Origin of the sequence: Enterobacter sp. RCC_40, from assembly GCF_041360735.1 — a bacterium.
In the GTDB taxonomy this organism is placed as follows: domain Bacteria; phylum Pseudomonadota; class Gammaproteobacteria; order Enterobacterales; family Enterobacteriaceae; genus Enterobacter; species Enterobacter ludwigii.
The window spans coordinates 1,080,400-1,195,742 of record NZ_JBFUPR010000001.1 but is presented as its reverse complement, the minus strand read 5'-3'; the positions used below and the strand labels follow the sequence as shown (position 1 = coordinate 1,195,742).

Genomic DNA, 115,343 nt, shown 5'->3' with positions numbered 1-115,343 from the left:
CGGCGGCGTTCCAGCGTCAGGCGGAGATTTTCGACACCACCCTCGGCTGGCGATTTGTGAATCCGCTCATGCATCAGCAATTCGGAACTGACAGCATGCCGGAAACGGCAGAGAATGTAGCTGAATTGTTAAATATCAGCCGGGCCGATCAGGATGCTTTCGCGCTGCGCAGCCAGCAGCGTACTGCTCAGGCACAGCAGAACGGCATTCTGGCGCAGGAGATTGTGCCGGTGCAGGTGCCCGGCAAAAAAGGAACGGTTACGGAAGTTTCGGTAGATGAGCATCCCCGTGCTGATACCACGCTTGAACAACTTGCCGCGCTGAAAACACCGTTTCGCAGGAACGGTGTCGTGACGGCGGGTAACGCCTCCGGTGTAAACGATGGCGCTTCGGCGTTGATTATCGCCAGCGAGTCGATGGCGCACGCGCAAGGGCTTGTCCCGCGCACGCGGATCGTGGCGATGGCTACCGCTGGCGTGGAGCCACGTCTGATGGGCTTAGGACCGGTGCCAGCCACCCGCAAAGTGCTGGAACGTGCCGGGCTCAGCATCAACGATATGGACGTGATTGAGCTTAACGAAGCTTTCGCTTCTCAGGCGCTGGGCGTGTTACGTCAGCTGGGATTGCCGGATGACGCTGAACACGTCAACCCGAACGGAGGGGCCATTGCGTTGGGCCACCCGCTGGGCATGAGCGGTGCCAGACTGGCGCTGGCCGCGAGCAATGAATTGCATCGACGCAACGGGCGCTATGCGCTGTGTACGATGTGCATCGGTGTGGGTCAGGGCATTGCCATGATCCTTGAGCGTGTTTGAGCGAATAACAGTGTGAGTACCCTACAATGACAAATACAACAAAGCTTGATCCGATCGAAACGGCCTCCATTGACGAATTACAGGCGCTGCAAACCGAGCGTCTGAAATGGACGCTGCATCACGCCTATAACAACGTTCCGATGTACAAACGCAAGTTTGACGCCGCGGGCGTTCACCCTGACGATTTTAAAACGCTGGAAGATATCCGTAAGTTCCCGTGCACCACCAAGCAGGACCTGCGTGATAACTATCCGTTCGATACCTTTGCCGTACCGATGGAGCAGGTGGTGCGTATTCATGCTTCTTCCGGCACCACCGGAAAGCCGACCGTCGTCGGTTATACCCAACATGACATCGACAACTGGGCCAACCTGGTGGCCCGTTCTCTGCGCGCCGCGGGCGGCAGTGCGAAAGACAAAATTCACGTGGCCTATGGGTATGGCCTGTTTACCGGTGGGCTGGGCGCGCACTATGGCGCAGAGCGTTTAGGGGCGACCGTTATCCCGATGTCCGGCGGCCAGACGGAGAAACAGGCGCAGCTGATCCGCGATTTCCAGCCGGATATGATCATGGTGACGCCATCCTACTGCCTTAATCTGATCGAAGAGCTGGAACGTCAGATGGGAGGCGATGCCAGCGCCTGCTCCCTGCGTGTGGGGGTGTTTGGCGCAGAGCCGTGGACGCAGGCCATGCGCCGCGAAATCGAGAAACGTCTGGGGATCACCGCGCTGGATATCTATGGGCTTTCCGAGGTCATGGGGCCAGGCGTGGCGATGGAGTGTATCGAAACCGCCGACGGTCCGACCATCTGGGAAGATCATTTCTATCCGGAGATCGTCAACCCGAACGACGGCACGCCGCTTAATGATGGCGAGCAGGGCGAACTGCTGTTCACCACGCTGACCAAGGAGGCGCTGCCGGTGATCCGTTATCGCACCCGCGACCTGACGCGTCTGCTTCCTGGGACCGCCCGCACAATGCGCCGTATGGACAGGATCAGCGGTCGCAGTGACGATATGCTCATCATCCGCGGCGTCAACGTCTTCCCGTCCCAGCTGGAAGAGGAGATCGTGAAGTTCGAACACCTCTCCCCGCACTACCAGCTGGAGGTCAATCGCCGCGGCCATCTTGATTCACTTTCCGTAAAGGTGGAGCTCAAAGAGAGCAGTCTGACCCTGACCCACGAGCAGCGCTGCCAGGTGTGCCATCAGCTGCGCCATCGGATTAAATCGATGGTCGGGATCTCCACCGACGTGATGATTGTCAACTGCGGCAGTATCCCGCGCTCAGAGGGCAAAGCCTGTCGGGTGTTTGATTTGCGTAAAGTTGCGGCTAACGGTTGAGTTTCCCTCACCCCTCATCCTAACCTTCTCCACAGAGGGGGGAAGGGACGTTGTCCCCCTCTCACTTTGGGAGAGGGCCGGGGTGAGGGGAATATGCTATGATTCATCCAGACCAAAAATAACAACAGAATGAATCACATGAATAAACTCGATGCCTTTATCCAGCACGCGGTTAGCTCGGTTCCCGTTAGCGGAACGTCGCTTATCTCCTCATTATACGGTGACGCGCTTTCACATCGCGGCGGCGAGATTTGGCTTGGCAGCCTCGCCGCCTTACTGGAAGGCATGGGGTTTGGCGAGCGCTTTGTGCGCACTGCGCTGTTTCGTCTTAACAAAGAGGGCTGGCTGGATGTGTCGCGTATCGGACGACGCAGCTTTTACCGGCTGAGCGACAAGGGGCTGCGTTTGACCCGTCGCGCGGAGAGTAAAATCTACCGGTCTGAACTCCCCGCATGGGACGGCAAGTGGCTGTTGCTGCTTTCGGAAGGTCTGGACAAAACCACCCTTGCTGACGTCAAAAAGCAGCTGATCTGGCAGGGTTTTGGCACCCTGGCTCCCAGCCTGATGGCCTCCCCATCGCAGCATCTGGCGGATGTGCAGTCGCTTTTACACGACGCAGGCGTGGCGGAAAACGTCATCTTCTTCGAGGCCCATTCGCCGCTGGCGCTGTCCCGCGCGGCGCTGCGTGCCCGGGTCGAGGAGTGCTGGCAGTTGACCGAACAGAACGCGATGTACGAGACGTTTATCCACTCGTTCCGTCCTCTTCTGCCGCTGCTGAAAGAGGCCGCACCGGACGAATTAACGCCGGAACGCTGCTTCCAGATCCAGCTGTTGCTGATCCATTTTTACCGTCGCGTGGTGCTGAAAGACCCGCTGTTGCCGGAGGAGTTATTGCCTGCACACTGGGCCGGACAAAGTGCGCGACAGCTGTGCATTAATATTTATCAGCGTGTGGCACCGGGGGCGCTGGCGTTTGTCAGCGAGAAAGGTGAAACCTCCGTCGGCGAACTGCCTGTGCCCGGCACGCTCTACTATCAACGCTTTGGTGGTCTTACTATCGTATAAGGAGTGGAGATGCCCGTTTATCAAATTGACGGTCTGACGCCGGTGGTGCCTGATGAGAGCTACGTTCACCCGACGGCGGTGCTCATCGGCGACGTGATCCTGGGCAAAGGCGTGTATGTTGGCCCGAATGCCAGCCTGCGCGGCGATTTTGGCCGGATTGTGGTGAAAGACGGCGCGAACATTCAGGATAACTGCGTCATGCACGGTTTCCCGGAGCAGGACACGGTGGTGGAAGAGGACGGACATATCGGCCACAGCGCGATTCTGCATGGCTGTATTATCCGCCGTAACGCTCTGGTAGGGATGAACGCAGTGGTCATGGACGGCGCGGTGATTGGCGAAAACAGCATTGTCGGCGCGGCGGCCTTTGTGAAAGCGAAAGCGGAGATGCCCGCCAACCATTTGGTCATTGGCAGTCCGGCAAAAGCGATACGTGTGCTGAGCGAGCAGGAAATCGCCTGGAAGAAGCAGGGCACGCGTGAGTATCAGGTGCTGGTGGATCGCTGCAAGCTGACCCTGCATCAGGTCGAACCCCTGCGCGAAGTGGAGCCCGGTCGAAAACGTCTGGAGTTTGACGAGGATCTGCGACCAAAATCGGCGTCATGAAGGGGCGCGCACCTGCGGAAGTAAAGCAGCGCATCGAAAAAGGCCCCGTCAGGGGCCTGTGCATGTTTACGCTGGCCTGTTGCGTTGCGCGAAATCAGAACCGGTATTGCAGACCGGCGGTAACGGTATAGTTTTTGTTGGAAATGCCCGCCGCATCACCGCCAATTGACCCGGATTCGCCCGTGTTAGTATCAATAATCTGCGTGCCGCCTTTGCCCTCTTTGTAACGGCTATACGCGAACTCGGCAAAAACTTTGGCGTGTGGCGTGACGTAATATCCTGCATCCACTGACGCACCATAATAGCGAGAGTCTGAGGTTTTCTCGCGGAAGGTCAGGTCGCGCATATAGTGCTCGTCGTTATCATGAGCGCGCACCCAGTCACTGAATTTAAACAGGCCATTAAATTCGAAATTATTAATACGATACTGCCCCACAAGCCCAATATAAGGCATTGAGAAGCGCTGGCTATAACCAATGCCGCGTTCGCCCACCGGGAAATTCCCCGTGTTGGTACCGTTATCATAATTATAAGAGCCACCGGTGGCCGTCCAGCTAAAACGGGTTTCCTGATAACCGGCAGTCACGCCCGCTTTATAGCTTTCGCCCTGCAATATCCAGCCTTTTACATTGAGATCGTATTCATTGGCATAATTGACGTTAGTTGCCGGATGCGTCGAATGATCTGTCCAGCTGGATTGTCTTTCGTTCATCCAGTCATAGTCATCCATATGACCCGAGCCGGATGCCAGCGAGGTCCAGCCGCGTGCGTTCAGGGTCAGGAAAGGGTACGCATCCCAGGAAATATCGCCTTTCAGGATGGCGACGTTTTTAATTTTCCAGTCCAGCTGGCTGATTTTTCTGCCTGTGACGTCGTCATACACCATTTCATGGGATTTCCCGCTGAGCATCCCGCCCGAGGCTGAAACGGTGACGCTGTCAGGTGAGAAATTCGGCGTAAATTGCGTTTCCCCTGCGTATACTGTGCCTGAAAAGGCGACCATCATCGTCAGTAAAAGCGTATTTCTTGTCATTTTTATGTCCCTAATTAAAATTTAATAAATACCTTGCAATTAAATTTTAAAAGCCACACAAATAACAATCAACTGCCAGTTTTAGTCATTATTCGCATTTGCGTTGTGTATTCCTTTCACAAGAAACGTCCCTCACCGAGATAATATTGCCGTCCCGCCTCCGACAATTAGCGTGAATATATTTAGCAGGATATTAATCAAAGTACGGTTTTAAAATGACTTCCGTCCAGTGCATAAAAGCTCTGACACGCTGCGATAAATTACGCCGATGGGCGACCACGAAAGCGGCATTAAGCGGTTCAGGAGGCAAATGGGGAAGCACTTCAACCAGCGCGCCGCGCTGGATATGGGGCGCCAGCGCGGAATACCCGCCCTGAATTAAGCCCAGACCCGCCAGCCCGGCTTCATGATAGGCCGGTACGCTGTTGACCCGCGCGGCGCCGGGTAACATGACGGACCGGTAGCCATCACCGTCCGGGTACTGCCAGCCATCAGGCCTGGCACCAAAATTTCGCATGTAATGCACCATACGGTGTCCCTGACGAAGCAGGTCGTCAATCGTCTCGGGCACCCCGACGCGCTCCAGATAGCGTGGGCTGGCGGCGTTAATCATCCGTAACTGACCCAGCGGTCGGGCAATGAGGGTCTCATCAACAATGGGCCCAAAACGAATGACGCAGTCAAAGCCTTCCTGAACCAGATCGACTCGCCGGTCTGTGCTTGAAAGTTCTATTTCAAGTTCAGGATGCGCGTCCAGCAGTTGTGGCAGGGCGGGAATCACTACGCTTTGGGCCAACACTGCTGGCATATCGACGCGTAAACGTCCCCGCAGTGACATGCCGCCAGGCGCAAACATGGACTGGAGATCTTCTGCATCTGACAACAAATCCCGGGCGCGGGAATAAAAAGCCCGACCGTCTTCGGTCAGCTGTACCGCGCGGGTAGTCCGGTGCAACAGCGTCGTCCCGAGGTCATGCTCAAGCTCACGTACGACCGTTGAAACGCGGCCTTTCTTAATGCCCAGGCTCTCCGCCGCCTGAGTAAAGCTCTGCATTTCTGCGACGCGCGCAAAAATAGTCAGTGCATGCAGGTTTTTCATTGTTCACCTTCCGGGTAACAGTGCGTTATTTTTTGGGTGATTTATTCCCTTATTGATGACTAATAGAGTGTCTTCATACCGCGTAACGCTGTCAAACAGGTTGATGCGTTTTACACCACCGGCAACAGTCCTCAGGAAGGATAAAGAAGATGAATAAAGGTTATTTAATCGCCCACGTGACCGTCACAGATCCTGCTGCCTATGCAGAATATGCGAACGCTGCCGGGGAAGCGCTGCAGGGGTTCAACCCCCGGGTCATCGTCTGGTCAGGGGAATATGAAAATCTCGAAGGGGAGGCGCATGAACGCCATGTCGTTCTAGAGTTTGATTCGTATGCTGAGGCCAAACGTTTTTATAACAGTCCCGGGTACGTGGCCGCCAGAAAGCTGCGCGCGGGGGCGGCAACCGGGACATTTGTTGTGGTTGAAGGGGCTTAATCCTGCGCCAGCGGCAGGAAGGCGTCAGCAAATATGTCCGGCTCATACCCGGCTGAGGTAAAGAGATGATGACGTGATTCATCAATGGCCTCGCGAAGGCGGGTGATGTCTACCCCCAGCACGTTGCCGTCTTGCTTCACGATTCGTCCGGCAATCATGACGGTATGGATGTTGCTGCGCTCTGCCGCATGGACCACCGTGCCAAATGCATTGCCGGACGGATAGAGGTTGAGATCGCCGGCGTTAATAAGCACCAGGTCGGCCTGTTTACCCGGCGTCAGGCTGCCGATGCTCTCCTGTAACCCTGCACAGGCCGCACCATCGACGGTGGCTGCTTTCAGGAGCTGTTGGGTATGAAGCGTATTTACGGTGTGCGCTGAACCACAGCAGTGCTGCTGATGCATGCCCATGACGCGCTGGAGGTAAAAAGCCACGCGCATTTCCATAAACATGTCGCCGCTGTACGACGTTTCATTGTCTACGCTGAGGCCGGGGCTGATGCCGTGGCGCAGCGCGGACTGAAGGGCAAACATGCCGTCTTCGATACCGTAGTGCGCATCGGAGCGGGGGCAGACGTTCACGCGTACGCCCGCATCCCGCAGGATTTTCCATCCGTCGTCCGGCAGTGCGGTGCAGTGATTAAAAATATTGTCCGGTCCCAGAAGCCCCTGCTGATGCAGCGCCTCAAGCTGCGACGCCATTTCACCCCCAAAGAATTCGGTCACGATTGGCAACCCCAGCCTGCGGGCCTCCAGCCATCTCTCCGGCTCCAGCTGGGCCATGACTGCCAGCGAAACAAGACTCTCAGGATTATTCTGGAAATACTTTTCTTGCAGGCGCTGCCAGTTACCGGGCCAGTGCGCGCGGTCCCATTCTCCGGACACCGGTGCACCGGAAGCGTGTACGGCGCGGATCCCCGCATCCAGCAGGGCCTCAACGGCCGCGTCCGAATGCGCAGCGGTGCGGCTGTTATGGGAATTATCAATCACCGTGGTGATACCGGCATCAATACACCCCAGGGCGGTGAGCAGGTTGCCGATATAAATATCGGCAGGGCGATAATACCTGGCGAATGAGAAGTGCGTGGCGTTGCAGTAATCTTCAAGCGTTTTGGCGTCGGGGTTAATGCGGCGCAGTTGTCCCTCCCAGGCATGGCGATGGGTATCCACCAGGCCCGGCATGGCAATCATATGTGTGGCATCTATTATGCGGGCGCCTTCTGCTGCAAGATTTTCACCAATGGCGACGATCTTTGCGCCTTCGATAAGGATATCTCCGCGCTCAAAATTACCCACCCTGTCATCCATGCTGAGCAGGGTTGCGCCCTTAATCAACGTGGCGGGTGGAGTTATGCTTTGATTGTTAATCATATTTCTCAGGTAATCGCTCATCTTCTTGTCCTTTGTCTCTTCATGGGTGAGAAATTACGCCACCCGATTACGGCGAAAAAGATGCTTAACGTGTTTTCATTATTCATAATCTACGAAGAATAATGTGAGCGACGGTCGGGGGAGAAAAAATGGATCGTATTCAGGCAATGCAGATCTTCATGCGGGTAGCGCAGGCCGGAAGCTTTGTCCGCGCAGCCGAAACGCTTTCTCTTCCTTCGTCAACGGTCACCAGCAGCATAAAAAATCTGGAGAGTTACCTCCAGGTGCGCCTGCTTAACAGAACGACAAGGCGGGTGAGCCTCACCGCTGAAGGTGTGCAGTATCTGGCGCAATGCCAGGAAATACTGGCGTTAATCGAGCATGCGGAAACGAGCCTGACGGCGTCAGTCCGGCGCCCGCAGGGACGCTTGCTGGTGGACATGCCGGGCGGGATCGCGGATTTCATCGTGATGCCTCACCTGAAAGATTTTTACCGGCTTTATCCGGATATCTACCTGATGTTGGGCGTCAACGATCGGCAGGTTGATCTGGTGCAGGAGGGGGTGGACTGTGTGATCCGAACGGGGGATCTGAATAGCTCGACTCTTGTTGCCCGTCCTTTGGGCCGGTTTCGCTGGGTGACCTGTGCCTCACCGGACTATCTCAGGAAGTTCGGTACTCCCCGCTCGCCAGACGACTTATCACAGCATCGGGCGATACACTATTTTTCCGATCAGACCCGACGGGCGGATGCGTTACGCTTTGTCCGCGGGACAGAGACCGTCTCCATCCCTGTTCGCGGCGAAGCGGCCGTAAATGCCACCGGGCTTTATATCAACATGTGCCTTGAAGGTTTCGGGCTGGCGCAGCTGGCTGAGAGTATTGTCTCAGCGCATCTGCGGGAGGGAAGGCTGGTTGAGGTTCTGGCTGACTGGCAACCGCCTTCGGTGCCCGTCACGTTGCTTTATCCCCATCAGCGTTTTCTCTCTCCCGCAGTGCGTGCCTTTGCAGACTGGATTGCCGGGCTTATCCCGGACGCCAGCCCGGCACCGTCAGGCGGCGGGCTTGATCCGAAACCAGATCGCATACATCGCTGGCAGGAAGACGAGGGTAATAATGGTTCCCCCTAGCGTTCCGCCAATCAGCGTGTAGGCCAGCGTTCCCCAGAACACGGAGTGCGTCAGGGGAATGAACGCCAGCACGGCGGCCATGGCTGTCAGTAAGACCGGCCTCGCGCGCTGTACGGTCGCCTCAACCACGGCATGGAACGGATCGAGACCGTCCTTCTGGTTGTGATCGATTTGACCAATGAGAATCAGCGTGTTTCGCATCAGGATCCCCGAAAGCGCGATCAGGCCGACGAGGGCATTGATGCCAAATGGCTGATTGAAAAGCAGCAGTGTAGGAACCACACCAATAAGCCCCAGCGGTGCGGTCAGGAATACCATGACCATGGCCGAGAGTGAACGCACCTGCAGAATGATTATCAGCAGCGTCAGGGCAATCATGATGGGGAACAGCGGGGCCATGGCCTGGGTGGCTTTGCCGGATTCCTCAATCGATCCCGCCATTTCGATGCGATAGCCAGGTGGAAGCGAATCAACAATGGGTTGCAGCTGTTTCATGATGGCGGTTGACACATCCGGGGGCTGAAGGTTTTCGGCAATGTCTCCCCGCACGGTAATCGTGGGCGTACGATCGCGGCGGCGCAACAGCGGATCTTCCATTCGGATCTCAATCTCCCCGATTTGTGACAGCGGAACGCGTTGTCCGGCGTTACCCACCAGGGTAAAGCCCTCTATCTTCGCCGGATCAAGACGGATATCACCCGCGGCGCGGCCCGTAACCTGTACCGAGCGAATATCTTCCCGCACGGAGGTGATGGGAACGCCCGACAGCAGGAACTGAAGCTGCTGGGCAACGGCGTTCGATGTTAAACCGGTAGCCTGCAGGCGGTTCTGATCGAGGGTGAAATGCAGGGTCGGTACGCGTGAACCCCAGTCGGTATTGACGGTTCTCATCATCGGACTGGCCTGCAGCACACCTTTGACGTTATCTGCAATGTCACGCAGTTTATTGACATCCGGTCCCATTACTCGCCAGGCGACCGGGAAGGGAGAATAAGGCCCGAACACCAGCTGCGTTACCCGCACGCGTGCCTCCGGAGCCAGCCCGCGGGCTACCGCTTCGCGAAGGCGGAACTTAAGCGCCTCGCGTGACTTCTCGCTGTCCGTCATGACGACAACCTTCGCGAAAGAGGGATCGGGCAACTCAGGGGCCATCGCCAGATAAAAACGCGGCGAACCCTGGCCAATGTAGGCGGTGACGATGCTGGCTTCAGGCTGTTTGCGCAGCCACGCTTCGATTTTCGCGGTGGCGGCGCTGGTTTGCTCAATCGATGTGCCATACGGCATCTGCACTTCCACCAGCACCTCGGGGCGGTCGGACGTCGGGAAAAACTGTTTTTTAACCAGCCCCATCCCCAGTACTGCGAGGGTGAAGATGGCCACGACGGACGCGGCGACGATCCATTTTCGGGCGATCACGCGGCTCAGGGTATGACGAAAACGGTTATAGCGCGGGGTGTCATAGATGGCGGCATGACCGCCTTCGACTTTTGCGATGTCCGGCAGAATTTTGACGCCCAGATAAGGGGTGAACACCACCGCCACAAACCACGAAGCTATCAGGGCGAGGCCGACTACCCAGAACATATTGCTGGTGTACTCCCCGGCGGTTGACTGCGCAAAACCATTCGGCATAAACCCGATGGCTGTCACCAGGGTTCCGGCCAGCATTGGCGCGGCGGTATGGCTCCAGGCGTAGGCGGAGGCTTTGATTCTGTCGTAGCCTTCCTCCATTTTTACCACCATCATTTCGATGGCGATAATGGCATCATCAACCAGTAAGCCGAGGGCAAGAATAAGGGAGCCCAGGGTAACGCGGTCGAAGTTTATACCGGAGGCTTCCATCACGACAAAAACGACCGCCAGCGTCAGCGGCACTGCCGCCGCGACAACGATGCCCACGCGCCACCCCATACTGACAAAACACACCACCATCACCACCAGCAGGGCGACGAAGAACTTGATCATGAACTCATCGACCGACGAGCGGATATTCACCGACTGATCGGTGACTTTCGTCAGGGTCATCCCCAGAGGCATATTCGCATTGATGTTTGCCGTTTCTGCATCCAGCGCTTTACCCAGCGCCAGGCCGTTCCAGCCTTCACGCATGACAATACCGAGCAGCAGGGTGGGTTCTTGCTGGTTACGGATCTGCAGTGTCGGTGGATCTTCATACCCTCGTTCAACCGTTGCCACGTCGGACAGCCGGAGCGTTTTGCCCTGCGCGATAAGGGGCGTATCGCGGATCTTCTGCAATTTATCGAAAGCGCCGTCGAGGCGGATAAAGATTTGCGCCCCGCGCGTTTCAATCGAGCCCGCCGCGGTTAATGCGTTCTGGCTGTTGAGCGTGGTGAAAATATCCTGCGGGGAGAGCCCCAGTGTTGCCAGACGGTCATGCGAGAAGGAGATGTAAATCCGCTCGGCCTGTTCCCCGATGATGTTCACTTTCTTTACACCTGGAACGTGCAAAAGCTGCTGGCGCAGGGCTTCGGCGTCACGCACTAACAGACGCTGTGGTTCGCCTTTCGCTTTCAGTGCAAAAAGGGCAAAGGTGACATCGGAAAACTCGTCATTGATCATCGGCCCCATGACGCCTGCCGGAAGGTTTTTGGTTTCATCCCCCAGTTTCTTTCGCGCCTGGTAAAACTCTTCCTGAACCTGAGAAGGCGGGGTTTTGTCCTGCAATGACAGCGTGATAAACGCCATACCGGGGCGGGTATACGTTTCCGTGCGGTCATACCATTTGAGTTCCTGCAGACGTTTTTCCAGCGGCTCGGCGACCTGATCCTGAATTTCCTGTGCGGTTGCACCGGGCCAGACGGTGATAACCGTCATTTGCTTAACCGTGAAGGGGGGATCTTCCGCGCGGCCAAGGCCAAAAAACGAGAAAATACCGGCAAGGGTAACCAGAATAATCAAGAACAGCGTGACCGAGCGCTCGCGTACCGCAAGCGCTGACAGGTTGAAACGACCTCCACTCATGGTGTCATCCCCGCCTGAGTGGCATCGCGCTGTTCCGCCAGCCGGACCGCTTCGCCTTCGTGCAGAAGATGGACGCCTAACGCAACAATCTTCTCTCCGGGCTGCACGCCGCCGGTCACTCTGGCGATATCATCCCCTACGCTAAGCACCCTGACAGGCCGCCAGACGACTTTTGTCGGCTGAGCGGAAATACGCCAGACGCCAGGCCCTTTCCCCGCATCGTAGAGAGACGCCAGAGGAACCTGCATCACCCGGCTGTCGCCTTTGCCGTGTTCGATGCTCAGCGTCACGGTCGCCCCCAGCGGCGCGTTCGCCAGCGCGCCGTTCAGCACGTATCGGGCCTCAAAGGTACGGGTGGTCGCATCGGCTGAATCAGACAGCAGGCGCAGCTTCGCGCTAACGGGCTGTTTTTCGTTACCGTAGAGCGTTGCCAGGGCTGTACTTCCTACGGCAGGGCGCAGGGTTTCCGGCAACTGGACCAGCGCCTCGCGCTGCCCCGCGCGGGCCAGACGGATCACCGCCTGCCCGGCGCTGACCACCTGTCCAGGCTCGGCAAGCGTCTCCATTACCACGCCGTCTGAATCGGCAAGTAGCACGGCATAACCGGTGGCGTTTTGCGCCACGCCTGCCTGTGCCCGGGCAGCGCTGAGCTCCGCTCTGGCGCTGTCGGCTGCGGCTTTAATCTGGTCGTATTCCGACGCCGACACTGCACCGGATGCCACAAGGCCGCGATAACGCGCCTCATCGCTGGACGCTTTACGTGCGCGCGCCTGGGCAGCATCCACCGCTCGCTGCTGGGCCTGCGCCTGTAATTTCAGATCAACAGGATCCAGACGCATTAAAGGCTGGCCCTGCTTAACGGTTTGACCCGTATCGACAAGACGTTCGAGAATTTTGCCCTGCACCCTGAAGCCTAAATCACTTTGCGTTCTTGCCACCACCACGCCGGTAAAGGCGCGTGACGTCTCGTTCGCAGGGATCACGGACGCAAACCTGACAAGCGGTGGCTGCGTGCGCGGATCGTCACTGGCGTGGTTATCGCCGCATGCCACCAGGGCAAACGGCAGGAGGCATACGGCAAGGCGGGCTGAATGAAGCCTGAGCATGGGAACCCTTATTACATTAACAGGACGGTATCCGCATTCTCATTCTAGTGACCAATAAAGTCAATGGTCACTAATCAGGGGGCCAGGCTTCGCAAAATCAGAGAGGAGAGGACAACCGCCGCGGTCGGGGCGGCTTCAAGGTTGTACTGTAGCTGAACAGGGTTAATGAAAGGGCACATCACCATATAGATCGCCAGTGTAGCTTCGTCCAGAGGGGTTTTTCTCTCGAACTCACCGGCTTTTCTGCCCTCGACAACAATGCTCTCAATCAGCTTCAGCAGACGTTCTGAATACCTTTCGGTTGAAGGCCACTTGTCCCGCGCGGCAACGGCGGCGATGTCGTAGAGTTTACGCTCATGGAAAAACAGTTCACTTCCCGCCTCGGTGAGCGCCCTGAACAGACGACGCAGCTTTTCGCTTGCGGATGGCGCATCAGCGATGGCTGCATTGACCGCCGCCATGATCATATCAAGACGGTTCGCGCAGATGACCTCGCCGATTGCCTGCTTGGAATCAAAAAATTTATAGATATAGGCTTTTGAAAAACCGATGGCTTTGGCAAGTTCGGCGACGGTGGTTTTTTCATAGCCGTAATGGCCGAAATGCTCATACGCAGCTTCGACGATTTGCTCTCGGACCGTGTGATCGAGTGGACCACGTGTGGATGGGGTGTTTATGTCTTTAGTCATTATTTCAGCTTAGCGTGACAGGCTCCGATTGACAACGTGTGACCATTTGGTAATTGGGTCACATGGTTGAGTGGGCAGATGGCACATGCACAGTCGTCTGTGGAACCCGAGGGATAATACTCGTTAGCCCTGAGCCGTTAAGACTGCATCATCAACCAGGTCGGCTAAGTGTATCACTGTTTTTCGCGGGATATTGTCAGTCTTTGCGAGAGGTTGCGCGCGTTTCAGTGCAATTGCGCGGCACTGAAACGTCACGCTTTGACCTGAACGGGATTATGCGTCTGAGTGCGTCCCCTGACCGGCGGGCTTAGGTCGTAATACTTTTTCAGCAATGATCGCCAGACGTCGGCGGGTGACAAACCGGTGTAACTGGCCCAGCAGCCAGTTACCGCAGCCGGGGATCAGCGTGTTGCGTTGCGTATCCACGGCCCGTAACGCCAGCGCGACCACGTTCTGCGCTGGCATTCTTTTGCCCACTGACGCTTCCTCGGCGTTCACCACCTCAAAAAAGGCGGTATCCGTTGCGCCGGGGCAAAGCGCCAGCACGCGGATGCCGTGAGCGCGGTATTCTCCCCACAGCGCGTTCGAAAAGGAGAGTAAAAATGCCTTTGTTGCCCCATAAATTGCCATATACGGATCCGGTTGCATGGCAGCGGTTGAGGCCACGTTAATCATCACGCCTGAACCTTTACGCAGCATCGCGGGCAGCAGGGCGTGCGCGAGCGCCACGGGAGCGAAGCAGTTGACGTTGATCTCTTCACGCTGGCGCGCCAGAGATAGCTTTTCAAATCGCCCGTAGGTGGCAAACCCCGCGCTATTAATCAAAATATCGGGATAAAGCCGTAACGCTTCCAGCCGTTCCACAATGTGGGTAATGGCCTCAGGCAGCGTTAAGTCCTGCACGATAACGGTGAGTGATACGCCGTGCGTTTTCTGAAGCTCAGCCGCAAGCGCCTGCAGCGTTGCCTCGGAGCGGGCAACCAGGATCAACCCCACGCCACGGGCCGCGAGCTGGCGGGCGAACTCCCGTCCGATGCCCGAGGATGCACCGGTAACCAGTGCTGTTTTTCCTGTATAATCAAAAGAATTCATAACATACATCCCGTTTTCCCTGTCTGTGCGGCACAGGATAAACCGTGTACTCAGGTACACGGTCAAGCGTGATTTTTACAAAGTGAGAACGACGCGATGAGGATCGGCGAGCTGTGTGCCAGAACAGGGTTATCGAAAGAGACGGTGCGTTATTATGAAAGGGCGGGCTTGCTGGAAAAAATTCCGCAGCCAAACGGCAGTAATAACTACAAAGTCTACTCGGCTGTGGATTTACAACGGCTGAAGCTGATCGGGCATGCCAAAATGCTGGGGTTTACCCTGGCTGAAATCGCCGATGTTCTGGCGGTCTGGGTTGATGACCGCTTTACCGCGGAGGAAAAACAGGCCGCTTTGCGGCGCAAACTGGCGCAACTGGCGGAGAAAGAAGCGGCGCTGAATGAACTTCGGACCCGCTTGACCGATGCCCTTCATAAAGTCGGTCAGCCGTGTGTTGATGTATTTTAAACGGCCGACGCGGGCCGGTTAACGCAACCGGCGGCTTCACGACGTCATCAGCTCACCGCGTTCAGTCTTTTTAAGCCAGTCGATAAAAAACTGGCTAAATGCGGTGACCTGAAGCGGCTGGAGTTTCCGTTGCGGGTAGACAAACTGTAGCCCGACATCTTTGCGATCAAACCGGCTAAAGCCGGTGAAGCTCCCGGCAAGCAACACTTTCAGCCTACCTTTCTCGACATCGTCCTTCACGTCCCACCACGATTTGCCCACAATGCCAGCCCCGTCGAGGGCCCACTGACGAAGCAGCGCTCCGTCATCACAGACCATGGCAGGCTCTACGCGAACGACGCGCTCTTTCCCCTCAACCTCAAACCGCCATTCATTCATCACCACCCCTTGCGACTCCAGCGCCAGACAGCGGTGGTCCGTCAGCGCGTCACAGGAGGCAGGGATACCTTGGTCGTTAAGATACGCTGCTGACGCGACCAGCACCCGGTGATTGGGACGGATATTTCTGACCACCAGGCTGCTGTCCGGCAGGTTGCCGAAGCGAATGCTCATATCCAGCCGGTTAGCGACCAGATCCTCTACGTGTTCTCTTAAGTAAATGAAAAATTTGATTTCCGGATGCAGGCGGGAAAATGCCATGACGGCGGGGCTGAGATACTGCCTGCCAAAGTCAGAGGGGGCGGAAAGACGAATGTTGCCGCTGAGCACGCCCTCTTTTTGTGCCAGTAACGACTCGGCATGATGCATCTCTTCCAGCACGCGCAGTGCAGCATGGTAAAACTCTTCGCCCGCACGGGTGAGGGAGATAGCCCGCGTGGAACGGTGAAACAGGCGCGTCTGGTAGCGTTCTTCAATCGCTTTGAGGCGGGAGGTCATGGTGGCCGGGGAAAGTGACAGGCGGCGGCCAGCGGCGGAAAGCCCGCCAGCCTCGGCCACTTCAACCAGCAGCGCCATATCTTCGAGTTTACCCATTATTCATATTTACCGAAAAGTGCATCTGATTTTAGTGTAATTATCAAAATCAGATGCCGCCTGTAAAGTGATTTCATCGTAACCACAAGGGACGTCCAGATGAACCAGACCTCACTTTTTGAACGCTACAGGTTAGGGGATCTCAACCTGAAAAATCGCATCGTCATGGCACCCATGACCCGTGCCCGCGCTCTTCAGCCGGGAAATATTCCCTCGACGCTGATGGCTGAATATTACCGACAGCGGGCCAGCGCGGGCTTAATCATCACCGAAGCCACGCAGATCTCGCCTCAGGGCCAGGGCTATTCATGGACTCCGGGGATCCATACGCCAGAGCAGGTTGCGGGGTGGCAACTCACTACCGGCGCGGTCCATCAGGCGGGAGGGGTGATTTTTTCCCAGCTCTGGCACGTGGGGCGGATGTCTCATGCCCGTTTTCACGAAGACGGACTGCCCGTCGCGCCCTCCGCGCTGGCACCCGATGCGAAAGTATGGGTGGTGAATGAACATGGCGAAGGTCAAATGGTTGACTGCCCGACGCCACGCGTGCTGTCGCGAAAAGAGATCGTGCGCGTCGTCGAACAGTACCGACAGGCGGCGCTCAATGCCGTTCAGGCCGGGTTTGATGGCGTGGAGGTGCACGGCGGAAACGGCTATCTGATTGATCAGTTCCTGAGATCTACGTCAAACATCCGCACGGATGAGTATGGCGGCAGTCTCGTGAACCGGATCCGCTTCGCGCAGGAGGTGCTCGATGCCATTGCGCAGGCCATTGGCGCTGAGCGCACCGGTATCCGGCTTTCGCCGTTTATTACACAGCGGGGAATGAACGATCCGCAGGTCATCGAAGCCATTCTCGCCCTCGCGGCCTGGTGCCAGCAACGAGGCATTGCGTTTATTCACCTGGCGGAAGCCGACTGGGATGATGCGCCACAGGTTCCGGAAAGTTTCCGCAAAAAACTGCGCGAAACATTCCGCGGCACCCTGATCGTGGCGGGAAATTATACCCCTGAAAAGGCGGAAAAAATCCTCGCAGCAGGGTATGCCGATTTGATTGCGTTTGGACGCCCGTTTATTGCCAACCCCGATTTACCACAGCGGCTGGCGCATCACTGGCCGCTGAATGACGTCAGCGATCCCGCCACGCTCTTTGGTGGTACAGCGGTGGGGTATACCGATTACCCCACTTACAACCTGTGTGAGGAAAAATGATGACCCGTAAAACGTTAATTATTGGCGGCGCGTCCGGTATTGGTTTTGCTGTAGCACGTGCCCTGGCAGCACGCGGCGACGACATTATTCTCGTGGGACGCAATAAAGAGAAACTGAACGCTGCCCGCGCGCGGCTCAGTCCATCTCCCGCCTCTGTTGAGACCCTCGTCCTCGATATTAGCAATGAAGCAGAGGTGATCGCGTTAAGCGAAACGCTGGGTGAGGTCGACAATATTATTGTCACGGCCGGCTCTCAGGCACCGGGAGGGCCGCTTTCGACCCTCGACCCTGGCGCAGCGAGACTGGCTTTTGATACCAAATTTTGGGGCAGCATGCACGTCGCCAGATATCTGAGCGGGAATATTTCGCCCCGCGGTACGCTGACGCTGACCAGCGGATTTGTTGCACGCCGCGTGGTAGCCGGTGCCATAGTCAAAACCACCATGAACGCCGCCATCGAGGCGGCAACAAAAGTGCTGGCAAAAGAGCTTTCACCGCGTCGCGTAAACGTCATCAGCCCGGGTCTGACCGATACCGAAGCCCACGCCGGGATGGATGCGGCTGCGCGGGAAAAAATGCTGACTGTTGCAGCACAGACGTTGCCCGCTAAAGCGTGGGGACGAGCGGAAGACGTCGCTCAGGGCTATCTCTTTGCCATCGATAATGCCTTTGTTACGGGCTCGGTGATTGATATTGAGGGCGGGGCATTACTTAACTGACCCCGCGTTGATCCGAATTGATTCCGGCAGTGAACATGCTGGCGGAAAACGTAATCTCAGGTTGTAAGCGTTTATGCAATATTCAACATATGCACGTCCAGCTGTGCTGGCGTTAATTCTGGCTGGCGTATCCGGTGTGGCTTATTCGGCCCAGAGCGACCGGGTGAAACCGAATCTTCTTATCGTGGATAACACGCTGTCGCAAACGCAATTAACGGCGAGCGAAAATGCGGCCGTTACGTATGCCACGTTCTGGGATACCGGCAAAGAGTCTCTGGCGCGGGAAGCGCTGGCGGTTAATTTTGTGGATAAAACCCCACCGGAAGGCCGTAAACAGGGGCCAGAGGGCGCCATTATGGCCTCGAGGGCATTTCGCACCGCGGTGCCGGATTTACGCTGCGAGGTGGAACAAATGATCGTTACGGGGAATCGTGTCGTGTCCCATTTGCATTTCCACGGTCATTTCAGCGGGACATTTGGCAAAATAAAAGGGCAGGGTCAAAACGTTGATTTTATCGCGACGGATATCTATGAGATCGGCAACGGTAAAATAGTGTCCAACTGGCATATTGAAGATAACCTGACGCTGATGAAACAGTTGGGTGTGATTTAAATAATAGTCTGCCTCTTTTTCGTGGTGTAAAAGATAAGCCCGCCCGGGTAACCGAAAGGTTACCCGGAGCGTATAACCCCCCGTAATGGCGAAGCATGATCCTGATGAAACCTACAGCCCCAGGTCGCTCAGTGAAGGGTGGTCATCAGGACGTCTGCCCAGCGGCCAGTGAAACAGGCGCTCAGACGCTTTTATCGGCATATCGTTGATGCAGGCGAAGCGGCGCTTCATCAGACCATCCGGCTCGAATTCCCAGTTTTCATTACCGTAAGACCGATACCAGTTGCCTGAATCATCATGCCATTCATAGGCATAGCGCACGGCGATACGGTTTTCCGTAAATGCCCACAGCTCTTTGATCAGACGATAATCCAGCTCTTTTTTCCATTTGCGCTCCAGGAATGCCTGCGCTTCCTGACGGTTGGTGGCAAACTCCGCGCGGTTTCGCCACTGGGTATCCAGCGAATAGGCAAGTGCGATTTTGGCCGGGTCGCGACTGTTCCAGCCATCTTCTGCCAGTCTGACTTTTTCGATGGCACTTTCACGCGTAAAAGGCGGTAAAGGGGGGCGTGTGTTCATTTCGGCTACCTCTGGTTGGTATTAGGTAGACAGGTCTGTCTACTGGTGTTAATCTAGGCCTGAAAATTAACGCTGTCAACCTGTCAATTGAGGCCGTCGATCTGTGAATACAGTCAACTTGAATAACGATAAAATAATCAGTGTGAGGGAAAAAATATTGCTTACCGCGCACGATCTGTTTTATTCCAGCGGATTTAAAGCAACGGGCGTGGATACCATTATCAAGCAGGCTAGAGTCACTAAAGTGACGTTTTATCGCCATTTTCCTGGGAAAAGTTTACTGATTGTTGCCTATCTCCACTATCGACACGAAATATGGATTGACTGGTTTGAAAGCACGCTGCGTCGACATCTTGCTGCGGGCAAAACCCCGGCCAATGCATTATCTGACACGCTATATGAATGGTTTATTTCGCCGTTATTCCATGGGTGCGCCTTTATTAATGCCAGCGCAGAAGCAAAATCTGAAGAAAATGAACGCGAAATAAAAGATATTTGCCGCAATCATAAAACCGAAACAAAGGCAAAAATAGCGTCCCTGACCGGCATAACCGATGAGAAAACCGTTAATGAAATCATGATGCTGATCGACGGTGCGATTATTCATGCGCAAATGGGGATCGCAGCGGATGAGGTCATAAGCTCATTGAAAAAGGGAGTAGAACGGCTAACAGAAAACGCCGCCTGAACCGGGGCACGATCGGTCGTCGACGAAATACGCTTAGCATGGAAGGGCTGGCGCTGAGCCTGGCAGTGAATGCCAGGCTCCTGCCTTTAGTCATCATCTTCTGCCCGTTCCGCCATCGCCAGCGAGCTGGCACTGGCCGGATCAAACAGGGAAATACTCTCGATCTGATTCAGCATGATCACCTTTCTGAAGTCCATCGCACTTCCGGGTTCTGAATCCAGAGTAATGTCGTGGCGGGCATACCATTTGCTGTAATTATTTTCGATGCAAATCCGCATTGTCTTTTCATCACGATAGCCGCTTAGCATGGGGATCAGCACGATATTGGCGGTTTTTTCATACTCAAGCGTTGCGGTGTGGATCATGCCGACATAAATCCGTCTCGAGCGCAGCGTCACCTGCGCCAGCTCCCCTTGCTCCATACACTGATACAGCAGTTGTTCGATACCGCTCGACTGCGCGAGACGTTTGTAGAGCTTCTTCCTGCCTTCACCGTCCAGCCTGGCGCTGCCTGCCCAGTTAGAACGATAAAGACAAAACAGAATGGCGAAGGCCAGCATGACGACGACCGGCGCCTGAATACCTAAAAAGCTCCAGTTCATAAAATCTATTTGCCAGTCGGCATAGGTTTGCGCCGTGAAGTGGAAGGTGTTATCGGCGGCAGAAAGTGCATAGAGCAACAGCCAGAGCAGCCCCGTGGCGATCACCCCTTGCAGAACGAAGATACAGCCATACAGGGCAACGAGAAAATAGACATCCCAGCCGAAAGATCGCTTGATTTTAAAACGGGTCGACAGGTCACGGCTGGTGTACCAGTACCCACAGACCATCAGCACCATAAAGATAGCCGTTCCCATATCAGGCCCTCTTCAGCGCGTTAACATGACGCAGGAAATCCTGTCGCACCTCGTTGCTCTTGTAGTTCACCGAGGCGTTCCCGTCCTGGTCGATGATGATGCGATCGCCATCCTCCACGGCTTCGATAATTTCCTGCTGGCTCATCACCTGGAGCAATGATTCCGGACTGGAGAAAAGTGACAGAAAGAAACGTTTCATCGCGGGGTTTCCTCATCCTTATGATTAAAAAGGATAAGTCTGGAAGAAGAAGGGGAAATGCGCCTTAAGGTAAAACTGAAAAGCAAAACGGGAAACAGGTGCGTTAGAAAATGTTCTGAAAAAAAGCATCGGCAACACAGGTGTAACTTTTTGAAAAATAATATAAATAAAAAATAGTTGCACACAAACTTGGACAAATAACGTTAATTGTGTAAGTTTTAATTATGCGATTACGCCACGTTGTTTACCGCCAGGATGTGACCCATGAGCACTTTGCCCTCTGTCGTGAGTCGGTTTGTTGAGTACTACACCGCACTGGATAGCCAGCCGCCCTCAGCGCTGGTCGGGCTTTATCATTCGGATGCCACGCTTATCGATCCGTTCGGCGAGCATGACGGGATTTTCGCGCTCCAGCGCTATTTCACCCATTTGCTGGCCAATGTAGAAAATTGCCGTTTTACCATTGATCCTCCGCTGTTCGGTGACCGCCGTTTCGTTGTCACGTGGATAATGCACTGGTCGCATCCGCGCATTGCCGGAGGCGAGCCGCTCGACCTGCCGGGATGTTCGGTGGTGGAGACCGAACATGGGTTGATTACTCGCCAGCGTGACTATTACGACGCCGGAGAGATGATCTACGAACACCTTCCGCTGCTCGGTTGGGCAGTGCGCGGCGTGAAGCGGAGGGTGAACGCATGAGCACGGTTCTGATTACCGGAGCAAGCTCGGGCATCGGCGCCGGGCTGGCGAAATCCTTCGCTGCTGACGGCCACACGGTTATCGCCTGCGGGCGCGATCCGGCGCGTCTGGACGCCCTGCATCAGCACAGCCCCACCATCACGGTTCGCCTGTTCGATATGACAGACAGGGACGCCTGTCGCCAGGCGCTGACGGGCTGCTATGCCGACCTGGTTATTCTCTGCGCCGGTACCTGCGAATACCTTGAGCAGGGCGTGGTGGATGCAGCGCTGGTAGAGCGGGTGATGACCACCAATTTCCTCGGGCCGGTGAACTGTCTGGCCGCGTTACAGCCGCAGCTGGTTTCAGGCAATCGCGTGGTGCTGGTCAGCTCCATGGCGCACTGGCTGACGTTCCCGCGCGCAGAGGCTTACGGCGCGTCCAAAGCGGCGTTGAGCTGGTTTGCCGACAGTCTGCGGCTCGACTGGGAGCCGAAAGGGATCGCCGTGACGGTGGTATTCCCGGGCTTCGTTGATACGCCGCTGACGCGAAAAAATGACTTTGCCATGCCGGGCAGGGTGAGCGTTGAGGAGGCCGTGCAGGCCATTCGGACCGGGCTGGCGAAAGGGAAAATGCAAATTGCGTTTCCGGTGGGGTTTGGCCTTATCTTGCGGTTGCTCTCAGGGCTTCCCGCGTTTCTTCAGCGCACACTGCTGCGCAGGATGGTGCGTTCATGAAGATTGCCATTATCGGCAGCGGCATCGCCGGGTTGACCTGTGCCTGGCGTCTTGCCGGTCATCATGAGGTGACGCTGTTCGAAGCGGGGGCCACTCCCGGCGGGCATACCGCGACGGTTGACGTGCCGACGCCACAGGGCACTTTCGCCATCGATACCGGTTTTATCGTCTACAACGACCGTACCTACCCACGATTTATGGGCCTGCTGAGCGAGCTGGGTATCAGTGGCCAAAAGACGCAGATGAGCTTTTCGGTGCATAACCCGCAAACCGGGCTGGAGTACAACGGACACACCCTGACCTCGTTATTTGCTCAGCGTCGAAACCTGGTGAACCCGTCGTTCTGGCGGCTGCTCGGAGAGATTGTCCGCTTTAATCGCCTGGCGAAACAGGCGCTGGAGAGCGAGCCAGACCCGCACGCGACGCTGCAGACGTTTCTGGACAGGCACCGCTTTACGCCGTTTTTCGCACGTCACTACATTCTGCCGATGGGGGCGGCCATCTGGTCATCGTCGTTGCAGGAGATGAAACGTTTTCCGTTGCCGCTCTTTTTGCGTTTCTTTGACAATCACGGCCTGCTGGATGTGACGCATCGTCCGCAGTGGTACGTCGTGCCCGGAGGTTCGCGGGAATACATCCGCGCCATGATGGATAAACTCGGTGACCGCCTGACGCTGCACCTCAACGCCCCGGTGCAGCGGGTGATTCGTCAGCAGAATGGGGTAACGATCCAGCTCGACAACGCGAGCCACAGCGTTGATCAGGTGATTTTTGCCTGTCACTCCGGGCAGGCGCTGGCGATGCTTGACGCGCCGAGCGCGGCTGAGCAGGACGTGCTGGGCGATATCGGCTGGCAGCGTAATGAGGTGGTGCTTCACAGCGATCCGCGCTGGCTACCGGTACGTCAGCGTGCCTGGGCGAGCTGGAACTACCGTCTGAGCCAGCAGGATCAGGCCAGCGCCTGCGTCACCTACAACATGAATATTTTGCAGGGGTTGCCTGCGGGTAGCCCGCTGTTCTGCGTCACCCTTAATCCGGACATCCCCGTGGATGAACGCTTCGTTCTGAAACGCTTTGTCTATGAACACCCGCTGTTTAACCCCAAAAGCTGGCGTGCACAGGCGCGTCGCGGTGAGATTAACGGCCACCAGCGTAGCTGGTTCTGCGGCGCTTACTGGTACAACGGCTTTCATGAAGATGGCGTGCGCAGTGCGCTGGACGTGGTGAATGCGATAGCCGCCGGGGAGGGGAACTGAAATGAACAGCTGCCTCTATCACGGTGTCTTACGCCATCGTCGCTTCCGGCCGAAAGCGCACCAGTTCCGCTACAGCGTCTTTATGGCCTGGCTCGATCTCGATGAGCTGGAGACGTTGCCCGCGGTCGGGGTCCGTCGCAATCGTGTTGCCGCTGCTTCGTTCCATGATGCGGATTATCCGCTGGGCACGCCGCTTAAAGAGAACGTCCTCACCAGGCTTGAAAGCCTGACCGGAGAACGGCCGCAGGGGCGGGTTATGCTCCTGACGCAGCTGCGCTACTTCGGATTCCATTTTAATCCGGTCAACTTTTACTACTGCTATGACCGGGCGGAGACGCTGCGCTGGGTGCTGGCGGAAGTTCGCAATACCCCATGGAATGAGCGTCATTACTACGCGGTGAATGGGCAGGATGCGCGTCCCACAGAAAAAGCGTTTCATGTTTCCCCTTTTAACCCGATGGACATGGTTTACCACTGGCGCTTTAACCCGCCTGACGACTCGTTGCATATGCACATCGAAAACCATCAGGAAACGAAGGTGTTTGACGCCACGCTGGCGCTACGCCGGGAGCCGCTTACCCGGGCAGCACTGCGGTCGCTGCTGCTGCGCATTCCACTGATGACCCTCAAAACCGTTTTCGCTATTTACTGGCAGGCGCTGCGGCTGTGGCTCAAGCGCGTGCCGCTGTATAACCATCCCGTCAGCAGGAGTGAACGCTCATGACCGATCCCGTCTTTGCGCTTGAACCCGATATCCCGCGCAACGTCCGCATCGCGCGCTGGCTGCTGTTTCGTCTGTTAAGCGGTATCCGCGGCGGCTCGCTGACCCTGTGTGAGGGTGCGCAGACGTTCCATTTCGGCGAGACATCCGCTGCGCTGCATGCTGACGTTCAGATCCTGAGCCCGGGCGTGTACTGGCGTGTCTTAACGGGGGGCAGCCTTGCCGCCGCTGAGGCCTGGATGGATGGCGAATGGGAAACCACACAGCTCACGCCATTGCTTGAGATCCTGGCGCTTAACGGGCAGGTGCTTGGCCGGCTGGAAAAGGGATTTCGTCTGTTCAGCAGGCCGCTTGAACGGCTTCGCCACTGGACGCGGCGAAACTCACGCGCCCAGGCCCGCGAAAATATTGCCGCGCATTACGATCTGGGTAACACCTTCTATGCCCATTTTCTGGACAACGAGTTGCTTTACTCCAGTGCGCTGTTCACCGCAGATGAGCAGGATCTCACGGCGGCTCAACAGGCCAAAATGGCTCGCCTGTGCGATCAGCTGGCGCTGAACGCCAATGATCACCTGCTGGAAATTGGTACCGGCTGGGGCGCGATGGCGGAATATGCCGCCCGTCATTATGGCTGTCGGGTGACCACCACGACGCTGTCGCAGGAGCAGTATCTCTGGGCGAAAGAACGGATTGCCCGCGCCGGGTTGCAGGATCGCGTTGAGGTACTGCTGTGCGATTACCGCGATCTCACCGGAGAGTACGACAAGCTGGTCTCGATAGAGATGATTGAGGCCGTGGGGCAGCGCTATCTGCCAACCTTCTTCCGCACCTGTCAGGCCAGGCTGCGACCGGGAGGTCGTATGGCAATACAGGCCATCACCATTCAGGACCAGCGCTATCGCGACTACAGCAAAAGCGTCGACTTTATCCAGCGCTACATTTTCCCCGGCGGTTTTTTACCAAGCATCACCGCCATGAATGAGCTTATGACGCGCCACACCGATTTCGTGATGCGCAATCTCTTTGATATGGGGCCCGACTATGCCCGCACGCTGGCTCTCTGGCGCCAGCGCTTCGTGCATGCATGGCAGGAGATTGAAAAGCTCGGGTTCGATGAGCGGTTTCGTCGGATGTGGCTGTACTACCTCGGCTACTGCGAAGCCGGGTTTAACGCCCGCACCATCAGCGTGGTGCAGCTGACCGCCGAGCGCGTATGAAACATTATTTGCAGGTCTTTCTGCTGGCTATCGCGTTCGATTTTTACTGGGCGCTGGTGGTGCTCTTTCGCGAGCAGGGCCTGATTATCTGGATCGTGCTGGCGGTTGTGGCCTGCCTGCTGTTGCCGTCCGCGTACCGACTTTACGCCATTGCGCTGGCCGCGGCAGGGAGCCTGCTGGATGCGCTCTGGGCGTTGACGGGCCTGATTGCGTTTACGGGTGAGTCACTGATGCCGCTGTGGATGGTGGCACTGTGGCTGATGTTCGCCACTGTCTGGACTCAGCTGACGCGCACAACAACATTACCCGGCTGGCTGCTGACCCTGCTGGCAACCGTGGGCGGGCCTGTCGCCTATCTGATTGGCGAACGGCTTGGCGCCATTACTTTTCTGGAGCCGACCTTTATTGTCATCAGCTGGATGGCACCGGGCTGGCTGGTATTGATGCTGTTTTTCCATCTGCTGGTGGGGAGACAAAAATGAGAGCTGCGGCACTGCTTCTCTTACTGATAATCCTGTCCCCCATGGCTCAGGCTGCCGACTGGCTGACCTGGCGCAAGGTCGGTGACGCCACGCTGACCTGGGGGCCGTTCACCGTCTATACCTCACAGCTTCGCACGCCGGAGGGGCGTTACAGCGGGGAGAACGGGGATCGGGCGTTGATCATCACTTACGCGCGTGAAATCGACCGTGAAGACCTGGTTGAGGCAACGCGCGATCAGTGGCAGGCGCAGGGGATCCTCGAGCAGGAGCCCCAAAGCGAAGCCTGGCTGCGTATGCTCCAGTCGCTCTGGCCCGATGTTGGGCCGGGCAGCCAGCTGGCGTTTGTGGTCACCGACAGGCAGGGGCAGTTCTGGTACCGCGCTTCGGCGGCGCAGAAAAACTTTATTCCACTGGGACCACGTCAGTCCGCCGCGTTCAGCACGCGCTTTCTGGCAATCTGGCTCAGTCCCCGCACGCAATATCCCGCGCTGCGTCAGCAGCTGACAGGAGGGCAACAATGAAACGTATTCTGGTCATCGCGCTGGCGGTAACGATGCTGCTGGCCGGCTGCAGTACAGAGGTGACGGAATACCGTCAGCAGCAGCCGAAGCTGGATATCTTCCGCTATTTTCAGGGGAAAACCGAAGCGTGGGGCATGGTGCAGGATCGCAGCGGGAAACAGTTGCGCCGGTTTCACGTTGAGATTGCCGGGGACGTTATCGGCGATACGCTGACGCTCAATGAACATTTCGTCTATGACGACGGCGAAAAGCAGCAGCGGGTATGGCATATCCGACGGATGGGGGGCGATCGCTACGAAGGCACGGCAGGGGATATCGAAGGGGTGGCCACCGGGCAGGCGGCGGGAAACGCCTTCAACTGGCATTACAGCATGCAGGTGAAAGCCAATGGCAGCACCTGGCTGCTGCACTTTGACGACTGGATGTACCTGCAGGATGAAACCCATCTGTTCAATAAAACAGAGCTGAAGAAACTGGGCGTCACCGTCGCCACGGTGACGCTGTTCTTTACCCGCAAGGCGTGACGTTACTCGCTCCCGGGCGCCGGTTCGGCGGGGGTTTTGCTGCTAAGGTAGATGAAGATCAGCGCAATGGCCAGGCAGACGATGGCCCCGAGACGGCTTAGCGAAAACGGAATGACGGCGTTACCCAGCCAGCCAAAGCTGTCAATCAACATGCTCATGGTGAGCTGGCCGAAGATCACCGCGACCGTGGCAACGGCGGTACCGATACGTTGTACCGCCAGTACCATTATCACAATGTAGGGCACGCCGAACAGGGCACCGAGCAGCTGCCATTTGGGCACGTCCATCAGGGTAACGGCCTGTTTGGGTTCAAAGAAGAAGATCAGCAGGGCGGTGACCAGCGCACCAACGGAAAACGTCAGAAACGCGCTTTTAAAGACGCCCACGCTGCTTCCCAGCTGTCCGTTGATGGCGGCCTGGATGCTCAGCGTCGCACCGCCACACACTGCCAACATAATCATAATCAGTGTCATTTTGTTACCCCTGTGCAACCAGAACCAGCGCGGCAATGATGAAAAGCAGCGCGATGATGCGTTTACCGTTAATCTTTCTGGGCGTGGTGCCCAGCAACCCATAGTGGTCAATGATAAGACTCTTAAAGACCTGACCTGCCAGAATGCCAATCATCGTCAGGGCAATGCCGATGGCCGGCGTGGCGAGGGTCAAAATGACGACGTAAACGGGCCCGAGTACGCCGCCGAGCAGTTGCCATGCGGGCTGCGCGAAAAACGACGGGCTGTTACGCGGGCTGAAAAACAGCATCAGCAGAAACGTCAGCGCGGCACCTGTACCGAAAATACTGAACGTGGCCCATAAATCGCCGACTTCCCCACCCAGTGGCCCCAGCAAGCCAGCCTCTATGGAGAGGCCCATGCCGCCGAGAATAACCAGTAAAATTAACATCCATTGCATATTCATTATCTCTACGTTCTGAAGGCGAAACAGACTAGCCCTGAACATCGATGAGAAAAATGCCATAATGCAGGAAACACCTTTGCAGGAAATGCACTAATGGTTGATGCCGGAAATATGAACATCCGCTCGCTGCGGGTTTTTATTGCGGTTTACGAAGCGCAAAACTTTTCTGTGGTCGCCCGGCGGGAGGGGATGTCTGCCTCGCAGGTTTCACGCGTTATCCATCAGCTTGAGGATGCGCTCGGCCAGCAGCTTTTCTATCGTAATACCCGGGCGGTGATCCCAACGGAAAGCGGCCACCTTTTTATCCGCTACGCCAGAGCGATGGTGGAAAGCCTGGAGGAGGCGCGTCGGGAGCTGGATGAGCGTTCGACGGAGCCTTCCGGCACGCTGCGCATTAATGGCCCGGTGTACTTTGGGCAGCGACACGTTGCCCCTGGCCTGCCTGCACTGGCGGCGCGGTATCCCCGGCTGAATATAGAACTGACGCTGACCGATGACTTTATCGACCCGCATAAAGATGCCGCCGACGTTATCTTTCGCATCGGGATGCTGACGGATTCAACCTTTCACGCGCGGGTTTTTGGCCAGCAGCGTTACCATCTGGCCGCGTCGCCGGACTATTTGCGAAAACACGGTGTGCCAGACGGGCCGGATGACCTCAGTCGTCACCAGTGCCTGGTCTACCGCGGGTCGTCAGGTCCCAATCGCTGGCTGGTGCGAGGTCAGGGGGAAGCCTGGGTGCATTACCCCGTGGTGCCGCTGATGACCTCCAATAATGCGGAGTCGCTGCTCATTGCCGCGCTGGGCGGGATGGGGATCGTGCTGTTTCCGGACTGGTTGATTGGCGACAGACTGCAGAAGGGGGAACTGGTCGCACTCCTCGCGGAACGGGAGTGCGCCATAAATACCGAGCCGCTGAACATTGCGGCGATCTATCCTCACGCCCGTCATCCGCCCCTGAACGTCAGGGCGGTGATTGATCATTACGTGGCGCTTTTCGGCACCCCGCCTTACTGGCAGACGTAGCGATTACGCGCCGAGTTCTTTACGGATAATGTCGGCGCCGGCGCTCAGGGCGTTGAGCTTTCCGTTGGCTACCTGACGTGAGAGCGGGGCCATCCCGCAGTTTGTTGATGGCCACAGCTTGTCGGCATCGACAAACTGCAGCGCTTTACGCAGCGTATCGGCCACTTCCTCTGGCGTCTCAATGGTATTGGTCGCCACGTCAATGGCACCCACCATCACCTTTTTTCCGCGGATCAGTTCCAGCAGGTCCATCGGTACGCGGGAGTTGTGGCACTCCAGCGAGATGATGTCGATATTGGACGTCTGCAGTTTAGGGAAGGCTTCTTCATACTGCCGCCATTCTGAACCGAGCGTTTTTTTCCAGTCGGTATTGGCTTTGATGCCATACCCGTAGCAGATATGGACCGCGGTCTGGCAGCGCAGACCTTCGATGGCGCGTTCCAGCGCGGCAATTCCCCAGTCGTTCACCTCATCAAAAAACACGTTAAAGGCCGGTTCATCAAACTGGATGATATCAACGCCTGCCGCTTCTAACTCCCTCGCTTCCTGGTTGAGAATTTTGGCAAATTCCCAGGCCAGCTTTTCACGGCTTTTATAGTGAGCGTCATAGAGGGTGTCGATCATGGTCATCGGGCCGGGCAGAGCCCACTTGATCGGTTTATCCGTGAGCTGGCGTAAATACTTTGCATCATCAACGAACACCGGTTTTTGACGCGCGACGGCATCCACCACGGTCGGCACGCTTGCGTCATAGCGGTTACGAATTCGCACGGTCTGGCGGTTCTCAAAATCAACGCCGCTGAGGTGTTCAATAAAGGTGGTGACGAAGTGCTGACGAGTCTGTTCCCCGTCGCTGACAATATCAATGCCCGCACGGATCTGCTCATCCAGAGATAAACGCAGCGCATCCTGTTTACCGGCAAGTAATTCCTGATCCTGCAATTTCCATGGCGACCAGAGCGTTTCGGGTTGCGCAAGCCAGGTTGGCTTAGGCAAACTGCCAGCCGTTGAAGTCGGGAGCAATGTTTTCATAGTAGAAGACCTTTATTATCGATTAATTAAAGCGTGTTGTGACCTGACCACTGCTCAAGAAGAGGTTTATAGGGCTTGATGAAATACGCTTCCGTAAATTTGCCCTGTTCAATTGCCAGCCGGCTGCGTTCTTCGCGGTCATAAACAATTTTTGTTAATGAATGATCCTCATGATTCAGATCGGGCTGGTAGCATTCTCCGGCGGTTGAGTTCGCATTGTAAATTTCAGGACGATAAATTTTCTGGAAAGTCTCCATGGTGCTGATGGTGCTAATCAACTCCAGGTTGGTGTAATCCCGTAATAAATCGCCGGTGAAATAAAACGCAAACGGTGCTGCGCTATTCTCAGGCATAAAGTAACGAACCTGCAGACCCATTTTCCCGAAGTACTGCTCGGTTAAGGATGTACCGTCCGGACGATACTCGATGCCCAGCACTGGGTGCTGGTTGCCCGTGCGGCGGTAGGTGTCTTTGCTGGAGACGCTCAGGCAGATCACCGGTGCCTTTTTGAAGTTCTCTTTGTATTCAGGTGAGTTAACGAAATGCCGGAAAATAGTGCCGTGCAGCTCACCAAAATTATCCGGGATCGCGAAGCGGGACTGATTTTTATTGTGCTCCGGCAGCAAGACGCTGAAATCATAATCGCGGACATAGGACGAGAAATTATTTCCAACGATACCGTCGATGCGCTCATGGGTCTTTTTATCAACGATCGTTGTCTGCAATATTTCGATAGCCGGGAAGGGCTTCTCAGCGCCGATATGCAAATCCACAGAAATAATGTCCAGTTCGAGCGCATAGCGATCGGCTTTTGGGTTATCCCAGCGCGCTAACGCGTTAAAACGGTTATTCATCATCACCAGCGTATTACGCAGGTTTTGCTGGCGTTTTTCGCCACGGGCCAGGTTGGCGAAGTTGGTGGTGGTACGCGTATTTTCTGAAGGGTTATAATTTTCATCAAAGCAACTACGCTTAAGGCTAAATGTAAAAGCATTACTCATCGTCGTTATACATCCTAAGTTCTTGTTGCTAAGAAGTTACCAATGCATAATTTATGCCTGAGCCCGTGGCGGAGGGGAAGTGACTTAATTTCACTGCAACATGAGCTATCTTCATGAACAGCGCCTTTCCAGGTATAATCCCCAAAATTTCAATACGGTTTAGAAACGATCATGACAAAACTCACCCTACAAGAGCAGATGCTGAAAGCAGGCTTAGTCAGCAGTAAAAAGATGGCTAAAGTTCAGCGCACGGCCAAGAAATCGCGCGTTCAGGCCCGTGAAGCAAGGGAAGCAGTAGAAGAGAATAAAAAAGCGCAGCTCGAGCGAGACAAGCAGCTGAGCGAGCAGCAGAAGCAGGCGACGCTGGCGAAAGAGTTTAAAGCGCAGGTCAAGCAGCTGATCGAAATGAACCGCATCACCGTGACCAGAGGCACCATCGCCTTTAACTTTACCGACGGCAATCTCATCAAAAAAATCGAGGTCGACAAGCAGACGCAGGCCCAGCTGATCAATGGCCGCCTGTCGATTGCGCGTCTGGTGATTAATGCCAATGGCGACTGCGACTATGCGATTATCCCGGCAGTGGTGGCCGATAAAATCGCCCAGCGCGATGCCGAGAGTATCGTGTTAAACAGTGCCCTGAGTCAGGAAGAGCAGGATGAAGACGATCCGTATGCAGATTTCAAAATTCCTGACGATTTGATGTGGTAAGCAGCGCTTAAAACGGTGCGGCGTGACGGGCGTTAATTGCCTCTGCGCTCACCGGATGCACAAAATCCAGCTCGCTGGCGTGCAGCATCAGCCGCGGTATCGGTTCGGTGCCCGACAGTGCAAGACCACCATACAGATCGCAGCCTAAAATAGGGTAGCCCAACTGCTGGCAGTGAATACGCAGCTGGTGGGTTCGCCCGGTCTCCGGGGTCAGTCTGACCCGCGTCAACGGCAGTGCCGCATCATAAAACCGGTCCATCACCTGATAGCGTGAGCGTGCGGGCTTGCCGGTAATCGCACAAATCGACATCAGCGGGAACAGTGCCGGATCTTTAGCAATCGGGGCATCAATCACGCCCTCGTCGTGTTCCACATGCCCGCAAAGCAGGGCGCTGTATACCTTTCGCACGGCGCGCTGGCTGAACTGGTGACAGAGAGCGGCGTTAATCGCTTTATTGCGCGCAATGACCATCAGCCCGGATGTACCGAAATCCAGACGATGCACCAGCGTGCAGCCGGGAAACGTCTGTACCAGTCGATAATGCACGGAATCGCGGTTTTGCGGATTTTTGCCTGAAAGGCTGAGCAGACCGGAAGGCTTATTAATCAGGACCAGATGTTCGTCCTGCCAGAGGATCTCGATCTCGTCGTGACACGGTGGGGCAATAAAAGAATCTATAATCGCAGACATCAGACGGCCCGACAGAAGAGTAGGTGCGGATAATAGCGAATTTTTAGCGGTGGGGACAGAAAGAAACCCTCCCACCAGGCGGTGAGAGGGGGATGACTAAGCGGCTACGAGGCTGTCGATAGCGGCTTTCGCGTCGGTCTGCGCTTTGGTCGCAACTTCCGGGCCGTAGGCAATACCTTCAGCAAACACGAAATTCACGTCGGTGATACCGATGAAGCCCAGGAACAGAGTCAGGTACGGTGCAACCAGGTCAGTTGGGGTGTCTTTGTGAATACCACCACGGCTGGTCAGTACAATCGCACGCTTACCTTTCACCAGACCTTCAGGGCCGTTTTCAGTGTAACGGAAGGTTACGCCGGCACGAGCCACCAGGTCGAAGTAGTTCTTCAGCTGAGTAGGGATGTTGAAGTTGTACATTGGCGCGTTGATCACGATAACGTCGTGCGCCTGCAGTTCAGCAATCAGCTCGTCAGAGAGGGCCAGGGCTTCCTGCTGACGTGGCGTCAGGGGAGCGTCGCCTGGACGCAGCGCGCCAACCAGTTCGCCATCCAGCACAGGAATCGGGTTTGCAGCCAGGTCACGCACGGTGATTTCATCAGCAGAATGCTGTTCACGCCACTGTTCAACGAAGTAGTCAGAGAGCTGACCAGACTGTGAGTACCCTGCCAGAATACTGGATTTCAATACTAATACTTTGCTCATGGGTGATTCCTGTTTTTGCATTTGATTGAAGGGGGTTGCCCCGTTGCTTGTTGACACTCTATTCACAATCCTGTCGCAGGGATAGCGCAATATATCGAAGTCTATGTTCGAATTTTTTGAATAAGGCACTCAAAGCGCCAATGTGATACTCTATAGCAATCATTAAAAAGAGATTTTACCCGGCAGTGCACTGCCCGTTAACGCTATGACAGAACAACAAAAATTAACCTTCCCGATGCTCCTGCAACAGCTTGATTCACTGATGCTGCGTGATAAACAGCGGTTTGCCCGCCGTCTGCACGGGGTGAAGAAGGTTAAAAATCCTGATGCACAACAGGCCATTTATCAGGAGATGGCGAAAGAGATTGAACAGGCGGCAGGGAAAGTCGTGCTGCGCGAAGCCGCACGTCCGGAGATTACCTACCCGGAAAACCTGCCGGTCAGTCAGAAAAAACAGGACATTCTTGACGCCGTGCGCGACCACCAGGTGGTGATTGTCGCAGGGGAAACCGGTTCAGGGAAAACCACTCAGCTGCCGAAAATTTGTATGGAGCTGGGGCGTGGGGTGAAAGGGCTGATTGGTCACACCCAGCCGCGTCGTCTGGCGGCGCGTACCGTGGCGAACCGTATTGCCGAAGAGCTGCAAACGCAGCCCGGTGGCTGCATTGGGTATAAGGTGCGATTCAGCGACCACGTTAGCGATAACACCATGGTCAAACTGATGACTGACGGTATTCTGCTGGCGGAAATCCAGCAGGATCGTCTGCTGATGCAGTACGACACGATCATTATCGATGAAGCGCACGAACGCAGCCTGAATATCGACTTCCTGCTCGGGTATCTGAAAGAACTGTTACCGCGTCGCCCGGACCTGAAAATTATCATCACTTCCGCCACCATCGATCCGGAGCGTTTCTCAAAGCATTTCAACAATGCGCCGATTATCGAGGTCTCTGGCCGAACGTATCCGGTGGAGGTGCGCTATCGCCCGATAGTGGAAGACGCGGACGATACCGAGCGCGACCAGCTGCAGGCCATCTTTGATGCCGTCGACGAGCTGGGAAATGAAAGCGCGGGCGACATTCTGATTTTCCTGAGCGGCGAACGGGAAATTCGCGATACCGCTGACGCCCTCAGCAAGCGCGATCTTCGCCATACCGAAATTCTGCCGCTGTATGCGCGCCTGTCAAACAGCGAACAAAACCGCGTGTTCCAGTCGCACAGCGGACGTCGTATTGTGCTCGCCACCAACGTGGCGGAAACCTCGCTTACCGTGCCGGGCATCAAATATGTGATTGACCCGGGTACGGCGCGTATCAGCCGCTACAGCTATCGCACCAAAGTGCAGCGCCTGCCAATTGAGCCGGTTTCTCAGGCTTCCGCTAATCAGCGTAAAGGCCGCTGCGGCCGTGTGTCGGAAGGGATCTGTATTCGCCTCTATTCCGAGGACGATTTCCTGTCGCGACCGGAGTTTACTGACCCGGAAATTCTGCGCACCAACCTGGCGTCGGTCATCCTGCAGATGACTGCGCTAGGGCTTGGCGACATCGCCGCGTTCCCGTTTGTCGAAGCGCCGGACAAGCGCAACATTCAGGACGGCGTGCGCCTGCTGGAAGAGCTGGGTGCCATCACCACCGACGAGCAGGCTAGCGCCTACAAACTGACGCCGCTGGGTCGTCAGCTCAGCCAGCTGCCGGTTGACCCGCGTCTGGCGCGCATGGTGCTGGAAGCACAGAAACACGGCTGTGTGCGTGAAGCGATGATCATTACCTCCGCGCTCTCGATTCAGGATCCGCGCGAGCGTCCGATGGACAAGCAGCAGGCGTCTGATGAAAAACACCGTCGGTTCCACGATAAAGAGTCCGACTTCCTCGCCTTTGTGAACCTGTGGAACTACCTCGGCGAGCAGCAGAAAGCGCTGTCGTCGAACCAGTTCCGCCGCCAGTGCCGCGTCGATTTCCTCAATTATCTGCGCGTGCGCGAGTGGCAGGATATCTACACGCAGCTGCGTCAGGTGGTGAAAGAGCTGGGCATTCCGGTTAACAGTGAACCGGCGGAGTACCGCGAAATTCACATTGCGTTGCTGACCGGTCTGCTCTCCCATATCGGGATGAAGGATGCCGACAAGCAGGAGTATACCGGGGCGCGTAACGCCCGTTTCTCCATCTTCCCGGGGTCCGGTTTATTCAAGAAACCGCCTAAATGGACCATGGTGGCCGAACTGGTGGAAACCAGCCGCCTGTGGGGCCGCATTGCGGCGCGCATTGATCCCGAATGGGTTGAACCTGTTGCCCAGCACCTGCTGAAGCGCTCATACAGTGAACCGCACTGGGAGCGCGCGCAGGGCGCGGTGATGGCGACCGAAAAAGTGACCGTTTACGGTCTGCCGGTGGTTGGCGCGCGCAAGGTTAACTACAGCCAGATAGATCCCGCGTTGTGCCGCGAGTTGTTTATTCGTCACGCGCTGGTGGAGGGCGACTGGCAGACGCGTCATGCGTTTTTCCGTGAAAACCTTAAACTGCGTGCCGAAGTGGAAGAGCTTGAGCATAAATCCCGTCGCCGCGACATTCTGGTCGACGACGAGGCGCTGTTTGAGTTTTACGACCAGCGTATCAGCCACGATGTGATTTCTGCCCGCCACTTCGACAGCTGGTGGAAGAAGGCCAGCAAAGAGACCCCGGACCTGCTCAACTTTGAAAAGAGCATGTTGATCAAAGAGGGAGCGGAGTCGGTCAGCAAACTCGATTACCCGAACTTCTGGCATCAGGGCTCTCTCAAGCTGCGTCTGACCTATCAGTTTGAGCCGGGCGCGGATGCGGATGGCGTCACCGTACACATTCCGCTGCCGCTGTTAAACCAGGTCGAAGAGAGCGGATTCGAGTGGCAAATTCCGGGGCTGCGTCGCGAGCTGGTGATTGCGCTGATCAAATCGCTGCCAAAACCGGTGCGTCGTAACTTTGTGCCTGCGCCAAACTATGCCGACGCGTTTTTAGGCCGCGTAACGCCGCTGGAGTCGCCGCTGCTGGATTCGCTGGAGCGTGAGCTCAGGCGCATGACGGGCGTAACCGTCGACCGCGACGACTGGCACTGGGATCAGGTGCCCGATCACCTGAAAATCAGCTTCCGCGTGGTGGACGACAAAAACAAAAAGCTGCAGGAAGGCCGATCGCTGACCGAACTGAAAGAGGCGCTGAAAGGTAAAGTCCAGGAGACGCTTTCTGCGGTGGCTGATGATGGTATCGAGCAGAGCGGATTGCACATCTGGAGCTTTGGAGAGCTTCCGGAAAGCTATGAGCAAAAACGCGGCAACTACCGGGTGAAGGCCTGGCCTGCACTGGTGGATGAGCGTGACAGCGTGGCCATCAAACTCTTTGATAATCCACAGGAACAACAGCAGATGATGTGGCGTGGTCTGCGTCGTTTGCTGCTGCTTAATATTCCGTCACCGATTAAATATCTGCACGAGAAGTTACCGAACAAAGCCAAGCTTGGCCTCTACTTTAACCCGTACGGTAAAGTGCTGGATCTGATTGACGACTGCATCTCCTGTGGCGTAGACAAGCTTATCCACGAGGCGGGCGGTCCGGTCTGGTCAGAAGCGGAGTTTGCGGTACTGCATGAGAAAGTCAGGGCAGAACTGAACGACACCGTGGTCGACATTGCGAAACAGGTCGAGCAGATCCTCACCACCGTGTTCAATATCAACAAACGCCTGAAAGGGCGCGTGGATATGACCATGGCGCTGGGGCTGTCGGACGTGAAAGCGCAGATGGCCGGGTTAGTGTACCGTGGATTCGTTACCGGCAACGGCTTCAAGCGCCTTGGCGATACGTTGCGTTATCTGCAGGCGATCGAAAAACGTCTGGAGAAAATGGCTATCGATCCGCATCGTGACCGCGCGCAGATGCTGAAAGTGGAAAGCGTGCAGAAGGCATGGCAGCAGTGGCTCAACAAATTGCCGCCGGCGCGCCGTGACGATGAAGACGTGCAGGCGATCCGCTGGATGATCGAAGAGCTGCGCGTCAGCTTCTTTGCCCAGCAGCTCGGTACGCCGTATCCCATTTCGGATAAACGTATTTTGCAGGCAATGGAGCAGATTTCGGCGTAACGTCGGGTGTTCGCCCTCTCTCTGTGAGAGAGGGCATCTGCGTTTAGCGATTCACCACGGCCAGGGTAAAGCCATCCCATCCTTTACTGCCCACCGTTTGTAGCGCGGTCGCCGTCAGGCGCGGGTTATCCCCGATCATCTCAATAAATCGTCTGACGCCCTGTACGCGGGCATCGTCGCTTTGCGCGTTAATCACTTCGCCGTCCCGAACCACATTATCCCCGACGATCAGCGTTCCCGGGCGCGAGTAGTACAATGCCCACTCCAGATACCCCGGATTGTTTGGTTTATCGGCATCGATAAAGATCAGGTCGAACGGTGGAACATCACCGACGTGTTCAAGAGAGTGCAGCGCCGGGCCTTCAATGAGCTCAATCCGATCGCTGAGCCCCGCCAGCTGGATATTCTGAAGTGCAACACGGGCATGGATGGGGTCCGCTTCGAGGGTGATCAACTTCCCGTCAGGTGGCAGCGCACGCGCCATCCAGATAGTGCTGTAGGCGCCCAGCGTGCCGATTTCAAGGATCCGCCGTGCCTGCGTCATGCGGACAAAAAGCGCCAGCAGCTGCCCTTGATTTGGCGCGACATCGTGTTCGGGTAAACCGGCACGCTGGTTGTTTTCCAGCACCCGCTGGAGGGTATCATCCTCGGGAATGAGTGAAGAGATCATGTAATTATCGACTGCAGACCACTGTTGTTGCATAGATTGACTCCTGAGTGGCAAACACCGGGTTGCGCTGCGATCCGGTTTTCGCCCCCTCCATGCCGGAGAGGGCCTGTGGGGTATCAGGTCACGCGTTGCTCCAGCCTCCGCCCAGTGCTCTGTACAAATCAACCTGCGCCAGCAGCAGGTTATTTTTGACCTGCACGACGCTGGTTTGTACCGAGAACAGCGTGCGCTGGGCATCCAGCACATCCAGGTACGACGAATAGCCGTTGCGATAGCGGTTTTGCGCTATGCGCAGCGTCTCTTGCGCCACATCTTGTTGGGCAAGCAGCTCCGTCAGTTGTTCCTGATAGCGCGTGATGGCATCAAGACTGTTATTGACCTCGGCAAAGGCGTTACGGACGGTTTTTTCATAACTGTAAAGCGCCTGGTTGCGCTGGGACTGCGAAATATCCACCTGTGCGTTCAGCGCCTGGCGGTTGAGCAGCGGAGCAAGAATGCTGCCGCCGACGCTCCAGAGCTGCAGCGGGTTGTCGAGTAAGCCGGAAAGCGTGCGATCCTGTATCGATCCGGTTGCAGTCAGGTTGATCGACGGCAGCAGGCTGGCGCGTGAGGCAGCCAGCGAGGCATCAGCCGCAACCAGTTGCTTTTCAGCCTGCACAATATCCGGACGGCGATTAAGCAGCGAGGAGGGCAGTTGCGAGGGCAATGTCAGGGGCGTCAGGGCCGCGAAGCTTTCACTGCGCGCGACCTCGCCCGGGTTGCTCCCCAGCAGCAGGCTCAGGGCGTTCTCCTGCTGTGCAATCTGATGCTGCAGCAGGGGAACCTGCGCCCGCGTGGAGCGCAGTTCGGAGTCGGACTGCATCAGTTCCAGGCGTGAACTGTAGCCCGTTTCAAACTGGCGTTTAGCGAGAGTGAATGCCTCTTCCCGGGACTTCAGCGTGGAGCGGGTGACGCGAAGCTGTTCATCGAGGGACAGCAGGGTGATATAGCCGGAGGCGACCGAGGACGCCACGGTAAGATCTGCTGCCGCCGCCGCGGCTTTCTGCGCGTCCAGCGAGGCTTCAGCCGCATTCGCGGTGCTGCGGTTTACGCCCCAGATATCGACATCATAGCTGGCGGTGAGGCTGCCTTTATACAGGCTGCTGTAGATCGGCAGACCGGTGGCAGCAGATTGTGTCCGCGCGCGGGTGCCCGTGACGCCAGCATCCAGCGACGGAAACAGGCTGCCGTCGGCCGCGTAGACCCGCGCCTGATACTCGTTAATCCGTTCGCGGGCAATCAGCACGTCGCTGTTGTTCTTAAGCGCCAGGTCCACATAGCGGTTCAGATTATTGTCGTGGAAATTACGCCACCAGAGCTGTTCTGCAGGGCTTGCCGGGCCTGCTGTTGCTCGCCATTGTGTGGGGATGTGCAGCGACGGCTGCGCCGGTTTCACGTCGACCGACTGGCAACCGGCCAGCACGGTCATGATCATCAGAACGGCTATCGGGCGAAGGGTCATTGCTTCGCCTCCCGCGTATCAATGGTCACCTGCACCGACATGCCCGGACGCAGAAGCTGATAGGCTTCCTGGTCACCCAATACTTCAATTCGCACCGGAATACGCTGGGCAATTTTGACAAAGTTACCCGTGGCGTTATCCGGCGTGATGGCGCTGAACTCAACGCCGGTTGCCGGAGAGATGCTCTCCACGCGGCCCTGATAGGCCTTATCATTTAATGCATCGACGGTGAATTTCACCGGCTGACCCACCCGAAGCTCCGCCAGCTGCGTCTCTTTAATATTGGCGATCACCCAGTGCTGAGGCGGCACGAGGGTGGTGAGGTGGGTTCCGGCGGTAACGTAAGCGCCCAGACGAACGGCGATCTGACCAAGCTGGCCGTCGCGAGGCGCCACAATGCGCGTGTTTTGCAGGTCAATTTGCGCCAGCTCCAGCGCCGCTTTGGCGTTTTCCACATCCGCCTCCAGCGCGCCGCGATTGACGATCACCGTTTGCAGATCCTGGCGCGACATTTCCAGCGTGGCTTTCGCCTGGTCAATGTCGGCGCTGCCCTGGGCTGCGCTTGCCAGCGCGGCGTCGCGCTCACGGATAGACAGTGAACCATCCGCCGTCAGGTCCTTTACGCGCTTCAAATCTGCCTGGGATTTCAGACTCTGGGCGCGGGCATTTTTCAGAGCCGCTTCGTTTTTGGCGATCACCGCTTCGGCGCTTTTGCGCTGTTGCAGGTTGTTGTTCAGGGCGGCAATCTTCATCGCCAGCTGCGCTTCGGCCTGATGCACCCGCTGGCGGTAGATACGGTCATCAATCTGCAGCAGCAGCTCGCCCTTTTTAACCCGGTCGAAATCCTGCACCTTCACCTCAGTGATATAGCCGTTAACCTGCGGGCTGATAAAGGTCGTCTGTCCGCGCACGTAGGCATTATCAGTAAACTGCGAGTGGCGGGTGAACGGGGGTAGCTGCCAGGCGTAGAGGATCACCAGTACGCCGACAATACCGATTGCTGCCGCGGTGAAAACCGAAACGATACGGACATTTTTACGGGTGTTGGCCTGCTCTTTAGCGGCATCCTGCTGACTCATAACATCTCCAGAGAAATCATCTTCATATTCATTACTTGTTGCCTGTTGCCTTCTTCAGGGCCATACGGGCAGTCAGGCGCAGGCGCAGCAAGCGCCATAAAATCCAGACCAGGGTGGCGGCGGCAATGCTCGCCGTCAGTAAATAAGTATCGTTATAAGCCAGAATATTTGCCTCAAGCGTTGAAACCGTTTGCAGCTGGGTGATGGCCTGGGTGCCCAGCAGCGAGCTGTCGCCAATCAGGCTCCGGTACAGCCCGGTGTAAGCCTGAATACGGTCATTCACCAGCGGGTTCAGGGTTGTGAGCTGATCGGCCAGCATGCTGGAGTGGTATTTCTCGCGCCAGGTCTGGAAGGTCCCCAGGATGGCAGAGCCGAGCAGGCCGCCGAGGTTCTGGCTCATGCCAAACATCACCGAGAAGCTCACCAGGTTGCGCGGATCGGCGATAACCCCGCCAATGGCGGCCAGCATGGCGGGGGCGAGGAAGAAGGCGCTGCCGAAGCCCAGCAGGAACTGGCTGAGCATCAGCTGGTCCGGGCGGGTCAGGTTGTTCGACTGGCTGTCCAGCAGGGAGGCAACAATCATGAGCGCCAGCGAGGTAATGATCGGCCACGCCAGTTTTGTGGGCTTGATGGTCAAACAGCTGGTCACAATCCCGCAGACAATACCGGCAAAAATAGACCACGCCAGGTGGGTCATCTGCTCATTCTGCAAGCCGACATACTGCAGCCAGCCGATAACGCCGGTGTTTTGCTCCGCCAGCACGATGCGGATCAGCAGCATAATGAGCCCGAGACGCACGATGCTGCCGCTCGACAACCAGCGGGTATTCAGCAACGGGTTAGAACGGTTATGTTCAAACACGATCGCAGACACGATTAATATCAGCGCTAATGCCAGCGACCAGCCGATCCACGGCGCTTCAAACCACCAGTAAAGACGGCCTAAGGAGAGTACCGCGCAGAGCAACGCCATCCCCGGGGCCAGTAAAAAGAAGGTGATGAAGTCTTTTTTCTCGAAGACCTTGCGCCGGTCGCCAGGAGGCAATTTCAACGCTATCACGCAGGCCAGTGAAATGAGCGCCAGACCGAGCTCAAAGAAGTAAAGCCCGCGCCACTCGTCAAGCTGCAGCAGCTCGGTCGAAAAGAGGCGGGCGAGGGGGATGGCGAGCGATGACCCGGTAATCCCGATGGTCAGCGCCTTCAGACGGTGTTTCGCGGGCCAGGCCTGTATCTGGTAGTAAATACCGAGGGAGCTGAGCGCGGCGGCCACCATCCCGTGTGCGGCACGCACCATCAGCGCGGAGCTGAGATCGTTTACAAACAGGTGGAAAAAGGTGACCAGCACATACAGCACCAGAAAACCTTCCGTGAAGGCACGCAAACCATACTGCTGGCGGAATTTCACCAGCAGCAGGTTGATGGAGATGTTGGTCATTACATACACCGCCGGGAGCCAGGCGATTTCTGTCGACCAGGCCCCGAAGGTTCCCTGCAGATTTTGCAGATTGGCGGTGACCACCGCATTACCCAGCGCCCCCGTCAGGCACACCAGCAGACCGACAACCCCGTAGGCAATCCGTTTTGGCGTGCTGTGTTCTGGCGTGGAGGGCGAACCCAACAGGGCGGGTTTCTCATGAGGCTGCCACTCGCGAGGAGCATAAGGGTCGCGTTCGGGCAGGCGCATAACGTCTTTTACCTTAGAAAAAATTGAATAATGAGTGGGCTAACGATTCTACGTTTGCCGCAAATGATAATTCAAGTGAATATGATTTTCGCAGGTTAATCAAATGTTGAAGAACAGGTTAAGGAAAAAGAGCGGCCCGGGAGGCCGTTGTTTTGTCGATCTGAAGTCGTTAATCTGAACCAGAACAACTGAGGACATCACCATGGTTCAGACGCATTTTCCCCTTCTGCCGGAGTCAACCCTGGCGGCAATCAACACGGTCGGCCAGTGGCTGGCACAGGATGATTTGGGCGATACCCGCGACGTGGCGGCGGTTGACAGGGTTATTCTGGCCGGAAACGCGGTGATGCCGACCATCGACGCTGCCTGCCGTCTTGCCGCTGAACACGACGTTCCGTTACTGATTAGCGGAGGGATTGGCCATTCGACCGCGTTTTTGTATGCGGCCATCGCTCAGCATCCGCGTTATCACACTGTCCCGGTAACGGGGCGAGCGGAAGCACGTATTCTGGCCGATATTGCCCGCCAGTTCTGGCAGATCCCTGATGCGCGCGTGTGGGTTGACGATCAATCAACCAACTGCGGAGAAAACGCGCGTTTTAGCTGGAACATGCTCAAACAGCATCAACAGACGTCCGGGCGCGTGCTGGTCGTGCAGGATCCGACCATGCAGCGCCGCACGATGGCAACCTTTGCCCGCGTGTGCCGTGACGAGTCTGCTTCGCCGCAGTGGGTCAGCCACCCGGGCTATACACCGGTGCTGAAAAATGGCGAAAACGGGCTGGTGTTCAGCGGGGAGAGCGCTGGCCTCTGGCCGGTAGAGCGTTATCTCTCGCTCATTTTAGGCGAGCTTCCGCGACTCTGTGATGACATGAACGGCTATGGCCCGGCCGGGCGTGATTTTATTGCACACGTTGAATTCCCCGACGAGGTGACTGCAGCGTGGGCACGGTTAAAGCAGGATCCTGTGCTTACGGATGCCCTGAACCACCGGTCGCTTCTCTGAGCAGAGGCCGTTTGCGGTATTCCCCTCTCCGCGGAGAGGGGACAGGCATTACAGCGAGGCGAATTTGTCCAGCGTGCGCACCAGCTGGGTGACGAAACCGTATTCGTTGTCATACCAGGCGACGGTTTTCACCAGTTGCAGATCGCCAGCCTCTGATACTTCGGTCTGTGTGGCGTCAAAGACAGAACCAAAGTGAGAGCCAATCACATCAGACGAAACAATCTCTTCATCGGTATAACCAAAAGATTTATTCCCCTGCGTCGCTTTTTTCAGCGCGGCGTTGATCTCCTCAACGGTGACCTTTTTACCCAGAATCGAGACCAGCTCGGTCACTGAACCGGTTTTCACCGGTACGCGCTGGGCGTGGCCTTTCAGCTTGCCGCTGAGGGCCGGAATCACCAGACCGATGGCTTTGGCCGCCCCGGTGGTGTGCGGAATAATATTCTCCGCCGCGGCGCGTGAGGCGCGAAGATCTTTCCCGCGCGGGCCATCCACCAGCGCCTGCGTGCCGGTATAGGCGTGAATGGTTGTCATGGTGCCCACTTTTATTTCAAACGCATCGTGCAGGGCTTTTGCCAGTGGGGCGAGGCAGTTGGTGGTACAGGAAGCAACGGAAATAATCGTATCACTGGCGTCAATGGTATCGTCATTCACGTTATACACGATGGTTTTCATCTCACCGGCAGGGGCAGAGATCAGCACTTTTTTGGCACCAGCCTCAAGGTGTGCCTGTGATTTTTCTGCCGACGTGTAGAAGCCGGTGCATTCCACGACAATATCCACGCCCGCGGCTTTCCACGGGATATGTTTTGCCTCTTTTTCGGCGTACACGGCGATAGTTTTTCCGTCAACAATCAGGGCGTCTTCGGTGAAGTCTACGCTCCACGGGAAGCCACCGTAGTTGGAATCATGCCTGAGCAGATAAGCCAGTACTTTGGGAGAGGTGAGATCGTTGATGGCGACGACGGTGTTGCTGTCCTGGGTTTCAAGAAGGCGACGCAGGACAAGGCGTCCTATGCGTCCAAATCCGTTAATGCCAATTTTACTCATGGTGTACTCCTGTGAACGCGTCTTTGCGACAGTTTGAACTCATCCAGGCTTAGACCATCACGGACAGGGCGGCAATTGAAGAAGCTTCATGCGAGGGGAAGTATTTGAAAAACCATACAGAAAAATTAATGAATTTTTAAGGAAAGGGGATTATGTTGGCGCGATATCGGTTATTTATCAGGAAATCTCATGCGTACTAAATATACAAGCCTGCAAATTGCTATCCACTGGCTGGTGTTTTTGTTAATCATCGTCGCCTACTGCGCGATGGAGTTCAAAGGCTTCTTCCCACGCACCGCCCGGCCGGTAATCAACATGATCCACGTTTCGTGCGGCATCTCTGTACTGGTGTTAATGGTGACGCGTTTAGTGGTTCGCCTTAAATTCCGCGCACCGCCGATTGAACCAAAGCCAAAACCGATGGTGACCGGGCTGTCCCATCTTGGTCATCTGGTGGTGTATCTGCTGTTCATCGCGTTGCCGCTGATTGGTATTGTCATGATGTATAACCGCGGTACTGACTGGTTAGCCTTTGGTCTGGTGATGCCGCACGCGGCAGAATCGAATTTTGATCTGGTCGACGTTCTGAAAGAGTGGCACGAGACGCTGGCCAACGTGGGGTACGTTGTGATTGGTCTGCACGCGATGGCGGCGCTGATGCATCACTATTTCTGGAAAGACAACACCCTCCTGCGCATGATGCCAAAAAAACGCCAGTAACCCATAACAACGAGCCCTGCAGCAGTCTGCAGGGCTGTTTTTTAGCGTTTTATTGCAGTTGAGCGCGCTCTTCCGGGGTTAACTCCAGCGCCTGAGTGGTGCCCGTCTCTGAGGATTTCACGGCCGCTTCCAGTACCGCCATCACCGCCAGCGCCTCGACCGGATGAACCGGATTGGTGATTTTTCCGAGTAGCGCATCACGCACGTTGATGTAGTACTGACGCTGATCGCCTTTCGGCGTGGTAACGGTCTGCGGCTCACCGTTTGCACCAAAGAACACCATGCTGTCACTGTCCTCGCCCCAGGCCTCACTGCCGGGGATCACGCCCGCCAGCAGCTGCGCTTCCTGTTGGTCGATTCGGGCTTTCACCACGCTGCCTTTATCGCCGTGAACGGTAAAACGTGCCGTTCCGCCAGCCACCAGCATGCTGCAGTGCAAAATCACTTTATGTTGCGGATAATCTAAGACCACGTGTGCCCAGTCGTTAATTTCCGCGCCGTCACGCAGCGTGGCGATATTGCCCTGTACCGACTGTGGCAGTCCAAAGAGCTGCAGCGTCTGGTCAATCAGGTGCGGCCCCAGATCAAACCACAGACCACTACCGGGCACGTTTTGCTCTCTCCAGCGCACGCGTACTTCCGGGCGGAAACGGTCAATGTGCGACTCAAGGTGTTTGACCTTGCCAAGGGTTCCTTGCTCAATAACCTGCTTAATGCCGAGGAAGTCGCTGTCCCAGCGGCGGTTATGGAAGACGGAGAGCAGCCGTTGCTTCTCTTGCGCCAGGGCAATCAGGTCGCGGGCTTCCTGCATGTCTAGCGTGAACGGTTTATCCACGACCACATGTTTGCCTGAATTCAGGGCAAGCGTTGCCAGCGGCGCGTGGGTGGCGTTAGGCGAGGCAATCACCACCAGATCGACATCTGGATGCTGAATTGCCTCTTCCGGGGTTGCCACCACCTGAACATCAGGAAGATCGCGTTTAACCTTCTCTTCATCACGAGACGAAACCACCGCCAGCGTAAGGCCGTCCACGGACTGGATCAGCGGGGCATGGAAGGTCTTGCCTACAAATCCATACCCGATCAGCGCAATGTTGATTGTCTTTTCTTTACTCATGACCTTCTCCACGTTATTTCGCGCAAACCGTAATGTGCATTGCGCCAGGGTCCCCAAGCTCAGGCCAGGGACGATCTAAAAAGAGGTGCTGGATGTTGGATAATCCGCTGACCAGATACGGTTCACAGCGGTTTAGTTTCAGATGGTCGGCGACAATCCAGCGTTCATGGCTGGCCGCGAGCATCGCCCGTTTGACCTCGGCATCGGCCTCTTTTCCGGCGCTCAGACCGAGTTCAGCATGGATAGCACAGGCTCCCAGAATGGCGATATCCGCGCGGTAGCGTGACAGCAGGGAGAGGGTGGCGCTGCCGGCAAACAGTCGCTGCTTGTGATCCCATTTTCCGCCGAGCAGGATCAGTTCGATATCGTCACGGTCGCTGAAGTGCCACGCGATATCCAGCGAGGTGGTGATGATTGTCAGCGGTCCCTTCAGGAACGAGGCGACAGCCATTACCGTGCTCCCCGCATCCAGAAACAGCGTCGAACCTGGCGGAACAGTCTGCGCCACCTGTTTACCAAGACGTTGTTTGGTTTCCGGCAGCAGTGTATTGCGCCCCTGACGATTCATGGCCGACAGATTCAGGGCAATTGCCCCGCCGTGGTTCTTTTGCGCCAGCCCCTGTTTCTCGAGATCGGTCAGATCCCGGCGGATGGTGTCCGCTGAGACCTGCAGTTTGTCCGCCAGTTCCGTAATGCTGGCCTGCCCGTGCTCACTAATGATATCAAGCACATATTTTTGTCTGGCCGTTTTGTGCATGGATGAATCCCGCAAAATGTCGCAATAAGTTGCATATTACAGCATTTTGCCGCAGAGGGAAGGGTGTTGATCGCCAGTAAGTATCAATGTCCGGTATTGTTCATATTGGTTATTATTAAAATGTTATTAATACGGTGTGAGTGATTCATTCCAAATGTTAACAGCAATGTTATTGTTGTGTTTTATTAAACACACTGGCGGATATAACCATTGTGATACCAATATGCAACCATTAATGCTTTAATGAAATTAATAAATAGCAATAAATTCTGTGTATATTTATATACACAGAATTTAATGTTGTATATGGCATTATGGTTACTTAAACTGACATTTCTTTGAAAATCTTTGTGTCTGACGCATGCTGAAATTAACGCAAAAATGTGCATCCGGCGATTCTAAAATTTTACTTAAATAACAAAGACTTTATTTGTTTCATTTGAAAGCCCCTTTTTAAGGTTTTGTCCAGAAACCCCATCTTTTTTCTTATCTGTAACACCACATTAACATTGTGGGTGTAGTTGCCTATAGCGCATTTTGTTATGCTGCAAACCAGTTAAAGAAATAAGTAAATTCTTATTGTCATAAGAATATGGTCGGCTCTCATCTCCAATGGAAATGGGGTTGGGGAGCGTTTGTCCAATATTTATTCGGACCCAGGTAAGATATTTGTCGAATTATTTATACCCCTTTAGGGGTAAATATTTAAGCGTCATTCAGAGTCAGGGAGATAAAAATGACTATCATGCGAAATAATATGTTGCTGAGATTTCCAGTCGCCCTGGCATTAATTTCGTTGGCCTTTAATACGGCCTCTGCGAATAGCCGCCAGGTGGGGATTGCTCCGATTGCCGCGACAACATTAAAAGAGAGTATTCTTTTTGCCATCGATCGCGATCCGTCGATTAGCCAGCAGGCCGCGCAACTGGGAATAGGTCAGGCACAAATAGATGAAGCACGCAGCGGCTGGATGCCACAAATATCGTTAAACGGTAGCACCGGCCATAGCCAGACCACCGATTCCAGCGGCTCGCTGCGCAATTCTGCGGCCTGGGGATTGAGTCTGACGCAGCTGGTATACGATTTTGGCAAGACCAACAACAGCATCGACCAGTCCACGGCGCAGCGCGATAGCTATCGTTACCAGTTGATGAGCACTTTGTCTGCGGTGGCGGAAAAAACGGCGCTCAGCTACGTAGAAGTCAAACGCTATTCCGACCTGTTGCAGGCCGCCAAAGAGAACGTTCAGGCGCTCAAAAACGTTGAACAACTGGCCAAACTCCGCGCCGACGCAGGCGTCAGTTCAACCTCTGACGAGCTTCAGACGCGCACGCGCATTGCCGGTATGCAGGCCACGGTCGAGCAGTATAACGCGGCGTTAAACAGCGCCCGCGCACGGCTTGCGGTGTTGACTGGCATGGAGGCCGAGCGCTATTCACCTGTACCGGCGAAGCTTGCCGTTGAGCAGGATTCGCTTAATCGCATTGATTACTCGGCCATTCCCGCGGTCATGGCCGCGCAGAATATGGAGCGTTCAGCTCAGTATGGCGTGGCAACGGCAAAGTCTCAGCACTGGCCGACGTTAAGCCTGAAAGGAGGCCGCACCCGCTACGAGTCCGACAACCGTTCTTACTGGGATGACCAGATTCAGCTCAATATTGACGCACCGCTATACCAGGGGGGCGCCGTTTCAGCCCGCGTTCGCCAGGCCGAAGGGGCAAGGGCCATGGCATCGTCTCAGGTTGACCAGGCGCGGTTCGATGTCCTGCAAAAAGCCTCTGTCGCGCAGGCTGACTGGACCGGCGCGCAGGGAAGAATGCAGGCAGGGAAGCTGCAGCTGGAAAGCGCATTACGCGCCCGGGATGTTTACAGAAATGAATATACCCTGAGCAAGCGGAGCATTAACGATTTGCTCAGCGTTGAACAGGATGTCTGGCAAGCCACCTCAGCCAAAATAATGGCTGAATATGATGGCTGGAGTTCGGCGATTAATTACGCATCTGCCGTTGATAATTTGATGCCGCTGATCGGAATAGAGAAAAACGCTGCCGCAAAATTACCTGATTTGAGTTAAAAAACACGCGTCTTTTTGTGCGAAATAAGTAAGAAAATAATGGGTGCTTTTTCCCAGGGATAGCTACATCCATTTGGTGGACATATCCACAGGAATCCGGACACCTGCAAGGAGAGGAAAATGAGTAACGTAAAAATTGTTGATGTCATCATTCGCAAAACGGCCGAGAAAACGAAATTAACCGGTGAGGGTAATTTGTCGGTTTCTATTTCTTCGCCGAGTGTGATTGAAATTCAGGGTTCTGCTCAGGATGTTGTGCGTTATGTTCGCCAGGGTAAAGACCTGCTTATTTATATGAAAGACGGCAGCGTTATTCGCTGCAATAACTATTTTGTTGAAGATCCACAGACCCATAATCAATCAGAACTGGTCTTCAACGATCAGCAGGAACTGACGCATATTTCTTTTGCCGATGCCGGGGAAGCGTCTGGCGTTGCTGTTACCGAGTTAACCGCGCAGGCTACGCCGGTTGCCAGCATTGAGCCTTTCCTTGAGCAGGGAAGCGTTCTCAATGACGCGCCATGGGGATGGATTGCAGGCGCTGCGTTGGGCGGCGGTACCATTGGCGCACTGCTGGCGCACGGGGGTGACGGCGAAACCAAAACCAAAGTCATCGACAACACCAAAGATGTTGAAAGCGCGACGCCGACCTTTTTGCTGACGGACAACGCGGGTGATAAGCAGGGTGTGCTGAGTGGAAAAGCGATCACGGACGACAACACCCCAACCTTCAGCGGTACCGGGCAGCCGGGCGCGACCATTCAGGTTAAAGACAGCAGCGGAAGCACCATTGCCAGCACTATGGTCGGGAAAGAGGGTACCTGGACCGTAAAACTCCCGACTCAGGCTGACGGCGAACATACCTGGTCTGTCGTGCAAATCGACGGGAGCAAAACGACGCAGGCGGGCAGCATTACCGTCACAATTTCTACCGCTGACGCCAGCATCACGCTGGGGACAACGGCCGGTGACAACGTGATCAATGCCAGCGAACACTCCGCTGGCTTTACGCTGTCCGGCACCAGCAAAAATCTGGCGCAGGGAACCGGGCTTACCGTCACGCTGAACGGCAAAACCTACACGGCGGAAGTGGGGGCCGGCGGCGCATGGAGCGTGAACGTGCCTGCCGCGGATGCACAGGCGCTGGGTGACGGCACCTGGACCGTGAACGTCAGCGGTAAAGACGCCGCGGGCAATACCGTGAGCGGCAGCCAGACGATAGGTGTGGATACCAACGCGCCAGCGCTTTCTGTTGATACGATTGCGCAGGACAACATCATCAACGCGGCTGAGCACAACCAGGCGCTGACGCTCACCGGTAAAACCGATGCGGAAGCCGGCCAGATTGTGACGGTAACGCTCAACGGGAAAAATCATACCGCCACGGTGGGGAGCAACGGCACGTGGTCCGTTACGCTTCCCGCCAGCGAGGTGCAATCGCTGGCGAATGGCGACCATACGCTAACGGTGAACGTCAGCGATAAAGCGGGGAACGGATCTTCCACGACCGTCGATTTCACCGTGGATACCGCCGCCCCGGTCGTGACGATTAACACCGTTGCTGACGACAATATCCTCAATACCAGCGAGCAGGGCCAGGCGCAGATTATTTCCGGTACGGCGAGCGGCGCCGCAGCAGGGGATGTCGTGAGCGTAACCGTTGGCGGTCAGACCTTCACCGGTGTGGTGCAGGCGGACGGCAGCTGGAGCGTGGGGGTGCCTGCGTCCGTGGTGGGCTTGCTGGGAGAAGGCAACCACAACATTACGGTTTCCGTTACCGATGCCGCGGGCAATACCGGCAGCGCCACACACGGCATTACGCTGAGCGGTAACCCACCGGAATTTACCGTTCATGCCATCAGCCAGGATAACGTTCTCAATGCTCAGGAGGCTATGCAGCCGCTGAGCCTGACCGGCACCAGCACGCTGCCAGACGGCAGCGCCATCACCGTGACGCTGAACAACGTCAATTATCAAACCGTTGTCGAGAACGGGAGCTGGTCAGTTCAGGTACCGGTTTCCGACGTCCTGCAACTGGCGAACACGCTGTACACCGTCAGCGTCAGCGGTACCGACAGCGTGGGCAACAGCGGCTCAGCGGAGGCCACACTGCTGGTTGATACCGTGTTGCCACAGGTGGTCATTAATACCTTTGCCGGCGACAACCGGGTGAATAACGCCGAAGTGGCCGCCGATCAAACGATCAGCGGTCGTGTCACGGGTGCAGCGGCAGGGGATACGGTGTCTGTTTCCGTTGGCGGCAAGCATTACAGCGCCACCGTGGGTAGCGATCTGACCTGGAACCTCACTATCCCGTCTGCGGATCTCAGGGCATTCGGCGACGGCGACCTGACCATTACCGCGTCAGTCACCAACAGCCACGGCAATACGGGCAGCGGCGAGCGCGATATCAATATCAACGCGGCGCTGCCGGGTCTGCGCGTTAACACCCTTTCCGGTGATGACGTGATCAATGCCATTGAGCAGCATCAGGATCTTACCGTGACCGGCTCCAGCAGCCATCTGGCCGCAGGCACGCAGATCACCGTCACCATCAATAACGTCGACTATGTCACCGTGGTCAACGCCACCGGTGGCTGGCAGATTGGTGTCCCGGCGAGCGACCTCCAGTCCTGGACGCCGGGCCATATCGCAGTGCACGTCAGTGCAGAAGATGCGTGGGGCAATGCCGTTGCCGCTGAACATCCGATCGAACTCGACCTGAACGCCGTGGCGGTGACTGTTGATGTCATCTCCGGTGATGACCGACTGAACGCGGCGGAAAAAGGCAGCGATCTCACGCTCTCTGGCCAGACGCAGGGCGTGGAAGCCGGGCAGACTGTGGTGGTGAAATTCGCCGATCGGACCTATACCGCGCAGGTGCAGCAGGACGGCTCCTGGAGCCTGACCGTACCGGCCAGCGCCATGGAAACGTTGATTGACGGCCGCGCGCAGGTGAGCGTCAGCGTGACGAACGTTAACGGCAACAGCGCCGATGCGTCGCGCGTGGTGACGGTCGATACGCTGCCTCCGGACATCACGATCAATAATCTGACCGATGACAACATCATCAGTGCTGCCGAAGCGCAGCAGGATATCGTGTTAAGCGGTAGCAGCACGGCGGAAGCGGGCCAGACGGTCACCGTCGCGCTGAACGGTAAAACCTACCAGACCACCGTTCAACATGACGGTAGCTGGCAACTGACAGTACCTGCTGCGGACGTCGGCGCACTGGCCGATGGCACCGTCACGGTAACGGCAACCGTGAGCGATGTGGCAGGTAACAGCAGCAGCACGGATCGCGTCGGGCTGGTGGATGCCACCGTACCGCAGGTGACCATTAACGATTTTGTCACCGATACCAATACCATAAACCAGCTTGCCCATACCCAGGCGCAGGTCCTCAGCGGCTCCGTGACCGGAGCGGCAGCGGGTGATTGGGTCACGGTGACCATCAATAACGTGGATTACACCACCGTGGTGGATGCGGCGGGCAACTGGAGCCTCGGCCTGCCTGCGTCTGTGGTACAGGGCCTGGCGGACGGAACCTGGACGATTACGGTCTCTGTGACCGACCAATCTGGCAACACCGGCAGCAGCACGCTGGAGGTGGTGGTTAATACCGTGACGCCGGAGATAGGTATTCACACTCTGGCGGCGGACGACGTGATTAACGCCACCGAAAAAGGCGAAAACCTGCTGCTTTCCGGGACCAGCAACCAGCCAGAAGGCACCCCGATCACCGTGGCCCTGAATGGCATTCACTACACCGCCATTACGGATGCCAGCGGTAACTGGCGTGTTACCGTACCGGCCTCCGCAGTAAGCGCGCTGGGCGAGGCGCACTATACGGTGACGGCGAGCGTCACGGACAGTGTGGGTAACAGCGCGTCGGCCACGCACGATGTGCTGGTAGACAGCTCGCTGCCGATGGTCACGCTCAACACGCTGGCGGGCGATAACATCATCAACGCGGCGGAACTGGCGGCAGGCCAGACCCTGACGGGGAAAGTCGCCAACGCGGCGGCAGGCGACATTGTCACCCTTACCCTGGGCGGCCAGACGTATACCGTTGCGGTGCAGGACGATCTTACCTGGAGCCTGCCGTTAACCCAGAGCCAGTTAACCGCGCTCGGTAACGGTGAGCTGACGGTTACGGCCAGCGTGACGAATGCGCACGGAAACACCGGTTCTGCCGCGCTGGACTTCACCATCGACGCCCAGTTGCCTGGTCTGCGTATTGATACCGTGGCGGGCGACGATGTTATCAATATCATCGAGCACGGTCAGAATCTGATTGTTTCCGGTACCAGCACCGATCTGGCCGCGGGCAGCACCGTTACCGTGACCATTAACAACATTGAGTACGTCGCCACGGTCCTGGCCGATGGAACCTGGAAAGCGGCTGTGCCTGCGGCGGATGTCAGCCAGTGGGCGGACGGTCCTCTCGACATTACAGCCCGCGCACAGGATGCTTCCGCCAACCCGGTGAATATCGGGACCGTGGTGGATGTCGATCTCGCCCCGGTCGCGATAAGCGTTAACAGCGTGACCCCTGATAACGTGCTGAATGCGGCGGAGAAGGGACACGATCTGGCGCTCTCCGGCACCACGTCTGGGGTCGAAGCCGGTCAGACGGTGACGGTCACCTTTGGTGGCAAAAGCTACACCACCACCGTGGATGCGAATGGCAACTGGGCTTACACCGTTCCGGCTGCGGATGTAAGCGGCCTGAAAGAGGGAGATGCCCGCGTTCAGGTGAGCGTGAGCAACGTGAATGGCAACCCGGCCTCTTCGTCACACGAATTCAGCGTCGATACCACTGCGCCGGCGGTCACCATCGATACGGTCAGTCACGACAACATGCTCAATGCGGCAGAGGCGGCACAGGATCTCACCCTGAGCGGCACCTCGACTGCCGAAGCGGGGCAGACGGTCACGGTGACCTTTAATGGCAATCAATACACCTCACAGGTACAGGCTGACGGCAGCTGGACGCTTGACGTGCCGGCAGCCGATCTGGCCGGTATCACCGACGGCACTGCCGTCGTTACGGCGACCGTGTCGGATAAAGCCGGTAACCCGGCCAGCACGGATGCGTCTGTGCTGGTGGACACTACCGTGCCGCAGATCACCTTCAACACCGTTGCCGGTGATGACATTCTGAATATTGCTGAACACGGTCAGGCGCTGATCGTTTCTGGCACAGTCACCGGGGCACAGGCAGGCGACGTGATCACCGTGACGCTGAACGGTAAAAATTACAGCGCAATGCTGGACGCGTCCGGCAACTGGAGTATGGGTATTCCGGCGGCTGACGCGGGCGCGCTGGGCAATGGCGACCATACGATGTCTGCGACCCTCACCGACAAAGCGGGCAACAGCACCACGCAGACGCATGAGATTGCGGTTTCCCTGACCGCTCCGGTTATCGCTATCAATACCGTTGCGGGCGATGATGTGATCAATGCCATCGAGAAAGGCGAAGATCTGCAACTCTCCGGCACCAGCAACCAGCCGGACGGCACCACGATCGTCGTGACCCTGAATGGCATTAACTACACGGCCACGACTGACGCCAGCGGCAACTGGAGCGTGACGGTACCGGCATCAAACGTCTCGGCGCTGGGCGAAGCGAACTACACCGTCACCGCGAGCGTGACCGATACCGCAGGCAACAGCGCGAGCACCAGCCATCAGGCACTTGTCGACAGTGCGCTACCGGTGGTGACCATTAACGCTGTCGCCATTGATGATGTCATCAATGCGGCGGAAGTGACTGCGGGACAGACCCTGAGCGGGAACGTCAGCGGTGCCGCAAGCGGTGACACTGTCACGATTTCAATGGGGGGCAACACCTGGACCGCCACCGTTCAGGATGATCTGAGCTGGTCGGTCAATGTGCCGCCTGAAGTCTTAAAGGCCATTGGCAACGGCGATTTAACCGTGACGGCAAGCGTCACTAACGGTCACGGCAATACCGGCTCCGGCAGCCGCGACATCACCATTGATGCCAACCTGCCGGGTCTGCGGGTCGATACCGTGGCGGGCGACGATGTGATTAACAGCATCGAGCATGGCCAAAACCTGATTATTAGCGGCTCCAGTGATGGACTGAAAACCGGCTCTGCGTTGACGGTGACCGTCAATGGTAAAACCTATGCGGCGACGGTTCTGGCAGACGGGACCTGGACGGCAGCGATCCCGGCCGCCGACGTCAGCGCGCTGAACGCAGGCAAGGTGACGGTAACCGTTGAGGGTCAGAGCACCGCAGGAAACCCGGTGACGATTGCGCATGACGTCACGGTCGATCTGGCCGCGGTGGCGATCAGCGTCAACGCGATTGCCACCGACGACGTGATCAACGCGGCGGAAAAAGGCACGGACCTGGTCCTGTCGGGTACCACCACCCACGTCGAAGCCAACCAGACCGTGTATATCACCTTCGGCGGCAAGTCTTACACCGCGACCGTGGATGCCAGCGGTAACTGGACCGCTACCGTGCCTTCTGCTGATTTAGGCAGCCTGAAGGAGGGCGATGCCAGCGTGCAGGTTAGCGTCACCAACGTGAACGGCAACAGCGCGTCAGCGGGCCGTGAATACAGCGTGGATACGACCGCGCCGACGGTCTCTATCGACATTGTCAGCGACAACAACATCATTAATGCGTCTGAAGCGCAGCAGGATTTGGTGGTTAACGGCATCACAAACGCGGAAGCGGGCCAGACCGTGACCGTTACGCTGAATGGCAAGGATTACACCACCACCGTGCAGGCGGATGGCAGCTGGAGCCTGAGCGTACCGTCAACCGACCTGAGCGGCATTATCGACGGAAACTACACCATCACCGCGGCGGTATCCGACAAAGCGGGTAACCCGGCCTCGGTGGATCGTGACGTGCTGGTGGATACCACGGTGCCGCAGTTGACCATTCACACCGTTTCGGATGACGACGTCATCAACAGCGTTGAGCACGCGCAGGCGCTGATTGTCACCGGGTCTGTCACCGGCGCGGCAGCGGGTGATGTGGTCACCGTCACCATCAATAATAAATCTTACACCGCCACGCTGGATGCCGTGGGCAACTGGAGCGTGGGAGTGCCTGCGGTCGACGTCAATGCTCTGGCCGCCGGGGATCACACCATCACCGCGACCCTGACCGATAAAGCGGGCAACAGCAACAGTGCGACGCACGACGTGGCCGTCAACCTTACCGCTCCGGTGCTGACCATTGACACCGTTTCAGACGACGATGTCATCAATAGCACCGAGAAAACGCAGGATCTCACCCTCACCGGCACCGCGTCAGGTCTGGCGGCGGGCGCGATCGTCACCGTGATGCTGAACGGCAAAGCCTACAGCGCGACGGTGGATGATAACGGGCTGTGGAGGGCTACCGTTCCGGCGGATCAGGTCGGCGCACTGGGTGAAGCGATCTACACCCTCACCGCGTCTGCAACCGATGCTGTTGGCAACAGTACCAGCGTGACTCACACCGTGAACGTGGAGTCTGTCCTGCCGGGTGTCACCATCAACACCGTGGCTGGCGACGATATTATTAATACCGCGGAGCTGGCGACCGGCCAGACTCTCAGCGGTACCGTGGTGAATGCCGAAGCAGGCAACACCGTCACCGTGATCCTCGGCGGTAACACCCTGACCGCCACGGTGCAGGATGACCTGACCTGGTCCGTCAACGTACCGCAGTCCGTGTTAACCGCACTGGGTAACGGCGAACTGACCGTCACCGCCAGCGTGACTAACGGCGTGGGCAACAGCGGCACCGGCGAGCGCGATATCACCATTGACGCCAGCCTGCCGGGCCTGCGCGTGGATACCGTGGCGGGTGACGATGTGATCAACAGCATCGAGCATGGCCAGAACCTGATCGTGACCGGCACCAGCGAAGGACTGGCGGCAGGGACCGCTCTGACCGTAACGGTAAATAATAAAACCTATCCGGCCACCGTGCTGGCTGACGGCACCTGGAGTGCGGCTATTCCGGCGGCCGATGTTGGCGCGCTGGCGGCAGGCACGGTAGCTGTCACCGTTGAGGGGCAGAACAGCGCCGGTACGCCGGTGTCCATTACCCACAATGTGACGGTGGACCTTGCGGCTGTCGCCATCGGGATTGACGCCATTGCCACGGATGATGTGATTAACGCGGCTGAGAAGGGCGCGGACCTGGTGCTCTCTGGCACCACCTCCAACGTGGAGGAGAATCAGACCGTCAGCATCCTCTTCGGCGGTAAAACCTATACGGCGTCGGTGGATGCCGACGGCAAATGGACGGCGACGGTGCCGTCTGCTGACCTGGCCGGTCTGAAAGAGGGCGATACCAGCGTGCAGGTGAGCGTCACCAACGTCAACGGCAACAGCGCGTCTGCGGGTCGCGAGTACAGCGTGGACACCACCGCGCCGTCCGTAACGATTAACACCCTGGCGGCTGACGACATCCTGAATGCGACCGAAGCGAAAGCTGACCTGACGGTGTCCGGTACCAGCACCGCCGAAGCGGGCCAGACGGTCACCGTGAGCCTGAACGGGAAGGACTACACCACTACCGTGGGCGCAGACGGCAACTGGACGCTGGACGTTCCGGCAGCCGACCTGGCGGCGCTTACGGACGGCAGCGTGACCGTGACGGCCGCCGTCAGTGACAAGGCGGGTAACCCGGCCTCGGTGGATCATAACCTGGCTGTTGACGTGACGGTGCCGGTCGTGACCATCAACACCGTGGCGGGCGACGACGTGATTAACGTGGCTGAGCATGCGCAGGCGCAGATCGTCAGCGGCTCCGCCACCGGCGCGGCGGCGGGCGATAAAGTCACCGTGACCCTTGGCAGCCAGACCTACACCACCGTGCTGGACGCCGCGGGTAACTGGAGCGTGGGCGTTCCGGCGAACGTGATTTCTGGCCTCAGCGACGGCACCGTGACGGTCAGCGTCAGCGTCACCGATGCTGCGGGCAATACCGGATCCGGCACTCATAACGTGACCGTCGATACCGGGCTGCCTTCCGTGGGCTTCGATACCCTGAGCGGCGACAACGTACTGAACGCGGTGGAGAAAGGTCAGGATCTGAGCGTCAGCGGTACCAGCGCCAACCTTGCGGAAGGTACCCTGGTCACCGTGACCCTGAACGGCAAACAATACACCGCAACAACCGCGGCGGACGGCGGCTGGAGCCTGACGGTACCGGCAGCGGATCTGGCCGCGCTGGGTGAGGCGAACTACACCCTGAGCGCAACCGCAACGAATACCGTGGGGAACAGCGTCAGCAATACGGCGAACCTGCAGGTCGACACCGCGATGCCGACCGTCATCATCAACACCGTGGCCGGTGACAACGTGATCAATGCGGCGGAAGTGGCTGCAGGTCAGACGATCGGCGGGAGAGTGGTGAACGCCGAAGCGGGCAATACCGTCACCGTTACGATGGGCGGTAACAGCTGGACGGCGACGGTGCAGGATGACCTGACCTGGTCCGTCAACGTGCCTTCAGAGGTGCTGACGGCGCTGGGTAACGGCGGACTGAGCGTGACGGCCACCGTCACCAACGGGCACGGCAATACCGGTTCCGGCGAACGCGATATCACCATTGACGCCAGCCTGCCGGGCCTGCGTGTCGATACCGTGGCAGGTGACGATGTGATTAACAGCATCGAGCATGGTCAGAACCTGATTGTCAGCGGCTCCAGCGATGGGCTGGCAGCGGGCACGGCACTGACCATCACCGTGAACGGCAAAACCTATGCGGCGTCCGTACTGGCGGACGGGACCTGGAACGCAGCCGTGCCGGCCGCAGACGTCAGCGCATGGCCGGAAGGCACCGTGAAAATTACCGTTACCGGTGATAGCCCGACGGGCAACCCGATGACCATCAGCCACGACGTGACGGTGGATCTGGCGACCGTGGCGATCAGCATTAACGCCATCGCTACCGATGACGTGATTAACGCGGCGGAAAAAGGGACCGATCTGGTGCTGTCAGGTGCGACCACCAACGTGGAAGCCGGACAGACCGTCACCCTCGCCATGGGCGGTAAAATCTATACCACCACTGTCGATGCGAGCGGTAACTGGACTTATACCGTACCGTCTGCTGACCTGGCCGGTCTGAAAGAGGGCGATGCCAGCGTGCAGGTGAGCGTTACCAACGCCAACGGCAACAGCGCGTCTGCGGGTCGCGAGTACAGCGTGGACACCACCGCGCCGTCCGTAACGATTAACACCCTGGCGGCTGACGACATCCTGAATGCGACCGAAGCGAAAGCTGACCTGACGGTGTCCGGTACCAGCACCGCCGAAGCGGGCCAGACGGTCACCGTGAGCCTGAACGGGAAGAACTACACCACCACCGTGGGGGCAGACGGCAACTGGACGCTGGACGTTCCGGCAGCCGACCTGGCGGCGCTCACGGACGGTAGCGTGACCGTGACGGCCGCCGTCAGTGACAAGGCGGGTAACCCGGCCTCGGTGGCTCACAACCTGGCTGTTGACGTGACGGTGCCGGTCGTGACCATCAACACCGTGGCAGGCGACGACGTGATTAACGTGGCTGAGCATGCGCAGGCGCAGATCGTCAGCGGCTCCGCCACCGGCGCGGCGGCGGGCGATAAAGTCACCGTGACCCTTGGCAGCCAGACCTACACCACCGTGCTGGACGCTGCGGGCAACTGGAGCGTGGGCGTTCCGGCGAACGTGATTTCCGCGCTGCAGGATGGCACCGTGACGGTCAGCGTCAGCGTCACCGATGCCGCGGGCAATACCGGATCCGGCACCCATAACGTGACCGTCGATACCGGGCTGCCTTCCGTGGGCTTCGATACCCTCAGCGGCGACAACGTACTGAACGCGGTGGAGAAAGGTCAGGATCTGAGCGTCAGCGGTACCAGTGCCAACCTTGCGGAAGGCACCCTGGTCACCGTGACCCTGAACGGTAAACAGTACACCGCAACAACCGCGGCGGACGGCGGCTGGAGCCTGACGGTACCGGCAGCGGATTTGGCCGCGCTGGGTGAGGCGAACTACACCCTGAGCGCAACCGCGACGAACACCGTGGGGAACAGCGTCAGCAATACGGCGAACCTGCAGGTCGACACCGCGCTGCCGACCGTCATCATCAACACCGTGGCCGGTGACAACGTCATCAATGCAGCGGAAGTGGCGGCAGGCCAGACGATCGGCGGGAAAGTGGTGAACGCCGAAGCGGGTAACACCGTGACGGTCTCTGTCGGTGGCAATACCTACACCACAACGGTACAGAGCGATCTGAGCTGGTCGGTTGATGTCCCGCAGTCCGTGCTGACCGCGCTGGGTAATGGCGACCTGACCGTCACCGCAGCGGTTACCAACGGACACGGCAATACCGGTTCCGGCGAGCGTGATATCTCCATCGATGCCAGCCTGCCGGGCCTGCGTGTCGATACCGTGGCAGGCGACGATGTGATTAACAGCATCGAGCATGGTCAGAACCTGATTGTCAGCGGCTCCAGCGATGGGCTGGCAGCGGGGACCCTGCTTACGGTAACGGTGAACGGCAAAACCTATGCGGCGTCCGTACTGGCTGACGGGACCTGGAACGCGGCTATTCCGGCGACGGATGTAAGCGTGCTGCAGGCAGGAACGGTAACCGTTACCGTTGCAGGCCAAAGCACCACGGGCAATCCGGTGACCATCAGCCATGACGTCACTGTTGATCTGGCGGCCGTCGCCATCAGCATTGATACCATTGCCGTTGACGATGTGATTAACGCGGCGGAGAAAGGGGCAGATCTGCTGCTTTCCGGCACCACCAGCAACGTGGAAGCCAACCAGACCGTCAGCATCACCTTTGGTGGCAAGCACTACACGGCCACCGTTGATGCCAGCGGTAACTGGACGGCGACGGTACCGTCTGCTGACCTGGTCGGTCTGAAAGACGGCGATGCCAGCGTACAGGTGAGCGTCACCAACGTGAACGGCAACAGCGCCTCAGCAGGGCGCGAATACAGCGTCGATGCGACCGCGCCTGCCGTGACGATTGATACGGTTGCCGGCGACAACGTGATCAACGCCAGCGAAGCGTCTGCAGGTGTGGCCATCACCGGCACCACCACGGCAGAAGCGGGTCAGACGGTCACCGTAACGCTCGGCGATAAACAGTACACCGCGCAGGTTCAGGCAGGCGGCACGTGGAGTGTGAATGTGCCCGGGGCCGACCTGACTGCGATGGCCGACAACGGCTACACCGTACAGGTTAGCGTGAGCGATGCGGCCGGTAACCCAGGCAGTGCGGATAAAGCCATTACCCTTGACACCACGCCACCGGTTATCAGCTTTAACGCGGTCGCCGTTGATGATGTGATCAACAGCGTGGAGCATGCGCAGGCGCAGATCGTCAGCGGTAGTGCAACCGGTGCAAACGTCGGCGACAGGCTGGTGATTACCGTCGGGTCTCATCAGTACACGACAACGGTGGATGCGAGCGGCAACTGGAGCGTGGGCGTCCCGGCCAGCGTAATTTCCTCGCTGGCTGACGGCACCGCGACCCTCAGCGCAACCATTACCGACAGTGCGGGCAACAGCAGCACTAAGACCCATGATGTGGTGGTCAACACGGCCTCGGTGGCGCTGACCGTGAATACCATTGCCGGCGACGACGTGATCAACGCGGCAGAAGCAGGCTCCTCACTGGTGATTAACGGCTCGAGCGCGCAGTTTGCCAGCGGGACGCAGGTCACGGTAACCCTGAACGGTAAAAGCTACACCGCCACCATTCAGAGTGACGGCTCCTGGACGACTACCGTGCCGGCTGCTGATGTGGGCGCACTGACCGATGGCGGACATTATCCTGTCTCCGTTGCTGCCCAGGACAGCGCGGGCAACAGCGCGTCGGCAACGCACGGCATCAGCGTGGATACCACCGCGCCGGTGATCGGTGTGAATACGCTCTCTGGCGACGACGTGTTAAATGCAGCGGAAGCACAGCAGCCGCTGACCGTTCACGGTTCTACCAGCGCGGAAGCCGGGCAGACCGTTACCGTAACGCTGGGGGGTAAAACCTACAGCGCAACGGTGGCGAACGATGGTACGTGGACGCTGGATGTGCCGGCCGCCGACCTGGCGGCCCTGAATGAAGGGGCGCTGACGCTGACCGCTTCAGTCAACGATAAAGCGGGTAACAGCGGACAGACCACTCACACCCTGACGGTGGATACCGTGGCGCCAACCGTAACCATCGGCACTGTGGCGGATGACGATATTGTCAATAACGCCGAGCAGCTGGCAGGCCAGACCATCAGCGGCACCACCACGGCGGAGCAGGGCCAGACGGTGACGGTTTCCTTCAACGATCACAACTATCAGGCGACCGTGGGGGCGGACGGCTCGTGGTCGGTCTTTGTGCCGGGGCATGATTTCCTCGGCCTGAGTGACGGGAATTACACCCTAACGGCGACGGTGAACGATAAGGCCGGTAACCCGGGCAGCGCGACGCACGACGTGACGCTGAACGGTGATGTCCCGACCATAACTATCCACACCTTTGCGCAGGACGATATCGTCAGCACCGCTGAACATGGTATCCCTCTGGTGGTCAGTGGTACCACCGACGCGCCTGCTGGCCAGACAGTGACCATCACCCTGAACGGCAAAACCTACACCACAACCGTGCAGGCTGACGGTAGCTGGAACTACACCGTAGGCAGTGCAGACGTGACCGCGCTGGCAGACGGAGGATCGTATGTGATCCATGCCCAGGTGAGTAACACCATCGGTAACACTGCCAGCGACGATCACACCGTGACCGTGGATCTGACCGCGCCGTCAATGGGGATCAGTATCGACGCCCTGCAAAACGATACCGGGCTGAGCGCGAGTGATTTCATCACCAACGACAGCCAGATTATTGTTAACGGTTCATTGACCGCGCAGCTCGGCAATAACGAGAAAGCGCAGATCAGCGTGGACGGCGGGGCGAGCTGGATTGACCTGGCCGTCACGGGCACCACCTGGCGCTACACCGATGGCCGCACCCTGACGGACGGTACGTATCAGTACCAGGTCCGCGTGATTGATAACGCGGGTAACGTAGGGGCAACGGACAGCCAGAACGTGGTGGTGGATCTCACCGCGCCTGCGGCGACGACCATTACGGTCGATTCCGTCAGTCAGGATACCGGTTTGTCTGGCAGCGACTTTATCACCAGCGATAACCAGATCAGCCTGAAAGGGACGCTCGGTGCGGCGCTGGGGAGTGGCGATCACGCGCAGATCAGCCTCGACGGCGGCGTAACCTGGACGGATGTCAGCGTCAGCGGACTGAGCTGGACCTGGGTTGATACCCGCACGCTGGCGGACGGCGATTATAACTATCAGCTTCGCGTGATTGACGATGCGGGCAATATCAGCGCCACCACCAGCCAGGTGGTCACCATTGATACCGTGGCACCCGATGCCAGTAAAACCATCGCCATTGACAGCATCAGCGATGACACTGGCCTGAGCAGCAGCGACTTTATCACCCATGATACCTCGCTAACGCTGCATGGCTCGCTCGGCGCGACGCTGGCTGACGGCGAATATGCGCAAATCAGCATCGACGGTGGCGTGACCTGGCAGAACGTGATTGTCACCGGCAACAGCTGGTACTACGTGGACGGCCGTACGTTGGGTAATGCCACCTATGACTATTATGTGCGCGTGGTGGATGCCGCAGGTAACGTGGGATCCAGTGCCCATCAGCAGGTGACTGTCGATACGGTCGCCCCGGATGCGGCGATTACGGTGACCGTGGATAACATCACCGTGGATACCGGCTTTGACAACAACGACTTCCTGACCAGTTCAACGTCATACACCCTGAACGGGACGCTGGGGGCGCAACCCGTTGCGGGCGAGTATGTTCAGGTCAGTATGGATGGCGGCACCACCTGGGTTAACGCGACGGTGAATGGCACACAGTGGAGCTATAACGACACGCGTACCCTGTCCGACGGTAGCTACAACTATCAGGTGCGGGTGGTCGATCTGGCCGGTAACGTCGGGGCTACCACGTCGCAGACGGTCACGGTTGATACCCATGCGCCTCAGTACGGCATCACCATTGACAGCATCAGTGAAGATACCGGGCAGTCCGGCACTGATTTCATCACCATGGACACCACGCTTACGCTCAACGGCTCGCTTGGCAGCGCGCTGGCCAATGATGAACGCGTGCAGATTAGCCTGGACGGCGGGAATACCTGGACAGATGCAACGGTAACCAACCAGCGCTGGAGCTACACCGATACCCGCGATCTGGCTGACGGTGATTACACCTACCAGGTGCGGATTATCGACCAGGCGGGCAACGTGGGCTCAACCTCATCGCAGGTGGTGACGGTGGATACCACGCCGCCAACCACCGTGGGAACCGTGGTGAGCTATACCGATGACGAAGGTGAGCGTCTGGGCTCCTTTGGCAGCGCGATGGCGACGGATGACAGCTCGCCGCTGATCAACGGAACGCTGAACCGCGCGCCGGATGACGGTGAGATTGTGCAGCTTTATCGTGACGGGATCCTGCTGGGCCAGGTCACGATGAACGGTAGCGCAAGCTGGTCCTTCCAGGATAACGGCCTGAGCGATGGCAATCATACGTATATCCTGCGGGTAACCGATAAAGCCGGTAACTATACGGAATCGGACGGGTTTGTACTGAACGTCGATACCAGTATCCCGACCACCACGGCGGCAATTACCGCGCAGACAACATCGGATACCACGCCGATTGTCAGCGGAACGGTCTCCGCTGATCTGGTGAACGGCGAGTACCTGGTGGTGAATGTGAACGGTAAAACCTACACGTCGCAGACGGGCGGCGCGGTGGTGGTCGACCCGGATCACAACACCTGGTATCTGCAGATCCCGGACAGCGATGCACTGAGCGTTGCCAGCTATAACGTAACGGCACAGGTGAAGAGCAGCGCGGGTAACGGCAATACCACCGGGACGGCGAGCGGCAGCCTGGTGATTGACACCACCACGGTGAATACCAGCTGGGCCACCACGGCGGGTAACAGCGAAAACTCGACCATGACCGTCGGCATGAACAGCAGCGGCCTGTGGAATATCATTGCTAACGGACAGTCCTATTCCAGCAGTGATGATTCAACCTACGCGGCGAACGCGCTAACCAATACGCGTGGCTTCCCTGCCGTAAGCCAGACCGCCGCCGATTTCGACCGTAACGGCACGCAGGACATCTTTGCGACTGAAACCACCTACGGCGGGTCTACACAGGTGATGTGGACCTACGATGGCAGCACTTACAACGCCAGCCAACTGGGTATGGGAACCACTATCTGGTACGGCGGTGTCATTGCCTACGATAAAACCGGTGACGGGTATCTGGACCTTGCGTATGGCGATGCCGGTGCGGACTCCATTACCTACCTTATTAACAACAAGGGGGTACTCACGCCGGATGGGAGCTATGGCGGCGCCGGGTTCTGGGGACAATTCACCACCATGCGTGAAATCTCCGGCGTTGACCTGAATAACGACGGCACCGTGGATGTGGTTCAGCACACCAACCGCAGCGGCGCGTACTCGCTTACCGTGATTAACAACAACGGTAACGGGACGTTATCCCTCGGTCAGAACCTGACTAACGTGTTTGTTGCAAACGTGGCGAATACCACCACAGCGGCGTCGATGACGTGGGCGGATTTCAACGGCGATGGCTACATGGATCTGTACCTGGGCAGCAGCTACAACAACAACGGCGGGGTGATCTACTACAACGACGGTACCGGAAAACTCTCCACCACCAAGAGCGCGGTTGAGGCCTCTAACGCGTCTGCAGGGTATCTGTCGGTGGCGGTGGACTGGAACGCCGACGGCCAGATGGACGTCATCAAGCTCAGTACCTACAGCGGATCGCAGACCGCAACACTGTTTACCAACAACGGTTACGGTTCAAGCTGGACAGCAAGTCAGCTGGCTTCCGGGCTGGCGAACGTCACCGGTGTGGCCGCCGTGGATTACAACTGGGACGGCGCGCAGGATCTGCTGGTGTCGCAGCAGAACGGCAAGGTGGTGCTGGTGCAAAACAGCAAAACCGTTGCCGACGGCACGGCGATGCATCTGCACATTGTCGACAGTGAGGGTATCAACGCCTACTACGGTAATACGGTCAATCTGTATAACGCGGCGGGCGTACTGGTGGCCTCGCAGATCATCAACGCCCAGTCCGGTATCGGTTCGAACGATACCTCTGCACTGGTGAGTTTCTACGGTCTGGATCCGAATGAAACTTACTCGGCCGAGATCCTGAAAATCACCAATGGCGTGTCGGATAACGTCACCTGGAGCGGTCTGGAAGCCGGCAACGGCAAAGAGGGCTACGTCCTCACTGCCGAAGCAGCAACCGGAGGGCACAGCGGGACGCTTACCGGTACCGGGTATAACGACACCTTTATCGCCGAGGACGGCACGTATACCTATAACGGTTCCGGCGGCTGGACGACCCACTCGGATCACGACACCTGGAGCAACACCGGGGGGATGGACGTGGTGGACTACCGCAATGCGACGTCCGGCGTGACCGTCGACCTGCGTCTTTCTACCGCGCAGGACACCGGGTTTGGTACCTCACGCCTGCTGAACATTGAGGGCATTAACGGCTCGGACTTTGACGATGTCATTACCGGCAACAGCGGTAACAACCAGTTCGAAGGCCGTGGCGGTAACGACACGTTCAATATTGGCAGCGGCGGTCACGATACGCTGCTCTACACGTTGATCAACGCCTCCAATGCCACAGGCGGTAACGGCAGTGATGTGGTGAACGGCTTTACGGTAGGCACCTGGGAAGGCACGGCGGATACGGACCGTATTGACCTGCGCGACCTGCTTTCAGGCAGCGGCTACACCGGTACGGGCTCAGCGAGCTATGTGAACGGGGTCGCCACGCTGGACGGCAGTGCGGGGAATATCACCGATTACATCCGCGTGGTGCAAAACGGCAGCAATACCGAAATCCAGGTTGACCTGGACGGTAGCGGCGGCCAGTTCTCACCCACAACGCTGGTCACGCTGAACGGCGTGCAGACCGATCTGGCTACGCTGCTGGCAAATCATCAACTGTTAATTGCGTAAAACTATGCCGCGAGGAGCGATCCTCGCGGCCTTTTGCGTAGCTATAACGAAGAGCGATAAAAGATTTCACAACATTATGAAGACACATCCACAGTACGAACCCTGGTTGCAGGGCATGCTCATCATCGCGAAGCACTATCGGCTGGACTTCTCGGCAGAGCATGTTCGGGTCACGATTAACCATGAAAGCCAGTCTCCACGCCAGCTGGTGCTGGAAGAGATGGCACGCCAGCTTGGGTTAGGGATGCGTATGGTGGCGGCCGACGCGGTCTCCCTCGACCCGTGGCGTTTACCTCTGCTTGCGGAATTTACTGGCGGACAAATCGCGGTCATTAACCGCATGGACAGCGAGGGCAACGTGAGCCTGCAGTTCAGCGGTGACGGCGGCCTGGAGACGACGCTGACGCGTGATGCGCTGTGCTCACGGTTGACAGGACTGCTGGTGCTGCGCCCGCTCGAGTCCACGCCGGATGCCCGGGTGGATGATTACATCAAACCGTATGAGAAAAACTGGTTCTGGCAGCTGGCCCTGAAGGACTGGCGACGCTACAGCGATATTATGCTGGTGGCGCTGGTCGCTAACGTCCTGGCCCTTTCCGGCATGGTCTTTTCCATGCAGGTGTATGACAGGGTGGTGCCCTCGCAATCGGAAGCCACGCTGTGGGTCCTGTTTGGCGGCGTGATGATCGCCATTGTTTTCGAATTCATCATGCGCATGCTGCGCGTGCACATTTCGGATGTGGTGGGTAAACGCGCCGACCTGCGTATTTCTGAACGCGTTTTTGCACACGCGCTGCGGATTAAAAACGGAGCCCGCTCTAAGTCAACCGGGTCGTTTATTGCCCAGATCCGCGAGCTGGAGTCGGTTCGTGAACTGATCACGTCCACCACCATTGCGGCCATCTCCGATCTGCCATTCTTCCTGCTGTTTGTGTTCATTTTGTGGATGATTGGCGGACCGCTGGTACTGGTTGTCCTGCTTGCCGTGCCGCTGCTGCTTATCCCGGGCCTGCTGGTCCAGCGCCCGCTGGGCAAACTGTCCAGCGAAGGGATGCGCGAGTCTGCCATTCGTAACGCCATGCTGGTGGAAGCGGTTCAGGGCATTGAAGACATCAAGCTGATGCGCGCTGAACAGCGCTTCCAGAATCAGTGGAATAACACCAATGATGTTGCCGCTAACGTCGGCATGAAGCAGCGCTGGCTGACCGGGCTGTTGCTGACCTGGACGCAGGAGGTGCAGTCGATTGTGTATGCCGTGGTGCTGCTGGTGGGGTGTTACCTGGTTATCAGCGGGGACATGACCACCGGTGCGCTGGTGGGGACCTCTATTCTCGCGTCGCGGACCATCGCGCCGCTGTCGCAAATTTCAGGCGTGCTCTCCCGCTGGCAGTCGGCGAAAGTGGCGCGTAAAGGACTCGACGATCTGATGCAGCGCCCGATTGACGATCCTCAGCAGGGCAAGAAGGTGCATAAAGCCCATCTGCGGGGGGATTATGCGCTGGAAGAGGTGGGGTTCTGGTACGACGATGAAGAAAAACTCACCGTTCTGAACATCAGCAAACTGCAGATTCGCGCCGGGGAGCGGGTGGCGGTGCTCGGACGCAATGGCTCCGGCAAAAGCACGCTGCTGCAACTGCTGGCAGGGATGCAGGAGCCTCAGCAGGGCAGCATTCTGCTGGATAATATCGCGTTGAACCACCTGGACCCGGCTGACGTGCGCCGCGACATGCAGCTGCTGAGCCAGCAGGCGCGGCTGTTCTTTGGCTCCGTGCGGGACAACATTCTGATGGGCAACCCGCTGGCCACCGACGATGAAATCCATCAGGCGCTGGTGAACAGTGGTGCGCTGGAGTTTGTCCGCAAACAGAAAATGGGGCTCAACTACATTATCAACGAAGGCGGTGCGGGCCTGTCCGGCGGGCAGCGTCAGGCGTTATTACTGGCTCGCGCCCTGATCACCTCTCCGAACATTTTGTTGCTGGATGAACCTACCGCCTGGCTTGACGAGATGAGTGAGAAGCAGTTTATCCAGCACCTTAAACCGTGGTTGGGCAAGCGCCGGACGCTGGTGGTCGCGACCCATCGTCTGCCTATTCTGGAACTGGTTGACCGTATCATCGTGCTGGAAAACGGCAAGGTGATCATGGATGGCCCGCGCGACGCCATTCTTCGCCAGCACGGTATGGCGCCGCAAAAAGCCTCACAGCGTACCGTGACCATGAAACCGACACCAGTAGCAGAGGAGGGCGTAGCATGACTGATTTCTCTCGCGTCAACAGCCGCCTGAAGGAGCCACGCTTGCCGCGGTCAACCTGGGTCGCCTGGTCGCTGTTCGCCCTGCTGGCGGTATTTATCACCTGGGCAAGCCTGTTCAGCCTTGATGAGGTCACCACCGGTAGCGGCAAGGTGATCCCCTCTTCGCACGAGCAGGTGATCCAGTCCCTTGAGGGGGGCATTATTCACAGTTTGCTGGTGCGTGAAGGCGACATCGTTGAGCGTGGTCAGCAGCTGGCACAGCTTGACCGGACGAAAACCGAATCAAGCGTGCTGGAAAGTGAATCGCGCCTGAATGCCGCGCTGGCAACCGCCTCGCGTCTGAAGGCCGAAGTGAACGACACGGCACTGGCTTTTCCGGCAGAGCTGGATGATGACGTTGAGCTGGTCAAACAGGAAACGGCGCTGTATCAGTCTCGTCGCGAAAGTCTTGAAAAAGGGCTGGCGGGGATACGGCAGGGGGCCGAACTGGTGCAGCGTGAGCTGTCGCTGACCCGTCCGCTGGTGACGCAGGGGGCAGCCAGTAAGGTGGAGGTGTTACGTCTTGAGCGTCAAAAAAATGAGCTTGAGAACAAAATCACCGAGATGAAAAACCAGTATTACGTTCGCGCCCGTGAAGAGCTGGCGAAAGCGAACGCGGAGATTGAAGCGCAACGTTCGGTGATGAAAGGGCGTGAAGATTCGTTGACCAGACTGACCTTCAATGCGCCGGTGCGCGGGATCGTTAAGGATATCGACGTGACAACCGTGGGAGGGGTGATTCCGCCAAACGGCAAGCTGATGAGCCTGGTTCCGCTTGATGACCAGATGGTGATTGAAGCGAAAATCTCGCCGCGCGATGTCGCCTTTATTCATCCGGGACAAAAAGCGCTGGTGAAAGTGACCGCCTATGACTATTCCATTTACGGTGGGCTGGAGGGCGAGGTGACCATGATTTCGCCGGATACGCTTCAGGATGAGGTGAAAAGGGATGTGTATTACTATCGGGTCTATATCCGCACTGATAGTAATCATCTGACCAATAAACAAGGCAAAGCCTTCCCGGTGTTTCCGGGGATGATTGCGACCGTTGATATTAAAACAGGCAGTAAAACGATTCTGGATTATCTGTTGAAACCGCTTAATAAGGCGAAAGAGGCACTGCGGGAACGGTAAACAAAGGGCGTTCGGGAAACCGAACGCCAGAAACATTATACCGTCGACGTTACGTTAACAACGTGGCGTCGTTCTTTAGGAACAACGTTGATATAGTGAGTCACATAGGCGAAGTATAATCCGGCATAGTTTTCGACCAGTTCTATAAACGCCGGGTAAATCGACATCTGGCCATCACCCTGATCTTTAAGATAACCCGCCTCTTGCGCCGATTTGATAATACGGTTGACGTGGATCCGTGAAACAAAAAATTCTTTAGCCAGTAAGTTGGCTGAATAAGTTATTACTGCACCATGTGCGGTTTTATTTTTTATGGCCTGCAGGTAAAGATATAACATTATCATTCGCCCTCCGTCTTTATCAATAAACAATCCCACTTCAGGCAAAACCTTTCTGAACGTTAATCCCCTGAAAAGGTATTCCGCTGCGCGACGGAAAAAGTTATTTCGCAGGATGTCGTTATCCAGCAGATTAACGTTGATATTAAACTTTGGGAAAAGAATACTTACCGGCAAAAATGCGCCGGACATGTAGCGTTTAAGTTCATTAAGTCCCTTTTCAGTCGGTGCGATTCTCGTTTTGCGTCTGTCTTCACTGCAGCGCCAGGTCTTGATGCGGCCGGTGGTTCTGAGCAAGGTGATGATCGCAATCACACTGTTGGGGCTGGCTATTTTATAACGGGAACATAATTCTTTAATTTCTGATACTGACTCAGCCTGATTTCCAAAGATAAAACAACACATGGAAAGAATAATGTTGAACCGTGATTCCTGAAGCATCGTTTTGTAGAACAAAGGTTGTTTTTTGTAGATGGCGTCATTAATGGTGTAGTGCTCTGTTATTGCCTCACTGAATCGCGGATTGTTTTTAATGACATCCCTTCGATGTAGCAAGGCCCTGGATGAGATATGATTATCCATAGCGTTTGTCTCTTATATGAATGAGCCGATAGATGAAGTATCCAGTCTTCTTTCGGATTTTTCATTATACCTTGAGATTGACATATTTACCGTTATTATTTGATGCGAATTTTATATTTATACTGCATATGGATACAGGCGGTGATTAACACAAAGATGTTCTCGTTAGTCACGTTGATAACGGTTTCTTAACCTGATGGTGTACTGTAAAATTATTATCAACAACAGGGTTTTTTATATTTTGTTACATTCACAAATGGGATATGTGTTTTTGTGCCCAGGAGCAGGTTATGACCCAAAATATTTCTTTCAGAAATGCTGCTTTTTATGAGCAAAAATTTGTCATCTCAACCTGCCATTTCACATTTCAGGGGTACAGTCTGTTACTCAAACAGTACGGTATAGACGCTTCGCACGTTCGTTTTGAGGGGGATGAACCTTCCCGGCAGGATCTGGAAAATATCCTTAGCAGTCAAAACGCTCAAATCTCGGTGTTTCTCGGAAAAGGTGTGGTCTCTCTGCTGGAGAGCCTGAAGCGACTCGCTTGCGTGCTAAATAAACTTCCTGTTATTCGAAAGGTAACCCTGTACGGGGAAATGCCGGATGGCTGGCTGTATCGAACTCTGGGGAATCTTTTAAATAATACTTTCCAGCTTTCATTGATTCGTATAGCCAGCGTGTCTGATGTTATGACCTGTTTTCGTATGCATAATGACGTATTTAAGGATAACTCACGTTCATTGCGTGACCAATATTGGGGGTTGTCTTATCAGGAAAACGTAAAAGGTTTAACCGAAAGAGAGGTAAGCGTTTTATTAAATTTTTATCGCGGAATGTCAGTGAAAGAGCAGTGTGAAAAAATGGGGCTGTCTAATAAAACGGTTTATACTCATCGTAAGGAAGGGGTGAAAAAATTACACCAGATCCGACGCTGGCTGAAAGATCCGCATGCCTTAAGAATGGAAGGAAGCACGGAACGGTTAACGCAAAAAGAAAGTCTCTCTGCCAAAGAGACGTCGGTTTATAATGCATTGCTAAAAAGAGAAATATTCCCTGCATATCAGATCATAACCGACCGTTATAAAAAAGGGGTGGGGTTTGAGATACTCATTCGCTGGAATAATAATGGTAAAATTATCAAGCCAGTTAATTTTCTTACTGATATTTCAAGCCAGGAAATATGGCTAAAAATTACTGCGCTAGTGATTCATGCTGCGGTGTCAGGTATTAATAAATATAACGGTAAATATTATTTTTCCGTCAATATCCCCCCGCGACTTGCCTCGGGTAATGCACTTCCCGACATGGCCAAAAAGGCTGTGGCGATGCTGCTCAATCCGCAGTGGGCCGACAAACTGGTCTTTGAATTTGCCGAAGATATTGATGTGACCAAGGATAGGACGATCCCAGAAACCATGCGGCGTTTACGCAATACCGGGTGCCGGCTGTTTCTCGATGACTGCTTTTCCAACCATCAAACCATGTTCCCGGTAAGGCAGGTGCATTTTGATGGATTAAAGCTTGACCGGGATATCGTCGAGCATTTTGTGGCGAATGATAATGATTATAATCTTATTAAAGCGATACAGATATACAGCGATATGACCGGCACGGATTGTATTGCTGAAGGGGTGGATAGCGAAGAGAAGTTTGAGAAGTTAGTCGCCCTTGGGGTTAAAAGCTTTCAGGGCTATTATCTGTCGCGGGCGGTGAAAGAAGACGAATTAGATCGCATGGTCAGATTGTTTAGCTAAAGCGCAAAAATAAAGCCCCGAAGGGCCTTTATTTATTTTCGACCCAGTAACAGGCCGAGAACAATACCTACCGCCCCCGCAGCAATTAAACCCGTCAGGGGATTGTTTCTCACCGCTTCAGTGACATCGGAAACGGCGTCGCTGGCCTGTGCGGCATATTTCTTGGCAGCACCTTTAACCTGATGCTTAGGGGAGTCAACGAAATCGCCAAACTGCTGCTGGGCTGAGCCTGCCAGTTCATCGAGTTTATTTTTCGCTTTGTCTTCTGCAAACTGTGTATTTTTATCAGTATTGAAATCAGTCATTTTTGCCTCCTTGTGTTGATAGTATAAGGATAGCCTCTCTTTTGCGTTTTAAGGGACGCAGGGCGGAATTTGGCACAAAATCCTCCTGTTTTCGGATATATCTCTATGCCATAAACCCTTTATTTCTCATTCTCATCCTGACCGTAATACAGTTTCCCAATCCGGATAAGCGGGCGGCCCTGAGACTTGCGGTGCAGGTTACTGTCCCTGAGCGAATACACGCACCCGCAATATTCCTGCTGGTAAAACTGTTCTCGCTTGCTTATCTCAATCATGCGTGAGGAACCGCCCTGTTTGCGCCAGTTGTAGTCCCAGTAGACCATCTCCGGATAGCGCGCTGCCGCACGCTGGCCGCAGTCATTTATCTGCTGCATATTCTTCCAGCGGGAGATCCCTAATGAACTACTGATGACGCGAAAACCATTTTCTGCCGCATACAACGCCGTGCGTTCGAAACGCATATCGAAGCACATGGTGCAGCGGATGCCGCGCTCGGGTTCCCATTCCATGCCCTTAGCGCGTTCAAACCAGTTATCGGTGTCGTAATCGGCATCGACAAACGGCACGCCGTGTTTTTCCGCAAAGCGAATATTCTCCTCCTTACGGATGAGGTATTCCTTTTGTGGATGAATATTGGGGTTATAGAAAAATATGGTGTAATCAATTCCCGAGGCCTGGATGGCCTCCATCACTTCTCCCGAGCAGGGTGCGCAGCAGGAGTGCAGCAGCAGTTTGTCGGCACCGTCTGGCAGGGCAAGTTGAGGGCGGATAAAGGGGGTTGTACTCATCGTATCAACTCTATGTGAATGAAATTTATTGAATTGTAGTCCCGTAATCGAAGAAAGTGAACGTTCAGGGCAAACCACGGCGAACGTAAACATCCACGTTTCTTTTCTATGGCTCCGATCACGTCACCTCGTATTCCCCTGATCCTGCGACGACTCGCAGCAATCATGCATTGACCGAAGGAATAAATTCGACATAATTTATTTCTGTGGTGAATCCTCTCTGACGAGAGGGCGTTCCAGACTACTGCCGTCCGCAGGTATGCTCGCGTCTTTGCTTATCTGGGAAGAGTCACTGGGATGCACCCGACACCACGATTCTTTCTTTAATTTTTTATCCCATTGGAAGGGTATAGAGTGCACAAGTTTAATTCCTCTCTTCTTGCGATTTTTTTGCTGACAGGTTGTAGTTCCGATCTGGTTCTCAGCCCACCTCAAAAACCTGAATACAAGGCTATGCCAGAGATAACCCAGTCTGTGACACCATCCCAACAGCGTGCGATCATGGCTGGTGAGAGACCTGATTGGTCTGAAAGGACGCCAGTCGGTACCACGAAACGATATTGATAAATACCTAACGACCAGGGCTGCCATTCGGTGGCCTTTTTTATTGTGATGAATGAGCGGGATGTGATGGCCGCAGCCAAAACGCAGAAGGCATGGTGAAAACGACCCTGCGCCTGGCGTTGATTATCACCAGACGTGTGGAATGCAACTGAATCAAGTTAATGTTCTATAGGCTTATTTTATCAATGCACCAATTCCTGATAAGATTGTTCCTAATTTTTACTGATGGAATAGGGACATGAAAAAAATTGTTGGCGTGATATTACTTTCCTGCTTACTTGCCGGTTGCGATAAACCTAAAATTGACTCATCAACTGATGATGCAATGAAATCGTCTATAGCTAAAGTCAGAGAGTCACTTCCGGAGAATAAGCGGGAGGAGTTTGATAGCGCTCTGCAAGTTGTGGCATTCAGTAACATCAACATGGCTGATCTCATGCATGCCTCATCAGACAATGACAAAGAAGACCTCAGCAAAAAGATGCGCGAACCCCTGTCGGGAAAGACTGCTGAGGAAGTCATTTCTTATGCTCAGAAAGTAACAGCTGAGAGAGAGCTTAAGCAGAAAGAACAGGCAATTCAGGAAATTAAAACGCTAGAAAAGAAAAAAGCTGACTCAGATATGGCTAAAGAGGAGCTGAAGAAAATCCAGGTTTTATCAGCCAGATTTACCAGGGAGCCTGAGGCAGACGGTGAGCCACAACCCGTAATTAGACTGGTTGTAAAAAACAAGAGTGAAAACGTTATTTCCAGAGCCTACCTGCATGGAGTGATAGCAAGCAGCGGACACTCAGAGCCCTGGTTGGAAAGTAAGTTCTTTTACGATATTCCTGACGGGCTTAAACCGAATGAAGAAGCTACATGGGCTCTGGCTCCGCCTAAAAATTCTGAATGGGGTCAACTTTATGCCCCAAGCGACGCTGTTTTCACTGTGACGGTCATGAGAGTAGACGGTACTGATAAGCAGGCGTTGTTTGATGCAACAATGTTTACAGAGGAAGACGGTAACAAGCTTGATGAACTGAAGAAAAAATACCCGTGATTTTTAGCTAAAAAATGACCCGCTTAGGCGGGTTTTTTTACGTCCGGAGGAAACGTGGCGACAGATATATTCACCTGGTGAACCCAGATACGGGCAGAAAGGTTTAGCCACACGATTCGTTCTGCATTCTTTGGTCATGGTTATGAGCAAATCGCAGGAAATGAATTAACCCTGAGCAGCAATTCTGGCGGATGAGCCTCTCAGCTAACTACACGATAACCACGTCAAACCTAATGTTTACATAAAGCTGTTTTAAAATATACAATACCCCCCTATAGTATCAGGAGGGCGTATGCCGCATTCACCCGCAGATAAAAAACGTATTCTGACGCGCGTCCGCCGCATTCGAGGGCAGGTTGATGCTCTTGAGCGTGCACTGGAATCGGGCGACCCCTGTCTGGCCATCCTGCAGCAAATTGCCGCCGTGCGCGGTGCTGCGAATGGGCTGATGGGCGAAATGGTTGAAATTCACCTCAAAGATGAGCTGGTGACCGGGGAAACAACGCCGGACCAGCGGGCCGTTCGCATGGCAGAAGTCGGCCATTTGCTGCGCTCTTATCTAAAATAAACCCACAGACCTCACAATAAGGGAAGAGACATTATGAAATCTCGCGCTGCTGTCGCATTTGGCCCCGGCCAGCCGCTCAAAATCGTTGAAATCGACGTGGCTCCGCCGAAGAAAGGCGAAGTCCTGATCAAAATTACCCATACCGGCGTGTGCCATACCGATGCGTTTACCCTTTCGGGTGACGATCCTGAAGGCGTGTTCCCGGCGGTACTCGGCCACGAAGGCGGCGGGATTGTGGTGGAAGTCGGCGAGGGTGTGACCAGCCTGAAACCGGGTGACCATGTGATCCCGCTGTACACGGCAGAATGTGGTGAGTGTAAGTTCTGTAAATCCGGCAAAACTAACCTCTGCCAGGCGGTTCGCGCTACTCAGGGTAAAGGTCTGATGCCAGACGGTACCACTCGCTTCTCCTATAACGGCGAGCCGATCTATCACTACATGGGCACCAGTACCTTCAGCGAATACACCGTGTGCGCGGAAATTTCGCTGGCGAAAGTGAACCCACAGGCGCCGCTGGATAAGGTTTGCCTGCTGGGCTGCGGCGTAACCACCGGGATTGGCGCGGTGCATAACACCGCAAAAGTGAAAGAGGGCGACACCGTTGCGGTGTTCGGTCTCGGCGGTATCGGTCTGGCGGTTATCCAGGGGGCGGTGCAGGCAAAAGCGGGTCGTATTATCGCTGTCGATACTAACCCGGAGAAATTCACCCTGGCAGGCGAAATGGGTGCCACTGATTTCGTGAACCCGAAAGACTACGATAAGCCGGTTCAGGATGTGATCGTTGAGATGACCGATGGCGGCGTTGACTTCAGCTTCGAATGTATCGGTAACGTTAACGTGATGCGTTCCGCGCTTGAATGCTGCCACAAAGGCTGGGGTGAGAGCATCATCATTGGCGTTGCCGGTGCGGGCCAGGAGATCAAAACCCGTCCATTCCAGCTGGTGACCGGCCGTGTGTGGCGTGGTTCAGCGTTTGGCGGCGTGAAAGGGCGCACCCAGCTTCCGGGCATGGTGGAAGATGCAATGGTCGGGAAAATTCAGCTCGACCCGTTCATTACCCATCGCCTGCCGCTGGAGCAAATCAACGACGCGTTCGATTTGATGCACGAAGGTAAGTCCATCCGTACCGTGATTCACTTCGGCGACAAGTAACTCTTCTGCCAGCGGTTTTTTTGCCGCTGGCGTTTCCTGCATAATCTTCTCTAAAGTGTGACCTGCCTTGCGCTTTTAGCCGTAAGCTAATCTACAGCCGTGCCGATGACTATTTTACAGGCGTGTTTTTACGCATCTTACCTACAAGAGAGTCGACGGTCATGGACAACACAACAACGATGCAGGCGCAGCGCACGCTGAGCTTTTTGCATCATATCAGGCTGGTTCCGCTGTTTTCCTCCATTCTCGGTGGCATTATTTTGCTGTTCGCCTTGAGCTCAGGTCTGGCGGGCTATTTCCTGCTGCAGGCAGACGCCGATCAGCAGGATGTCACATCAGAAATTCAGGTGCGTATGGGGCTGTCGAACAGTTCTAACCATCTTCGCACCGCGCGTATCAATATGATCCACGCTGGCGCGGCCAGCCGTATCGCCGAGATGGATGCAATGAAGCAGAACATCAGCGAGGCGGAAAAACGTATTAAGCAGTCTCAGGATGGCTTTAACGCGTACATGAACCGCCCCGTTCCTACGGCGGAGGATGAAGCGCTGGATGCCGAACTGAAAACACGCTTTGACGCCTATATCGCGGGCCTTCAGCCGATGGTTAAATTTGCCAAAAACGGCATGTTTGAAGCGATCATTAACCATGAAAACGAATCCGCCCGCCCGCTGGATGACGCCTATAACGCCGTCCTGCTGAAGGCGATTAAGATCCGTACCGACCGGGCCAATGCCCTGACGGCGCAGGCGCACAGCCGCACGCAGCTGGGCCTGATGTTTATGGTCGGGGCGTTTGCCCTGGCGCTGGTGTTGACCGCGCTGACCTTTATCGTGCTGCGCCGCACGGTCATCAATCCGCTTCAGCGTGCTGCTACGCGAATCGAGAACATTGCAAAAGGCGACCTGACGATGCCGGATGATGTCGCCGGGCGCAGCGAAATTGGCCGGCTGACGCGCGACCTGCAAACCATGCAGCACTCGCTGGAGACCACGGTTGGCACCGTACGCCAGGGGGCGGAAGAGATCTATCGCGGAACCAGTGAAATCTCGGCTGGCAACACCGATCTCTCATCCCGTACCGAACAGCAGGCGGCCGCCATTGAGCAGACTGCCGCAAGTATGGAACAGCTGACCGCGACGGTGAAACAGAATGCCGATAACGCGCACCATGCCAGCAAGCTGGCGGAAGATGCCTCCGGTAAAGCCAGCCGTGGCGGCCAGATGGTCTCCGGCGTGGTGAAAACGATGAGCAATATCTCCACCAGTTCGAAGAAGATCTCTGAGATTACTGCGGTGATTAACAGCATTGCGTTCCAGACCAATATCCTGGCGCTCAATGCGGCAGTAGAAGCAGCGCGTGCGGGTGAACAAGGACGCGGCTTTGCGGTGGTGGCGAGCGAAGTGCGCACCCTGGCGAGCCGAAGTGCAAATGCCGCGAAAGAGATTGAAAGCCTGATCAACGAGTCGGTTTCCCTGATCGATCAGGGTTCCGGTGAAGTGGTCGCCGCGGGCAACACCATGAACGACATCGTCGATGCGGTGAAACGCGTCACCGATATTATGCTGGAAATTGCCGCCGCCTCCGACGAACAGAGCCGCGGTATCGAGCAGGTCAGCCAGGCGATTTCGGAGATGGACAAAGTGACGCAGCAGAACGCCTCGCTGGTGGAAGAAGCCTCTGCGGCGGCGGCCTCCCTGGAAGAACAGGGCGCGCGTCTGACCGAGGCTGTCGGGGCATTTCGTCTGAGTGGCGCAAAGCCTGGCCGTTCAGTCTCGTCTGCGCCAGCGGTGAAAAACGCACCTTTACGTCCTGCGCCTGCGGTGTCGGGTGATAACTGGGAAACGTTCTGAGTCGTCCGGGGTAAACGGGTGAAAAAAAAGGGACCGTCAGGTCCCTTTTTTATTGCGTTACTGCTTATCCGGCAGCGCGTAGGCAATCACGTAATCACCGCGATCCGGCGACTGACGAGCACCCCCCGCGTTGATGATGATGTACTGTTTACCGGTTTTCGGTGAAACATAAGTCATCGGTCCGGACTGGCTACCGACCGGCAGACGGTCTTTCCAGATCTCTTTCCCGGTGGCGGTATCAAACGCGCGCAGGTAGAAATCCTGGGTGCCGGCAAAGAACAGCAAACCGGACTGGGTAGCGAGTGACGCGCCCAGGGTCGGCATACCGATTGGGATCGGCATATGCATGCGAATGCCAAGCGGGCCAGTATCTTCCACCGTACCGACCGGAACCTGCCACACCAGCTTGCCTGATTTCAGGTCAACGGCTGACATGGTGCCAAACGGTGGCTTCTGACACGGAATGCCCAACGGCGACAGGAAGCGTTCACGCATAGCCCCGAACGGTGTACCGTCCATAGGCACAATACCCATTTCGATGCCGCTGGCGTTTTTCGCCACGTTGGCACGCGGTACCATGTAGTTTGCCAGGCCCAGGCGCATATCGTTAACGAACATCAGGCTGTTGTTCGGGTCGATTGAGACGCTGCCCCAGTTCATCCCGCCAAGGGAGCCCGGGAACTGCAGGGAACGGTCGAGACCCGGTGGGGTGAAGACGCCCTGGTGACGCATCTCTTTAAACTGAATGCGGCACAGCAGCAGGTCGACTGGTGTCGCCCCCCACATATCCGATTCGGTCAGCGTCTGGTTGCCAATCATCGGCATGCCAACAGAGTACGGTTGGGTCGGGGAGTAACGTTCACCTTCAACGTTACCGGCCGGTGCCGGGCGCTCTTCCACTTTCGCCACGGGCTTGCCGGTTTCGCGGTTGAGCATAAAGATCATGCCCTGCTTGCTGGTCTGCACCAGCACCGGCGTGGTGCCACCTTTACCGTCGGGTAAATCGTACAGCAGCGGCTGGGAAGGGAGATCAAAGTCCCACAGGTCGTGGTGGGTGGTCTGGAAATGCCAGCGCACCTGACCGGTGGCGGCGTCCACCGCCACGATGGAGGAGCTGTACTTGTCATCCAGCGCCGTACGCTCACCCGCCCAGAAATCTGGCGTGGCGTTGCCGGTTGGCAGATAGATCAGGTTCAGTTTTGCATCGTAAGACATGGCAGACCAGACGTTCGGCGTGCCGCGTGTATAGGTCTGTCCTTCCGGTGGAAGGCCGGTCAGTTGCGGATTACCCGGATCCCATGCCCATGCCAGCTTACCGGTATGAACGTCATATGCACGCACGACGCCCGGCGGTTCGCCAGTGGAGAAGTTATCCGCGATACGACCGCCGACCACCACCACATTCCCCGCGACCAGCGGCGTGGAGGTCTGCTGATAGTAGCCCGGCTTGATTTCCCCCATCCCGATGCTCAGGTCAACGGTGCCACGATCGCCAAAGTCTTCACAGACTTTGCCGTTATCCGCATTGATGGCAATCAGTCGCGCATCGGTGGTCGGCAGGAACAGACGACGAGGGCAGGCCGCAGGTTGTGTATCTCCCTGTGACGTTGTCACGCTGCTGTGGTCTTCAAAATAACCCAGACCGCGGCAACGCTGCCAGTTCGGTGCCGAGGCTTTCGCGTCGTAACGCCATTTTTCTTTACCGGAGTCGACGTCCAGCGCCAGGACTTTACTGTACGGCGTACAGACATACAGCGTGTCGCCAATTTGCAATGGGGTGTTCTGATCTTCCGCACCGGAGCCGTTGCTCTGAGGAATATCCCCCGTGTGGGCAACCCAGGCCACCTTCAGATCGTTCACGTTTTGTTTGTTAATTTGATCGAGGGCGGCGAAGCGGTCACCGTGGGTGGTATTGCCCCAGTGCGCCCAGTTTTTCTGCTCCTGACCCGGTGCGACCGGTTTTACCGGTACCGGCTCATTCGCCGCCACCAGCATTTGCGGCTTGAACATCCAGCCGAGGCTCACCAGCATCACGACCGCCAGAACGGCCGCGACGCCAAATGCCGGTGCTTTGTTCGGGGCGTTGTGGTTTGCTGCGCGCATAAACGGCCAGACGATGGCACAGAGGAAGGCCAGCACGGCAAACGTAAAGAGGCGCGAGAAGAGCGGCCAGAAATCCCATCCGGCATCGCTGACGGCCCAGAACAGCGAGGCGATAAACGCGATGCCATAGAGGACGATCCCGCTGGCGCGGTTGATGAAAATCAGGACGGCGGCAATCACCATCGCCACGCCCATGATCAGGAAGTACCCACTTCCGCCTACGGTAACAAGCTTTAAACCTAAGCCGCCAACAGCCAGACCGATGAGCGTCATCAGTCCGGCAAGGAGCCACTGCAGGATACGGGGTATCCCACGTGGCGCGCTGCCAAATGCCATTTCTGTCTCCTTTAAATCCCCCGCGTTGCGGAACGGTGCCGAATATGTACCAATTGGGTAATAATCGCAGAGGGGGATGAGGTTTTATACGGTTTATCCGCATCATGTGCGGTTGAATTCCTGTTTAACAAATAGCATGCGAACCATTTGGTGAATTCGAGGCTATGATAAAACTGTTAAATTGTTTTACGCAATTGTTAATGGATGATTTCGCATTTTTTGACCACAGAAACAAAAAACCCGTCGACAGGACGGGTTAGTGGTTGAGGTTGTAAAGGCGTCTCAGGCAGGCATGGATTTGCGGATGGCGCTGAGCAGCGTCTGCGCACCCGGGGAGAGCGGGGTATCCACGCGGGTTAATATACCGATAGGTTCGCCCGCACCTGGCGACGTCACCGGCAGTGCGGTAAGCGTGCCCTGGCGGAGATCATCTTTCACCGCGCCGGAGGGAACGAACCAGACGTAGTCATAATCCACCGTAAGCTGGCGCGAAAGCGAGGCTGACAGCGTTTCGATGCAACCTGAAGGCAGTGAGCAGCCCTGCATCTGCAGCAGTGTCTCAGCGTTCTGACGCGGAACGGTGCCTTTTGGGGATACTACCACCGGCCACTCCATCACGCGGCTTAACGTCACCGTATCCTGCAGCAGGGGGTGACCTGGACGCACGACCAGCTTCAGGGATTCCAGGAACAGCAGCTCGTAGTTAAGCCCGCCCATAAGCTCGGGGTCGGACATGCGCCCGATACCGAGATCCAGTTCGCCGGATTTTAGCCCGGCGAGCAGCATGGTGTTATTCATGGTGGCAACCTGAATAGTGGTATGCCGCTGATGTTTGTGGAACTGCCCAATGACCGGAGGCAGAATGCCGAGTGCCGCCGTTGGCAGGGCACCCACGCGCACAATCTCCGTGGCGTGCTCCTCTTTGCGGTTGAGCGACTGTCCGGCAGTATTCAGCGCATCGAGAACCTTGACGGCGTGCGTAAGAAATTGTTCACCCACGAGGGTGAGTTGTGCCCCCAGCCGACCGCGGTCGAAGAGACGGGTTCCGGTGAGTTGTTCCAGCTCGTTCAGCGTTTTGGAGAGCGCAGGCTGGCTTAGGTTGAGAGTTTCAGCCGCTCGCCCCAGCGTTCCCTGTTGAGCGACGGCCACAAATGTATGCAAATGGCGCAAGCGTATGCGCTGACTGAACAGACCATTTTTTTCCATAGGCGATGTTAAAAACAGAGCGATGCGGGTGACAAGCTAAGTTGTTTAATTTTGATAACTTGATAGCAAAATATTTTTAACATTTGATCTGTTTGAGTTACAACATGTTTTTTGGCAGGGGGGAGAGGAAGAACGTCCTTGTTCTTTTCGTGCACATTGAGAGCGTTACGTCAGTGTATAGCCGGGTTAAATCACGCCATCACCGCCGTCAGAGCACCATACCTGACCGGAGGTAAATGAACATTCATCCGAGGCCAGCGTGACATAGAGCGGTGCGATCTCAACAGGTTGACCCGGACGCCCCAGCGGGGTATCACCGCCAAACTCTTTCACTTTTTCCATCGGCTGGCCGCCGCTGGACTGCAGCACCGTCCAGTAAGGACCCGGGGCAACCGCGTTGACGCGTATTCCTTTTGGCCCAAGCTGTTTCGCTAAGGATTTGGTGAATACCGCCAGACAGGCTTTTGTCTGGGCATAATCCAGCAGCACAGGGCTGGGCTTAACCGCCTGGACCGAGGAAGTATTAATGATAGAGGCCGACGGTTTCAGATGGCGCAGCGCCGCTTTGGTTATCCAGAAAGGCGCATAGACATTGGTTTTAAAGGTCGCGTCAAAATCTTCCGTGGTGAGCTCTTCAAGGGATTCCCGGTATTGCTGACGACCGGCGTTATTCACCAGAATGTCCAGTCCCCCCAGTTTGGCCACCGCCTCTTCTACCAGATTCTGGCAGAACGTCTCATCACGGATGTCACCCGGCAGCGCGACGGCAATGCGTCCTTCCGCTTTGATAAGCTCAATGACGTCAACCGCGTCTTTCTCTTCTTCAGGCAGATAGTTGATTGCGACGTCAGCCCCTTCACGGGCGTAAGCGATCGCGACTGCGCGACCAATACCGGAGTCACCTCCGGTGATCAATGCTTTCTTGCCGGCAAGGCGGCCATGCCCTTTATAGCTCGTTTCCCCGTGGTCGGGTACGGGTTGCATTTCTGATGCCAGTCCCGGCGGCGTTTGCGGTTGCTCCGGGAAAGGGGGTTGCGGGTAAGCGTTCTGACGTTGTGTAGTATCACTCATAGCTGACTCCTTAAGCCAAGGGGTGAGATTTGATGGATAGTTGCAGCGTTAACGCTTCGCTGAATTATTTCTGCAAATGATCGACGCGCACGACAGGCGGCGATGATTTCTTATCAAGCGATCCGTTGATACTGATCATCTGATCGGGTTTTACTGTTCTGCCGTCGAATACTGCCTGGGGAATAATAACGTCTATTTTTCCGGTTTTATCCTGGAATACAAACTTATCGCCGCTACCGTCAATAAGGTTTCCGCGTAATGAAATAGTCGCACCATCATGCATTTCTTTTGCATGATCGATGGTCATAATTCGTGCATCATCGGTTCCACGATAACCGCTATCCAGTGCGTGCGGCGGTGGCGGTGCTTCACCTTTTTGTAACCCGCCGTTATTATCTGCCCATGCGGTCGGTACCAGAAATATCAAAAAAGCGGAAGTAAGCGATAATTTCATCTGATATCCTTCATTTTGTGTGTCTTGACTTATTAAGTATTGTTGCTATTCCTTTATGTGGCAAATGTGATAAGTCTTAAAAACATTCGCTTTTGAAATCAAAAATATCGGTTAATAAGCGAAACGGTGATAGCCGCCATGAAGCGTCAAAGTGATAAGTTACCTGGGATAGATGAGAATTACCGATTGCTGACGTTTGAATATGGATTTCGTCAGGTGGGGTTTATTGTCCTGCTGGCCATTATCGTTGCGGCGATAGCGGGTTTCTTTTCAAGTGGAGTGGTGAGTGATACGCAAAGAACAAACTCGGCAAAGTCGCTGACCATCAACTACGAGCGCTTTGGCCGACGCCAGACGGAGTCGAAGATCCACCTTTCATTCCCGGTCAGAACAGAAGGGAAATACACCCTGAGTGTGACCAGCGAGAGCAACGATGTTTACGAGCCAGGAAGCGTTTGGCCGCAACCGGACAGCATGTTCAGTCGCGGGAATACGCTCTTTTTTGTTTATAACAACCTGAAAATGTCCGACAACTTCTCTGTCTTACTTTTCACGACCCCTGCACGCGCAGGTAAATGGGACAATGTCGTTCGCATAAACAACGAGCCGGAAATCCCTTTCTGGCAATTAATTTACCCGTAGGAGGCTGATATGGATATGGTCTTTCGTGCGCTGGCTATTTACCTGTTCCTCGTCGTGGTATTTAAAGTTGCCGGACGGCGCGCTTTGCTGCAGATGACCAGCTTTGATCTGATTCTCCTGTTAATTATCAGTGAGGCGACGCAACAGGCGCTGCTCGGGGAAGATTTTTCGGTCACCGGCGCAATGATTACCATTACCACGCTGGTGGTAGTGGATATTATCTTTGGGATACTGAAAAAATATTTCTCACCGGTAGAAAATATTCTTGATGGCACTCCGGTGATATTGGTTGAGAACGGTGTGCCGCTAGCAGATAAACTCAAAAAAGTCGACGTTTCCTGTGATGATATTCTGGTATCGGCACGCCAGAATAATGGTGTTACGCAGCTGAGTGAAATTAAATATGCCATTCTTGAGCGCAATGGTCATATTTCAATCATTCCTTTTGAGAAGTAAGAGGCCACGAAATGAGCAACCTTCACCATGATAACAATTATACCGTCGCCGAACTGACCAAAAAAGTGGCGAGCAAATTGACAGACTTAGGGCTTCGCTTAACCACGGCAGAATCCTGCACCGGCGGAAAACTTTCCGTCGCCCTTTGTGCCGAAGAGAACACGGCCGAATTTTATGATGTCGGCCTGGTCGTGTTCAGTGACGGCGCAAAAGAGCGCATTCTGGGCGTGCGTCCTGAGACCCTTGAACGGTATACGGCCGTAAGTGAACAGACGGTAACCGAAATGGCCGCCCGGATCCTGGAGATTGCCCAGGCGGATGTCAGTATTGCCATCAGCGGTTATGCCGGGCCAGAAGGGGGCGACGATGGCACGGCGGCAGGGACCGTTTGCTTCGCCTGGAACCTTCGCGGACACACGGAAACCCGTACCGTCCTGTTTTCCGGCGACTGTCAGGATGTGGTTGAGAAGGCGGTGCAGTATTCATTGTCTGAATTAGTGACCAGATTATCCGGCTGGGATAACGAGTAAATTAACGCGGAGGTTCTATGGCTGTGATTGTCATTACCGGCGGTACGGCGGGTGTGGGAAAGGCAACGGCGGTGCACTTCGCAAAGGCAGGCTACGATGTGGGGATTATTGCCCGCGATGAGACAAGCCTGCACTCGACCCAGGAGGAGTTAACGCGTTTTGGCGTCAAAGCCTGTGCGGTACAGGCGGATGTCGCCGACAGCCAGGCGGTGGTGGACGCGGCAAACGAGATTGAATATCGCCTCGGCGCGATTGATGTTTGGGTTAACAATGCGATGGGTGCTGTGCTGGCACCGTTTCGTACCCTGACGCCGGATGAATTTCGCCGCGTCACTGACGTGACCTATCTTGGCTTCGTAAACGGAACCCGCGCCGCGCTGGAATTGATGGTGCCACGCGATCGCGGCGTGATTATTCAGGTCGGGTCCGCGCTGGCCTACCGCTCGATCCCATTACAATCGGCCTACTGCGGCGCCAAAGCGGCGATTCGGGGATTCACCGATGCGGTGCGCACGGAACTGATGCATGAGAACAGCCGGGTGCAGCTTTCAATGGTGCAGATGCCGGGGCTGAATACACCGCAGTTTGACTGGGCAAGAAACAAATTCGCCTGGGCTATGCGTCCGGTTCCGCCGGTGTTTGAGCCTGAAGTCGCCGCGAGCGCGATTTTTAAGGTCGCGCAAAAACCGGTGCGCGAACTGTGGGTGGGCAGCAGTACCATTCAGTCGATCGTCGGACAATTCCTCTTCCCGGGTTTCCTGGACCGGCTAATGGTGAAGAAGGCCTGGGAAGGTCAGATGACTGACGATCTGAATGACCGGGATCGCCAGGATTATCTCGACCAGCCGGTCAACGACCTGCACAAAATCCATGGGCGTTTTACCCCGGAAGCGAAAAACCGCGCCACGGCGATCACGTCAGGTGTGCCCGGGAAAGTCCTGTTAGGCTCCCTCGCGGTGGCGGGCGTTGTGCTGACGCGGCTGATGATTCGGCGTAAAAGGTAATCAGCGCAGCGCGCTACGGTTAGTCCAGAACCAGCGATAGCCGTAGCCGCTGAGGGTAAGCTGGACGGTTTTGCCACAGATCAGCGCGTCGTCATAGCGTTTATCCGCCAGGCAGGCGGTCCAGGTGGCGTGACGGATCCCGCGGGCGGTAAACTGGACCGGCTTGTCGCTAAAGTTAACGAAGGTCAGGATACTGCGCGCTTCGGCCTCGTAATAAATGCCCAGTACCGCGTCATCATCAATATTGATAAGACGAAACGGTGCGACAGCAATCTCCGGAAATTCAGAGCGCGTATTGGCCATGTCGATGATCCGGTGCAGCAGGGAATTGCGGTGCAGCAGGGAATCGGCCACGTTGATTTTCTGATAACGCCAGGGACCGCGATCGATGATTGGGGCGATAAACCGCTCAGGATCCGCTGCTGAAAAGCCACCGCCTTCTGACCCCGCCCACTGCATTGGCGTTCGCACGGCATAGCGCTCTTCCAGCGTCAGATCATCACCCATGCCAATCTCATCGCCGTAGCGCATGACCGGCACGCCCGGGAGTGAGAAGAGCACCGCGTGGCAGAACGCCAGCCGTTTTTGATCGCCCTTTAACATCGGTGCCAGACGGCGTCGTATCCCGCGCTGGTAGACGTTCATCTCTTCGTCAGGGGCGAAGGTGTCGACCACAATCTGTTTCTCTTTTTTACCGATCCCTTCCAGATCCAACTCATCGTGGTTGCGCAGCCAGTTGGCAAAGCAGCACGAGTCAGGCGGGACAATCATCTTCTTTATGGCATTGCGCAGCGGTCGGGCGCTTTTCCTGGCAAGGCTGACGTAGAAATACTTATTGAGCCAGAAATTCAGCACCAGATTCAGACGGTTATTTTCGCCGAAATAGTCTTTATACGCCTCCACGTCGACGTCCACCTCACCGAGCAGGATCGCTTCCGGATTACGTGCTTCAATAAGGCGGCGCATATGCTCCAGGATCCATAACCCCTTTTTCTCGTCACCGCCGCCTGCCTGCGCGGTCAGATGCGTTGCGGCATCAAGGCGAAATCCCGACACCCCGAGCTTGAGCCAGAAGAGGATAATATTTTCGATCTCGTTGAGCAGCGCGGGGCAGGTCAGATTCAGGTCGGGCTCGTGGTGATAGAACATATGTCGGTAGTATTGCCCGGCCTCGTCATCCCATGTCCAGACGCTCTCTTCCACGCCGGGAAACATCGGAGAGGTATCGTCCTCGTTATTATCCGACCAGATATAGTAGTCACGAAAAGGTGAAGTTGGGTTGCGGCGAGCCTGCTGAAACCAGGGATGGGCGTCCGAGGTGTGTTGAATCAACAGCTCAATAATGACCTGCATACCCAGCTCCCGGGCCTGTTCAATAAAGGCGATAATGTCGGCCAGCTTTCCGAAGCGAGGATCAACCTGCAGATGGTCGCTGACGTCGTAGCCTTCATCCAGAAACGGGGTGAGGTAGAAAGGGGTGATCCAGATAACCGTCGCCCCCATGCGGCGAATGTAGCGCAGCTTTGCGCCAATCCCGGCGATGTCCCCGCAGCCATCGCCGTTTAAATCATAAAAGAGTGCAGTATCAATCTGATAAATAATGGCTCGGGTATGCCAGTCTGCCATAGTTCACCTCAGTGATAACCTTCCGTGTCGGAAACTTTGCCCCGGAAAACGTAGTAGCTCCAGGCGGTGTACACCAGAATCACCGGAATAATCAGTAACGTTCCGACCAGCATAAACAGCTGGCTGGCCGGTGGTGCCGCAGCCTCCCACAGGGTAATGCGCGGCGGAATAATGTTAGGCCACAGGCTAATTCCCAGACCGCTAAATCCGAGGAAGATCAGCCCAAGGGTCAGCAGGAAGGGACGCGAGTGGCTGGCCGGGTTGCGTGTTAGTCGCCAGATCCACAGGCTAAACACGCCTACCAGCAGGGGAACCGGCAGGAACCAGATGAAGTTGGGGAAGGTAAACCAGCGGTCGGCAACGTACTGCCAGCCGAGCGGCGTCCAGATACTCACCACCGCGATCACCACCACCAGCGCCAGCAGCACGTGCCGGGTCAGCTCACGCATGCGGTTTTGCAACGCGCCTTCACTTTTCATGATAAGCCACGTGGTACCGAGCAGGGTGTAGGCCACAACCAGCCCGATGCCGCAGAAAAGATTGAAGGGCGTTAACCAGTCAAGGGCGGAGCCGACAAAACGCCGGCCCTCAACGTCAAAGCCGTTAATCACTGCTCCCACCACCACCCCCTGGCTGAAGGTGGCAAGCAAAGAGCCGCCGGCGAAGGCGTAGTCCCAGAACTTGCGGTGCGAAGGCGTTGCCTTAAAGCGGAACTCAAAGGCCACGCCGCGAAAGATAAGGCCAATTAACATGGCGGTAAGAGGGATGGTCAGCGCATCGATAATCACCGCATAGGCCAGCGGAAACGCGCCGAATAACCCCGCACCGCCGAGCACCAGCCAGGTCTCGTTGCCGTCCCACACCGGCGCCACGCTGTTGACCATTACGTCACGCTCTCTGGCATCGCCCACGAAGTTAAAAAGCAGCCCGATGCCCAAATCAAAGCCATCCATGATGATATACATCAGCGTGGCGAATACGATGATGGCAAACCAGATAACTGAGATATCGACGCCCATCAGTTTCTCTCCTGTTCCGGAACAGACTCAGCGGCAGACAGCGGACGGGCAGGGGTGCCCGAGGTATTTGACGTCAACGTATCAACGGGCTGCGGACCTTTCTTGATAAGCCGAATCAGGTAGACGTAGCCCACGCCAAACACCGACGAATAGACCACAAAGAAGGCCAGCAGGCTAATGCTCATCTGCAGCGTGCTGTGCAGCGAGACCGCGTCGATCGTGCGCAGATAGCCATACACCACCCACGGCTGACGACCCACTTCGGTGGTGACCCAGCCGGCCAGCAGCGCCAGTAGGCCCGCTGGTCCCATGCAGAGCGCGAACCAGTGGAAGGGCCGCGACTGGTAGAGTCGATGGCGATAGCGTAGCCAGACGCTGACCAGACCCAGCGTGATCATCAGCAGACCCATGCCGACCATAATGCGGAATGACCAGAAAACAATCGGTGAGTTCGGGCGATCTTCTTTCGGGAAGTCTTTCAGTGCCGGGACCTGTTTATCCAGGCTGTGGGTCAGAATCAGACTGCCAAGGGCAGGAATTTCCAGCGCGTAGCGGGTGCGCTCCTGCTCCATATCCGGCAGGCCAAACAGCAGCAGCGGTGTCGCTTCGCCTGGTGGGTTCTCCCAGTGACCTTCGATGGCGGCAATTTTGGCCGGCTGATGTTCGAGGGTATTCAGGCCATGCATATCACCGACGACGGCCTGAATGGGCGCGACCAGCAGGGCCATCCACATCGCCATGGAAAACATGGTGCGTATCGCGGGCGTGTCGTTGCCGCGCAGCAGATGCCATGCGCCCGACGCCCCCACAAACAGCGCACTGCTCAGGAACGCGGCGATAGCCATGTGAATGAGACGGTAAGGGAAGGAGGGGTTAAAAATGATGGCCAGCCAGTCCTCCGGAATGACCTGACCGTTCTGAATACTGAACCCCTGGGGCGTGTGCATCCAGCTGTTGGAGGCGAGGATCCAGAAGGTGGACATCAGCGTACCCAGCGCGACCATACAGGTCGAGAAGAAGTGCAGGCCCGGGCCGACCTTGTTCCAGCCGAACAGCATCACGCCAAGAAATCCGGCTTCGAGGAAGAAGGCGGTTAAGACTTCATAGGTCAGGAGAGGGCCGGTGATACTGCCGGCAAACTGTGAGAATCCGCTCCAGTTAGTGCCGAACTGATAGGCCATGACCAGACCGGAAACGACCCCCATACCGAAGTTAACGGCAAATATCTTTAGCCAGAAATGATACAGCGAGCGCCACACCTCATTTTTGGTGCGAAGCCACATCCCTTCAAGCACCACCAGATAGCTGGCAAGACCGATGGTGATCGCCGGGAAAAGAATATGAAACGAGACGGTAAAAGCGAACTGGATTCTGGCGAGATGAAATGCGTCGAGTTCGAACATGGTCCGTACCTCTGGAACTGTTGCGCACGAGGATTGCCAGGCAGTCCGGGGCTGCCTGGCAAAATCGGTTACGGTTTTTTCTTCCCGGCACCCAGTTCGGCGCCGGTCAGCGGGTCGGAATGTGGATCGGACTTCGTGCGGGCCGACATCGCTTTGACCAGCGTGGCCTGTTCGGTCGTCAGCGTCACGCTTGCACTCCCGTCACCGCCGTCAACGGCAGGTTGGGGGGATTCAACGTAGTCGAAATGTTTATCGCTGTTCCAGCTTCCGCGAACCTCTCCACCTTCAGACATATTGTAGTACTTGTTGGTGTATTCCTCGATTGGCGGCAGTTTTCCCGGAGGGAAATTATTACGAATGGACTGAAGCGCCTTCTCAAAGGAGAGCTGATGCGCTGCCTCACGCGTCATCAGAAACGCCAGCGCATCCTTCACGCCCGGATCGTCCGTGACGTTAATCAGCCGTTCATAGATGATCTTCGCTCGGGCCTCGGCAGCCACATTTGAGCGCAGATCGGCGGTTGGCTCGCCAATGGTGTCGACATAAGCCGCCGTCCACGGCACCCCGGCGGAGTTGGTCAACGGAGTACCGCCACCGTAAAGCAGGGAGGTAATATGGCTGTCGTTACCGTTTTCGGTCATGGACCGATACAGCTCGGCTTCATTTTCCACGCCCTCCGCCAGTGCGCCTTTAGCCCCTTTATTAAGCATACCCACCAGGGTACCGATAATTTCAAGGTGGCTTAACTCTTCGGTCGCGATATCCATTAGCATATCTTTACGACCCGGGTCGTCATCACTCAGCCCCTGAGTAAAGTAACGGCAGGCGGCGGCCAGCTCGCCCTGAGGGCCGCCGAATTGTTCCAGTAATAAATTGGCAAGGCCGGGATTCGGTTCGGCAACCCGAACCGTATATTGTAATTGTTTGATGTGTCGAAACATGTCTTCTCTCCTGAGGTTATTTTTTTGCTTCGACACCGGATGCGTCTGAACGCAGCAGGAACTGTTCGGTGGTCTGTGGAATGTGGCGAATCAGCCAGTCGGCCATCTCGCGCTCTTCCGCCAGGATACTTTCGATGGCAGGCACGGAAGCCATGTCGCCCGCTTTTTTGGCCGCGGCCAGCAGGGAGGTGTAGCAGGCTATTTCAAACTGTTCGAAAACATAGCCGCTGATAGACCCTTTGACGATCTCATCAGAGGGGAACATCCCGCCAATGGATTGTCCGAGCGCCGCCATTTTACTCATCGAATCTTTTAAAACCGAACGAGAAATATCATTACGGTCGAGGATCTCTTCCAGTAAGGTAATTTGTCGCTTCGTTTCACTAATATGCTGCTCAATTCTGGCGCGAACATCGGGATAATTATCGATACGGCTGGCCATGGATTCCAGCATAGATTCGGCTTGCTTTTCCATCGCATGGGCATCGCGTAGCCAGTCATGGTAGTGTTCTACGTGATTCATTATAATGTCCTCATTATGGTGTCGCTTATTTGGTCTCACTCTCAGCAGCCTGATCGGCACGCGCAGCACTGTAGCCAGATAAATGGCCGACAATATTGGCGTAGATACTGATGATAATGACCCATAGCACGCTGCTCTTCCACCATAAAACGGAAGGTATAGCGAGTATGAACCATATTATTGCTGCCGTTAAATGGCACCGTTTAATAGTCCTGGGACTGATGCTCATTTTATTTAACCTTTGCTATAGCGTCATTTTTGCGCTTTTTGGTTAATATTGCCTACGGCCAGGTCGGTAAGTTTAAGATCGGTTTCTTTCTCTTCTTCCAGCGTTTCGGCCAGAAGTTTAACGGCTTTTTTATAGCCCAGTTGTTCTGCTAATGTGGCGAGGGTACCGTAACTGGCAATTTCGTAATGCTCCACTTTTTGTGCTGCGGCAATTAATGCGGCGTCACGCACCTCATTTTTCTCGGTGCTCTCGATGACCTCATTGGCCTCTTCAATCAGGCCTTCCATTGCTACGCACTTCATACGCTTGAGCTTAAGGCCAGATTCTTGCTCGATAATCTGGTCGATACGCTCAATCTGTCCCTGCGTCTCTTCAAGGTGTGCACTAAAGGCTGCGCTCAGTTTTTCACTGGAGGCAGCACGAGCCAGTTTGCCGAGCGCGCGGGTCAGCTGCTTCTCAGCGCTGTAGGTATCGGACAGGAGGTGAATAAACACATCTTCGACACTTTTCATATTCATCATTACGCTCCGGTAAAATAAAGAAGGGGTACTGCGAGCCTGGAGGCCCGCAGCATGCTCTCTGTTTTAAATAAAAGAGATTTACATCAGATCAGGAGTTTTTACGGCCACCACCGTGGCTGTTTTCTCCTCCTTTCTTACCTGCTTCAGATGCGCGTTGCGGATCGTTTTTAAAATTACCGCCGCTGTGCTGGCCACCTTTACGTCCAGCTTCTGATGCTTTTTCACGGTCTTGTGCGAAATTACCGGAACCACCACGATGCTCTGCCATATTAAACCTCATATATTGGTTATGTCAGTTAAGATACGAAAATATTCCGTATCACTCGTCGTTCGAATAATAACTTTAGTCGGTGTTTCATATTCGTCAAATATGTTTTGTAAACCATCGCTTCGTTGCTGAGATATTTCCGATGGTTAACGCTTCGTTTAATATGAATATATCCTGGATGGCTTGCGGTTAACTGTCTGTCTTCATGGGGTTAATCCGCGAGCCGCAGGGGATAACTGTTTTTCTTGCATTGTTTATGCCTGAAGCGCGTGCGGCAGTCTAAAAATTACAGATTAATCTTAAGGAGAAATATTGAAAATCCGCTTGTTGCGTTAACGAAATAAGATATATGCCACTAATATTTGTTTTTAATGAGATATTACCTCTTAAGATAATGCTATTTATTACCTCTTAATGGTTAAGCGATGAGGTTATTAATAATACAGTTTGATCAGAAAACGCTTTATTTAGAGAAGGTGAATCTACATTTAGAGAAGGTGAATCTGCCAGGTCATATGGGTGTCAGGGCAGGCCAGCACACGCTTTAACCACTCCTGTCTTAAGATCACAAATCGGAAATTCTTCCCCCCAGAGGGAACGGGTTTCTCTACACTCCAGGTAATATTCACTGGAGGCATGACATCATGGCGAACACCATCACGGCTGATGATATTCGGGAACACTTTTCGCAGGCTATGTCGGCGATGTACCAGCAGGAAGTTCCGCAGTACGGCACCTTGCTCGACCTGGTTGCGGACGTAAACCTGGCGGTTCTGGAAAATAACCCACTATTACATGAACAACTGGCGAACGCGGATGAACTGGCGCGCCTGAATGTGGAGCGTCATGGGGCGATCCGCGTGGGCACCGCGCAAGAGCTTTCGACCTTGCGTCGTATGTTTGCCATTATGGGGATGTACCCGGTCAGCTATTACGACCTCTCTCAGGCGGGGGTGCCCGTCCACTCCACGGCGTTCCGCCCGGTCGATGATGCGGCGCTGTGCCGAAATCCGTTTCGTATCTTTACCTCGCTGCTGCGCCTCGAATTGATTGACAACGTCGTCCTGCGTGAGCGTGCCGCGGAGATCCTGTCACACCGCAATATCTTTACCCCGCGTTGTCTGGAGCTTATCGCGCAGCATGAGGCAGAAGGGCACTTTACGGATGCGCAGGCGCAGGCGTTTGTACAGGAGGCGTTAGAAACCTTCCGCTGGCATCGTCATGCGACGGTCGACCAGGAGACCTATCTGGCATTGCATAACGAGCACCGACTGATTGCGGATGTGGTCTGTTTCCCGGGGTGCCATATCAACCACCTCACGCCACGTACGCTGGATATTGACCGGGTGCAGGAACTGATGCCGAAGTACGGGATTGAACCCAAAATTCTGATTGAAGGACCACCGCGCCGCGAGGTTCCCGTATTACTGCGCCAGACCAGCTTTAAAGCGCTGGAAGAGCCGGTGCTGTTTGCCGGGGAGCATACAGGAACGCATACCGCGCGCTTTGGCGAAATTGAACAGCGCGGCGTGGCGCTGACGCCAAAAGGCCGTGCGCTTTATGACAGCCTGCTTGCAGAGGCCGGTATCGGTAAAGACAACATGACGCACCAGCTCCATTTGCGCGAGATCTTCAGCGCCTTCCCGGACAGCGAATTGTTGATGCGCCGTCAGGAGCTGGCCTATTTCCGCTATCGCCTGACGCCATCCGGGGAAGCGCATCGACATGCGTTTCGTCCGGGAGACGATCCACAGCCGTTAATTGAGCGCGGGTGGGTTGTCGCTCAGCCGATCACCTATGAAGATTTCCTCCCGGTCAGTGCCGCAGGGATTTTCCAGTCGAATCTGGGCAATGAAACCCAGGCGCGTAGCCACGGTAACGCCAGTCGCGACGCGTTCGAAGCGGCGCTGGGTTGCCCGGTGTACGATGAGTTCATGCTCTATCAGGAGGCTGAAATCCGCAGCAAACAGCGTTGCGGTTTGCTCTGAAATCGTTAATCTTCTGGGGTGTGATGGAAACAGAAGGTTGTTATGCAAAATCCCTCCGCCCCTGTGATTGAAACGCGCCAGGGCGCACTGTCTGGTTTAACGGATGAAAACGTACATCTCTGGTGTGGTATTCCCTATGCGGCGCCTCCCGTTGGCAACTGGCGCTGGCGTTCGCCACGGCCGCCTGAACGCTGGGAGGGGCTGCGTCTGGCCACCGCTTTTTCGCCCTCAAGCTGGCAGAACAGTGAGTATTGCCAGGCGTTAGGCGGTGGCGATCCCGGCCGGTTCTCAGAAGATTGTCTGTATCTTAACGTCTGGTCACCCGTCGAGCGGCCGGCGCCGCTTCCCGTCATGGTCTGGCTGCACGGCGGGGGGTTTACCATTGGCGCGGGTGGCCTGCCGCCCTATAACGGTAAGGCGCTGGCAACGCGCGGCGTGGTGGTTGTGACGATCAATTACCGTCTTGGTCACCTTGGCTTTTTTGCCCATCCCGCGCTGGAGGGAGAAGAAGACCGGGTGGTGCATAACTTTGCGCTGCTGGATCAGATTGCCGCCCTTGAATGGGTTCGGGAGAATATTGCCGCTTTCGGTGGCGATCCTGACAACGTCACCCTGTTTGGTGAATCCGCCGGCGCGCGCAGCGTGCTGTCGCTGCTGGCGTCTCCGCTGGCGAAGGGACTCTTCCAAAAAGCGATTGTGCAAAGCGGATACACCCTGCCGGATACGCCGCGGGAACAGGCCCTGCAAAAAGGGGAAGCGCTGGCGGCGCATTTCGGCCTTGAGGAGGCGTCAGCAGAACAGTTGCGTGCCATTCCCCCCGAAGCGTTCTGGCCGCTGGCCGCGCCGCTGAACATCGCCCCGGCCCCCATCGTCGGAGACTGTGTTCTGCCGGAATCAATGCTCGATGTGTTCTTTGCCGCGCGTCAGCATCCTGTTCCGGTGATGATTGGATCAAACAGTGACGAAGCCAGCGTGATGGCGGTATTTGGTATCGATCTCGCCGGTCAGATCCAGAAGCTTCGCCGTGAACGTCGCTTTGGACTGGGGCTGATCAAACTGCTCTATCCGGGGGTGAAAGGGGATGTGGAGCTTGGCAGGCAGGTGTGCCGGGATATGGCTTTTACCACCATGGGATATGTGGTGATGCAGGCCCAGCAGCGCGTGGGCGGCTTGTGCTGGCGTTACTGGTTCGACTATGTGGCGGAAGCAGAGCACGCAACCTATATCAACGGTGCCTGGCACGGTAATGAGGTGCCGTACGTGTTTGACACCCTTGGTGAGATTGAGCCTTCCTGCCACTACGTTAATGCGCGAGACCGGCAATTCGCAGCGCAGGTTGCAGATTATTGGGTGAGTTTTGCGCGTGACGCCGGTCACCGGGAAAGTCTTCCTGGCCCGACGCACTGGCCGGCCTGTCGAAAAGGAAGGGACGTGCTGCTACGTATCGGCGTGAATAAACATGCAGGTTTCAGGCTTGAAAACCGCTTTATGCGCGCGCGCATGAGCCTCTTTAAGCGCGTTATGAAACACCATGTGAGCCTCGACTGAGCAGGCATGCGCGAAACGCCGCCAGCCCATTTTCCTGGCCAGGCGATTCGCGCAGAACCAGTCTGTAGCTCGCACCCGTTTTAATGCTGCTCTCAAAAGGCCGCGCCAGCCTTCCGGCGCGGACATCTTCTTCCACCAGCGTTTCGTCAGCAATGGCCACCCCCAGCCCCTGAATGGCGGCCGTGATGGCAAGGTCCATCGTGTCGAAGTGTTGATTTTTGTGCATAACAACCCCCGGGCCTTCCTGCTTCGCCAGCCACAAGGACCAGTCTGTCTTATCCCGTGTCGGGTGAAGGAAGGTTAACGCACCCAGTTCGCAACCTGCCCGCAGGGGGCTCATTACCGGGGTTAACGCCTCTTCAAACAGCAGATCGCCCGCGCTCATATGAGTGCCAAATACAATGGCAGCGTCGTAAGATTCCGTTTTGAAATTGACGTTATGGTCGGTGGTAGTGGTCAATGCGATCTGCAGATCCGGCTGCTCGCGCTCCACCTCCAGCAGACGAGGCACCAGCCAGCGCATGGCGCAGGTGGGTGCTTTGAGTCGGATCACGGTTTGCTGGGTGCGGGCCCGATCGGCCAGGGTCAGCAGCGTTTCAAAAGTGGATTGCAATTCCGGAAGCAGGGCGCTGCCCTGTGGGGAGAGGCGCAGGCCGCGCGCATGGCGCTCGAACAGCGGAAAGCCGAACCACGCTTCAAGGGTGGCGATTTTGCGACTTACGGCTCCCTGCGTCAGACAGAGTTCTGTTGCGGCATGGGTCAGATTCAGATGACGCGCGGTGACTAAAAAGGCGTCGATGGCATTAAGCGGGAGCGAACGGCGCGACATTAAACACCTCAGGTATGCGTTTTTCTCATGGCTATTATGACAACAATTCGATTGTCCCGACAACTGACTTGTTGTTTGAATAGTTATGCATTCATTATGAGAAAGGAAAGAGGATGACGTTACACACTCCGGTGCACACCCGTTCCAAATTACCCGATGTGGGGACCACGATTTTTACCGTTATCGGCCAGCTTTCCGCCCGGCATAACGCCATCAATCTTTCTCAGGGTGCACCCAATTTTTCCTGCGATCCCAAACTGGTCGCCGGGGTGACCCGGGCGATGGAGGCAGGGCACAACCAGTACGCGGCAATGACCGGCCTGCAGCCGCTTAAAGAGCGTATTGCGTATAAAATTGCCACCCTCTACGGCACGCACTATGACCCGGCCAGCGAAGTGCTGGTCACCGCCAGTGCCAGCGAAGGACTCTATTCGGCGATCAGCGGGCTGGTGCACCCGGGCGACGAAGTGATCTACTTTGAACCGTCGTTTGACAGTTACGCCCCGATTGTTCGCCTGCAGGGGGCCACGCCGGTTGCCATTAAACTGACGGTGCCGGATTTTGCCGTCAACTGGGATGAAGTCCGTGCGGCGATCACCCCGCGTACGCGCATGATTATCATCAATACCCCGCACAACCCGAGCGGGCAGGTCTTCTCAGCAGAGGACCTGCAGCAGCTGGTGGCGGTGACCCGCAATACCGATATCATTATTTTGTCTGACGAAGTGTACGAACACGTCGTCTTTGATGGTGAACCGCACCACGGTATGGCGACACATCCGCAGCTGGCGGAGCGTAGCGTCATTATCTCTTCTTTCGGAAAAACCTATCACGTGACCGGCTGGCGTGTGGGTTACTGTGTTGCTCCGGCGGTACTGATGGATGAGATTTGTAAAGTCCATCAATTTCTGATGTTTTCGGCCGATACGCCAATGCAGCATGCGTTTGCAGAGCACATGATTGACCCGCAAACCTGGCTGTCGCTGGCGGCGTTTTATCAGCGCAAACGCGATCTGCTGCAAAGTTTGCTGGAAGCATCACCGTTCAGACTCTTGCCGAGCGCCGGTTCGTTTTTCCTGCTGGCCGACTACAGCCAGTTTAGCGATGAGCGCGACAGTGAACTGGTGAAACGGCTGATCGTTGAGTATGGAGTGGCCACCATTCCGCTGTCGGCGTTTTATGCGGATGGTACGGATAATAAATTGATTCGTCTCTCTTTTGCGAAAGATGAGGCGACGTTACGGGCAGGTGCCCAGGCCCTGTGTCGGGTTAAACCACGCTAAGGAGTTGGAGATGAAATTACGCGCGTTAGTTGTCGGCATGGGATTGCTGTGTACGTTTTCGTCATTCGCGGCTACCGAACTGCGGTACGGGCTGGAGGCGGAATATCCGCCGTTTGAAAGCCGAAATGCTGCTGGCGAACTGGAAGGGTTTGACGTTGAGCTGGGCAATGCCATCTGCAAAGCCGCAGCGCTGAAATGCACCTGGGTTGAAACCTCTTTTGATGCGTTAATACCGGGCCTGGTGGCGAAGAAATTTGATGCCATTAACTCGGCGATGAACATCACCGAACAGCGACGTAAAAGTATTGATTTTACCCAGCCGATTTACCGCATCCCATCGCAGCTCGTTGGCAAGGCCGGTACCGCGGTAGAGGCAACGCCCGCGGGGCTTAAGGGCAAAACCATCGGTGTCCTGCAGGGCTCCATTCAGGAAACCTATGCGAAAGAGCACTGGGAAAAGCAGGGTGTCACCGTGGTGTCTTATAAAGATCAGAATATGGCCTGGGGCGATCTGCTGAATGGCCGTATCGACGCCTCGCTGGTCATGTCCGCGGCCGGGCAGGCAGGTTTCCTCAGCAAGCCGCAGGGGAAAGGGTTTGGCTTTATCGGCAAACCGGTGTCGGACGACACTATCCTCGGCAGTGGGATCGGCTTTGGGTTGCGTAAAGGGGACGAGGCCACCAAAAAGCAACTTGATGCCGCAATTGATAAAGTGCGTGCCGATGGCACGATCGCTAAACTCGCTGATAAGTACTTCCCAGGTATCGATGTCAGCGTAAAATAACCGCCTCATTTGCCCCGACTGACGATGTCCAGCCGGGGCATTTTTATACACGTCTTTATACCTTTCTTTACACCTTTTTCGGGTCGTTCTGGTCGACAGAAAATATTTCGCACTTTGTACAGATAATCGCCGCCCAACAATTGGATTCTTAACCATTTTTGTTTAGGCTGTGCGTTCTTTCTTGCCGTCATTTCGCCGAGTGCGAAACACATTCACACGACCATAAGGACGTTTTTCCAGGCATGAATCGCAGACGTTTTCTAAAAGGCTCGCTGGCAATGGCAGCCCTGAGCGGCACAACTGGCCTTGCTTCCCTGTTTTCCAAAGCGGCTTACGCTGCTGACTCTGACATTGCTGACGGTCAGAGCCGTCGTTTTGACTTCTCCGTACTGCAATCCATGGCCCATGACCTGGCGAAAACCCCATGGGGCGGAGCACCGCGACCGTTACCGGACACGCTGGCGACCATGACGCCGCAGGCCTATAACGCCATCCGTTACGATGAAAAACAGTCACTGTGGAATAACATTGAAGGCCGTCAGCTGGATGTGCAGTTCTTCCATATGGGCATGGGTTTCCGTCGCCGCGTGCGCATGTTCTCGCTGGATCAGTCAACGTCACAGGCGCGCGAAATCCACTTCCGTCCTGAGCTGTTCAGCTACGGTGAAACCGGTGTTGATACGAAGCAGCTGGAAGGGCAAAGCGATCTTGGGTTTGCCGGTTTCCGTGCCTTCAAGGCACCGGAACTGGCGCGTCGCGATATCGTCTCATTCCTGGGGGCGAGCTATTTCCGTGCGGTTGATGATACCTATCAGTATGGTCTTTCCGCGCGGGGTCTGGCGGTGGATACCTTTACCGACACGCCGGAAGAGTTCCCTGACTTCACCGCGTTCTGGTTCGAAACCGTCAAACCGGGCGACACTACCTTTACCGTCTATACGCTGCTGGACAGCCCAAGCATCACCGGTGCGTATAAGTTCGTGATCCACTGCGAGAAGAGCCAGGTGATCATGGAGGTGGAAAACCATCTCTATGCGCGTAAAGACATTAAGCAGCTCGGCATTGCGCCGATGACCAGTATGTTCAGCTGCGGTACAAACGAACGCCGCATGTGCGATACCATCCACCCGCAAATTCATGACTCCGACCGTCTCGCCATGTGGCGCGGTAACGGGGAGTGGATTTGCCGTCCGCTGAACAACCCGCAGAAGCTGCAGTTTAATGCGTTTGTGGACAAAAACCCGAAAGGGTTCGGCTTGCTCCAGCTCGATCGCGATTTCTCGCATTATCAGGACGTCATGGGCTGGTATAACAAACGCCCAGGCCTCTGGGTGGAGCCGCGTAACGACTGGGGTAAAGGTGCGGTTGGCCTGATGGAGATCCCGACAACGGGTGAAACACTGGATAACGTGGTCTGCTTCTGGCAGCCAGAAAAACCGGTGAAAGCGGGCGATGAGCTGGACTTTAAATACCGTCTTTACTGGAGCGCCATGCCGCCGGTCCGTTCCCCACTGGCGAATGTCTTCGCGACCCGCACCGGTATGGGTGGGTTCCCGGAAGGCTGGGCGCCGGGCGAAAACTACCCGAAAGTGTGGGCCCGTCGCTTTGCTATCGACTTCGTCGGGGGCGATCTGAAAGCTGCCGCGCCAAAAGGCATTGAGCCGGTCATTACCCTCTCCAGCGGTGAAGCGAAGCAGGTTGAGATCCTCTACGTTGAGCCGTTTGACGGCTATCGCATTCTGTTCGACTGGTATCCTACCTCGGATTCGACCGAACCGGTGGATATGCGCATGTTCCTGCGCTGCCAGGGGGATACGATCAGTGAGACCTGGCTGTATCAGTATTTCCCGCCTGCGCCGGACAAACGTAACTACGTTGACGATCGCATCATGCGTTGACCATTTATTCCCTCTCCCCGGCGGGGAGAGGGTGACGGGAAGGGACCATGACCGCCACTGAATCTGAAATTATCCCGGTGACTGACCATCTCGAGCTTCGCGCCGTCGAAGAGCGCTATACCGCCGATCTGCACAACATGGTCATCAGAAACAAAGCCTGGCTGCAAACCGCCTTTGACTGGGCGCAGCATGTGGGCACCGAAGATGACACCCGTCGTAATGTGCTGAGTAATCAGATGCTGCACCAGCGCGGCTACGCCAAAATGTTTCTGATTTTCAAGGATGAGGACCTGGTCGGCGTGCTGTCGTTTAATGCGATTGAACCCGCCAACAAAGCCGGATACATCGGTTACTGGCTGGACGAGGCGCATCAGGGACAGGGCATTCTGTCGCAGGCGCTGCAGGCGTTTATGCGCTATTACGTCGAGCAAGGCGAGATCCGCCGTTTTGTCATTAAGTGTCGGGTGGCGAATAAACCCAGCAACAACGTTGCCCTGCGCAACGGTTTTACGCTGGAGGGGTGCCTGCGGGAAGCAGAGTTTCTGAATGGCCGTTATGACGATGTGAATCTCTACGGCAAAATTTACCCGCTATAACGCCCCCAACAGAGGCGTACGGGTGATGCGCTGGTCGCCGTTAATCACCTTTTCTCCGCGCAGGTGGATGTTCTCACCGGCAAAAGCCTCAATCACCGCATCGTCGGTGATTTCAACCCGATGCTCAATAAGCACATCGCCGCTGATACGCGCCCGCCCCTGGATCACGACCTTATCGTCAAGCAGGATAGGGCCGCCGCGCAGCCAGGCCTGACCGCCAATCAGGACGTGGTGTTTAATGACACAATTTCCTTCCACCACCGCGTTCTCTGCCACCTGAGAGCTGTAGCGGACGGTAGGGATGGCATCGTCGTCAAAACCGGCAATGACGCGGGCGTTACCGTACACTTTTGCGCAGTCACATACCCAGACGTTATTGAGATCGTTGCCTTCGAGGATGGCGCTGTCGAAAACTTCTGCCCGGTGTTCAACGAAGGCATAATTAACCATTGCCTCGCCGTAGATTTGCGCCTGATGCACAATGCGGGACTGGCTCACCGTCGCCTTGTCATAAATTTTCAGGATCTGCTCATGGTCCGGCGTAAGCCCTTTGGCAGCAATCACCACGCTGTTATGAAGCACCCGCGCCTCGCCGAAAATATGGCATTCGCCGCGTACGCAGGATTGCTGTATCGTGACGTTGTCACTTATGCGTGCGCCGTGACTGACCTCTGCGCCGTCGAGCCAGCAGTTGTCGCCAATCTGCGCGTCATGACTGACGATGCAAGGCAGGGTAAGGCGCGCGTTGCCGGACACCGTCGCACCGGCAAAGACGACGCTGTTTTCATCGTAGATCCAGCAGTCGCCTTCGTGCGCGAGGGCGCTCTCATCTTCAACCCAGCCGCCTTTCGTGCCGCTCACGATGTCGTTAAAATTCGCCGTGGCAATAATCTGTCGTAACGACGTCGTGTGCGTTGTCTCGCCGTTTTTCCATTGCCAGAGGCGGGTGTCCTCGCTGAGCCTGTACTTTTTCATCATGGAGTCTCGGGTAAGCGTCTCCACTAAACGTAGCAAACTTTCGGCGTTTCGTAGTGCTGGCATCCGTCGCGGAAACCCCTTAAAATGGCATTTAAAATACATTTTAAAAATTCAAATTAATGAATAAAAATAACAACGCTCAACAAGTGCTTAACCTGCCCGCGGGTTACTTCGGTATGGTGCTTGGCATCATTGGGATGGGGTTCGCCTGGCGATACGGCAGCACGCTCTGGCACGTGACGCGCTGGCCTGGTGAGAGCCTGGTGGCCCTTGCGATTGTGATTTGGTTTTTGCTGACGGTGGCGTTTATCACCCGGGCGATCCGTTTCCCGCAAAGTGTGCTGGCCGAGATGCGCCACCCGGTGATGAGCAGTTTTGTCAGCCTTTTTCCCGCCACAACGATGCTGGTCGCCATCGGTTTTGTGCCCTGGCTGCGTCCGGTGTCACTGGTGTTATTTAGCGTCGGGGTGGTGATACAGCTGGCTTATGCTGCCTGGCAAAGCGCCGGATTATGGCGCGGTAACCATCCGCAAGAGGCCACCACGCCGGGGTTATATCTGCCCACGGTAGCAAACAACTTTATCAGCGCCATGGCGTGCGGCGCGCTGGGGTTTAACGATGCCGGGCTGGCGTTTCTCGGGGCGGGCGTTTTTTCCTGGCTCAGCCTTGAGCCGGTGATTTTGCAACGACTTCGTAGCGCCGGGGAGTTGCCTTCCGCGCTGCGAACCTCGCTGGGTATTCAGCTGGCCCCCGCGCTGGTGGCCTGCAGCGCCTGGTTTAGCGTCAATGGCGGTGAGGCGGATACATTTGCCAAAATGCTGTTCGGCTACGGCCTGTTGCAACTGCTGTTTATGTTACGGCTGATGCCATGGTATTTGTCCCAGCCGTTTAACGCCTCGTTCTGGAGCTTCTCGTTTGGCGTGTCGGCCCTGGCCACCACGGGGCTTCATCTTGGGCAGAGCAGTCCGTCGGGCTTTTTCCACGCCATTGCCGTCCCACTGTTTATCTTTACCAATGTCATCATCGGGATGCTGCTGGTACGAACGTTTATCTTGCTGATACAGGGCAAACTTCTGGTGCGCACTGATAAAGCGCTGCTTATGCAATCTGAGGAAAAATAATGGCTGTTGATGAAAATTACTTCACAGAGAAATATGGCTTAACCCGTACGCACTCAGAAGTGCTGTACAGCGCGGGCATTGTGAAACCGGGTAAAACGCTGGATCTGGGCTGTGGTAACGGGCGTAACAGCCTCTATCTGGCAGCCAACGGTTACGACGTGACCGCGTGGGATAAAAATCCCCTGAGTATCGATAATATTGAGCGTATCAAAGCGGAAGAAGGCATCGTAAACCTGCAGACGGCAATCAAAGATCTGAACAACCTGAGCTTTGAGGGCGAATACGATTTTATTCTCTCTACCGTGGTGCTGATGTTCCTGGAAGCGAAAACCATTCCGGGCCTGATCGACAATATGCAGCGCTGCACCAGACCCGGCGGTTATAACCTGATTGTTGCCGCGATGGACACGGCGGATTACCCGTGCACCGTCGGCTTCCCGTTTGCGTTCAAAAGCGGTGAACTGAGCAACTACTACGAGGGCTGGGCGTTGCTCAAGTACAACGAAGAGGTGGGCGAACTGCACCGCACCGACGAGAACGGTAACCGCATCAAACTGCGTTTTGCCACGCTGCTGGCGCGTAAGCCCGCTTAACGGGCGGCCAACAGGCAGAGCTGCAGGGCCGTGTTGTATGAGGCCTCGAACGACGACAGCGGCAAAAACTCAAACTTCGAGTGGAAGTTATGCGCGCCGGTGAAGAAGTTTGGCGTGAGCAGGCCTTTTGCCGAGAGCGCTGCGCCGTCAGTACCGCCGCGCATTGGCGTCGGTTTGGGCGTGATCCCAAGGGATTCCATGGCCTCAAACATCAGGTCGATAGCGCGACGATCCTCACCAATCGCATTGCTGATATTGCTGTAGGTATCTTCAATGCGATACTCCACCTTTGCCGTAGGATGCTGTCCGGCAATCAACGCCGCGACATCGGCAATCTGCTGCTTGCGGGCGGCAAACTGTGCTTTATCGAAATCACGGATATTCGCTTTTAAGACGGCCTCGTTTTGCCCCGCCTGAATGCCGTTAAACCAGATATAGCCTTCACGGCCCTCGGTGCATTCCGGGGTTTGCTGGCGGTCAAAATGGCTGATGAAGTCTGTCGCCATCAGCAGTGGGTTAACCAGCACGCCTTTGGCGGACATGGGGTGAGCCGTTACGCCGGTAAAGCGAATCTCTGCCGCCGCGGCGTTGAAGTTCTCGTAAACAATCTCACCCAGCTCACAGCAGTCGATGGTCCAGGCAAAATCAACGTCAAAACGGTTTAGATCCAGCGCCTTCGCGCCACACAGGCCGATCTCCTCATCCGGCACAAACGCGACCACAATGTCGCCATGCTGATGTTCTGGCGTCAGGTTTTCCAGCAGCGTCATGACCACGGTGACGGCGGCTTTATTATCTGCGCCTAATACGCTGGTCCCGTCGCTGAAAATAATCTCTTCACCCGGGTAAGCCAGAATTTCCGGATGCTCTTTTACGCGTAACCAGATTGATTTCTCTTTATTCAAACAGAGGTCTTCACCCGTAAATTTTAATATTTGTGGATGAATATCCGGTGATAAACCGACATCGACGGTATCAATATGGGTAATAAAACCGATGCGTGGCGCCCCGGCTACATTACCTTTTTTAACCGCAGTAACCGTCGCGTATTCATCAATCACAATATCGTCTAAACCCAGTTGCGCCAGCTCCTGGGCCAGTTCACGCGCCATGTCGTGCTGGCCCGGCGTAGAGGGAAGGGTGTTCACTCTGGGATCGCTCTGGCTGGTGATGGCGAGATAGCGGAAGAAGCGGTGCGTTAATTGTCTGGAGAGTGCCGAGCCCATAGTGATTCCTTCTGTATTTATTTTTCAGGTGTTTGCTACATCACTTTAATGATATTTATGAAATGGCAAAAGAATTAATTAGCCGTCGAATTAAAAAGACAGGAATAAATGATGAAAAGCAAACTCACAATGTTAACGCTGGCACTTGCTGCGCTCACGGTCAGTTCCACCGTCGCGGCAAAAACGCTAGTGTATTGCTCTGAAGGATCGCCGGAAAACTTTAATCCTCAGTTATACACGTCGGGAACCAGCGTGGATGCCAGTGCCGTGCCGGTCTATAACCGGCTGGTCGATTTCAGGGCGGGTACAACGGAACTGGTCCCGAGCCTCGCGGAACGTTGGGAGGTGAGCGAGGACGGCAAGGTTTATACCTTCCATCTGCGTAAAGGGGTGAAATTCCAGAGTAATAAATCGTTCAGGCCGACGCGCGACTTTAACGCCGACGACGTGATTTTCTCGTTTATGCGCCAGAAGGATGTCAACCATCCCTATCACAACGTCTCTAACGGCAGCTATTCCAACTTCGAGAGCCTTGAGTTCGGTAGCCTGATCACGGCCATTGATAAAGTCGATGAGCACACCGTGCGCTTTACGCTCGCCCATCCGGAAGCGCCGTTTGTCGCCGATCTGGCGTGGTATTTCGCCTCGATCCTGTCGGCAGAGTATGCCGACGCGATGCTGAAAGCCGGCACGCCGGAAAAGGTCGATATGGACCCGATTGGCACCGGGCCGTTTAAGCTGGCGCAGTACCAGAAAGATTCGCGCATCCTGTTCACTGCGTTTCCGGAGTACTGGCAGGGCAAATCGAAGCTGGATCGGCTGGTGTTTAGCATCACGCCCGATGCCTCGGTGCGTTTTGCCAAAATCGAGAAGAACGAATGTCAGGTGATGCCGTTTCCAAACCCGGCGGACCTGCCGCGCATGAAGGCTAACAAAGACATTAATCTGATGAGTAAAGCCGGGCTGAATACCGGTTTTCTGGCCTTCAATACGCAAAAACCTCCGCTGGATAACGTGAAGGTCCGCCAGGCGCTGGCAATGGCCATCAATAAGCCGGCCATTATTGACGCGGTATTCCACGGCACCGGCACGGCGGCCAAAAACCTGCTGCCACCGGGCGTCTGGAGCGCCGACAGCGAACTGAAGGATTACGACTACGATCCGGAAAAAGCGAAAGCGTTGTTAAAGGAGGCTGGTTTTGCAAACGGCATCAGCATTGATTTATGGGCGATGCCGGTTCAGCGCCCCTACAATCCGAACGCAAAACGGATGGCGGAGATGATTCAGGCCGACTGGGCGAAGGTTGGCGTCCAGACCAAAATCGTCACCTATGAATGGGGTGAGTATCTTAAGCGGGTGAAGGGCGGTGAACACCAGGCCGCGCTGATGGGATGGACGACCGCAACCGGCGACCCGGATAACTTCTTTGGTCCGTTATTTACCTGTACATCGGCTAACGGTGGATCTAATTCCGCCAAATGGTGCTACAAACCATTTGATAAAATTATCGCTGAAGCGAAATCGATAACCGATCATGATAAACGCGTGGCGCTGTATAAAGAGGCCCAGCAGATGATGCATGACCAGATGCCGGCAGTAATGATTGCCCATTCGACGATTTTCGAACCGGTGCGCAAGGAAGTCACGGGCTATGAAATCGATCCGTTTGGCAAGCATTTGTTCTGGCAGGTTGATATTAATCAGTAGTTTTTCACTGCCCGGCGTTCAGTCGGGCAATCTTTTCGCAATTTGTGCTGCTTACATCATTTTTTGTCACAACAAACCCGCCAGACTTTTGCTATAACTTCAAATGCATACTTGCAGATAACATGGAATACCATCATGCGTACTCACACTTTTTTTAAAGTTGCAGTGCTTTCTGGTCTGTTGGCGTTAGCGGGCTGTTCGTCTAAAGTCGCCGCCCCCGAACAATATTCAGGCTTTTTAAAAGATTATTCTGGATTGCAGCAAACAACGTCCGCAACGGGTAAACCGACGCTGCGTTGGGTCGACCCGTCGTATAACGAGGCAAATTACGACAGTATTTTATGGACGCCAATCACCTATTATCCAGCGCCAAAACCAACGACCCAAATTGGTCAAAAAACGCTTGATGAGCTTCTGGCTTATACCAACACCAAAATGAAAGCGGCAATCAGCCAGCGTAAACCTGTTGTTACGACACCAGGTAAACACAGCCTGATCTTCCGCGGTGCGATTACCGGTGTGAGTTCACAGAAAGAAGGTCTGCAGTTCTATGAAGTAGTGCCCGTCGCGTTAGTGGTTGCAGGTACGCAGATGGCAACGGGGCACCGCACCATGGATACCCATCTCTTCTTCGAAGGCGAGCTGATTGATTCGGCGACGAATAAGCCGGTCATGAAGGTCGTGCGTAAAGGCGAAGGTAAAGAGCTGGCGAACGAAAACACGCCAATGGGCTTCGCAACGTTAAAACAGGTTGTGGATGACATGGCGACGGATGCCACCATGTTTGATGTTAAGAAAACCGCGAAATAATCAAAACGGCCTGCAGCAATGCAGGCCTTTTTTTATGCCATACGCAAACGTCTGAACCAGGTTTCCGGTTTCGTAAACATCACCATATTCCCGCCCAGAATCAGCAGTAATCCAATGATGCCATTGAGATGCCACACGTAACCTTCATATACCGTGGAGATAGACAGCGCCACCAGCGGGAAGAGCAGCGTACTGTATGCCGCTTTGCCCGGGCCAATGCGTCCCACCAGCGTGAAGTAGGCACCAAAAGCGATGACCGAACCAAAAATGGCGAGATAAAGCAGCGCACCAATGTAACTCACCGTCCATTCGGGGATAAAACTGTCACCCCTGAACAGGGCAATGCAGCCCATAATGACCGTACCGTAAAACATCGCCCAGGCGTTGGTGGTCATGGTCTCCAGCCCTTTTCGCTGGTGGCGCATGCTGATCATATTGCCCAGCGAGAACCCGTAGGTCCCCAGTGCTGAAAGGCCAATCCCCGTCAGCAGTGAGGCACTCCAGCCACTCGCCAGCAGGTCGTCCCAGAAGAGGGTGATGATCCCGATAAGTCCCAGGGCCGCCGCCGTCCAGAAGCGTGCGGGTGGGCGCTGACCGAAGAAAATAAAACTGTTGATGGCGTTATACAGTACGGCCATCGAGAAAATCACCGACTCCAGCCCGGTATTAATGTGCGCGGCGGCGGTATAAAAACACCAGAAGTTGAAGCAAAAAACGCAGCATCCCTGCAGCATGCAAAAGAGATGATCCCGCAAGGCCAGCTTACGAAGCCGACGCAGGGCAATTAAGACGATCATGATCGTGGCGCAGGCCACGGCAAAACGCCAGAAAATTGACACCGGGGCTGCGACTGGCCCCTGTTGCAGGAAAATGGCAATCCAGGTTGTTCCCCATATCACCACCACCAGTCCATAGAGTAATGCGTTCATTGTTGCTCTCTTCTCACACAGCGAAAAGTGCAGTCTGGCGCGAGTGGCATGACATTGCTTTCACCGATTTGCGGTGGACTTGCATATTCTTGCGTTTTTTTGTGGCTGCAGATCTGGCATCGTGGCGCAACACTTCATAGACTGAGAGTCTGATTACTCACCCGTTAATAGCTATGTCTCGCGCTTACGATACCTTTGAAACGCTACGCCAGCAGAACGCCGTGCTGCGGGAAACCGTTGCGCTGAATTCCGGTATTCAACTGGCAGCCTGGTACAACAAGCACGACACGATAACCGTAAAAAGTAATCACCATACCCTCAGCCTGTACGTGGCGGACGGTTATGAGAGCTATCAAAAAACGCCGGGCGGCTGGAAAAACGGCGGCGGCCCGGACCGTTTCTGTCTGATGCCAAAAGAGAGTGAATCGACGTGGGATATTCGCGATGACCTGTCGTTTGTCCATCTCTACTGCACCGATGAGCATCTGCGTGATGTCGGGGAAAAAATCTGGGACAAGCGCCCGCTGTCCCTGACGCTGGATGAAAAGATTTTCGGCAGCGACCCGAAAATTACCGCGCTTTACCGTCAGTTTTTGCTCGGCTGCGACTGGCAGCAAAAAGCTAACCAGCTCACCCTGAGTACCGCATCTACGCTGTTGATGACCCACCTGTTACAGAATTACTCCAGCGTGCAGTGGAAGCTGCCGGTGGTGACCGGCGGGTTGTCGCCGTTTGTGCTGCGTAATGTGCTGGCGTTTATCGAAGAGAACCTTTCCCAGCCGCTGACGCTGGCGGAACTGGCCGAACAGGCCGCGCTGAGCGAGTATCATTTCGCCAGAATGTTCCGTCAGTCCATGGGGCTGGCGCCACATCAGTACGTGATGCAGCGTCGGATGGAGAAAGCCAAAGCGCTGGTGCAGCACACAACCACACCGCTCACCGATATCGCGCTGGCCTGCGGGTTTAACTCCGCCAGCCATTTCAGTAACCGCTTTCGCAGCATGATGGGCATAACGCCCTCGCAGCTACGCGCGGCGAAGGTGTGAAAAAACCGTATAACATACGCCGCCCAGCACCAGCCCCCAGAACGCAGAGCCAATACCCAGGATCGTGACGCCGCTGGCGGTCATCAGAAAGGTGACAATTGCCGCGTCGCGCTCCGTTTCGTTGTTCAGTGCCTGATACAAGCTCCCGCTGATGGTGCCCAGCAGCGCCAGGCCGGCGAGCATCTGGATCCAGCTCAGGGGTAGGGAGGCCATCAGCCCGGAAATGGATCCGCCAAAAATACCCGCCAGCAGATAAAACCCGCCTGCGGCCATGGCGGCAAGCCAGCGTTTGCTGGCATCCGGGTGCGCATCCGGGCTCTGGCAAATCGCAGCGGTGATCGCGGCGATACAGATGGAAAAGACGCCGAGCGGGGATAACACCAGTGCCAGCCCTCCGGTGACGATCATCAGCGGTGATATGGCCAGAGGATAGCCGGAAGCCTGCATCGTGGCGAAGCCCGGCGCATTCTGGGACGCCATGGTGACCAGGAAGAAGGGCACGCCAATGCTTATCAAACTGGTTAACGTAAAGGTCGGCTCGATAAATGTGGGCATCACCACGGAAAGGGTTAACTCTTTTGTGACAACGTCACCTCCCGCCCAGGCCACCATACTGCCCATCAGCAGCGTGGCGACAATGGCGTAGCGAGGGGCCAGCGCTTTGGCGAACAGCCATGCCGCCAGCATGCTGCCGCACAGCAAAAAATGCCCCTCAAGATTGCTGAACGCCTGCAGTCCAAACCTGAGCAACACCCCGGCGAGCATAGCAGCGGCAAGGGAATGCGGGATAAGCTTCATCAGGCGAGCAAACAACCCGGTTACGCCGCACAGCAGAATGAGCGCGTTGGCAAAGATGAAAATCCCGATGGTCTCGGCAAGCGTTACCCCATGCAGACTGGTGGCTAATAGCGCCGCGCCGGGGGTGGACCAGGCGGTAAGCACCGGGGCTTTATACCACCAGGAAAGCGCCAGCGTGCTGACCCCCATACCTATCCCCAGGGCCGTCATCCAGCCAGCGATCTGCTGCGCGTTTGCGCCTGCGGCAGCAGCGGCTTGCCAGATAATGGCGGCGGAACTGGCATATCCCACCAGAACGGCGACAAAACCGGCGAGAACGGCAGGAAAGAGTGAGGATGAGGGGCGCATAAAAACTCCGTTGTGCGTTATAACGTTCGCTCTAAGGTAACACTGTGCGTTATAGCGTACAAGTGGTATGATCGGTCGCATCAGGAGGGAACATGGACATCACACAACATCTTGCTTACACACTGAAAACCGAGCGTCAGGCGCGTGGCTGGAGCCTCGCCAAACTGGCGGAAGAGACCGGCGTTTCAAAGGCCATGCTCGGGCAAATCGAGCGCAATGAATCCAGCCCGACGGTATCCACGTTGTGGAAAATCGCCACGGGGCTGAACATCCCTTTTTCTGCCTTCATCACGCCGGCAGCTGACAGGCAGGCGGTATTCGACCCGGAACAGCAGGCGATGGTGGTGAAACCGTTATTCCCGTGGGATGAGACGCTAAAGTTTGACCACTTTTCGATAACCCTCGCTGCCGGCGCCCTGAGCGAATCCACGCCCCACGAGGCTGGCGTGATTGAACACGTGGTGGTGATCAGCGGCGAACTGGAGATGAACATCGATGGCGAGTGGCAGATCATTAGTGCCGATTCGGGGGTGCGTTTTGCCGGGGATAAACCGCACGCCTATCGCAACAGCAGCGACCGGCCGGTGCATTTTCACTCCCTGATCCATTATCCCCGCTGAAGCGACGCAAAACTGTTTCGCTGCCGCATACTTCTGACTACAATAGCCGCCATTTTGACCATAACGGATAACGACGAAGTATGCGCCTGCAATCCCATCATCTCGAACTCTTAAGCCCGGCCCGCGACGCCTCTATCGCCCGTGAAGCGATCCTTCATGGTGCTGATGCCGTCTACATTGGTGGGCCTGGCTTTGGTGCCCGCCATAACGCCAGCAACAGCCTGAGCGATATTGCTGAACTGGTGCCGTTCGCCCATCGCTTTGGGGCGAAAGTGTTCGTGACCCTGAACACGATTCTGCATGATGATGAGCTGGAGCCTGCGCAACGTTTAATTACCGATCTCTACCAGACCGGCGTCGATGCCCTGATTGTGCAGGATATGGGCGTGCTGGAGCTGGATATTCCTCCCATTGAACTGCATGCCAGTACCCAGTGCGATATCCGCACGGTAGAGAAGGCGAAGTTTCTTTCTGATGTGGGTTTTTCCCAGATCGTGCTGGCGCGTGAGCTGAACCTGAACCAGATCCGCGATATTCACCAGGCGACCGACGCAACCATTGAATTCTTTATCCACGGCGCGCTGTGCGTCGCCTATTCTGGTCAGTGCAATATTTCCCACGCCCAGACGGGGCGCAGCGCCAACCGCGGCGACTGCTCTCAGGCATGTCGTCTGCCGTATACCCTGAAAGACGATCAGGGCCGCGTTGTGGCGTTCGAAAAACACCTGCTCTCGATGAAAGATAACGATCAGACCGCCAACCTGGGTGCGCTGATTGACGCCGGTGTGCGCTCCTTCAAAATTGAAGGGCGTTATAAAGACATGAGCTACGTGAAGAATATCACCGCTCACTATCGTCAGATGCTGGATGCCATCATTGAAGATCGCGGTGACCTGGCGCGTGCGTCGGCCGGTCGTACCGAGCATTTCTTTATTCCGTCAACGGACAAAACTTTCCACCGCGGCAGCACTGACTACTTTGTGAATGCCCGTAAAGGGGATATCGGTGCGTTTGATTCACCGAAGTTTATCGGGTTACCGGTGGGTGAAGTGCTGAAAGTGGCAAAAGATCACCTCGACGTGGAAGTGACCGAGCCGCTGGCCAACGGCGATGGACTGAACGTGATGATCAAGCGTGAAGTGGTGGGCTTCCGTGCGAATACGGTGGAAAAAACCGGTGAAAATCGCTATCGCGTATGGCCAAACGAGATGCCTGCGGATCTCTACAAAGCGCGCCCTAACGCGGCACTGAACCGTAACCTTGACCACAACTGGCAGCAGGCGCTGCTGAAAACCTCGAGCGAACGTCGTATCGCGGTGGACATTGAACTGGGCGGCTGGGAAGAGCAGCTGATCCTGACCATGACCTGTGAAGACGGTATCAGCGTGACGCATACGCTTGATGGTCTGTTCGAGGTGGCAAACAACGCGGAAAAAGCCCTTAACAACCTGAAGGATGGCGTGGCGAAGCTGGGGCAGACCCTTTACTACGCGCGTCATATCGACGTTAACCTGCCGGATGCCCTGTTTGTTCCGAACAGCCTGCTGAACCAGTTCCGCCGCGAGACGGCAGAAATGCTGGATGCCGCCCGCCTGGCTAACTATCCACGCGGCAGCCGCAAGGCCGAAACCGTTCCTGCGCCGGTTTACCCTGACACGCACTTGTCCTTCCTGGCGAACGTCTATAACCACAAAGCGCGTGAATTCTATCACCGTCACGGCGTACAGCTGATTGACGCAGCCTATGAAGCGCATGAAGAGAAGGGCGACGTGCCGGTGATGATCACCAAGCACTGTCTCCGCTTCGCTTTCAACCTCTGCCCGAAACAGGCGAAAGGGAATATTAAAAGCTGGAAGGCCACACCGATGCAGCTGGTAAATGGCGACGAAGTGCTGACCCTGAAATTTGACTGCCGTCCGTGCGAAATGCATGTGATTGGCAAGATGAAAAATCATATTTTCAAAATGCCGTCGCCGGGTAGCGTTGTGGCCTCCGTGAGCCCGGACGATTTAATGAAAACCCTGCCGAAGCGTAAGGGTAATTAATTACCGAAAGTGCGTGTCCGGTTTGCGCGATTTCTGCCACAGGTGGTGTTCGCGCAAACCTTCCGCAGACTCCTCTGCAACGCTGCGTAATTCATCGCTATCCGCTTCATGGCGGAGCTGATGCTCCACATTCTTTACCCACACATATTCATGGCCTTTATGTCCTGCCATCAGCTGACCTGAAAATAACCCACATACCAGCAATATCAGCGTTAACCCTTTTCTCATCATTATTTCACCGTTGAATGCCATCGCGGGACTATCATGCCAATAATTTCTTCGGGAAATTATTCAAAAATTCAAATT

Annotated in this window: 95 protein-coding genes (1 of these 95 running past the window's edge); 50 read left to right on the top strand and 45 right to left on the bottom strand. The window is 55.8% G+C overall.

The window, feature by feature from the left end; translation table 11 throughout:
- The 4 genes from pcaF to paaY all read left to right on the top strand — a co-directional run.
- Window positions 1-815 carry the 3' portion of a 3-oxoadipyl-CoA thiolase gene (gene pcaF / locus AB6731_RS05555; protein WP_134179117.1) on the top strand. The gene continues 391 nt to the left of window position 1, outside the view, so 815 of the gene's 1,206 nt are visible here — the last part of the coding sequence; its start codon lies beyond the left edge, outside the window; it ends in the stop codon at window positions 813-815.
- Window positions 816-841: 26 nt separating this feature from the next.
- Entirely contained in the window at window positions 842-2,158 is a 1,317-nt protein-coding gene (gene paaK, locus AB6731_RS05550; RefSeq protein ID WP_014169934.1) for a phenylacetate--CoA ligase PaaK, read from the top strand.
- Window positions 2,159-2,287: 129 nt separating this feature from the next.
- Window positions 2,288-3,223 (top strand): phenylacetic acid degradation operon negative regulatory protein PaaX, encoded by a 936-nt coding sequence (gene paaX / locus AB6731_RS05545; protein ID WP_044867798.1) that lies wholly within the window; start codon window positions 2,288-2,290, stop codon window positions 3,221-3,223.
- A gap of 9 nt (window positions 3,224-3,232) precedes the next feature.
- Window positions 3,233-3,829 (top strand): phenylacetic acid degradation protein PaaY, encoded by a 597-nt coding sequence (gene paaY, locus AB6731_RS05540; RefSeq protein ID WP_063156029.1) that lies wholly within the window; start codon window positions 3,233-3,235, stop codon window positions 3,827-3,829.
- A 94-nt stretch (window positions 3,830-3,923) separates the two neighbouring features.
- On the opposite strand, the gene AB6731_RS05535 is transcribed toward paaY, so the two are convergent.
- The gene (locus AB6731_RS05535) at window positions 3,924-4,862 is read right to left on the bottom strand and encodes an omptin family outer membrane protease (RefSeq protein ID WP_371006010.1); all 939 of its coding nucleotides are present in this window, start codon (window positions 4,860-4,862) and stop codon (window positions 3,924-3,926) included.
- A gap of 193 nt (window positions 4,863-5,055) precedes the next feature.
- Window positions 5,056-5,961 (bottom strand): LysR family transcriptional regulator, encoded by a 906-nt coding sequence (locus AB6731_RS05530; protein WP_014169938.1) that lies wholly within the window; start codon window positions 5,959-5,961, stop codon window positions 5,056-5,058.
- A gap of 149 nt (window positions 5,962-6,110) precedes the next feature.
- Here AB6731_RS05530 and AB6731_RS05525 point away from each other — a divergent pair, with 149 nt between their 5' ends.
- Window positions 6,111-6,398, top strand: coding sequence for a DUF1330 domain-containing protein (locus AB6731_RS05525; RefSeq protein ID WP_014169939.1), 288 nt, complete (start codon window positions 6,111-6,113; stop codon window positions 6,396-6,398).
- Here the strand turns inward: AB6731_RS05525 and AB6731_RS05520 are convergent.
- Window positions 6,395-7,789, bottom strand: coding sequence for an amidohydrolase family protein (locus AB6731_RS05520; protein WP_371006008.1), 1,395 nt, complete (start codon window positions 7,787-7,789; stop codon window positions 6,395-6,397). The two genes, AB6731_RS05525 and AB6731_RS05520, sit on opposite strands and share 4 nt — an antisense overlap.
- Window positions 7,790-7,917: 128 nt before the next feature.
- Between AB6731_RS05520 and AB6731_RS05515 the strand changes: the two genes are divergently transcribed.
- The gene (locus AB6731_RS05515) at window positions 7,918-8,898 is read left to right on the top strand and encodes a LysR family transcriptional regulator (protein WP_371006006.1); all 981 of its coding nucleotides are present in this window, start codon (window positions 7,918-7,920) and stop codon (window positions 8,896-8,898) included.
- Here AB6731_RS05515 and AB6731_RS05510 read toward each other — a convergent pair.
- From AB6731_RS05510 to AB6731_RS05495, 4 genes are all read right to left on the bottom strand, one after another.
- Complete coding sequence (locus AB6731_RS05510) at window positions 8,821-11,880, bottom strand: efflux RND transporter permease subunit (protein ID WP_063156026.1); 3,060 nt, start codon at window positions 11,878-11,880, stop codon at window positions 8,821-8,823. The genes AB6731_RS05515 and AB6731_RS05510 overlap by 78 nt on opposite strands.
- Window positions 11,877-12,986, bottom strand: a complete 1,110-nt coding sequence (locus AB6731_RS05505; RefSeq protein WP_371006004.1) for an efflux RND transporter periplasmic adaptor subunit — start codon at window positions 12,984-12,986, stop codon at window positions 11,877-11,879. Before AB6731_RS05505 ends, AB6731_RS05510 begins: the two co-directional genes overlap by 4 nt.
- 74 nt (window positions 12,987-13,060) lie before the next feature.
- Window positions 13,061-13,675 carry a TetR/AcrR family transcriptional regulator gene (locus tag AB6731_RS05500; RefSeq protein WP_371006002.1) on the bottom strand — a complete coding sequence of 205 codons (615 nt, stop codon included), beginning with the start codon at window positions 13,673-13,675 and terminating at the stop codon, window positions 13,061-13,063.
- A 273-nt stretch (window positions 13,676-13,948) separates the two neighbouring features.
- Window positions 13,949-14,767 carry an SDR family NAD(P)-dependent oxidoreductase gene (locus AB6731_RS05495; protein WP_371006001.1) on the bottom strand — a complete coding sequence of 273 codons (819 nt, stop codon included), beginning with the start codon at window positions 14,765-14,767 and terminating at the stop codon, window positions 13,949-13,951.
- A gap of 96 nt (window positions 14,768-14,863) precedes the next feature.
- Between AB6731_RS05495 and AB6731_RS05490 the strand changes: the two genes are divergently transcribed.
- On the top strand, window positions 14,864-15,232 hold the full coding sequence (locus AB6731_RS05490; protein WP_020884230.1) for a MerR family transcriptional regulator: 369 nt from the start codon (window positions 14,864-14,866) through the stop codon (window positions 15,230-15,232).
- A 36-nt stretch (window positions 15,233-15,268) separates the two neighbouring features.
- Here AB6731_RS05490 and AB6731_RS05485 read toward each other — a convergent pair whose 3' ends face one another.
- Window positions 15,269-16,204, bottom strand: coding sequence for a LysR family transcriptional regulator (locus AB6731_RS05485; RefSeq protein WP_371005999.1), 936 nt, complete (start codon window positions 16,202-16,204; stop codon window positions 15,269-15,271).
- Between the two features lie 99 nt (window positions 16,205-16,303).
- On the opposite strand from AB6731_RS05485, the gene AB6731_RS05480 reads away from it, so the two are divergent.
- From AB6731_RS05480 to AB6731_RS05470, 3 genes are all read left to right on the top strand, one after another.
- Window positions 16,304-17,416, top strand: a complete 1,113-nt coding sequence (locus tag AB6731_RS05480; RefSeq protein WP_185791239.1) for an alkene reductase — start codon at window positions 16,304-16,306, stop codon at window positions 17,414-17,416.
- Window positions 17,413-18,135 carry an SDR family oxidoreductase gene (locus AB6731_RS05475; RefSeq protein WP_244047960.1) on the top strand — a complete coding sequence of 241 codons (723 nt, stop codon included), beginning with the start codon at window positions 17,413-17,415 and terminating at the stop codon, window positions 18,133-18,135. The genes AB6731_RS05480 and AB6731_RS05475 overlap by 4 nt, the downstream gene beginning before the upstream one ends.
- 73 nt (window positions 18,136-18,208) lie before the next feature.
- A complete protein-coding gene (locus AB6731_RS05470) occupies window positions 18,209-18,748 on the top strand; it encodes an ester cyclase (protein WP_371005998.1) in 540 nt (179 codons plus the stop codon).
- Window positions 18,749-18,859: 111 nt separating this feature from the next.
- On the opposite strand, the gene AB6731_RS05465 is transcribed toward AB6731_RS05470, so the two are convergent.
- On the bottom strand, window positions 18,860-19,327 hold the full coding sequence (locus AB6731_RS05465; RefSeq protein ID WP_014169951.1) for a DUF1348 family protein: 468 nt from the start codon (window positions 19,325-19,327) through the stop codon (window positions 18,860-18,862).
- Between the two features lie 103 nt (window positions 19,328-19,430).
- Here AB6731_RS05465 and AB6731_RS05460 point away from each other — a divergent pair, with 103 nt between their 5' ends.
- Window positions 19,431-20,015: a TetR/AcrR family transcriptional regulator gene (locus AB6731_RS05460; protein ID WP_138613926.1), complete on the top strand. Its 585-nt coding sequence runs from the start codon at window positions 19,431-19,433 to the stop codon at window positions 20,013-20,015.
- Window positions 20,016-20,101: 86 nt separating this feature from the next.
- Here AB6731_RS05460 and AB6731_RS05455 read toward each other — a convergent pair whose 3' ends face one another.
- Window positions 20,102-20,872 carry a hypothetical protein gene (locus AB6731_RS05455; RefSeq protein WP_047744605.1) on the bottom strand — a complete coding sequence of 257 codons (771 nt, stop codon included), beginning with the start codon at window positions 20,870-20,872 and terminating at the stop codon, window positions 20,102-20,104.
- 1 nt (window position 20,873) lies between these two features.
- Entirely contained in the window at window positions 20,874-21,071 is a 198-nt protein-coding gene (locus AB6731_RS05450; protein WP_008502331.1) for a hypothetical protein, read from the bottom strand.
- Window positions 21,072-21,335: 264 nt separating this feature from the next.
- Here AB6731_RS05450 and AB6731_RS05445 point away from each other — a divergent pair, with 264 nt between their 5' ends.
- The 8 genes from AB6731_RS05445 to AB6731_RS05410 are packed head-to-tail and all read left to right on the top strand — an operon-like array spanning window position 21,336 to window position 27,210.
- Window positions 21,336-21,770, top strand: coding sequence for a nuclear transport factor 2 family protein (locus AB6731_RS05445; protein WP_014169955.1), 435 nt, complete (start codon window positions 21,336-21,338; stop codon window positions 21,768-21,770).
- Window positions 21,767-22,486: an SDR family NAD(P)-dependent oxidoreductase gene (locus tag AB6731_RS05440; protein ID WP_047744606.1), complete on the top strand. Its 720-nt coding sequence runs from the start codon at window positions 21,767-21,769 to the stop codon at window positions 22,484-22,486. Before AB6731_RS05445 ends, AB6731_RS05440 begins: the two co-directional genes overlap by 4 nt.
- Window positions 22,483-23,742, top strand: a complete 1,260-nt coding sequence (locus AB6731_RS05435) for an NAD(P)/FAD-dependent oxidoreductase (RefSeq protein ID WP_047744607.1) — start codon at window positions 22,483-22,485, stop codon at window positions 23,740-23,742. The genes AB6731_RS05440 and AB6731_RS05435 overlap by 4 nt, the downstream gene beginning before the upstream one ends.
- A gap of 1 nt (window position 23,743) precedes the next feature.
- Complete coding sequence (locus AB6731_RS05430; RefSeq protein ID WP_163304828.1) at window positions 23,744-24,466, top strand: DUF1365 domain-containing protein; 723 nt, start codon at window positions 23,744-23,746, stop codon at window positions 24,464-24,466.
- Window positions 24,463-25,683: a class I SAM-dependent methyltransferase gene (locus AB6731_RS05425; protein WP_371005996.1), complete on the top strand. Its 1,221-nt coding sequence runs from the start codon at window positions 24,463-24,465 to the stop codon at window positions 25,681-25,683. The genes AB6731_RS05430 and AB6731_RS05425 overlap by 4 nt, the downstream gene beginning before the upstream one ends.
- A complete protein-coding gene (locus AB6731_RS05420) occupies window positions 25,680-26,165 on the top strand; it encodes a DUF2878 domain-containing protein (RefSeq protein ID WP_040017417.1) in 486 nt (161 codons plus the stop codon). Before AB6731_RS05425 ends, AB6731_RS05420 begins: the two co-directional genes overlap by 4 nt.
- Window positions 26,162-26,686, top strand: coding sequence for a hypothetical protein (locus tag AB6731_RS05415; protein ID WP_371005994.1), 525 nt, complete (start codon window positions 26,162-26,164; stop codon window positions 26,684-26,686). Before AB6731_RS05420 ends, AB6731_RS05415 begins: the two co-directional genes overlap by 4 nt.
- On the top strand, window positions 26,683-27,210 hold the full coding sequence (locus tag AB6731_RS05410) for a DUF3833 domain-containing protein (RefSeq protein ID WP_032681071.1): 528 nt from the start codon (window positions 26,683-26,685) through the stop codon (window positions 27,208-27,210). Before AB6731_RS05415 ends, AB6731_RS05410 begins: the two co-directional genes overlap by 4 nt.
- 2 nt (window positions 27,211-27,212) lie before the next feature.
- Here AB6731_RS05410 and AB6731_RS05405 read toward each other — a convergent pair whose 3' ends face one another.
- Window positions 27,213-27,683, bottom strand: coding sequence for a DMT family transporter (locus AB6731_RS05405; protein WP_032681070.1), 471 nt, complete (start codon window positions 27,681-27,683; stop codon window positions 27,213-27,215).
- 4 nt (window positions 27,684-27,687) lie between these two features.
- Complete coding sequence (locus tag AB6731_RS05400; protein WP_182268556.1) at window positions 27,688-28,122, bottom strand: DMT family transporter; 435 nt, start codon at window positions 28,120-28,122, stop codon at window positions 27,688-27,690.
- A gap of 99 nt (window positions 28,123-28,221) precedes the next feature.
- Between AB6731_RS05400 and AB6731_RS05395 the strand changes: the two genes are divergently transcribed.
- Entirely contained in the window at window positions 28,222-29,154 is a 933-nt protein-coding gene (locus AB6731_RS05395) for a LysR family transcriptional regulator (RefSeq protein ID WP_063156018.1), read from the top strand.
- A gap of 3 nt (window positions 29,155-29,157) precedes the next feature.
- On the opposite strand, the gene AB6731_RS05390 is transcribed toward AB6731_RS05395, so the two are convergent.
- A complete protein-coding gene (locus AB6731_RS05390) occupies window positions 29,158-30,186 on the bottom strand; it encodes a methionine synthase (RefSeq protein WP_025204256.1) in 1,029 nt (342 codons plus the stop codon).
- A gap of 26 nt (window positions 30,187-30,212) precedes the next feature.
- Window positions 30,213-31,187 (bottom strand): DUF1852 domain-containing protein, encoded by a 975-nt coding sequence (locus AB6731_RS05385; protein ID WP_014169967.1) that lies wholly within the window; start codon window positions 31,185-31,187, stop codon window positions 30,213-30,215.
- Between the two features lie 171 nt (window positions 31,188-31,358).
- Between AB6731_RS05385 and AB6731_RS05380 the strand changes: the two genes are divergently transcribed.
- On the top strand, window positions 31,359-31,898 hold the full coding sequence (locus AB6731_RS05380; RefSeq protein WP_371005993.1) for a DUF2058 domain-containing protein: 540 nt from the start codon (window positions 31,359-31,361) through the stop codon (window positions 31,896-31,898).
- A 7-nt stretch (window positions 31,899-31,905) separates the two neighbouring features.
- On the opposite strand, the gene AB6731_RS05375 is transcribed toward AB6731_RS05380, so the two are convergent.
- Both AB6731_RS05375 and azoR read right to left on the bottom strand, forming a co-directional pair.
- Window positions 31,906-32,589: an RluA family pseudouridine synthase gene (locus AB6731_RS05375; protein WP_371005992.1), complete on the bottom strand. Its 684-nt coding sequence runs from the start codon at window positions 32,587-32,589 to the stop codon at window positions 31,906-31,908.
- A 96-nt stretch (window positions 32,590-32,685) separates the two neighbouring features.
- On the bottom strand, window positions 32,686-33,291 hold the full coding sequence (azoR, locus tag AB6731_RS05370; protein WP_025204253.1) for an FMN-dependent NADH-azoreductase: 606 nt from the start codon (window positions 33,289-33,291) through the stop codon (window positions 32,686-32,688).
- Between the two features lie 205 nt (window positions 33,292-33,496).
- On the opposite strand from azoR, the gene hrpA reads away from it, so the two are divergent.
- Window positions 33,497-37,399: an ATP-dependent RNA helicase HrpA gene (hrpA, locus tag AB6731_RS05365; protein WP_371005991.1), complete on the top strand. Its 3,903-nt coding sequence runs from the start codon at window positions 33,497-33,499 to the stop codon at window positions 37,397-37,399.
- A 43-nt stretch (window positions 37,400-37,442) separates the two neighbouring features.
- Here hrpA and AB6731_RS05360 read toward each other — a convergent pair whose 3' ends face one another.
- The 4 genes from AB6731_RS05360 to AB6731_RS05345 all read right to left on the bottom strand — a co-directional run bounded on the left by AB6731_RS05360 (window position 37,443) and on the right by AB6731_RS05345 (window position 42,333).
- Window positions 37,443-38,102, bottom strand: a complete 660-nt coding sequence (locus AB6731_RS05360; RefSeq protein WP_371005990.1) for an O-methyltransferase — start codon at window positions 38,100-38,102, stop codon at window positions 37,443-37,445.
- 88 nt (window positions 38,103-38,190) lie between these two features.
- On the bottom strand, window positions 38,191-39,570 hold the full coding sequence (locus AB6731_RS05355) for an efflux transporter outer membrane subunit (protein ID WP_138013814.1): 1,380 nt from the start codon (window positions 39,568-39,570) through the stop codon (window positions 38,191-38,193).
- Window positions 39,567-40,649 (bottom strand): HlyD family secretion protein, encoded by a 1,083-nt coding sequence (locus AB6731_RS05350; protein ID WP_014169974.1) that lies wholly within the window; start codon window positions 40,647-40,649, stop codon window positions 39,567-39,569. The genes AB6731_RS05355 and AB6731_RS05350 overlap by 4 nt, the downstream gene beginning before the upstream one ends.
- Before the next feature lie 31 nt (window positions 40,650-40,680).
- Window positions 40,681-42,333 (bottom strand): MFS transporter, encoded by a 1,653-nt coding sequence (locus AB6731_RS05345; protein WP_371005989.1) that lies wholly within the window; start codon window positions 42,331-42,333, stop codon window positions 40,681-40,683.
- Window positions 42,334-42,535: 202 nt separating this feature from the next.
- Here AB6731_RS05345 and AB6731_RS05340 point away from each other — a divergent pair, with 202 nt between their 5' ends.
- A complete protein-coding gene (locus AB6731_RS05340; protein ID WP_149376562.1) occupies window positions 42,536-43,339 on the top strand; it encodes a YdcF family protein in 804 nt (267 codons plus the stop codon).
- 48 nt (window positions 43,340-43,387) lie between these two features.
- On the opposite strand, the gene gap is transcribed toward AB6731_RS05340, so the two are convergent.
- A complete protein-coding gene (gene gap, locus AB6731_RS05335; protein WP_020884211.1) occupies window positions 43,388-44,389 on the bottom strand; it encodes a type I glyceraldehyde-3-phosphate dehydrogenase in 1,002 nt (333 codons plus the stop codon).
- A gap of 189 nt (window positions 44,390-44,578) precedes the next feature.
- On the opposite strand from gap, the gene cybB reads away from it, so the two are divergent.
- A complete protein-coding gene (gene cybB, locus AB6731_RS05330; RefSeq protein ID WP_025204247.1) occupies window positions 44,579-45,109 on the top strand; it encodes a cytochrome b561 in 531 nt (176 codons plus the stop codon).
- A gap of 49 nt (window positions 45,110-45,158) precedes the next feature.
- Here cybB and AB6731_RS05325 read toward each other — a convergent pair whose 3' ends face one another.
- On the bottom strand, window positions 45,159-46,226 hold the full coding sequence (locus tag AB6731_RS05325; protein ID WP_371005988.1) for an oxidoreductase: 1,068 nt from the start codon (window positions 46,224-46,226) through the stop codon (window positions 45,159-45,161).
- A 13-nt stretch (window positions 46,227-46,239) separates the two neighbouring features.
- The gene (locus tag AB6731_RS05320) at window positions 46,240-46,983 is read right to left on the bottom strand and encodes a DeoR/GlpR family DNA-binding transcription regulator (RefSeq protein ID WP_041162592.1); all 744 of its coding nucleotides are present in this window, start codon (window positions 46,981-46,983) and stop codon (window positions 46,240-46,242) included.
- A gap of 736 nt (window positions 46,984-47,719) precedes the next feature.
- Between AB6731_RS05320 and AB6731_RS05315 the strand changes: the two genes are divergently transcribed.
- From AB6731_RS05315 to AB6731_RS05300, 4 genes are all read left to right on the top strand, one after another.
- Window positions 47,720-49,057, top strand: coding sequence for a TolC family outer membrane protein (locus AB6731_RS05315; RefSeq protein ID WP_063924974.1), 1,338 nt, complete (start codon window positions 47,720-47,722; stop codon window positions 49,055-49,057).
- A 120-nt stretch (window positions 49,058-49,177) separates the two neighbouring features.
- Complete coding sequence (locus tag AB6731_RS05310; RefSeq protein WP_371005987.1) at window positions 49,178-67,183, top strand: Ig-like domain-containing protein; 18,006 nt, start codon at window positions 49,178-49,180, stop codon at window positions 67,181-67,183.
- Between the two features lie 76 nt (window positions 67,184-67,259).
- The gene (locus AB6731_RS05305; RefSeq protein WP_371005986.1) at window positions 67,260-69,440 is read left to right on the top strand and encodes a type I secretion system permease/ATPase; all 2,181 of its coding nucleotides are present in this window, start codon (window positions 67,260-67,262) and stop codon (window positions 69,438-69,440) included.
- A complete protein-coding gene (locus AB6731_RS05300; RefSeq protein ID WP_371005985.1) occupies window positions 69,437-70,612 on the top strand; it encodes an HlyD family type I secretion periplasmic adaptor subunit in 1,176 nt (391 codons plus the stop codon). Before AB6731_RS05305 ends, AB6731_RS05300 begins: the two co-directional genes overlap by 4 nt.
- A gap of 35 nt (window positions 70,613-70,647) precedes the next feature.
- Here AB6731_RS05300 and AB6731_RS05295 read toward each other — a convergent pair whose 3' ends face one another.
- Window positions 70,648-71,532: a MarR family transcriptional regulator gene (locus AB6731_RS05295; RefSeq protein WP_371005984.1), complete on the bottom strand. Its 885-nt coding sequence runs from the start codon at window positions 71,530-71,532 to the stop codon at window positions 70,648-70,650.
- Between the two features lie 290 nt (window positions 71,533-71,822).
- Here AB6731_RS05295 and AB6731_RS05290 point away from each other — a divergent pair, with 290 nt between their 5' ends.
- The gene (locus tag AB6731_RS05290; RefSeq protein WP_371005983.1) at window positions 71,823-73,286 is read left to right on the top strand and encodes an EAL domain-containing protein; all 1,464 of its coding nucleotides are present in this window, start codon (window positions 71,823-71,825) and stop codon (window positions 73,284-73,286) included.
- A gap of 32 nt (window positions 73,287-73,318) precedes the next feature.
- On the opposite strand, the gene AB6731_RS05285 is transcribed toward AB6731_RS05290, so the two are convergent.
- Window positions 73,319-73,591, bottom strand: a complete 273-nt coding sequence (locus tag AB6731_RS05285) for a YqjD family protein (RefSeq protein ID WP_014169987.1) — start codon at window positions 73,589-73,591, stop codon at window positions 73,319-73,321.
- A 119-nt stretch (window positions 73,592-73,710) separates the two neighbouring features.
- Entirely contained in the window at window positions 73,711-74,379 is a 669-nt protein-coding gene (locus tag AB6731_RS05280; RefSeq protein WP_138613952.1) for an epoxyqueuosine reductase QueH, read from the bottom strand.
- A gap of 802 nt (window positions 74,380-75,181) precedes the next feature.
- Here AB6731_RS05280 and AB6731_RS05275 point away from each other — a divergent pair.
- The 4 genes from AB6731_RS05275 (at window position 75,182) to AB6731_RS05260 (ending at window position 79,558) form a co-directional block, all read left to right on the top strand.
- Complete coding sequence (locus tag AB6731_RS05275) at window positions 75,182-75,985, top strand: DUF6694 family lipoprotein (RefSeq protein ID WP_371005982.1); 804 nt, start codon at window positions 75,182-75,184, stop codon at window positions 75,983-75,985.
- A 292-nt stretch (window positions 75,986-76,277) separates the two neighbouring features.
- Complete coding sequence (locus tag AB6731_RS05270; protein ID WP_014169989.1) at window positions 76,278-76,553, top strand: metal/formaldehyde-sensitive transcriptional repressor; 276 nt, start codon at window positions 76,278-76,280, stop codon at window positions 76,551-76,553.
- 33 nt (window positions 76,554-76,586) lie between these two features.
- Window positions 76,587-77,705: an S-(hydroxymethyl)glutathione dehydrogenase/class III alcohol dehydrogenase gene (locus AB6731_RS05265; RefSeq protein WP_014169990.1), complete on the top strand. Its 1,119-nt coding sequence runs from the start codon at window positions 76,587-76,589 to the stop codon at window positions 77,703-77,705.
- A 161-nt stretch (window positions 77,706-77,866) separates the two neighbouring features.
- Window positions 77,867-79,558 (top strand): methyl-accepting chemotaxis protein, encoded by a 1,692-nt coding sequence (locus AB6731_RS05260; RefSeq protein ID WP_138613956.1) that lies wholly within the window; start codon window positions 77,867-77,869, stop codon window positions 79,556-79,558.
- 57 nt (window positions 79,559-79,615) lie between these two features.
- Here AB6731_RS05260 and AB6731_RS05255 read toward each other — a convergent pair whose 3' ends face one another.
- The 4 genes from AB6731_RS05255 to AB6731_RS05240 all read right to left on the bottom strand — a co-directional run bounded on the left by AB6731_RS05255 (window position 79,616) and on the right by AB6731_RS05240 (window position 84,728).
- On the bottom strand, window positions 79,616-81,997 hold the full coding sequence (locus AB6731_RS05255; protein ID WP_371005981.1) for a glucose/quinate/shikimate family membrane-bound PQQ-dependent dehydrogenase: 2,382 nt from the start codon (window positions 81,995-81,997) through the stop codon (window positions 79,616-79,618).
- Between the two features lie 282 nt (window positions 81,998-82,279).
- Window positions 82,280-83,203 (bottom strand): LysR substrate-binding domain-containing protein, encoded by a 924-nt coding sequence (locus AB6731_RS05250; protein WP_014169993.1) that lies wholly within the window; start codon window positions 83,201-83,203, stop codon window positions 82,280-82,282.
- A gap of 186 nt (window positions 83,204-83,389) precedes the next feature.
- Window positions 83,390-84,274 carry an SDR family oxidoreductase gene (locus AB6731_RS05245; RefSeq protein ID WP_014169994.1) on the bottom strand — a complete coding sequence of 295 codons (885 nt, stop codon included), beginning with the start codon at window positions 84,272-84,274 and terminating at the stop codon, window positions 83,390-83,392.
- 64 nt (window positions 84,275-84,338) lie between these two features.
- A complete protein-coding gene (locus tag AB6731_RS05240; RefSeq protein ID WP_371005980.1) occupies window positions 84,339-84,728 on the bottom strand; it encodes a YdeI family stress tolerance OB fold protein in 390 nt (129 codons plus the stop codon).
- Between the two features lie 138 nt (window positions 84,729-84,866).
- Here AB6731_RS05240 and AB6731_RS05235 point away from each other — a divergent pair, with 138 nt between their 5' ends.
- Genes AB6731_RS05235 through AB6731_RS05220 form a run of 4 tightly spaced genes read left to right on the top strand, consistent with a single transcriptional unit; the run spans window position 84,867 to window position 87,360 of the window.
- Entirely contained in the window at window positions 84,867-85,370 is a 504-nt protein-coding gene (locus tag AB6731_RS05235) for a hypothetical protein (RefSeq protein ID WP_032681048.1), read from the top strand.
- 9 nt (window positions 85,371-85,379) lie between these two features.
- Window positions 85,380-85,826 (top strand): DUF421 domain-containing protein, encoded by a 447-nt coding sequence (locus AB6731_RS05230; RefSeq protein WP_176587241.1) that lies wholly within the window; start codon window positions 85,380-85,382, stop codon window positions 85,824-85,826.
- An 11-nt stretch (window positions 85,827-85,837) separates the two neighbouring features.
- Window positions 85,838-86,356, top strand: a complete 519-nt coding sequence (locus AB6731_RS05225) for a 2-oxo-tetronate isomerase (protein ID WP_014169998.1) — start codon at window positions 85,838-85,840, stop codon at window positions 86,354-86,356.
- Between the two features lie 17 nt (window positions 86,357-86,373).
- On the top strand, window positions 86,374-87,360 hold the full coding sequence (locus tag AB6731_RS05220) for an SDR family oxidoreductase (RefSeq protein WP_371005979.1): 987 nt from the start codon (window positions 86,374-86,376) through the stop codon (window positions 87,358-87,360).
- Here AB6731_RS05220 and AB6731_RS05215 read toward each other — a convergent pair whose 3' ends face one another.
- The 8 genes from AB6731_RS05215 to AB6731_RS05180 form a co-directional block, all read right to left on the bottom strand.
- The gene (locus tag AB6731_RS05215) at window positions 87,361-88,986 is read right to left on the bottom strand and encodes an alpha-amylase family protein (protein ID WP_020884193.1); all 1,626 of its coding nucleotides are present in this window, start codon (window positions 88,984-88,986) and stop codon (window positions 87,361-87,363) included. It abuts the gene before it with no gap.
- An 8-nt stretch (window positions 88,987-88,994) separates the two neighbouring features.
- On the bottom strand, window positions 88,995-90,005 hold the full coding sequence (gene cydB / locus AB6731_RS05210) for a cytochrome d ubiquinol oxidase subunit II (RefSeq protein ID WP_047955589.1): 1,011 nt from the start codon (window positions 90,003-90,005) through the stop codon (window positions 88,995-88,997).
- Window positions 90,005-91,408, bottom strand: a complete 1,404-nt coding sequence (locus AB6731_RS05205) for a cytochrome ubiquinol oxidase subunit I (RefSeq protein ID WP_020884191.1) — start codon at window positions 91,406-91,408, stop codon at window positions 90,005-90,007. Before AB6731_RS05205 ends, cydB begins: the two co-directional genes overlap by 1 nt.
- Before the next feature lie 68 nt (window positions 91,409-91,476).
- Entirely contained in the window at window positions 91,477-92,349 is an 873-nt protein-coding gene (locus tag AB6731_RS05200; protein ID WP_346589330.1) for a manganese catalase family protein, read from the bottom strand.
- Window positions 92,350-92,365: 16 nt separating this feature from the next.
- Window positions 92,366-92,872: a ferritin-like domain-containing protein gene (locus AB6731_RS05195; RefSeq protein WP_014170004.1), complete on the bottom strand. Its 507-nt coding sequence runs from the start codon at window positions 92,870-92,872 to the stop codon at window positions 92,366-92,368.
- A gap of 25 nt (window positions 92,873-92,897) precedes the next feature.
- Window positions 92,898-93,101 carry a hypothetical protein gene (locus AB6731_RS05190; protein ID WP_020884189.1) on the bottom strand — a complete coding sequence of 68 codons (204 nt, stop codon included), beginning with the start codon at window positions 93,099-93,101 and terminating at the stop codon, window positions 92,898-92,900.
- 23 nt (window positions 93,102-93,124) lie between these two features.
- Window positions 93,125-93,619 carry a ferritin-like domain-containing protein gene (locus AB6731_RS05185; protein ID WP_020884188.1) on the bottom strand — a complete coding sequence of 165 codons (495 nt, stop codon included), beginning with the start codon at window positions 93,617-93,619 and terminating at the stop codon, window positions 93,125-93,127.
- 91 nt (window positions 93,620-93,710) lie between these two features.
- On the bottom strand, window positions 93,711-93,890 hold the full coding sequence (locus tag AB6731_RS05180) for a general stress protein (RefSeq protein WP_020884187.1): 180 nt from the start codon (window positions 93,888-93,890) through the stop codon (window positions 93,711-93,713).
- Between the two features lie 644 nt (window positions 93,891-94,534).
- Here AB6731_RS05180 and AB6731_RS05175 point away from each other — a divergent pair.
- Window positions 94,535-95,878, top strand: a complete 1,344-nt coding sequence (locus tag AB6731_RS05175; RefSeq protein ID WP_371005978.1) for a VOC family protein — start codon at window positions 94,535-94,537, stop codon at window positions 95,876-95,878.
- 42 nt (window positions 95,879-95,920) lie between these two features.
- Complete coding sequence (locus AB6731_RS05170; RefSeq protein ID WP_371005977.1) at window positions 95,921-97,426, top strand: carboxylesterase/lipase family protein; 1,506 nt, start codon at window positions 95,921-95,923, stop codon at window positions 97,424-97,426.
- On the opposite strand, the gene AB6731_RS05165 is transcribed toward AB6731_RS05170, so the two are convergent.
- A complete protein-coding gene (locus AB6731_RS05165; protein ID WP_020884185.1) occupies window positions 97,398-98,255 on the bottom strand; it encodes a LysR family transcriptional regulator in 858 nt (285 codons plus the stop codon). The genes AB6731_RS05170 and AB6731_RS05165 overlap by 29 nt on opposite strands.
- Window positions 98,256-98,368: 113 nt before the next feature.
- Between AB6731_RS05165 and AB6731_RS05160 the strand changes: the two genes are divergently transcribed.
- From AB6731_RS05160 to rimL, 4 genes are all read left to right on the top strand, one after another.
- On the top strand, window positions 98,369-99,538 hold the full coding sequence (locus tag AB6731_RS05160; protein ID WP_020884184.1) for a pyridoxal phosphate-dependent aminotransferase: 1,170 nt from the start codon (window positions 98,369-98,371) through the stop codon (window positions 99,536-99,538).
- A 10-nt stretch (window positions 99,539-99,548) separates the two neighbouring features.
- Window positions 99,549-100,322, top strand: a complete 774-nt coding sequence (locus tag AB6731_RS05155; RefSeq protein ID WP_025204230.1) for a transporter substrate-binding domain-containing protein — start codon at window positions 99,549-99,551, stop codon at window positions 100,320-100,322.
- A gap of 242 nt (window positions 100,323-100,564) precedes the next feature.
- Window positions 100,565-102,220 carry a glucan biosynthesis protein D gene (locus tag AB6731_RS05150; RefSeq protein ID WP_371005976.1) on the top strand — a complete coding sequence of 552 codons (1,656 nt, stop codon included), beginning with the start codon at window positions 100,565-100,567 and terminating at the stop codon, window positions 102,218-102,220.
- Between the two features lie 47 nt (window positions 102,221-102,267).
- Window positions 102,268-102,816, top strand: a complete 549-nt coding sequence (gene rimL, locus AB6731_RS05145; RefSeq protein WP_134179034.1) for a 50S ribosomal protein L7/L12-serine acetyltransferase — start codon at window positions 102,268-102,270, stop codon at window positions 102,814-102,816.
- Here the strand turns inward: rimL and ydcK are convergent.
- Window positions 102,811-103,791 carry a YdcK family protein gene (ydcK, locus tag AB6731_RS05140; RefSeq protein ID WP_025204226.1) on the bottom strand — a complete coding sequence of 327 codons (981 nt, stop codon included), beginning with the start codon at window positions 103,789-103,791 and terminating at the stop codon, window positions 102,811-102,813. The two genes, rimL and ydcK, sit on opposite strands and share 6 nt — an antisense overlap.
- A gap of 122 nt (window positions 103,792-103,913) precedes the next feature.
- Between ydcK and tehA the strand changes: the two genes are divergently transcribed.
- Window positions 103,914-104,915 carry a dicarboxylate transporter/tellurite-resistance protein TehA gene (gene tehA / locus AB6731_RS05135; RefSeq protein WP_134179033.1) on the top strand — a complete coding sequence of 334 codons (1,002 nt, stop codon included), beginning with the start codon at window positions 103,914-103,916 and terminating at the stop codon, window positions 104,913-104,915.
- The gene (tehB, locus tag AB6731_RS05130; RefSeq protein ID WP_020884178.1) at window positions 104,915-105,508 is read left to right on the top strand and encodes a tellurite resistance methyltransferase TehB; all 594 of its coding nucleotides are present in this window, start codon (window positions 104,915-104,917) and stop codon (window positions 105,506-105,508) included. Before tehA ends, tehB begins: the two co-directional genes overlap by 1 nt.
- On the opposite strand, the gene pepT is transcribed toward tehB, so the two are convergent.
- A complete protein-coding gene (gene pepT / locus AB6731_RS05125) occupies window positions 105,505-106,734 on the bottom strand; it encodes a peptidase T (protein WP_020884177.1) in 1,230 nt (409 codons plus the stop codon). The two genes, tehB and pepT, sit on opposite strands and share 4 nt — an antisense overlap.
- A gap of 111 nt (window positions 106,735-106,845) precedes the next feature.
- On the opposite strand from pepT, the gene AB6731_RS05120 reads away from it, so the two are divergent.
- Window positions 106,846-108,441 (top strand): ABC transporter substrate-binding protein, encoded by a 1,596-nt coding sequence (locus tag AB6731_RS05120; protein ID WP_032681027.1) that lies wholly within the window; start codon window positions 106,846-106,848, stop codon window positions 108,439-108,441.
- Window positions 108,442-108,576: 135 nt separating this feature from the next.
- Window positions 108,577-109,251, top strand: coding sequence for a DUF3313 domain-containing protein (locus AB6731_RS05115; protein ID WP_020884175.1), 675 nt, complete (start codon window positions 108,577-108,579; stop codon window positions 109,249-109,251).
- Between the two features lie 32 nt (window positions 109,252-109,283).
- Here AB6731_RS05115 and AB6731_RS05110 read toward each other — a convergent pair whose 3' ends face one another.
- Window positions 109,284-110,180 carry a DMT family transporter gene (locus AB6731_RS05110; protein ID WP_014170023.1) on the bottom strand — a complete coding sequence of 299 codons (897 nt, stop codon included), beginning with the start codon at window positions 110,178-110,180 and terminating at the stop codon, window positions 109,284-109,286.
- 173 nt (window positions 110,181-110,353) lie between these two features.
- On the opposite strand from AB6731_RS05110, the gene AB6731_RS05105 reads away from it, so the two are divergent.
- Window positions 110,354-111,226: a helix-turn-helix domain-containing protein gene (locus tag AB6731_RS05105; protein ID WP_025204220.1), complete on the top strand. Its 873-nt coding sequence runs from the start codon at window positions 110,354-110,356 to the stop codon at window positions 111,224-111,226.
- Here the strand turns inward: AB6731_RS05105 and AB6731_RS05100 are convergent.
- Window positions 111,206-112,372 carry a benzoate/H(+) symporter BenE family transporter gene (locus AB6731_RS05100; RefSeq protein WP_371005975.1) on the bottom strand — a complete coding sequence of 389 codons (1,167 nt, stop codon included), beginning with the start codon at window positions 112,370-112,372 and terminating at the stop codon, window positions 111,206-111,208. The genes AB6731_RS05105 and AB6731_RS05100 overlap by 21 nt on opposite strands.
- A gap of 92 nt (window positions 112,373-112,464) precedes the next feature.
- Here AB6731_RS05100 and AB6731_RS05095 point away from each other — a divergent pair, with 92 nt between their 5' ends.
- Both AB6731_RS05095 and AB6731_RS05090 read left to right on the top strand, forming a co-directional pair.
- Window positions 112,465-112,992 (top strand): helix-turn-helix domain-containing protein, encoded by a 528-nt coding sequence (locus AB6731_RS05095; protein ID WP_371005974.1) that lies wholly within the window; start codon window positions 112,465-112,467, stop codon window positions 112,990-112,992.
- Between the two features lie 80 nt (window positions 112,993-113,072).
- A complete protein-coding gene (locus tag AB6731_RS05090; protein WP_014170027.1) occupies window positions 113,073-115,037 on the top strand; it encodes a U32 family peptidase in 1,965 nt (654 codons plus the stop codon).
- Here the strand turns inward: AB6731_RS05090 and AB6731_RS05085 are convergent, their stop codons facing one another.
- On the bottom strand, window positions 115,038-115,268 hold the full coding sequence (locus AB6731_RS05085) for a DUF2554 family protein (RefSeq protein WP_025204219.1): 231 nt from the start codon (window positions 115,266-115,268) through the stop codon (window positions 115,038-115,040).
- Window positions 115,269-115,343: the final 75 nt, after the last annotated feature.

Excerpts from the sequence above, each read along its gene's own strand:
- paaK (WP_014169934.1), top strand. The coding sequence starts at position 842 with ATGACAAATACAACAAAGCTTGATCCGATCGAAACGGCCTCCATTGAC.
- paaX (WP_044867798.1), top strand. The coding sequence starts at position 2,288 with ATGAATCACATGAATAAACTCGATGCCTTTATCCAGCACGCGGTTAGC.
- paaY (WP_063156029.1), top strand. The coding sequence starts at position 3,233 with ATGCCCGTTTATCAAATTGACGGTCTGACGCCGGTGGTGCCTGATGAG.
- AB6731_RS05535 (WP_371006010.1), bottom strand. The coding sequence starts at position 4,862 with ATGACAAGAAATACGCTTTTACTGACGATGATGGTCGCCTTTTCAGGC.
- AB6731_RS05530 (WP_014169938.1), bottom strand. The coding sequence starts at position 5,961 with ATGAAAAACCTGCATGCACTGACTATTTTTGCGCGCGTCGCAGAAATG.
- AB6731_RS05525 (WP_014169939.1), top strand. The coding sequence starts at position 6,111 with ATGAATAAAGGTTATTTAATCGCCCACGTGACCGTCACAGATCCTGCT.
- AB6731_RS05520 (WP_371006008.1), bottom strand. The coding sequence starts at position 7,789 with ATGAGCGATTACCTGAGAAATATGATTAACAATCAAAGCATAACTCCA.
- AB6731_RS05515 (WP_371006006.1), top strand. The coding sequence starts at position 7,918 with ATGGATCGTATTCAGGCAATGCAGATCTTCATGCGGGTAGCGCAGGCC.
- AB6731_RS05510 (WP_063156026.1), bottom strand. The coding sequence starts at position 11,880 with ATGAGTGGAGGTCGTTTCAACCTGTCAGCGCTTGCGGTACGCGAGCGC.
- AB6731_RS05505 (WP_371006004.1), bottom strand. The coding sequence starts at position 12,986 with ATGCTCAGGCTTCATTCAGCCCGCCTTGCCGTATGCCTCCTGCCGTTT.
- AB6731_RS05500 (WP_371006002.1), bottom strand. The coding sequence starts at position 13,675 with ATGACTAAAGACATAAACACCCCATCCACACGTGGTCCACTCGATCAC.
- AB6731_RS05495 (WP_371006001.1), bottom strand. The coding sequence starts at position 14,767 with ATGAATTCTTTTGATTATACAGGAAAAACAGCACTGGTTACCGGTGCA.
- AB6731_RS05490 (WP_020884230.1), top strand. The coding sequence starts at position 14,864 with ATGAGGATCGGCGAGCTGTGTGCCAGAACAGGGTTATCGAAAGAGACG.
- AB6731_RS05485 (WP_371005999.1), bottom strand. The coding sequence starts at position 16,204 with ATGGGTAAACTCGAAGATATGGCGCTGCTGGTTGAAGTGGCCGAGGCT.
- AB6731_RS05480 (WP_185791239.1), top strand. The coding sequence starts at position 16,304 with ATGAACCAGACCTCACTTTTTGAACGCTACAGGTTAGGGGATCTCAAC.
- AB6731_RS05475 (WP_244047960.1), top strand. The coding sequence starts at position 17,413 with ATGATGACCCGTAAAACGTTAATTATTGGCGGCGCGTCCGGTATTGGT.
- AB6731_RS05470 (WP_371005998.1), top strand. The coding sequence starts at position 18,209 with ATGCAATATTCAACATATGCACGTCCAGCTGTGCTGGCGTTAATTCTG.
- AB6731_RS05465 (WP_014169951.1), bottom strand. The coding sequence starts at position 19,327 with ATGAACACACGCCCCCCTTTACCGCCTTTTACGCGTGAAAGTGCCATC.
- AB6731_RS05455 (WP_047744605.1), bottom strand. The coding sequence starts at position 20,872 with ATGGGAACGGCTATCTTTATGGTGCTGATGGTCTGTGGGTACTGGTAC.
- AB6731_RS05450 (WP_008502331.1), bottom strand. The coding sequence starts at position 21,071 with ATGAAACGTTTCTTTCTGTCACTTTTCTCCAGTCCGGAATCATTGCTC.
- AB6731_RS05445 (WP_014169955.1), top strand. The coding sequence starts at position 21,336 with ATGAGCACTTTGCCCTCTGTCGTGAGTCGGTTTGTTGAGTACTACACC.
- AB6731_RS05440 (WP_047744606.1), top strand. The coding sequence starts at position 21,767 with ATGAGCACGGTTCTGATTACCGGAGCAAGCTCGGGCATCGGCGCCGGG.
- AB6731_RS05435 (WP_047744607.1), top strand. The coding sequence starts at position 22,483 with ATGAAGATTGCCATTATCGGCAGCGGCATCGCCGGGTTGACCTGTGCC.
- AB6731_RS05430 (WP_163304828.1), top strand. The coding sequence starts at position 23,744 with ATGAACAGCTGCCTCTATCACGGTGTCTTACGCCATCGTCGCTTCCGG.
- AB6731_RS05425 (WP_371005996.1), top strand. The coding sequence starts at position 24,463 with ATGACCGATCCCGTCTTTGCGCTTGAACCCGATATCCCGCGCAACGTC.
- AB6731_RS05420 (WP_040017417.1), top strand. The coding sequence starts at position 25,680 with ATGAAACATTATTTGCAGGTCTTTCTGCTGGCTATCGCGTTCGATTTT.
- AB6731_RS05415 (WP_371005994.1), top strand. The coding sequence starts at position 26,162 with ATGAGAGCTGCGGCACTGCTTCTCTTACTGATAATCCTGTCCCCCATG.
- AB6731_RS05410 (WP_032681071.1), top strand. The coding sequence starts at position 26,683 with ATGAAACGTATTCTGGTCATCGCGCTGGCGGTAACGATGCTGCTGGCC.
- AB6731_RS05405 (WP_032681070.1), bottom strand. The coding sequence starts at position 27,683 with ATGACACTGATTATGATTATGTTGGCAGTGTGTGGCGGTGCGACGCTG.
- AB6731_RS05400 (WP_182268556.1), bottom strand. The coding sequence starts at position 28,122 with ATGCAATGGATGTTAATTTTACTGGTTATTCTCGGCGGCATGGGCCTC.
- AB6731_RS05395 (WP_063156018.1), top strand. The coding sequence starts at position 28,222 with ATGGTTGATGCCGGAAATATGAACATCCGCTCGCTGCGGGTTTTTATT.
- AB6731_RS05390 (WP_025204256.1), bottom strand. The coding sequence starts at position 30,186 with ATGAAAACATTGCTCCCGACTTCAACGGCTGGCAGTTTGCCTAAGCCA.
- AB6731_RS05385 (WP_014169967.1), bottom strand. The coding sequence starts at position 31,187 with ATGAGTAATGCTTTTACATTTAGCCTTAAGCGTAGTTGCTTTGATGAA.
- AB6731_RS05380 (WP_371005993.1), top strand. The coding sequence starts at position 31,359 with ATGACAAAACTCACCCTACAAGAGCAGATGCTGAAAGCAGGCTTAGTC.
- AB6731_RS05375 (WP_371005992.1), bottom strand. The coding sequence starts at position 32,589 with ATGTCTGCGATTATAGATTCTTTTATTGCCCCACCGTGTCACGACGAG.
- azoR (WP_025204253.1), bottom strand. The coding sequence starts at position 33,291 with ATGAGCAAAGTATTAGTATTGAAATCCAGTATTCTGGCAGGGTACTCA.
- hrpA (WP_371005991.1), top strand. The coding sequence starts at position 33,497 with ATGACAGAACAACAAAAATTAACCTTCCCGATGCTCCTGCAACAGCTT.
- AB6731_RS05360 (WP_371005990.1), bottom strand. The coding sequence starts at position 38,102 with ATGCAACAACAGTGGTCTGCAGTCGATAATTACATGATCTCTTCACTC.
- AB6731_RS05355 (WP_138013814.1), bottom strand. The coding sequence starts at position 39,570 with ATGACCCTTCGCCCGATAGCCGTTCTGATGATCATGACCGTGCTGGCC.
- AB6731_RS05350 (WP_014169974.1), bottom strand. The coding sequence starts at position 40,649 with ATGAGTCAGCAGGATGCCGCTAAAGAGCAGGCCAACACCCGTAAAAAT.
- AB6731_RS05345 (WP_371005989.1), bottom strand. The coding sequence starts at position 42,333 with ATGCGCCTGCCCGAACGCGACCCTTATGCTCCTCGCGAGTGGCAGCCT.
- AB6731_RS05340 (WP_149376562.1), top strand. The coding sequence starts at position 42,536 with ATGGTTCAGACGCATTTTCCCCTTCTGCCGGAGTCAACCCTGGCGGCA.
- gap (WP_020884211.1), bottom strand. The coding sequence starts at position 44,389 with ATGAGTAAAATTGGCATTAACGGATTTGGACGCATAGGACGCCTTGTC.
- cybB (WP_025204247.1), top strand. The coding sequence starts at position 44,579 with ATGCGTACTAAATATACAAGCCTGCAAATTGCTATCCACTGGCTGGTG.
- AB6731_RS05325 (WP_371005988.1), bottom strand. The coding sequence starts at position 46,226 with ATGAGTAAAGAAAAGACAATCAACATTGCGCTGATCGGGTATGGATTT.
- AB6731_RS05320 (WP_041162592.1), bottom strand. The coding sequence starts at position 46,983 with ATGCACAAAACGGCCAGACAAAAATATGTGCTTGATATCATTAGTGAG.
- AB6731_RS05315 (WP_063924974.1), top strand. The coding sequence starts at position 47,720 with ATGACTATCATGCGAAATAATATGTTGCTGAGATTTCCAGTCGCCCTG.
- AB6731_RS05310 (WP_371005987.1), top strand. The coding sequence starts at position 49,178 with ATGAGTAACGTAAAAATTGTTGATGTCATCATTCGCAAAACGGCCGAG.
- AB6731_RS05305 (WP_371005986.1), top strand. The coding sequence starts at position 67,260 with ATGAAGACACATCCACAGTACGAACCCTGGTTGCAGGGCATGCTCATC.
- AB6731_RS05300 (WP_371005985.1), top strand. The coding sequence starts at position 69,437 with ATGACTGATTTCTCTCGCGTCAACAGCCGCCTGAAGGAGCCACGCTTG.
- AB6731_RS05295 (WP_371005984.1), bottom strand. The coding sequence starts at position 71,532 with ATGGATAATCATATCTCATCCAGGGCCTTGCTACATCGAAGGGATGTC.
- AB6731_RS05290 (WP_371005983.1), top strand. The coding sequence starts at position 71,823 with ATGACCCAAAATATTTCTTTCAGAAATGCTGCTTTTTATGAGCAAAAA.
- AB6731_RS05285 (WP_014169987.1), bottom strand. The coding sequence starts at position 73,591 with ATGACTGATTTCAATACTGATAAAAATACACAGTTTGCAGAAGACAAA.
- AB6731_RS05280 (WP_138613952.1), bottom strand. The coding sequence starts at position 74,379 with ATGAGTACAACCCCCTTTATCCGCCCTCAACTTGCCCTGCCAGACGGT.
- AB6731_RS05275 (WP_371005982.1), top strand. The coding sequence starts at position 75,182 with ATGAAAAAAATTGTTGGCGTGATATTACTTTCCTGCTTACTTGCCGGT.
- AB6731_RS05270 (WP_014169989.1), top strand. The coding sequence starts at position 76,278 with ATGCCGCATTCACCCGCAGATAAAAAACGTATTCTGACGCGCGTCCGC.
- AB6731_RS05265 (WP_014169990.1), top strand. The coding sequence starts at position 76,587 with ATGAAATCTCGCGCTGCTGTCGCATTTGGCCCCGGCCAGCCGCTCAAA.
- AB6731_RS05260 (WP_138613956.1), top strand. The coding sequence starts at position 77,867 with ATGGACAACACAACAACGATGCAGGCGCAGCGCACGCTGAGCTTTTTG.
- AB6731_RS05255 (WP_371005981.1), bottom strand. The coding sequence starts at position 81,997 with ATGGCATTTGGCAGCGCGCCACGTGGGATACCCCGTATCCTGCAGTGG.
- AB6731_RS05250 (WP_014169993.1), bottom strand. The coding sequence starts at position 83,203 with ATGGAAAAAAATGGTCTGTTCAGTCAGCGCATACGCTTGCGCCATTTG.
- AB6731_RS05245 (WP_014169994.1), bottom strand. The coding sequence starts at position 84,274 with ATGAGTGATACTACACAACGTCAGAACGCTTACCCGCAACCCCCTTTC.
- AB6731_RS05240 (WP_371005980.1), bottom strand. The coding sequence starts at position 84,728 with ATGAAATTATCGCTTACTTCCGCTTTTTTGATATTTCTGGTACCGACC.
- AB6731_RS05235 (WP_032681048.1), top strand. The coding sequence starts at position 84,867 with ATGAAGCGTCAAAGTGATAAGTTACCTGGGATAGATGAGAATTACCGA.
- AB6731_RS05230 (WP_176587241.1), top strand. The coding sequence starts at position 85,380 with ATGGATATGGTCTTTCGTGCGCTGGCTATTTACCTGTTCCTCGTCGTG.
- AB6731_RS05225 (WP_014169998.1), top strand. The coding sequence starts at position 85,838 with ATGAGCAACCTTCACCATGATAACAATTATACCGTCGCCGAACTGACC.
- AB6731_RS05220 (WP_371005979.1), top strand. The coding sequence starts at position 86,374 with ATGGCTGTGATTGTCATTACCGGCGGTACGGCGGGTGTGGGAAAGGCA.
- AB6731_RS05215 (WP_020884193.1), bottom strand. The coding sequence starts at position 88,986 with ATGGCAGACTGGCATACCCGAGCCATTATTTATCAGATTGATACTGCA.
- cydB (WP_047955589.1), bottom strand. The coding sequence starts at position 90,005 with ATGGGCGTCGATATCTCAGTTATCTGGTTTGCCATCATCGTATTCGCC.
- AB6731_RS05205 (WP_020884191.1), bottom strand. The coding sequence starts at position 91,408 with ATGTTCGAACTCGACGCATTTCATCTCGCCAGAATCCAGTTCGCTTTT.
- AB6731_RS05200 (WP_346589330.1), bottom strand. The coding sequence starts at position 92,349 with ATGTTTCGACACATCAAACAATTACAATATACGGTTCGGGTTGCCGAA.
- AB6731_RS05195 (WP_014170004.1), bottom strand. The coding sequence starts at position 92,872 with ATGAATCACGTAGAACACTACCATGACTGGCTACGCGATGCCCATGCG.
- AB6731_RS05190 (WP_020884189.1), bottom strand. The coding sequence starts at position 93,101 with ATGAGCATCAGTCCCAGGACTATTAAACGGTGCCATTTAACGGCAGCA.
- AB6731_RS05185 (WP_020884188.1), bottom strand. The coding sequence starts at position 93,619 with ATGAATATGAAAAGTGTCGAAGATGTGTTTATTCACCTCCTGTCCGAT.
- AB6731_RS05180 (WP_020884187.1), bottom strand. The coding sequence starts at position 93,890 with ATGGCAGAGCATCGTGGTGGTTCCGGTAATTTCGCACAAGACCGTGAA.
- AB6731_RS05175 (WP_371005978.1), top strand. The coding sequence starts at position 94,535 with ATGGCGAACACCATCACGGCTGATGATATTCGGGAACACTTTTCGCAG.
- AB6731_RS05170 (WP_371005977.1), top strand. The coding sequence starts at position 95,921 with ATGCAAAATCCCTCCGCCCCTGTGATTGAAACGCGCCAGGGCGCACTG.
- AB6731_RS05165 (WP_020884185.1), bottom strand. The coding sequence starts at position 98,255 with ATGTCGCGCCGTTCGCTCCCGCTTAATGCCATCGACGCCTTTTTAGTC.
- AB6731_RS05160 (WP_020884184.1), top strand. The coding sequence starts at position 98,369 with ATGACGTTACACACTCCGGTGCACACCCGTTCCAAATTACCCGATGTG.
- AB6731_RS05155 (WP_025204230.1), top strand. The coding sequence starts at position 99,549 with ATGAAATTACGCGCGTTAGTTGTCGGCATGGGATTGCTGTGTACGTTT.
- AB6731_RS05150 (WP_371005976.1), top strand. The coding sequence starts at position 100,565 with ATGAATCGCAGACGTTTTCTAAAAGGCTCGCTGGCAATGGCAGCCCTG.
- rimL (WP_134179034.1), top strand. The coding sequence starts at position 102,268 with ATGACCGCCACTGAATCTGAAATTATCCCGGTGACTGACCATCTCGAG.
- ydcK (WP_025204226.1), bottom strand. The coding sequence starts at position 103,791 with ATGAAAAAGTACAGGCTCAGCGAGGACACCCGCCTCTGGCAATGGAAA.
- tehA (WP_134179033.1), top strand. The coding sequence starts at position 103,914 with ATGAATAAAAATAACAACGCTCAACAAGTGCTTAACCTGCCCGCGGGT.
- tehB (WP_020884178.1), top strand. The coding sequence starts at position 104,915 with ATGGCTGTTGATGAAAATTACTTCACAGAGAAATATGGCTTAACCCGT.
- pepT (WP_020884177.1), bottom strand. The coding sequence starts at position 106,734 with ATGGGCTCGGCACTCTCCAGACAATTAACGCACCGCTTCTTCCGCTAT.
- AB6731_RS05120 (WP_032681027.1), top strand. The coding sequence starts at position 106,846 with ATGAAAAGCAAACTCACAATGTTAACGCTGGCACTTGCTGCGCTCACG.
- AB6731_RS05115 (WP_020884175.1), top strand. The coding sequence starts at position 108,577 with ATGCGTACTCACACTTTTTTTAAAGTTGCAGTGCTTTCTGGTCTGTTG.
- AB6731_RS05110 (WP_014170023.1), bottom strand. The coding sequence starts at position 110,180 with ATGAACGCATTACTCTATGGACTGGTGGTGGTGATATGGGGAACAACC.
- AB6731_RS05105 (WP_025204220.1), top strand. The coding sequence starts at position 110,354 with ATGTCTCGCGCTTACGATACCTTTGAAACGCTACGCCAGCAGAACGCC.
- AB6731_RS05100 (WP_371005975.1), bottom strand. The coding sequence starts at position 112,372 with ATGCGCCCCTCATCCTCACTCTTTCCTGCCGTTCTCGCCGGTTTTGTC.
- AB6731_RS05095 (WP_371005974.1), top strand. The coding sequence starts at position 112,465 with ATGGACATCACACAACATCTTGCTTACACACTGAAAACCGAGCGTCAG.
- AB6731_RS05090 (WP_014170027.1), top strand. The coding sequence starts at position 113,073 with ATGCGCCTGCAATCCCATCATCTCGAACTCTTAAGCCCGGCCCGCGAC.
- AB6731_RS05085 (WP_025204219.1), bottom strand. The coding sequence starts at position 115,268 with ATGATGAGAAAAGGGTTAACGCTGATATTGCTGGTATGTGGGTTATTT.